The following is a 94,063-nucleotide window of genomic DNA, read 5'->3' on the forward strand; positions in this document are numbered from 1 at the left end:
ATGGTTGTCAGCAAGGCACGCAAGGTTGAGATCTCCCAGCGCCGCTACCAGGCGGTGCAGATGCGCGTCGCTGGGGTGTCGCCCACGGTGATCGCCGAGCGGCTGGGCTACTCCGGCGCGGCCGCCGTGTCCAAGGACATCGACCGGGCGCTGCAGAACGCCGCGAAGCAAGAGCAGATGGCGTCGGAGCAGCTCCTGAAGCTGGAGATTGACCGGCTGGACCGGATCATGGCGTCGCTGTGGCCGAAGGTCATCAAGAGCGACGTGAACGCGTGCGAGGCCGCGCTGAAGGTGATCAACCGGCGGGCGACGCTGCTGGGCTTGGACCTGATCAACCGCAACGGTGTGGCCGACACCGACATGGCCAGCCTGTTGGGGAACCTGCTGGTGCAGCTCCAGCAGCGGCATCTGCCGCCGGACCCCGACACCGACGTCATCCTCGACGCCGAGGTCATCAACGAGATCGGTGCGGGGGACGAGGGGTGAGCCTCGGCGTTGTCGCTCTGTCGCCGAAGCAGGAACGCAGCATCGCCGAGTCCACCGCCCGACTGAACATCTGGTCGGGGGCAATCCGCTCCGGCAAGACCATCGCCAGCCTCCTGCGCTGGCTGATCTACGTCGCGAACGCGCCCCGCGGCGGCTCGCTGGTGATCGTCGGCAAGACCGCCGACACCATCGCGAGAAACGTCTTCGACCCGCTGATGGACCCGGCGATCACCGGGCCGGTGTCCAAGCGCATCCTGTTCACGCGAGGCGCCCCGACCGCGAACATCCTCGGCCGCCGCGTCGAGATCATCAGCTCGAACGACGCCCGGTCGGAGAACCGCCTGCGCGGCATGACCTGCGCGGGCGCGTACGTGGACGAGGCGACGCTGATCGAGCGGGAGTTCTGGGACCAGCTCCTCGCCCGCCTGTCCGTCAAGGGTGCGAAGCTGTTTTGCACCACCAACCCCGACGCGCCGAACCACTGGCTGAAGCGGCAGTTCCTCGACCGTGCCCACGAGCTCGACCTGAAGCACTGGCACTTCACGCTCGACGACAACACCGCCTTGGACCCGGACTACGTGGCCTCGCTCAAGAAGGAGTACACGGGCCTCTGGTACAAGCGGTTCATCCTCGGGCAATGGGTCATGGCCGAAGGCGCGATCTACGACCAGTGGGACCCGGACCTGATGGTCGTCGACACGCTCCCACCGATCGAGCGGTGGCTGTCGGTAGGCGTCGACTACGGGACCGTCAACCCGTTCGACGCGATCCTCGTAGGCGTGTCCGTGCCGGATGAGCAGCGGAAACGCCGCATCTACCTGGCGAGCGAGTTCCGGTACGACTCCCGCAAGGAGAGGCGGCAGCTCACCGACGCCGAGTACTCGTCGAAGCTGACGGACTGGCTGGACAACATCCCCGACACCTACGGCCCCGGCACCCGCGGGATTCGGCCACAGTGGCTGATCGTGGACCCGTCCGCCGCGTCCTTCATCACGCAGCTTCACCGGGACGGCTACACCCCGGCGATGGGCAACAACTCCGTCATTGACGGCATCCGGACCGTGTCCAACCTGATCTCGGGTGACCAGCTCCGCGTGCACCGGTCGGTGTCGGGCTGGCTGGACGAGGTCGGCTCCTACGCCTGGGACGACCGCAAGGCCGAGCACGGCGACGACGCCCCGGTCAAGGTCGATGACCACGCGCTGGACGCCGCCCGGTACGCGCTCCACACAACTCAGGCGGTATGGGCTCCGATGCTCGAAGCTGCCTGACCAGACGCACATATCCCGCCGTGTGGGGCGGTGGGGATGTGCCTGCTCCGCACGTCCTCGCGTGCGTCGAGCCGACACGGTCCCGGCCCTCGTAGTTGAGGGGCCACGCGGGCCGGGACCGTGCCCGTGATCTGACAGGAGAACATGTGATCAAGACCCCCTTCACCGGCGAGATCCTCCGCTACCGGGGCAAGCAGGGCCTGCACGCGGTCCGGGCCGCGATCGTCACCGCCGACGTGTCCACGCTCGACCCGGATGGCGTCAAGGTCGGCGCGGTGCCGCCGCTCGACTCTCCGCATCACGTCCACCTGTGGGTGTTCACCCCCGGAGCGGTCGGCGGGTTCCACGAATTCAACGTCGGCCCTGGTTACGGGCCCGGCTGCTGGCACCGGATGGACCCTGCCTGATGGAGCACCAGACCGTCACCGCCGCACAGGCCGCTGCCCGAGCAGCCGAAGTGCTGGAGCGGGCCGATTGCGAGCCGAACCCGCACATGGTCGAGGCGAAAGTGCGGATCGCCGACGGCTGGACCGAACTCGCTACGGCCTTGGCCGAGATGGAGCAGGCGTGACCTGCCAGATGGATGGAGGAAGGAGGGCGTCCGATGCCGCTGCCCGACCGTAATCAGGAATGGCCACCGCCCGCCGTCCGCCAAGAGATGCGGCTGTACAGCCAGTGGGGCGCCTGGTACTCCGGCTCGCCGGAGCGACTGGGCGAGGTGTACGGCGGTAACCAGGTGATGCCTCGGATCGGCATGGACCCGAAGGGCTGGGATAAGCCGGTCCAGTACGCCTCCGGCCTGGCAGGCAAGGTGGCCCGCTGGTTCTGGGGTACACCGACGCCGCTCGGGCAGGCCAAGATCTCGAAGCTGCACATCCCGATCGCGTCGGACATCAGCGCCACCTCGGCGGACCTGCTCTTCAGCGAGCCTCCGACGCTGAAGGTGCCTGGCAAGAAGGGCCAGGCCCGTCTGGACGCGGTCCTGCACGAGGCCGGCGTGTACGGCACGCTGCTCGAGGGCGCCGAACTCGACTCGGCGTACGGCGGTGTCTACCTGCGGGTCGGCTGGGACACCACCATGTGTGAGCACCCGGTGGTGGACGCGCTGCCGCCGGACGCCGCCGTGCCCGAATTCCACGGCGGCCGGCTCAAGGCGGTCACGTTCTGGCGGGTCGTGCATGAGGACGACGGCCAGGTGTGGCGACACCTGGAGAAGCACGAGCGTGGCCGGGTCTACCACGGCTTGTACCTGGGGGATGACGACCATCTCGGCCGGGCAGTGCCGCTGCAGGACCACCCGGCGACGGCTGAGTACGCCGAGCTGGTCGACGCGGACGGCGGATTCGACTCCGGATACGACCGCGGGCTGCTCGTCCACTACGTCCCGAACATGCGGCCGCACCGCACGCTCAGGGGGACGGCATCCGGCCGCAGCGACTACGCGGGCGTCGAGGGACTGATGGATGCCCTGGACGAGACATGGACGTCGTGGATGCGGGACCTGCGACTGGCCAAGGCCAGGATCATCGTCCCGGACGTCTACCTCAGCAACAACGGCCGCGGCCAGGGCAGCATGTGGGACCCAGACCGGGAGATCTACACCGGACTGGCGATGCTTCCCCCGCCGGGTGGCGGCAACAACATGATCACCCTGTCGCAGTTCAACATCCGCGTCGCCGAGCACACCGAGACCGCCAAGGCTCTCTTCAGCCAGATCGTCCGGGGCGCCGGCTACAGCGTGCAGTCCTTCGGTGAAAGCTCCGAGGGCGGGCAGGCCCGGACCGCGACCGAGATCCACATGCAGCGGCACCGGTCCTACTCCACCCGCGGCCGGAAGATCGGCTACTGGACGCCAGCGCTGGCGTGGCTGGCGGAGGCGATGCTGTCGGTCGATCACGCGATCTTCGGGACGAAGGTCGTCGCTGACCGGGCACAGGTCGAGTGGCCGGACGGCGTCATGCCCGACCCCGAGTCGCTGTCCCGCACGCTGGACATGCTGAACCGGGCGCAGACCGTGTCGCTGGACACGAAGATTCGCATGCTGCACCCCGACTGGGATGACGTGCAGGTCCGGCAGGAGAAGGAACGGCTCCGTGACGAGCTCGGCCTGAACGTGCCTGACCCGGCCGCGCTGGACGAGACGTTCATCCCCGCCGCCGGCGATGAGTGATGGCCACCTCTCCGGCTGAGAGGGCAGCGGAAAACCTGGCGCAGGCGCGGCTGGTGGCGGCGGTGTACGCCGACGCCGAGCAGGCGCTGTTCACGCGGATCGCGGCCCGGATCGCTGAGGGCCTGGACGAGGACGACGCCGGACGGTGGGAGACGAAACGCCTGTCGGAGGTGACGCAGCTCCGGCAGGAGGCCGAGCGGATCGTCCGCCGTCTGGACTCGGTGGCGAAGAAGGCCGCCGAGCGTGCAGTGCTCAAGTCGTGGGCGTCGGGGATGGACGCCGCGGTGGTCGGCGCGGTCCTCAGCGTTCACGACGCCAAGGTGCGTAAGCAGGTGGAGCGGGTGCTGCGGGACGCCCAGAAGATCGGCTCATCCAGCCTGATCAACCCTGGCCAGGGCGTTGCGGAGCTTGCCGCGCAGACGACGCGGATCATCTCGTCGGTCCACGTCGGGGCGTTGCGTGCCGTGCAGGACATCTACCGGCAGGTGATCGCGGAGACCGCGGGCCGCTCGCTGGTGGGCGCGGAAACACTGCGGGACGCCGCGCAGCGTGCGCTCGACAAGTTCACCGCGGGTGGCATCACCGGGTTCGTCGACTCGGTAGGCCGGACGTGGGGGATGGCCGAGTACGTCGAGATGGCGATGCGGACCGCGACCCACCGCGCAGCGGTCGACGGGCATCTGTCCTCGCTGCGGGACGCGGGCATGGACCTGGTGATGGTGTCGCGGAAGCCGTGGACGTGTAGTCGGTGCTCCCGCTGGGAGGGGCAGATCCTTTCGATCTCGGGCCCGACCGGGACCCGCGTCGAGCAGAACCCAGCGACCGGCGTGCAAGTGTTTGTCGAGGTCGCGGGGACGGTTGCGGAGGCCCGGCTGGCGGGTCTGATGCATCCGAACTGCAGCCACAGCCTGAACGCCTACCTGCCCGGCGTGTCCAGGCCGGCGCCGGTCGTGCACACGGAAGCGACGTACGAGGACACCCAGCGGCAGCGGTACCTGGAGCGGAAGATCCGCGACGCCAAACGCCGCTCGGCGGTCGCTTTGGGCGACGAGACGCGACGTAAGGCCGAGGACAAGGTCGCCGACTACCAGCGGCAGCTCAAGGAGCACACCAAAGCGACGGGGCTGCGGCGCGAGACCGGACGGGAACGTGTCGACGTCCCGCCGAAGGACCTGTCCAAGCTCACCGATGAGGAGATTGGCGAGCAGGCCACCAAGCACGCCGCCGACAAGCAGGTGATGGCGCGGCTCACGCAGGAGATGGAGCGGCGCGACACCGAGGAGAAGGCCGCGCGGAAGGCCGCTGGGCCTGCGGCGGCGGATGACCCGATCCGCGCGCTGTCGGAGATCGACGACATGAACGACCTGACGGACGACCACCTGACGGCGTTGATGGAGCGGTACCGCGACGACGAGCACGGTATGGCTCAGGTGCTCGACCAGCTCGACCGGATCGAGCAGCAGACCCGCCAGCGCGAGCAGTGGTCGTGGAACTGGCGTGAGGAGGAGACCGACGACGACCGGCGGATCTCCGACCTGGTCGCGTCGGGCCGCTACTCCTATATGCAGGCGTACGCCGAGGTGCACGGGCTGGATCCGGCCGACCTGGACCGGGCCGAGCGTCGGGCGCTGCTGGAGTCCGAGCGTCGTCCTGGCGAGGACGTCGACCAGGCGGTGCGCCGCCTGTACGCGCAGTGGCTTGACCAGGTGTACGACAGCGCGGAGGGCGCCACGAACGGCAACCTCCTGACTCCGGAGGCCAAGGCGGCGGGTGTCAACGACCGGTCGCTGTTCTCCGGCCCCGCCGCGCGGGCCAGGAAGTACGCCTCGGAGGAGCTGCTGCGCTGGTGGGCTGACAACCAGCGGCTGACGTTGACGGAGTTCCGGGCGGCTTGGCTGGGCCGAGACTCCGACGTGAAGGCCGCGGCCTACATCCGTGCGGGCGGCGCCGGGAGGGAGTTCGGCGTATGAGCGTCTCGAATGTCGACCGGCGGGCCGCGATCACGTTCGGCCGGCTGGCGGGGGAGCGGGGCATGTCGGTGACGGCGTGTCCGTACTCGGCGTCCGGTGATGGTCGTGCGAAAGCATTGCGGCTGGTGTGGATGCGCTCCTACCTACGGCACCGGCCGGTAGCGGGTTCTGGCCGGTGAGTCCGGCAGTGCACACATCGAAGGGGCATCGCCATGCAAGCTGGTTACCTTAGCGACGTTCAGACCGCGCCGTGGTGGGCGGCGAACGCCACGCTCCCAGCAGGGAACAACGCGCGTACATGGGCCTTCTATATCGACATCCCGGCGGACTACAGCTTCTCCAACCTCTATTTCATAGTGTCGGCGGGGAGCTCGGCGCGCGGGGTCTTTCAGGCGGCGCTGTACGACAGGGACAACCCCCACCTTCCGGTCGCAGCGACCCCCCGCGACTCGAAGGTGCTCACCTTTACAGGTCTTCAGGGATTGCCGTTCGACGCACCGGTACCTGCTAGATCCACACCATGGACTGCAACCGTCGCGTTTCTCATGCATGACGCGGCTGACACGGCTCTGGTCGGCGCTCAGTCCGACATGCTGGCGGACACGTCGTTGCCTGGCCTGTCCTTCTACAGCGGTCAGGACTTCCTGCCGATCCATTTCGATCTGGTGGGCTTCACGGGCGACGTGCGGGTGCCGATCGTAGCCCTGTCCTAACACCACCTCGACGACTTCCCCATGGGGCCTGCCAGGCGCGGGCCCCTTTCCCATGTCCGACGACACGCTCCAGGAGGGCGATCTCGTCATGCTCGAAAACACAACGCTGCCGACGACGCCAGGCGCGATCCTCGGCTACCGCCGGAACGGTCAGCCGATCCGTCTCATCGCGGGTGGTGCTCCGGAGCCTGGTGAAGGTGAAGGTCAGCCGCAGGACACTCCTCCGGCCGAGATCACGCCGCCGACCGACCCCGAGCCCGCCACGGAGCAGGAGCCGGTCAACCCGAACGCGCGTCGGGTGGATGAGCTGCCCAACTGGGCTCAGAAGCTCATCAAGGACGCCCGCACCGAGGCTGCGGACTTCCGCACCCGGCTGAAGGACGCGCAGAAGGCCGCCGACGAGGCGACCGCGAGCCAGGGGCCGTCGCAGGACGAGATCACCCAGCAGGTCAAGACGGACTTCGCCGCGCAGATCGCGAAGGCGCTCGGCCTGGTGGCTGAGGAGGAGAAGCCGCTGGACCCGCAGCAGGTGATCGAGCAGCTCACCAGCGAGCGGGACACCACGGCGAAGGAACGGGACTCCGAGAAGGGCCGGCACCGGCAGGCCCTGATCGAGCTGGCGGTTCACCGCGGCTCGACGAAGGCGGGCGCTGACCCGGACGCGCTGCTCGACAGCAGGTCCTTCCTGAAGGTTGTCCGGGAGCTCGACCCGGACGACAAGGAGTTCTCGGCCGCGATCGTCGAGGCGATCCAGCTCGCGGTTGAGAACAACCCCAAGTACCGCGCGGCCGCCCAGGCGGGGCCGCCTGCACGCTCGGGGGGTGAGTTCACCGGCGGGCCTGGTGGACGTGACCCGAACACCGAGCCGTCCATCGACGACTTCCGCAAGCAGCGCAAGAAGAAGCCGTCTTGATGGCCGATAGCGATCCCGCTGTCGGCAACCGATTCAAGGAGTAGGCCCGATGGCTAACAACTTCCTCACCCCGTCGATCATCGCCAAGCAGGCGCTCGCGAACCTGTACGAGACGACGGTGATGTCCCAGCTCGTCCACCGCGACTACGAGCAGGAGTTCGTGTCCCGCGTGGGCGACACGATCACCATCCGCAAGCCCGCGGTGTTCACCGCCAAGGAGTTCAACCGGACCAACGGCATCGAGATCCAGAACGCCGAGGAAGGGTCGATCCCGGTCACGCTGAACCACTTCGCCGACGTCAGCTTCGCCGTGACCTCGGAGGAGCTGACGCTGGAGATCCAGGACTTCAACACGCAGCTCCTCGCCCCCGCGATGGAGGCCATCAGCCAGAAGATCGACCGGGACATCCTGTCCCTGCGTAACGACGTCGTCCAGCGCGTCGGCACGGCGGGCGTGGCGATCACGGGCGTGACCGGCAAGTGCATCCACGACCACGACAAGCCGCAGGTCGCGATCGACGCCCGGCGCGTCCTCAACCAGCGGAGCGTGCCGAGCAACGACCGGTACCTGGTGGTCGGCCCGGAGATCGAGGCGCTGTGGCTGTCGGACCCGCTGTTCCACCAGGCCGACACCCGTGGCGACACGGACGGTCTGCGTGAGGCGAACCTGGGTCGAAGGGTGTTCGGACACGAGGCCTATCAGACCCAGAACATCCACGGCCCGACCGGCACACCGACGACCGGCCAGCCGAGCAGCGAGATCGGCGTCGCCTTCCACAAGACGGCGTTTGCCCTGGTCACGAGGCCGCTCGTGTTGCCGCAGGGCGCCGCGAACGCCGCCGTGGAGTCCTACCGCGGCTTTGGCGTCAGGGTGGTCATGGACTACGACATCAGCAAGAAGCAGGACATCGTCAGCATCGACACGCTGTACGGCGTGAAGACGCTCGACGCGAACCGGGCCTGCCTCATCCACGGGGTCGCGAAGTGACCTTCGTCTACCGCAACGACAACACCGGGCAGGAGGTCACGGTCGAGGACCGTGACCCCTGCCTGGACATGCTGGACAACTGGCGGATCGTCAGCGGCCCCGCCCTCGAGGAGGAGGGGCCGCCGCTCGACCCGGGCCAGGCACTGGCCGGGCTGGTCCGCCCGTCCGAGCACGACAACAAGGCCGCGTGGATCGCCTACGCGGTCGCGCGTGGCATGTCCGAGTCCGACGCCAAGGCGCTGTCCAAGGCGTCGCTTGTCGAGGAGCTCGGGGAGGACGACGATGACGAGGATGCCGACTGACTCGGCAGACGGTGGGTGAGCGATGACGTACGCGACCAGCGCTGACTACATCGCCTACACCGGGCAGGACCCGGCGCCTGCGGACATCGAGCGGCGGCTGGAGCGGGCGTCGGAGCGGGTCGACGAGCTGCTGATGACGGCCGTCTACCCGGTCGATGACGCGGGGATGCCGACTGAGCCGGGGCACGTGGACGCGATGAAGCGCGCCACGTGCGCGCAGGCGGCGTGGACGAACGCGGTTGGCGACGAGTTCGGCGTCGCCAGCGCGTTCAAAACGGTGTCGATCGGGTCGGTACGGCTGGACCGCGGCGGGTCAACCGATGGCCCGCCGGCGCGATACGCGCCGGACGCGTCGATGATCCTTCAGCGTGCTGGGCTGCTGCCTGGCTACGTGATCGACGGGAGGATGTGGTGACTCTCCCGGCCTGGCTGATGCGGCACACCGCCGTGATCGAGCCGTTCGAGGGTGACGGCGCGTACGGCGCGGTCTACGGCGACCCGGTGACGGCGCGGTGCCTGGTCGACGACGAGCGGCGGATGGTGCGGGACGCTCAAGGCACCGAGGTCGTCTCCGACACCACGGTGTTCTTCCCGCCCGGCACGGTCTGCCCCGAGGGCAGCCGGGTCACGGTCAACGGCCGCACGACCACCGTCATCACCTCGTTCTCGCGGGATGGCGGTGGTCTGCCGACCCCGGATCACGTTGAGGTGGTGTGCCGATGACTCATGTCGAATACAACTCGAAGGTCAACCCCGAGCGGCTGTCGCTGGAGGCACGCCGGGCCGCTGCTCGTGGCCTGAAGCACGCCACCGAGCATGTGCTGGGCGTATCCAACTCGCGGGTGCCGCACCGGATGGGCAAGTTGGAGGACTCGGGCGCGGCCGTCGTGGACGACGCACGTCTGGTCGGCATCGTCTCCTACGACACCGTGTACGCGGTCGCCCAGCACGAGAACCTCGACTGGAAGCATATTCCGGGCCGTACGGCGAAGTATCTGGAGCTGGCGGTCCGCGAAGAGGCCGAGGTGGTCAAGCTGCTGATCGCCGCCAAGCTTCGCGAGGTGTTCAAGTGAGCGCCTGGACTCGGGACCTGCTCACCGGGTTCGCGGTGCTGCTCGCCGAGCACGACGTCGGCACGTGGATCCCGTCCGGCAAGTATGGCGAAGACCAGATCGCTATCACCATCGGGGGTCTGCCTGCCAAACCCGACACCGCGATCACGCTCGCGGTCTACGGCGTCGGCCAGGCCGGCGACGACGTCGAGCAGGCCGACTCCAGCGTCCAGCTCCAGGCCCGGATGCGGGCCAAGACCGATCCGCGTGTGGTGGACGACCTCGCTGACGGCGTGTTCGACGTGATCCACGGCCTGGCCAGCGTGCGGCTTTCGACTGGTGTGCTGGTGCTGCTCGCGCGGCGCACGCTGGTTGCGCCGCTCGGCCGGGACACGTCCGGCCGGTGGGAGCGGGCCGACTCCTACGACCTGATGGTTCACCGGCCGTCGCCGAACCGCGACCTCTGACCTGCCTCTTCTTCTCTCGCCGCCAGCGGAACCGCTGTCGGCTTTCCAGCATGCGCCAAATCAAAAGGAGACGATCATGGGGCTGCGTTCCCTGCTCGCCAAGGACTGGAAGTTGGACGTCAACACCGGGCCCGTTGAGACGCCGGTGTGGACGCCGGTGAAGGGCCTCACGAGCTTCAAGGAGACCACCGACGACAGCACCGAGGACGACGGCGACTTCGACGACGAAGAGGGCTGGGGCTCCGAGGTCGTCACCGAGCGCAAGTGGAAGATCGAGGCCGAGGGCCGCCGGAAGCGGACCGACGCCGCGACGTTCACGCCCGACCTGGGCCAGGAGGCGATCCGCAAGGCGGCCCGCAAGGTCGGGTTCGGCGCGAACATCCTGGTCCGCTGGTACCGGCGGGACGGCGCGCCGGACGCCTACGAGGGCACCTGCACCGTTTCGGACTTCGCTAAGGGCGGCTCCACCACGGACCTGGAGCCGTTCAGCTTCAGCCTGAACGGGCAGGGCGCTCCGAAGGAGATCACCAACCCGATCACGGATGAGGAGACCCCGTGACCGAGATTCGTGACCTCGACGAGTTTTTCGACGACACATTCAAGCTGCCGGTCGGCGGCAAGACGTACGTCATCCCGGCTCCGGACGCCGAGACCGGCCTGCTGTGCCAGCGGCTCATGCACGCCGGTCTCGACGCCAACGCCGGCCGTGAGGTGAACAGCGACGGCATCAACGACCTGGCTTCGGCTGTCCTCGACGACGACCAGGAGCGCGACCTGTATCAGCGCATCCTCGGGCCCGTCTACGACGAACTGTTCGCTGACGGGGTGTCGTGGCCGCGTATCCAGCACGTCGGCATGACCGCGCTGGTGTGGGTCGCGGCTGGCCGTGAACCGGCGATCAAGTACTGGGAGTCCGGTGGCGCGGGGGAAGCCCCGGCCCCGAACCGGGCGACGCGTCGAGCGACAGCGGCGGCGGCGAAGTCGACCCGGTCTCGGGGATCCGCGACTACTACGACCCGGGCGACGGCCTCTCGGTCGAAGAAGGCCGCCACATCGCGTGGAAAGACCTCCTGACGCGTTGGCTGCTGATCGAGGCCGATTTCCATGAGGTGTACGGGCTCGACCTGGACGAGCCCGGCCTGATGCGGTCACGGTCCTGGCGGTGGCTGCGGACCCGCCTGTTCGGGCTGCTCACCTGTGATTCGCGGATCGCTCGCGCGCTCGACCCTGGCGAGGACAAGCCGTGAGGCCGCGCCTGTTGGACGCCTTTTGCGGCGTCGATGGCGCGGCCCGCGGCTACCAGGAGGCGGGGTTCGAGGTCGTCGATCCCCCGGCTTACACGCGCTGGCTCGGCATGGCCGTGCTCGCGCAGCTCCCCTCGCTCCCTTCCACCTGACCACCCACGGGAGGTGACCGAGTGGCGCTCCACGTCGGTGAGCTGTTCGCCACGATCGATCTGCGAGACCGGCTGTCCATGGCTTTGCGCAAGGCCATGAACAACCTGAAGGACTCCGCTGGCAGCTTCAGCAGCCACGTGGGCAGCATGGCCGCGTCGGCGACGGCCATGGGTGCCAAGTTCACCGCTGTCGCGCTCGCCGCTTCAACGCTCGCGTCGGCGCTGGCCGTCTCGGCACAGGGCGTGATCGCCTTAGCTGCTTCGCTCGCTCCAGCCGGCGGGATCGTGGCCGCGCTGCCTGGGGTGCTTACCCTCGGCGCGGCCGCGCTCGGCACCTTCAAGCTGGCCGTATCTGGTGTGGGCGACGCCTTCGCGGCTGCCATGTCCGGCGACCTCGATGAGTTCTTCAAGAAGAGCGAGGGGATGGCGGCCGCCGTAGGGAGCGTCGCCTTCGAGCTGTTCCAGATGTCCCCGGCGTTCCTGGGCCTTAAGGACAGCGTCCAGAGCGCCATGTTCACGCCGCTGATCGGCCAGATGTGGAGCCTGCTGCCCCTCATTGTCACCCTCCGGGATGGCATGGCGTCCGTCGCGGCGGAGTTCGGCCAGGGTGCTCTGAAGCTCGTCGAGTTCGGGCGGTCCAGCGAAACCGTCGCTGCCGTCGCGTCGATCTTCGGGTCGTTGCGGTCGGCAGTCGAGTCGATGCTGCCCGCGATCCAGCCGCTCCTTGCCGGGTTCCGCGACATCGCTGTGGTCGGCGGTGAGTTTTCCGCCGGGCTTGCACCTGGCATCGCGTCGGCGACGGCACGGTTCGGTGAGTGGCTGTCCAAGGCCGCCGAGTCGGGTCAGGCGATGTCGTGGATGCAGGGCGCCATGGACGTGTTCCGGCAGCTCGGCAGCCTCGTCGCGAACCTCGTCGGGATCATCGGTGGCATCTTCACCGCGGTGCGGACGGGCGGGTCGGACGCGCTCGGTGTGCTCGGGACCCTGGTCGGCAAGTTCAACGAGTTCGTGAACTCGGCGAAGGGCCAGGAGATCCTGGTCACGATCTTCCAGTCGCTGCAGCAGGTCGGCAACGCCCTGTTCCCGATCTTCGAGGCGCTGGGTGGCGCTATCGCGCTGATCGCGCCGCACATCGCGAACATCGCGACCGCTCTCGGGCCTGGACTTGCCGCCGCGGTGAACGCTCTCGGCCCTGCCCTTGCTGCGCTCGGGCCTGGCCTGACCTTGGTCGCGGAAATGCTGTCGAAGGCGTTCGCGTCGCCGGAGCTCGCGGCGGGGCTGCTGGCCATCGGCAAGGGCTTCAGCGACATACTCACCGCTGTCGCTCCGCTGCTGCCGCCGATCGCGCAGCTTGCGGGGATGCTGGCGTCAACGCTGGCGCCGATCCTGGCGCAGATCGTGCAGGTCGTCGCGGAGGCCCTGAAGCCGGTCCTGACCGCGCTTGGGCCGGTCATCGAGACGATGGGAGCTGCCTTCGGGCAGCTTGTGGCGGCGCTGATGCCGCTGCTCCCGCCGATTGCTCAGCTTGTCACCCAGCTCGCGACCGCGCTGCTGCCGATCGTCGGGCCGCTGGTCGGCATCGTGGCGGAACTGGCGTCCACCCTGGGCGGGTTCCTCGTGCAGGCCCTCCAGTTGGTCCTGCAAGCCATCGCGCCGATCCTGCCGGTTCTGGGTGAGGTTGTCGTGGCGATCGGCACGGCTTTGATGCAGGCGCTGCAGCAGATGATGCCGAGCCTGCTTAAGCTGCTCGACGCTTTGCTGCTGCTCCTCCCGGCGATCATGCCGCTGATCCCAGCGCTGGGTGAAGTGGTTGTGGCGATCATGCCGCTGATCGGCATCGTCGTTGATCTGGTGGCCACGATCGCGTCGAAGCTGATTCCGATCATCGCCGAGGTCATCGGGTGGATCGTCAAGCTCGCCGCGTTCATCATCGAGCACATCGCCAAGGCTCTCGGCTGGCTGGTCGACCATCTGTCCGGCCTGGCGTCCGATTTCAAAGAGTGGTTCGGGAAGGCCGCCGACGCCGCGACGCAGGTCTTCAACGACCTGGTGGCGTGGGTGCGAGACCTGCCCGGCAGGATCCTCAACTCCCTGGGCAATCTCGGGAACCTGCTCTACAACGCAGGCCGGGACCTGCTGTACGGCCTGTGGAACGGCCTGATGTCCGTGGCGAACTGGCTACGCGACAGCGTGCTGAACTTCTTCCGCAGCGTCTTGCCGGACTGGGTAAGAAGCGCTCTCAACATCAACTCGCCGAGCAAGGTGTTCGCGGAGATCGGCCGGTACACGATGCTCGGCATGCGTGAGGGCCTGCTGGACGGCACTCCGCAGGTGCTGTCCACGATGGCCGGGATCGCCGGGCAGCTCAGCCAGTCGTTCGCGCCGGACCTGTCGGTTCCGGGGATGACCGTCCCGGACAAGCTCGCCGGCGGCGGCTGGGCGCGGACGGTCGTGAACGTCACCAACCACTATCCGGTCGCTGAGCCCACCAGCACGACCGTCAACCGCTCGCTCCAGTACACGGGCGCTCTGGGGGTGATCTGACGTGCCGAGCTACTTCCTGGACGGGGTTCCGCTTACCCACCCGGCCGGCTGCTGGCGGGCGAAGGTGGGCACGCAGCGCAGGCCGGTGCCCGGCGCGAGAGCCGTGAAGGTCACCGTGCCGGGCAGGCACGGTGACCTGCCTGTTGTGGGCCTGGACCTGGAGTCCACGATGTTCGGCATCAAGGTGGCCGTGTACGGCGTCACTCCCTCGGGGGAGGACGGCGGCTACGAGCAGATGGAGCACAACCTGGAGGCCCTGGGCGCGCTGTTCGGGGTGCGGCATCGGCTCATGACCTTGAAGTACGTGGCGGGGTCGATCGTCCGCGTCGCTGACGTGACGATCACCTCGGCGGTAGAGCCAGACATCAACGTCGGCGCGGCCATCGCGCGGTTCACCGTGCCGGTCGAGGTGCCCGGCGTGCTGTGGCGGGACGAGTTGCCGTCGACCTGGAGCGGGTCCGCGAACGCTGCCGACCAGGCGGTGACGACGCTCGCGGGCAGCACTGGGCCGATCACTGATGCGCTGCTGAGGCTCACCGGCCCAGCGGTCAACCCGGCGGTCACGGACGTGGCCACCGGGTTGACGGTGTTCCGGCCGGGCGGGCTGCTCGCCGGCGAGCGTCTGCTGATCGACTGCGGGCAGATGCGCGCCGCGAAGGTCACCACGGACACGTGGGACCTGGACGCGGGATCGGACGTGACGGGCGAGGTGGACGCGACCGGTCCGGGTTCGGCGTGGCGGTGGCTGCACCTGACGCCAGCGGTGGCCGTGGGCGATCCGTGGTCGCGGCCGGTGCTGGTCGCCAGCTCGGCGACGTCCACCGACACCTCGTCGAAGCTGGAGATCCGGGCACGACGCGCCTTCCTATGAGCGGATACGCCGCGACTTCGCCGCGGCGTCGGTGAGCTGCGCTGCGAGGTCGTCGGCGTCGTCTGGCTCGATGTCGAGCGGCCAGACGGCCGGGATGAGGATGATGCGGCCGAGGCGCGTCACGGTGACACTCATCGGCCCTGATTGGGATGCGATCACTATGGGGTCAATTGTGGCCGATCGCGGACTGCTGTACGCCCACGGTCGGCGGGCTCACGTTGTTGAGCGCTTGACGCGCACGTGGATGCGGGTATTGAGGAACTTCTCCCAGTCCACTCGCAGCTTGAACACCTTGTACCGCTCAATGCGGGAGATATCGAGGGTGGCGCTGAAGTCACCTTGGGCGATGAGATGCAGGATCGCTTCGCGGACCGTTTCTGCGTCCATGGCGGTCTTCTTCGACAGCTTTTCCAGGCTGCTGACGATCTCGTCGTGCTGCGCGCCGTTCGGCTCGAACAGCTCGATGATCGTGCCTGCCGGTCCTTCGTGGAGGTGCTGCCATCTAATCCGGTCCTCCTCCTCTGCCTCTTCCTCAGTGAGGGGGAAGACCTCACCAGGCAGAGGCGGTGTGAGGTTGAGGCTGTAGCGGGTCACGCTGTCATCTGTGTGAGCCAGGATGAGCTGGCAGGCCACCAGGTAGTCGAACAGGTCTCGGTAGGTGCGGATCTGGCGTACGCCAAGGTGCCTGGCTGATTCATCGATGCGGCTCTTCACCTGCTCACGGTTGGCTGCTTCCTCAGCGTTGACTGTCGCGGCATCGGCGTCGTCGTCATCGTCACCCCAGGTCTCGCGCAGCTCCGCGAGCCGCTCGTCGGTGAGCTCCTCCAACGGTTCCCACGCTTCGGTTTCCCAGCCGCGATCCTCGATGAGACGACTGGCGAAGGACAACTCGGCGGTCAGCTCCTCAAATGTGAGCGGGTGCTCCGCATTGGTCGAGGCGAACTGCCCCAGAAGGACAACGCCCGAGGCGGGCATCCAGCGTGACCAGCCCTGGCCGAACACAACCGAGCCGAATGTTTCCAGGGAGAACGACATGGTGGTTTTCTCGCCTTCGAGTGATGGGGTCGGGGAATCTCCAGTGTCGCGTCATCTCCTTCCGAGTTCGTAATTTCGGCTGTCACTAGGGCAAATCGGGAAAATGCCCCAATAGCGACTCGGGGGTGGACGTGTATGACCTTCGTCTGATCGTCTACTCCCCCAACGGCCCGAGACGGGGAGTGCTGCCGTATCCGCTGAGCACCGAGGCCGGCTGGCCGCTCGACGACGTCCCGAGCCTGAAGCTGTCTTACAGCACGGCGGCTGCTCGTGCGAGCCTGCTCGAATCGCCGTGTGAGGTCGCGGTCGAGTGGTCAGACGACGGGCTGACCTGGACTGAGGAGCCCGACTCGCGGTTCCTGCGGATCGTCCGCCGCGGCGACGGCACCGACGTGACGGGACTGGTCCGGTATGAGCTGCCCGGTTACGTGTGGCAGCTCAAGAAGGTCGTGCTCTACCCGGGGACGGCTCCGCTGGTCGACGGCAAGCGGGCCTTCCTGTCCGCGACTCCGGGCGAGATCATGCAGACCTACCTCGCGGAGGCCAAGGCCCGCGGGTCGGTGCCGGGCCTCTCCTGGGACTTCACGCCGACACACGACAGCGCCGGTAGGCCATGGTCGAAGATCCTCACGATCTACTACGCGCCGGGCCTTGACGCGCTCACCTGCCTGATCAACCTGGCCGAGCAGGCTGTGCTCGACTTCCGCACGTCAGGGCGGACGCTCCAGCTGTACAACCCCGACACCGTACTTGAGCGAGACCTGGCCACCGGCCCGGCACCGGTCGCACTGCGGTACGGCCGGGATGTCGTCGAAGCCCCCGACGAGTCGACGTTGGAAGACGTCGCCTCCTCGGTGCTCGTCGTCGGCGACGCCGGGCTCGTCAAGACGTTCACCAACCCCGCCGCAGTGCAGCCGTGGGGGCCGTGGGAGACCTACGTCGGTCACGGCGGCGTCTCCGACGAGGGCACAGCGACGATCCTCGCGCAGTCCACTCTGGACCGCGCGGCCGTCGAGCGGGTGCAGCGGACACGCGGCATCACCGTGTACGGGGCGCGGCGGCTGCCGTGGCGGGACTACCGGCCCGGTGACCGGGTGCTCGCGCCTGGCGCTGGCGGCCGGCTGGAGTCGCTGCGGGTGCGGCAGATCACGCTGGCGCGTAGCGACCGGGGCGTGGTCGGCGGCTCGGTTGTCCTGAATGACCGGTTCTTGGAGAAGACTCTCCGGCTCGCGCGCCGTACCGCGGGGATCGTCGGTGGTTCGACGGCGGATGGCGGGTCTGGTGCGCGTCCCGCTCCGGAAGCTCCGGAGCCGCGTACTCCGGCCGCTCCGGCGGGCCTGATCGTCGATCCGCAGGCGTATATCGACACGGCGGGGGTCGCGCAGGGGCAGGTGACCGCGACGTGGGGCGCGGTGATCGTCGACGTGTCGGGGGTCGCGCTGACGGTCGGCGGCTACGAGCTGTTCATGCGCGTCAACGAGGTCGGCGCGCCCTGGCTGTTGGTCGCGACGACGGAGCCAAGCGACACCTCGGCGACCTACAGTCCGCTGCCGGTGGGCGCCGAGTTCGCGTTCAAAGTCCGGGCGGTCAACCTCGGGAAGCGCGGCCCGTTCTCGGCGGCGTACGCGGTGACGATCCCCGATGACGTGGAGGCGCCGCCGGTGCCGTCGGCTCCTCAGCTCGCGACCCGGCTGGGGCAGGTCCGCGTGGCGTGGGACGGGCTCGGCGCGGCCGGCGAGGTGATGCCGCCGGACTACGCGCGGACGCTGGTCTGGATGCAGGACCCGCTCGCTCCGGGCTGGGTGTACGTCGGGTACCTGGAGTCGGCCGGGGCGGTCGTCGTTCCGGGCCTGCCGTACGGCAAGGACCGGCAGTTCCGGCTCACCAGCGTTGACCGGTCGGGGAATCAGTCGGCTCCGTCGACCTCGGCGACGATCGCGACGGTGCCGCTCGTGCAGGGCGACGCCGGGCAGGAGTCCATCACCACCGGCAACCTCGTGGCGAACGCTGTCACGGCGGACAAGCTGGCCGTGGGCGCTGTCGAGGCCGGACACATCGCGGCCGCCGCGGTCACCGCTGGCAAGTTGGAGGCGGTGCTCACGCTCGCGACGCGGATCGTCGCTGGCGCCGCGGCGGGTGCGCGGGTGGAGCTCAACTCCTCGGGCCTGGTCGCGTACAACGCCTCCGGTGCGCAGACGGTGCAGATCGCGGCGGCATCCGGTGCGGTGTCGATCGTCGGTCAGCTCTCCTCGGGGATGGTCGGCAACCGGGTTGTGATCAACCCGGCGGGGGCGGCCAACCCGGAGATCCGCTTCTACCCGAGCAGCGGCGGCAACTACTCGTCCATGTACTCCGACGCCTCCCGTAACCCGGGGCAGGCGACGCTGATGACGGTGTCGGGGACCAACACGGCGGGCAACGCCGCAGCATGGGTCATCCACGCCGCTGAGCTGTACTCGGCAGGCATCTACACGGTGCCCGGCGGCAGCAACAACGGCGGCCTGCTGGAGCTGACCAACACGGTGTCCAAGGTCGGGCACGTCACCGGCACGACGGTGCAGGAGTTCGACTTCAGCGCGGTGGCCACGAAGCATTTCGGCCGCTGGTCATGGTCGGGTTCTCGGGCCGGCCTGGTGATGGCGGCGGTCGCGGTCACGGCGACCAACAACGCGGTGTTCACCCTCGGGGAGGTCCTGATCTCCACGCCGCTGTGCGTGGCTGGGGTCAGCATCAACGCGCCGGACTCGAACTTCGCCGCGGCGGGCATCTTCCGGCGCTCCACGGTGGAGGTCACCGTGGTCGCCGTCCCAAATCAGACCGTGACCGGCACGTTCATGCTGTGGGCCTGGCAAATGTGAGGAGTGCCGCGTGGCGGTGCAGGAATGGGTGGTCACCTCGGTTGAGGACACCTGCGATGTCTCTGGGCGGGTGCCTCTGTGGGTGATCACGTACCAGGTGCCGGAGGACGTCATGCCCGGCGGCCGGCTGGTGAAGTACGTCCCGAAGATCGCGATCGAGAACAGGGCGGTCGTGTACGGCCTGTCCAGCGTGGACGAGGCCTTGGACGTGCTGCTGTACGAGTCGGCGCTGTCGGTGCATCAGGCCGACGCGGCGATGGGCTCGCCGATGCTGATGGACGCCGTCTCGGCTCGGGACATGATCCGCGAGCAGATCGACACCTGCCGTGAGCAGTGGGTGAACGTCAGCATCGCCCAGGAGGGCACCGGCAGTGGCCGGAAGGCTCGCACGCTGGTTGCGAGTGATGTGTGTCAGAAGATCCGCGACGCCGTCCGTATCGACCCGGTTGTGGTCGCGGCGGCACGTCTGGAGATGTCGCGGGAGCTGTTGCGGGAGGGGAACGCTTCGTGAATCAGGGCCAGGGCGTGAACGTCGATTGGGAGCAGGTCGTGGCCGCGCTGCGCCGCCGGATCGACGGCCTGGTGTACGAGAACGCGCTGCTGTCGGCAGCGGTGGACCAGCAGCAGGCGCGCATCAATGAGCTGGGCGGGGGCGGCAGTGCAGGTGATCATTCCGGGTGAGACTCAGCGGTTCGGGCTGCGGCTCGTCGCCTATGCACCGAACGGGCCCCGGCGGGGGCCGCTGCAGCCGTTGGAGTATGAGGCTGCTTGGCCGCTCGACGATGTGCCAGCGCTGAAGGTCAGCTACACCGCGCACGTGCCCGGCGCTGGGCTGCTGGCCGTGCCGTGTGAGGTTGCCGTCGAAGTCTGGGATGGCACAGCGTGGGCCGAGCCGCCCGACTCGCGGTTCCTGCGGATCGTCCGTGACGGGAACGAGTCCGACCCGACCAGTGCCCGCTCGTATGAGCTGCCGGGGTATGCGTGGATGGCGCGCAAGCTCGTGCTGTACCCGCCGGCCAGCGTTGACGCCTTGGTCGACGGCAAGCGGCCGTTCTTGTCCGCGACTCCCGGCCAGATCTTGCAGACGTGGCTGGCTGAGGGGCGTGCGCGGGGTGCGGTGCCGGGCTTCGGCTGGGACTTCACGACGACCCACGACAGCAACGGTGCCCCGTGGGCGAAGATCATCACGATCTATTACGAGCCCGGCATGGACCTGCTCACCTGCCTGATCAACTTGTCCGAGCAGGGCATGGTCGACTGGCAGATGCAGGGCAGGACGTTGCGCGTGTTCAACGCCGACACCGTGCTGGCGCGCGACCTCGCGTCCGGGACTGCACCGGTCGATCTCAAGTTCGGTAGGGATGTCGTCGAGGCGCCCACGAAGGGAACCTTGGAGGACGCCGCTTCTGCAGTGCTCGTCGTCGGTGATGAGGGCATGCGACTGGAGCTGACCAACCCGGGGGCCACTGCGCCGTGGGGGCGGTGGGAGCAGTACATCGGCCAGGGCGGTGTAAGCGATCCGGGGACGGCGACGCTGCTCGCGCAGTCCGCGCTTGAGAGGGCGGGCCGTGAGCGGGTTCAGGTCACCCGCGGCATCACCCCGCAGGCGGCGCGGTGGCTGCCGTGGCGCGATTACCGGCCGGGTGATCAGATTCTCGCGCCGTCCGATCACGGGGCGATGGAGTCGCTACGGGTCCGGCAGGTCACCCTGACCATGGGCAGGGACGGCATCGCCGGGAACCTCGTCTTAAATGATCGTTTTCTGGAAAGAGAGATCCGGCAGTCCCGCCGTACGGCGGGGATCGTCGGCGGTTCGACCGCTGACGGCGGGTCCGGTGCCCGGCCAGCTCCGGAGTCGCCGACTGCGCGTGTGCCCGCGGCGCCGCAAGGGCTGATCGTTGACGCGCAAGCCTACGTCGACATGGCGGGGTTCCCGCAGGGCCTAGCGGTCGCGACGTGGGGCGCGGTGATCACGGACGTGGGCGGGGTCGCCGTCGACACGGACGGATACGAGCTGTTCGTGCGGGTGAACGAGTTCGGCGCGCCGTGGTTCATGGTGGTGGCGACGGACCGGTCGGACACGTCGGCGACGGTTTCGCCGCTGGTGGTCGGCGGTGAGTACGCCTTCAAGGTGCGGGCCACGTGCAGAGGCGTCAAGGGCGAGTTCTCGGCCGTGGTCGCCGTGACGATCCCCGATGATGTGACGCCGCCGCCGGTGCCGACCGCTCCGACGTTGTCCACGAGGCTCGGGCAGATCTACGTCACGTGGGACGGGCTCGGCGAGGGCGATGTCCCGATGCCGTCCGACTTCCGCGCGGTCCGCGTGTGGATGCAGGACCCGCTCGCGCCGGGCGGCCAGGTCGTGGGCTATCTGGACGCGGCGGGGTCGGTGGTGGTGCCGCACCAGCCGTACGGCGCGGATCGCGAGTTCTGGTTCACCAGCGTGGACCGGTCGGGGAACGAGTCGGGTGAGTCGGTGCATGCCTTCGTGGCCACCGCGTCGCTGGTGGACACAGACGTGATCGGCGAGATCATCGACGGTGCCGAGAACATCATCGACGGGACGATCCCGGGTGATGCGAAGATCACCGCGAACTCGATTACCGGCAGGCTGATCCGCGCGTTGGAGATCCAGGCTGGGCACATCCAGTCGAACGCGATCACCGCCGACAAGATCGACGTTGGCGCGGTCCGGGCCAGCCACATCGCGGTGGACGCGGTCGAGGCCCGGCACATCAAGGCCGGCGCGGTCACGGCGAGCAAGATCTCCGCAGATGCCGTCCAGGCGGGGAACATCGCGGCTGGCGCGATCGACGGCATGGTCATCACCGGCGCGACGGTCCGCACGAGCTCGTCGGGTGCGCGGGTGGAGCTCAACTCTGGCGGGATCGGCGCATGGAGCGCAGGCAACGTCCAGACGGTTTCTATTGCCGGGGCGAACGGCACGTTCTTCCTGCGGTCGGGTTCGTCGGGTGCGCGGGTGGAGCTGGACACCACCGGGCTGCGGGCCTACAACGCCGGTGGGACGCAGACGGTGGCGATCACGGCTGGCGATGGCTCTGTGGCGATCATCGGGCAGGCGTCGTCGGGTACTGGCGGAAACCGGATGGTGCTCAACCCGGCGGGGTCGTCGTACCCGGAGATCCGCTTTTACGGCAGTAACGGGTCGACGTACGCGGCGATCCGTGGTCCGGCGACGGTGAGTGCGGAGCCGGAAATCACCCTCGGGGGTGCGGTTGGCGCGAATGGGCGTACGCCGACGCTGCTGCTGGGGTCCGGGTTCTCCGATTGGTCGATCACGGGCGGGTCGATTCCAGAGGCGAGGATCCGGCTGTGGGGCGGCGGTGACGTGGATATCAACGGCACCACGCTGAATCTCCGGACCACGAACTCGGCGGCCCGGTTGAATCTCACGACGAACGGCTGGGTGGACTTCTTCGGGAAGATGGGGGCGCCGGGCGCGTCCGGCGCGGTTGGGCGCGGCAACGTTACCTTCAGCGGATCCAACGTGGTCGGGGGGTCAGTCGGCTACGGCTACACGTTCACGGGCGGCGATGCTTTCGTTGTCGGCAATGTCTTCTACATGTGGGATGTGCTGCCGTCCAGCCTCAGAGGGCGTAACAACGGTGGTTTCAGTTTCGAGATGACCAAGGCTGCAGGCAGTCTGTTCGACTTCTCATTTTGGGTGTGGAAGCAATGACCGAAGTGATCGAGCGGGAAATCGTCGACGCCTTCACGGGCGTGCACAACGATGGCGTGGCGCGCTGGACGGTGATGACGCGCAACCCTGACGGGACGCTTCACGCCTACCTGCTGCCCGCGTGCACGTTCGACAACCTGGTGGCGGAGTACGGGTTCGACGCTGGTGACATCGACACGCTGCTGAAGGTGGCGATGCTGCAGCTGCATATCCCCGCGCCTGAGCTGCGAAGCAACGCCGCCATCGATGCGGCGGCCGCTGCGGGGTTCATGCGGCTGGGACGGCCGGTGACGCTCGGCAACTCCGACTCCACAGGGCAGGCCAGGCAGGCGCACATGGAGCGCATCCGCTGGGTGGAGGAGAACCTCGTCCGGATCGTCGATCCGCAGCCGGGCCAAGCGATGCGGGTTCAAGCGCTGGGCCGCGGAGTTCAGGCTGAGGCCAGTGTCGATCCGTATGAGCGGCTGAGTCAGCTCAAGGGCACTTACCTGCCTGATCCGGAGCAGATCGAGGAGCGCCGGGAGGAGCTTCGTCAGGCGCTCGGGCGGGAGGTGTGATGGCAACGGAGACGGTCCTCGCTGCCGCAGGTGTCATTTCGATCTTGGCGAACGCTGCGGGTGGCATCTACATCCTGGTGGTGAAGCCAGGCAAGAAGATCCGGGAGTTCACTGAGAGAGCCGGTGATTTCTTGGAGGACTGGGCCGGTGTTGATGGCCGGCCTGGCGTGCCGGGCCGACCTGGGGTGATGGTGCGGCTCGCGACGATCGAGGAGCAGTTGCACCCGAACCATGGTGGGTCGCTGCGGGATGTGGTGGATCGGGTGGAGCGCGGCCAGCGCCGCGTCGAGGACACTTTGGCGGCGCATCTGGCTGAGCATCGGGTCATCGCGAGCGTGGCCCGCCATCTGCCCGACCCGGACGAACAGCGTGAGCAACACGAGACGGGGGGCTCCCATGGCGATTGACCTCGTGACTCGCGGCCAGTGGGGTGCTCGCGACGCGAAAGGCGCCCACACTTACCTCGCGTCCACCAAGGGTGTGAAGGTCCACTACACCGGCGGCCGCGAGGACCCGCGCATGGTGGACGACCATGATCTGTGTGTAGCGCGGGTGCGTGCCATCCAGCGGCAGCACATGGACTCCAACGGCTGGATGGACATCGGGTACAGCCTGTGCGTTTGTGCCCATCGGAAGGTGTTCGTCGGCCGAGGCCCGCACAACCTGCCCGCCGCCAACGGAGCCGGCCTCAATTCGGGCCATTACGCCGTGCTCGGCCTGGTCGGTAACTCCGGCCTGGTGGTGCCGCCGCCGGGGATGCTGCATGGCATCGTGGACGCGATCGAGTACCTCCGCGCGCACGGCGGCGCCGGGGCGGAGATCAAGGGCCACCGCGACGGCTATTCGACGTCCTGCCCTGGTGAGCAGCTCTACCAGTGGGTGAAGCGGGGTGCGCCCCGCCCTGGCGGTGGGACTGCTGCCAAGCCTGCCCCGGTCAAGGAGGAGAAAGACGAGATGCCTGGGATCGTGTCGCTCGGCCTGGCCAAGATGGTTACCGTCCCTGCGGGCCTGGACTACCAGCCGTGGTGGACGCAGGAGTGGCAGGACACCGACAAGGTCCACCCGGACGGCGGGCAGTCCATCGCTCCGACCTCGGGTATGTGGGCCGATGTGACGGCGCATGTCGCACTGTCGGGGTTCGCGCCGGACGAGCCGGTCCAGGTCGGGCTGACCCGTCACAAGGCGGACGGCGCGCTGGTGGACATCGCATGGCCGATCGGCCGGCTGATGACGGTCCACGCCGACGCGTCCGGCCGTGTCGACCACACGTTCAGCGGCCTGTGCAAGGCGGGACCAGATCAGCGGGTCCGTGTGATGATCCGGCACAACGCTTCGGGTGTGGTCACCCTGGAGACGTCGTCGGCGTTCAAGGCGGTCCTGCACCGCGTCTGACCCGTTCTGCTGGCCTTTCCCATGTCTGCCCGGCCTTTGGTGCCGGGTTTCGTTGTTTCCGAGGAGAGATCATGTTCCATCAGTGGATCATCAGTCTGTGGCGGACCCTCGTGCCCAAGGTCGTCGGTGGCGGTCTGGGCTGGCTCGCCCTGCACGACATCCAGATCGCCGACCTGACCGAGGGTCAGATCGCGTTCGGCGCGACCGTGTTCGGCGCGGGCCTGTACTACGGCCTCGCGCGGGCGGCCGAGCAGCACTGGCCGGTCCTTGGTGTGCTGCTCGGCTCGACCAAGCAGCCCAGCTACGAGACGAAGACCAGCAACGAGTAGCCGCTGGCTGAAACGGGGACGCCCCGCTCCTCCTTCGCGGAGGAGCGGGGCGCCTTTTCGCGTTCCGGACCCTGGCTCAGTCGAAAACGAGCGCACTTTGTAGCGGGGACACTCAAACGATCGGAGGGCGACCAGCGCGGGCCAGCCGGAGAACGGTTGCCCAGGACATCGGCTTCCGCTGCCCGTGCCCGCCCTTGAGCCCCTCCGCAAGCCCGGAGAACCAGACGCCGAGATGCCTGCAGGAGCGGATCCGGGCAATACTGAGCACCGTCCAGGTCATCAGGTAGACGGGCACCAACGCCGCAGGCAACCGACGATAGGCCAACCACACCCGGTTACGGGCGACGAGACGAAAGAAGTCCGCGTGCCGGGAAGGATTAGTCGCGGGATGGTGGATGACGATGTCCGGGGCGTAATAACCGGTGCGTCCCAGGTCCCAAAGCCGCCAGCTCAGATCGATGCCTTCATGGAAGAGGAAGAAGTGACCGGGCCACCCGCCTGCCTGTTCATAGTCAGCGCGGCGTACCAGGACCACGCCCTCGGCCATAACGGTGACGGTACCTGGCCGGACAGCATCTGCAGCCCGTAGGCGTGGAACCCAGCGGCGCATCGTCACTCCCGTGTCGGGATCAGCGATACGCGGTTGGATATAGGCCGCTTCCGGATGTCGCCGCGCAACGACCACGAGTTGGGCGAGGATGTCGGGGGTAGGCAGGACGGCGTCGTTGTCGAGGAAGAAGACGAACTCGCCGGCGTCCGGCCCGGCGAGGGCATCAGCGCCGACGTTCCGGCCTGCGGGGATGCCCTCGTTGACGGCCAAGACCACGGCACGGGCCCCGGCTGGTACGTAATCGGGTTCGACGCCATTGCCGACGATGACCACACGAAGCTCGACGTCCTGCTGGGCGAGGAGGGATTCCATCGCCCGTTTGAACGGCTCGGGCCGGTCGTTCATGGTGAGGACCACCACGTCGATGGTGGCCTTCGGGTTGGTCATCGTGTCTCCCGGATGGGTGGAGCGCTGGGCGTGTCACCTGATGGGGGACGAGCAGGGTGCCCGGATATGCGTCGTTCCCGTCGTGTTAACCCGCCCACCCTAGTGGCCGCCACCCAAGGCTCGGGCCGATTCGTGAGCGTGGCGCGGGGTGCCTGACCAGCGCCTGCCTTCCAACTGGCTGAACAGGCTGGTTGTGATCCCGGCCACGCTCACACGTTCCACACGTCGTGCAGGGCGACGACCACACGGTCGACATCCTCGTGGGTCATCGCGGGGTAGCACGGCAGGGACAGTTGCCGGGCGGCAACGGTGTCGGTGACCGGCAGCGGGCCGGTAGCGAGGCCACGGTAGAGCTGCAGGTAGTGGACGGGCGTGAAGTGCCTGCTGGTCGCGATCCTGTACTCGCTGAGGAGCCGTTCGGCGACCTGGTCGCGGGTGAGCGGCGCGACATCCGGGTCGATGAAGATCGAGTACAGGAACCAGCCCGGCTGCACTCCGGCCAGGACGGTCGGGGTGGCCAGGCCGGGCAGTCCTGCCAAGGCCCTCGTGTAGGTGGCGGCGATCTCGGCGCGGCGCGCGGTGAACGCGGGCAGCTTCCGCCACTGTGCGAGGCCGACTGCCGCAGTGATGTCCGGCATGACGTACTTGAGGCCGGGCACGGTCACCTCGTAGTCGGCAGTGCTGCGGCTGCCGTGCCGCTGCCACACCGACGAGTTGATGCCATGCCGGCCCAGCAGGCGGGCAGTCTGGACCAGCTCGGCGCGGCCCACCAGCATGCCGCCTTCCCCGCTGGTTACGACCTTGTTCGCGTAGTAGCTGTGCGTGGCGAGGTCGCCGACGCTGCCCGCCCGCCTGCCGTCGCGGGTGGCGTGCAGTGCGTGGGCGGCGTCTTCGATCAGCAGCAGCCCGCGGGCGTCGGCCAGCTTGCGGAACGCCGCCAGATCGCATGGGTGACCGCCGTAGTGCATGACCACGATTGCCCGCGTCCGAGGCGTGATCGCAGCCTCGGCCGCGCCGGGGTCGACGTTGAAGGTGGCCGGGTCGACGTCCACGAACACCGGCCGGGCGCCGGTCTGCAGCAGCGCGTTCGGGGTCGCGCAGAACGTCAACGCCGGTGTGATCACCTCGTCGCCGTCCTGGAGGCCGGCGGCAAGGAACGCCAGGTGCAGCGCGGCGGTGCAGGACGACACCGCGAATGCGTCCTCCACACCGAGGTCGTCCCGCACGGCCTGCTCGAACGCGATCGCCTTCGGGCCGTGGGTCAGCCACCCCGAGTGGAGGGTGTCGGTGACCTCGGCGATCTCCTCGTCCCCGATGAGGGGCCGGTTCCACGGCAGAAGCGGCTGCTCCTCGGTGCGGATCACAGGGCGCTCCAATCGATGGCGGCGCACTCCTCGTACAGGCGGTCGCACTCCGGTGAGCCCAGCATGGCGATGCGCCCGGACCGGCGGGACGCGATCAGCCCCCGGTAGTTGTCGTACTCGTCCTGGTTCGGGTCGCCCAGCTCCTTGCCGGCCACGGCATCGGCGACCTCACGGACTCCGGTGGACAGGCCGGTCGGGCAGGACGCGTGCGGGAACGTGGCCGCGAGCTTCGCGAAGCTCACGCGGTAGTCGCGGGCGTCGGCCTCGTCACGCTCGGGGCCGCGTTCGATCCGCGACCCAGGCACATGCGCGTGCACGGTCTCGGCGATCTCGGCGATGGTGAAGTTCCGGACGTCGGCGCCGACGTTGAACACCCGCGGCTCCGGAGCCGGGGCGGACACGACGGCGGCCAGGACGGCGGCGACGTCGGTGACATGCACGAGCGGCCGCCGCTGGGAGCCGCCGTTGAGCGGGATGTGCCCGGTCCAGACGGCCTGCGCCGTCATCCTGTTGACCACGGAGTCCAGGCGTTGGCGCGGGGAGCGGCCGTGGACGGTGGCCAGCCGCAGCACGGTGACCGCCGCCCGCCCCGTCAGCATCGCGGTTGCCGTCCGCTCGGCCGCGACCTTCGTGCGGGCGTAGATGCCGAGCGGGTTCGGGGTGGCGTCCTCGTCCACGGTGCCTTCCCGCTGCCCGTAGACGCTGCAGGAGGAGAAGAGCACGTAGTGGGGCACGCTCTCCTCGATGGCGGCCTGGGCGGCGATGACCGGGGAGGCGTAGTTGAGCTCGACGGCCAGCCGCTCGTCGACGGCGCAGGCGGGCTCGCCGACCAGCCCGCCGAGGTGGACGACGGCGTCCGCGCCGGCGACCGCCTTCCGCAATGCGAGAGGGTCGCGCAGGTCGGCGTGGACGAACGCCGTGGCGCCGGGCAGGAGCCGGGCGGGGTCGTCGTCGCGCTGGTAGATCAGCCCGTCGACCACGGTGACGTGGTGGCCTTGCGCGGCCAGGTGACGGGTAGCGACGGCGCCGATGTATCCGGCGCCGCCGAGCAGGACGATATGCACAGGGTGTTCCCTTCCAGGTGGGCGCGGTGTGCGCAGTGATCGATGGTCAGCGCGGGGTGCGGGCGAAGCGGGCCCGCCCGAGCGCGGTCAGGTGCAGGTCGGTGAGGCGCGGAACGAAAGCAACGTTGAGCTGCTCGACGGGGTGGAGCAGGCCCCGCTCGCACACGTCGGCGGCCCACACCGCGACCCTGCCGGGGTGGGCCGGGTTCACGCCGATCTCGCCCTTGGGGAGCCGCGCGTTGAACGGGGCGGGTATCCCGTTCGCGACCCAGTAGGCGTAGACCTCCAGCGCTTTGGCCTGCTCGAACACATGGAAGTGCTGCGGGTAGCGGGGCAGGCGCCGCATCTGCTGGAAGATCAGGTGCCCGAGCAGGTGCGGTGCGACCCGGGCAAGGGCGTCGAAGCCGGCACCGCGGAACGTGACCTCGCCCGCGTCCTGGTGCGGAGCCAAGGCCAGGGCGGCGAACAAGTGCGACAGCCGCTCCCGGACGTACGCGGCCGCCCCGGCGGCGAGGCCGGGTTCGACCTGCCCGACCAGATCCACCAGCCGGTGATGATCGGGACCGAACAGGGCCAGGTCGAACAGGCGGCCCATGCTGGCCACGGCGGCGAACGCCAGGGCCTTGGTGAGGCGGGTGTTCATCTCCCCGGCCTGCGCGAGCGCCTTGGTTTCGGGGGTCATGGAGTAGAGCAGCAGGTACTCCGACAGCACCTCGAAGTACAGGTAGCCGAGGAACGGCAGGTTCGGGACGGTGACGGCGAGCTGGTCGATGAACTCCTCGCTAGGGGTGGCGACGCCGTGGGCATTGGCGAGGAGGACGTTGAGGCATCCGGCGGATGCGTGGACCTGCTCGACGGCGGCCGAGCGCAGCTCGGCGTCTTCGATCGGGGTGAGGACGCCCCGGTACGTGAGGTAGGTCCGCAGGTGGATGCCGCCGAGCCGTAGGTAGTCCAGCCCTTTTAGCGGGATCGGCGTCTGCGGGGTGATCTCGAATACCAGGGGCTGCGCGTCCGGTTTGGTCTCCAGGAGGTAGGCGCCGAGGTTGTGCGGCCGAAACCCGGCCGCCTCCACGGTGAGGGGGGCGCAGTACAGCGCCCCGACCAGGCACCCCGCGGACGCGCAGAGCTGCCCGGTGGTGCGGATCATGTCCAGCGCTCTGGTGGTGTGCATGAGGTAGATCGGTCGGCCGCTGGTCAGGGCCTGCAGCATGGCGTTGTCCCGCAGCAGCCACCCGTTCGGTGTCTGGGTTTCGAGGTAGCTGCGCCAGTCGGATTCGCTGGCGGCGAGCCCGGCCGGGGCGGGCCGGTCGGTAGGCGCGGCGAAGTCGGTGTGGGCGTAATCCCACTCGGGGGCGTGCATCCGGTGGTCCTTCTACTGCCGGGTGAGGGTCTGCAGGGCGTGGGTGAGCGCCTGGTGGTGGGTGGCGCCGTCGAGTCGTGCCTGCTCGCTGCGCGCCATGAGGTCGAACGCCACAGCGTGGGCCCAGTGCGGGACGGAAACCCGCAGGTAGGTGGGGTCGGGCCACCACCGCAGGGCGGGCAGCCGGTACCGGTCCAGGGCGTCGGCGGCTTTCAGCAGCTCGGCCAGCATCGGCGCGAGCCGGTAGGCGCTGCGGTCGCCGCTGGTGCGGGCGGTCGGGGGAACGTCGTGCAGGCGGACCGCCACGCACGCCCGCGCCACCTGCCCCACGGGCAGGGGAAGCCCGAAGAAGGCGGTGACGGCGTCTGCGTGGCGGGCCAGCCAGCGGGCGGCCCGCATGCCGTGCCCAGGGTCGGCGCGATCGTCCCGCCGCCGGCAGTCGTGCACCGCGGCGGCGACGCACAACGCCGCCCGGTCGTCCCCATCGAGGCGGTACTCCTCAGCAAGGAGCGACGCGAGCACGCAGACGCGGGCCTGGTGCCCGATGCCGTGGATTGAATCCGCCTGCCGCCGGCTGAGGAACCAGGCGGGGGCGGGGGTGAGCAGCAGCGGCTCGTACGGCAGCCCCGCAGCCCCGACCACGGGCCGGTTGGCGATGATCCAGGAGAGGGTGTCCTGGTCCATGACCTGGTGGTCAGGGAGACGCCGCTGCCCGGCCAGCTCCCTCAAGGGGGTCACGCGGCAACGACCGGGGTGTCGGCCAGCCACCGGGGAATCGCTTGAGGCGTCGCCTTCAGCCAGGCCACGTACCGGTCGATTCCATCGCTCACGGCGATGCGCGGCTCCCAGCCCAGCAGTTCGCGGCTCCGCGCGGTGGAGGCGTACCCGCCGAGCGGGTCGTCAGCGGGGCGGGGCGCGTCCACAAGCTGCGCGCCCGGGTAATGGGCGGCGATCTGCTCCGCAATCTGCCTGACCGAGGTCGGGATGCCGGTGCCGACATTGATCGTCTGTCCGGCGGCCCGGTCGGCGACGAGCGCGAGGACGGTCGCGCACGCGATGTCGTCCACGTGAACCATGTCCCGCACCTGGTAGCCGCCGCCGTTGAGCAGCAGCGGCAACCCGAGCTGGGCGCGCATCGACAGGCACGCCACCATCCACGAGTGCGAGCCGGGCTTGGGCACCTGCGGGTCCCCGTACACAGAGAAGTACCGAAGCACAACGTACTCCGCCCGGCTGCCGCCCAGCATGAGCCGCACCTGGTGCTCCCCCCATGCCTTGCAGTTGGCGTACACACTGATCGGAATCGTGGGCTGGTCCTCGCAGAACTCCACTACGCTGCCGGCGCCGTCGCCGTACACTGACGCCGACGACACGAACACCAGCCGCCGTACCGTGCGTGAGGTGCGAACCTCCTGCAGGATCGTCTGCGTGCCAGCGACGTTGGCGGCGAACGCAACCTCCGGCTGCCGGGTGCAGGCCGCGACGTCGGCGTAGGCGGCGGCATGGATCACGTAGTCCGCCCCGTCGACCAACGTACGGACGGTGGCGGCCTCGCGGACATCGCCAAGGACGATGTCCATGGTCTCGTCCAGGCCGAAGAGGCCGCGGACCGAATGCGGGTAGGCGTCCATACGGTCCAGCACCACAGGATGGGCGCCTATAGCAGTGAGGACATGCACGATGCGGCTGCCGACGAGACCTGCGCCTCCAGTGACCAGCACGCGGGCCCCAATGAGGCGGCTCACGTAGTCCGGAGGCAGGTGTTCGATCACGGGGTAGGGCAGGGACATCATTGTTCCTCCTCTTGTCGTGATTACGGATGGATGTCAGGAGGCGACCGCTGTTCTGCACGCGGTCATGCAGCCGCCGTGCTTGCCGAACAGCGGCCATTGAATTCCGTGGCCCGGAGAGACGTGCCGCCTTCCCCTCGCGCCAGCCCACCCCCCGAGCAGGGCAGGAGCCGGTCGTCTTCTCCGGGCCACGGGATCTAGGTCTGGCAGACCTCGTCCAGCCGCACGGGGGCGCGGCCGGACTGTGGGCGCAGGGGTGAGGTCTGCCAGAGATCGAAGACGGCAGTGGCCATGGCTTGCCGCAGCTCGTCGGGGGTGTCGGCGTCCACGATGACGCCGGTAGGCGCGTCACCTGCGTAGATCGCGCTGTACGTGCGCTGGTACGGCCGCCACATGATCAGCCACAGGCGGGTCTGCCGCTGCAGGGCCTCGACCTGCGCTCGCGCATCGTCACAGGGTGTGGGGCTCATGCTGGCTGTCCTCCTCCCGGGCGAGCAGGAGCCCGAACAGGGTGATACGGCCGCTGCTGAGGAGGTCTGCGAGAGGGACGCTACGGAGCTGCTCGTGGGCGAGGGCGAGCCGTTTGGCGGCTCTTTTCGGGATTCTCGCGTAGGTCATGAGGGTGCGGCTTCGGGAGCCGTCGAGGTCGGGGACGTTCCACCAGATGACTGCCCCGTCTGTGTGGGCGAGCAGGCCGGCGCATATGGAGACGACCGCACGGCCAGACTGGCGGACGTAGGCGTGGGCGGGGATGTTGTGCTTGGCGAGAGCGTCGCAGAGTTCGGTGGCGATGCGCTCGGCAGGGCTCTGCGGCCGAGTGCGTGCGTCTTCGGGCGCGACTGGCACCGTGGCGGTGGTGCTGTCCTTCACGGCTGGGCCTCCTGGCCGCAGCGACGGCTTCTACGTGGGATGAGCGCCTATGGTGGCGCTGGCGTTGTCCCGCGCTCGGCCGCTTCGCGGCGTGCTGTCTCCAGGTGCTGGCGTAGGTCATTGATGTCGGAGGCGCGGAGCACGAGGTCGTGCATGGTGTGGTGCTGCGCTACCCATTCGCCGTGACGCCCGTTCTCGTTCACGTCACGCCAGATGCGCCACTCGGGGTACTCGCCCTGAAGAATTTCAGCGGGGCTGGGCCAGATCCCGAGGTCGTGCAGTGGGGTTTCCGCGTGCATTTCCGCACCTCCGACTGAGGTTGACGGTATGCCGTGGTGATGTTGGGCAACAGAAACGCGGCGCAGCCGTTTGGCTGCGCCGCGTTTGTAAGGGATACGTTCCGTATCCCTTAGTCCTCGACGTCGAGGAAATCGACGAGGTTCCGCTGTTCGTTGGACAGCGTCCGGGTTCGGCTTTCCACGATTTCGCTGGTCACGTCGCGTGCGGCCTGCTGATATCGGAGCCATTCCGGGGCTGTGTGCCGTAGCCCCGCCATGACATCAGTTGCCTTGTCGGCGTCGCCCATCCTGATAAGGGCCCGCGCCTCGTCCAGTCGTGCCCGGTTCCGGGTGGAGGAGTTCGTCCGACCGACGCCACGGGGCAGGTTCGCCATCGCTTCGAGCGCCACATCTGGCCGTCCCTCGATCATGGCGTTCTCGGGTCGCTGCAAGGCGGCCGAGAGGGGCCCGAACGCGAACTGGCCGGCCAGCATGTGCTCTCGACCGACGCGTGTAGCTGCGGTTTCGGCAAGGGTCAGGTACTCGTTGGCCTCTTCGGGCCGGTTGTTCCGGACGGCTCCGGCGCTGGCGCGCATGAGCAGCTTCCCCCATGCCGCTACTTCGTCGGTGGTGGCGGTGGACATGCGCGGCTCGATGCGGTCGGCGGCCTGGGCGCACAGTTGCTCGACCTCCCAGAACCGGCCCTGCCTGAGCATCGCCCACGCCTGGCTGCTCATGGCGGCGGCGGCCAAGGGCATGTCGCCGATCACGAGCGCGTCCTGCTGGGCACGCTGGAGGCTGATCAGCGCGAGATCGTGCGCCCGGACCTGGATGAGGTACCGGCCGGCGAGCCCGAGAACGGCCGAACGTAGCCGGTACGCTTCCGCGCGGTCGTCGCCGTCGTCGTCGAACCGGAGGACGTGGTAGTGCGCGGACCGGACCAGCGCGGGCAGCAGGTGGGCCAGGTCGTCGTAGCGGTCGGCGTGGTACGCCCGTCCGAGCGCCACGGCGGCGTCGCGGAGCCGGGGGAGCGCGATGTCGTCGTAGTCGGCGGTCCCGAGGATGGGACTGCCGTCGAAGCCGATGGGTGGGGTGACGGCGGAGCGCATTTCCGCAAGGACGGTGTCGTCGCCGGTGTCTGTGGTGGGGCGGGGTGAACCGGGGGAGACAAACCACACGGTTTGGACGCCGAGAACTTGGGCGATCTGCCGGTAGGTTTCCATGCGGGCGGTTCCGCCCTGCTCGATTTTCTTAATCACCGCCAGGCTTAATCCGGCCTGTTCGGCGAGTTCTTCCTGTGTGAGCCCTCGGCGCTTGCGTAGCTCTCGTAGCCGCGCGCCGGGCTCCGTGCTAGCGTCAATCACGGCCCTGCACCTCCTGATCGCTGACATGTTCAGGCTACGGCGCAGGGCTAATTTTGTGCGAGGGGTTCCCTCGACTCAATGATGTTCCGCATTGAAGGGCCCGTTCACCCTGCACAGGGTGAACGGGCCCTTCAATGCGTGTTCGGCTATTCCTCGGTTCTGGAGTTACAGAGCCAGGCCGCGCCCGACAAGGCGGACTCGTTGTGGGTTGAGTGCGCGGTGCTGCATCTGGACGGGCCCCGTGTCGTCGCGGGTGATGCGAATGACGTCGAGGACAGGGCTGCCTCTGCTGATCTTCATGGTGCGCGCTTCGTCGGTGGTGGCAGGGCGGACGCTCATGCGGAGGTCTACCAGCGCGGCATGCGCGGGTACGTCGAAGGCGGCGGGGCCAGCGTCCTTGCGTTCCCGTGACACATAGGTGTGGTCGATGCAGACGACCTGCTGGGCGATGGTCCCGTGGGATTCCCAGGTCGCGATGGGTGTTCCTTCGTCAAGGCCGAGCTCTTGGGCGACGTCGGTGGTGGCGGTGTCGTGGCGGAAGCCGCCTGACACCGGTGTGAGGTGGCCGGTGGTGCCGGCTCGTCTGCAGGCGAGGGCCCATTCCTGGACTTCGTGCATGCGGGTGATCGCCATGGGCATCTCGATGACGACGGCCGGTCCTTGGACGATCATGCCTCGGTTGGCGACGCGCCAGATCAGGCCCTCGGCCTTGAGTTCCCTCATTGCTCGGGTGATGACGTGGGCGCCGACGCCGTAGGTCTCTTTCATGGCGTCGGTGTGGGGGAGTGGCTCGCCCGCGGGATAGGTGCCGTCGAGGATCTTGGTCCGGAGGTCGGTGAGGACCTCGGGAAACCGCACGACGGGCACGGGCGGGTCCTCCTTTGCGCTGCTGGTCGGGTGGTGTTGATCGTATTACGGACTGGATTGGGCTGATCAGTGCAATCGGGTTGACAAGTGGATCACGGGTGAGGCAGCATGAACAGTATCAAACCTGTTTACTCATAAACACGAGCATAGCAGGGCAGAGAAAAAGGGCTCCCCGCTCCACCGGGAAGCCCGCCACAACCACAAAAGCCGCGGGCCTCACCCGGAACTCCACTTCCAGGCGAGGCCCTGAGAACACCAGGTCTACCCCTCTGCGAAAAGGACCCAGACCCGATGTCCAGCCACATCGTGGCATCACCTCGCCGTGGTGTCACATCCGCCGCCGACCGTCAGCGCGACACCCGCCTCCGCGAGCTGGACGCGCTCCTCCTCACCGACGACGCCGTGTGCCGCCAGTCCGACGCCGACCCCGACGACTGGTTCCCCATCGTCGAGCGCGCGAACCCGGCCAAGTACAAGGCCGCGTACGAGGCCGCGAAGAAGCGCTGCAGCGGCTGCCCCTTCACCGGTCTCGTCGGCCCCTGCATCGAGCGGGCTCGGCTCCTGCCGTACGACCCGATCGGTGTCATCGCGGGCACCGACCCCAAGCTGCGCCGCAAGCTCTGCATCGGCGCGAACCTCCAGGACCGCAACGGGGTGGCGGCATGAGGTTCCTCGCCCCCAGCCCCGAGCGCGAGCGCGCCCGGCTTGAAGCGGAGCAGGTCCGCATCGAGCAGGAGCGACTCCGTGCCGAGGCGCGGCATGAGCGAGCGCTGCAGCAGGTCCAGCACCAGGCCGACGTCGCCCGGCAGAACGCGATCCTGGCCGAGGAGCGCAAGGCCCACGTCGCCGCCGAAGCACAAGCCGAGCGCGAGCGGACTCGCGCCCGCCACCGCGAGCAGCGCGAGCGGTGGACGGAGCGGACCCGGGCCGCGGGCCGGCTCGCGGTCATGTCCATCACGAACCTGGGCGTCAACCTCGTCGCGGTCACCGGGCAGGCCCTCGCGTTCGTTGCGCGCGGCTGGCCGACGCCGGCGGCCGCGGTGGCGGCCGGGATCATCGAGTCCGTCGCCGTGTACGTGTCCTGGCACGCGCACGTCGCTCTGCGGGAGGGCGACGCGGCCTGGCGTCTGCGGATGACCTCCTACGCGATCGGCGCGGCCGCCGGATACCTGAGCTACACGCACGTGCCGGACTACCCGGAGCTGTTCGCGGCGTGCTCGCTCGCGTCGCCGTGGCTGTGGTCGATGCACTCGCGGCACCTGCACCGCAAGGACCTCCGCGAGCAGCAGTTGATCGACCCGCGGGCGCCGAAGTTCTCCTTCCTGCGGTGGGTGCTGCACGGCAAGGAGACGTTCGCCGCGTTCCGGTGGGCGGTTGGTGAGGGTGTGCAGTCGCCGCAGACGTCGGTCGGGGTGGTGCGCGAGCGCCGCCAGGTCCTCATGACGCGGCAGTCCGTTCAGGACGCGCAGGCGGCGGTCGTCGCCGCGCAGCGCGCTCAACTGGAGCTGACGTTGACGCAGATGGCGGCCCTGTCGCAGGAGTTGTACGGCATGGACCCGGACGCCGCGGCGGAGATGGAGAAGATCGCGCGGTTCATCAAGCGTGTCGGCGGCGGGATGTTCCCGATGTACCGTCCGCAGCTCGCGGGCGCGCTCGAGGTGGCGGACGAGGTGGCGGACGAGAAGCGGACGGACGTCGCGGACGAAGCCTCAGCGGACGGCGGACGGACGGCGGACGGACTGCTTCGCCGGATCCTCCTTCGGCGCGGACGGTCCGCGTCCACGACGGCGGACGAGAAGCGGACGGACGGCGGACGGACCGCCACGCGGACGGCGGACGGCGGCCGGACGAACGTCGCGGACGAGAAGCGGACGGACGACGGACGGACGGCGGACGAGAGGCGCCCGTCCGGACGGACGAAGAGTGCGGACGGCGCGGCCCGTCCGCGCGGACGGGCCGCCGTGAAAGCGGCGGACGACGGACGGACGGATAAGCGGACGGTCCGCGCCCGGGTGAACGGACGGACGACGCGGACGAGCGGACGGGCCGCAGGTGAGGTCAGCGTGTCGCACCTGCTGCCACACGGACGGGCGGTCCGGACCGAGCACGAGGAGCGCAAGGAGAAGTTGACCCGCGACAGCCTCGCAGCGGCGTTGAAGGCGCGCGGCCTGACGATCTCCAACGAGCGCGCCGGGCAACTGCTCGCGCTGATCCGCGAGGACGCTTCGTCGGGCTCCGCGTCGGCGGACGAGAGCGGCTCGTCCGCGCGGACGAAGACGGGGACGGACGACGCGGACGGACGGACGGACCGCGCGGACGAGAAGCGGACGAACAGCGGGGACGGAGAGGCCGTACCCGCAGACGACATCACCGATGGAGGAACCGATGACTGACCGGACGATCGCCGAGCGCAGCACCTACCTGCCGCTCTGGAACCACGTGACGGACGAGTACCACAACGCCTGGCTGCGCTACCGGCCGGACGACCCGTACTTCGTCCGGATCGACATCGAGGACTGGGGCACCATCGAGGCCCCCCGCCTGCTGCTGCTCGAGGGCCAGTACCAGCCCGTGGTCTGCTCCGGCTGGATCGCGGGTGCCTGGTACACGCTGCGGGCCCGACCGGACGACGAGGCGATGTACGCGCTGTGGGAGGTGGAGCGCGGCGGGGAGCGGACGCTGTTCCGGTCGCCGTACGACATGGTGGCCCGGCTCCTGTCCGGCCAGTTCGAGCTGGTGCCGATGGGCGGGGAGGCCGCGCGGATCGACTGGGACGCCGTGGTCGCCAACCTGCTGCCTCGTGACCGACCGTAGCCGCGCTCAGGGCGCCCACCCGGCACAGCGGGCGGCCACCCAGCCGAAATGGGCCGTCCCACGCGCAGGCAGCGCGTAACGCGCACACGCGTAGCGCGCGAGACGAATCGTAACAACAGTCACAGACCGTAGTCACAAAGGGGGGTGGGTTCCCATGGCACGCAGGCGCATCGAGGTCCGCATGGAGCGCCGCGAAGACCGCTTCACCGCGGCGATGAACACCGCACCCACCGGCCAGGAGAAGGCCGATCTCGGCTGGGACTGGGTCCGCATCGAGATGGCGGTCCTGGCCCGGCTCAACCCGGTCAAGGCCGATAAGGCGTGGCGCGACCTGGCCGACTCGCTCGCGCAGGTCGCGAAGGAAGCAGCGAAGGAGGCAGACAGTGAAGATCGCGTCCCCGTTCACTGAGCAGCCTGTCGTCGAGGAGGTCCCACCCGAGGAGCCCGCCGTCGAGGTCCCGGCCGAGCAGGTGCGGCCGGTCGTACGGCGGCGCACGCTACGCGACCACATCAACGCCGGGTTCCCCGGTGTGATGGCCGCGCAGCTCCCCTCCATCGCGACCGTCCGCGCCCACCACAGGGAGAAGATGCACGTGTGGGAGGCCGTAGGCGCCTCCTACGGATGGTTCGCCGTCGCCTGGGTGTCGCTGTGGTCGGCCGTCGCCTGGCTCGGCGCAGGCCGGCCCGTCTCCGGTCTGCGCACGCTGTGGCGGTCCGGCCCCACGCGGGTGGTGTCGTCGCAGCTTCCCCCGCTCGACGAGCTGCACCCGGTCGCTGCCGTGTGGGTGGCGCTCTGGTCGCTCGTCGCCTGGTGCGGCATCAAGTGGAGCCGCATGCTCGGCATCCTCGTGTTCGCCGCGCTGATCCTCACCCCGATCCTGCTTTCCTCCTCCTCTCTCTCCTGAAAGGGCATCCCCTCATGGCCTGGTACTACATCGTCAGCGCCGTCTGCCTCGGCTTCGGCCTGGTGTTCGGCGGGTTCCGTCGCCGCAAGAAGGGCGACGGCGAGTCGAAGGGCAAGCCGCGCGGCAAGCTCGGCGTGGTCGCGGCGATCCTGCTGCTCATCGCGAGCTTCTGCGGGTTCCTCAGCCCGGCCGGCGGCTGGGCCGCCAGCTTCGGTAACTGGCTGGCCGTCTCCTTCTGGCTGGCTGCGTTCGTGCTGATCGCGGCGTCGGCGTTCCTCGGCGCGGGCACCTGGCTGGACCTGAAGGACGGTGTCCCCGACCGGCCCACGCTGATCGCGTGCATGGTCGGCCCGTTCCTCATCGGCGCCGCCCTCGGCGCGATCTACGGGGCGGACATCCACTCGCAGATCGTCCAGCAGGTCGAGCTCGGCCGGACCGGACTCGTGACCGGTGTGCAGGCGGGCGGCCGCTGATGCAGACCGCCCTCGCCGCCGTCGTCACGTTGGTCATCCTCGCTGTGTCTATGGGGTACTACCTCAGCGTCAAGGGAGAGGACGCGGCGGGCCCGGTGGACGTGGTGGACGAGGCGACGCGGGGCCCGCTGCGGGAGGATGCCGAGCGGCTCAGTACCGACCTGGAGTCGGTGTCGAGGCCGACCCGCGTGTGGGTGTCCGTGCGGACCTCTCTCACGGTCGTCACCCGCGCCGCGTTGGAGCGCCGCCGCGGCGGCCGTGACGACACACCTGGCGACAGCGGTCCCGCTATCGCCAGGCCGCCGGTGGTGCCCGGCCCGGACATCACCGTGGAGGCCGAGGTGGTCAAGCCGAAGCCCGCCTCACCCGGCAGCGCCACGGTGCCGGGCGGGGCGCGGCCTATCCCGCTCGGCCCGGCCACCGCACCAGTCCCCGCTCCCGCGCCGGAACCGGCCTCCGAGGTCGTCGACGTCGAGATCGTCCCTCCCACCAAGCGGAACACCGACCCCCGCGCAGCGGTCATCGCCCTGGAAGGAATCGACATGAGCAACCTGCCCGCCAGCGGAGGAGGCGGCAGCAGCGCCCCAGCCATTCCCACCATCGGGGCGTTGAAAGTGGCGTTCGCGACCGGCGGCATCAGCCTGCTGCGGTCGTGGCTCCAGACGTTCCGCAACGCCAACAGCCGCGGCCTGGGCGACGCGCAGCGCCTGCACGACGACGCCATGGCCTACGCGCAGCAGACGCGACTCCGGTACCTGCAAGCGTGGCGGGCGTTCGAGGCGGTCGGGCAGGACAAGCTCGACCGGCAGACCGCCAACCACTTCCTGCAGATCCTCGAACGCGCGCACGCGGCCGCCGCCGCCGCGGCGAAGCTCACCCGCGCCACCGCGCAGAACGTCGTGGACGCGGGCGGTGTCGAACCCGCCGTCTCGCACGGCATCGGCGCGCTGAACCGCAACCACGGCGGCATCGAGGCGGCCGTGAAGGGCGCACCGGTCCGCCCGGTCCGTGACATGACCTGGTACGCGCAGTGATGAAGGAGGTTTCGGTGGCGACCAGCACCACCAACGAACCGCCCGCAGTCGACCAGCAGCCCGAGGACGGGTCGGTCGGTCGCGTGGAGGCGCTGGCCGCCGCCGTGGCCACCTTCAAGGACGCGGGCCGGCTCAGCTATCGGAACCGGTACGGCCTGGCCCCCTACGGTGCGCTCGCCGCGACTTGGGGCGGCGGCATGCTGCTGAACCTGACCGAGCAGCCGTGGTGGACTGGTGGTGCGGTCACCGCCGCGGCGGCCGGCTTGGCGTCGCTGTGGCCGAAGGTCCGCGCGGCCGCGCGGCGGCACCCGGTTCGGGTCCCGGCGGCGCTGCTGACCACCGCCGGGTACAGCGTGGCCGCGACCGTGGACAGCCCGTTCGGGTGGGCGCAGTCGGCGCTGTTCAGCGCTGGCCTGCTGGTGTCCGCGCCGTGGTGGTGGAAGTACCGGCTGCGCACCATCCGGCCCGAGCCCAAGCGGCGCGAGCTGGAGGCGGCGAAGCCGAAGGCGATCGAGGGCCCGGACGAGAACACGCTGCTGTGGGCCAAGAAGCCGGGCTCAGGCCGGGGCGTGCTGGCCGGGTCGTACCTGACGAACCGCACGCCGTTCCAGTACGGCACCCGCTACCGGATCATCCTGGAGGACCAGACCACCGAGGACGCGATGGAGGCCCGCGCCCGCATCGCGTCGGCGTACGGGAAGCCGCTGGAGCTGGTGTACGTCGAGGAGACGACGGACGGCGCGCAGAACGCCGCTGACCTGACGCTGCTCAACGAGATGGCTGTGCAGGACGTCCAGTACTGGACGGCCCCGACGCTCGACCCGCAGACGGGCATCATGTCGATCGGCCCGTACGCGGACGGCGCCGGCGAGGCGCGTATCCAGATCTGGGAGCCCGGTTCGGGTCCGCTGCCGATGCTGATCTGCGGCGCCATGCGGGTCGGGAAGTCCACGATCCTGCGGCTGCTGTTCACTGAGCTGTCGAACCTGGACCACGTGGTGCCGATGTTCTGCGACCCGCAGCGAGGCCAATCGTGCCCGGAGTGGATGAGCAACCTCGCCGAGGGCGCGGTCGCCCGCGGCGTGGAGGAGACGAAGGCGAAGCTGCTGCAGCTCCGCGAGGAGATGTACGCCCGCAACGCGATGCTCGCCGAACACGAGTGGACCGACGAGGACGGCGAGCAGCAGACCGGGAAGCACTCCTACACCCACCCGGGCATGTGCGGCCTGAACCTGCTGTACTGCTTCATCGACGAGGCGCACAAGGTGCTGGCCTACGACGACATCGCCGAGCTGGTGCAGGAGCTGCTGGCCGAGGGTTCCAAGGCGGGCATCATGCTGGGCCTGATCACGCAGGTGCCGACCGTCGACGAGCTCGGCAACGGCCGCATCCTGTCGCTGGTCACCTCCGGAAACGTGGTCCTGCTGCGCACGGGCGACGCCTACTCGGCGCGGTCGGCGCTGCAAGGCCGGATGCAGGTCGACGCCCACAAGATCCGGAAGTCGTTCCCGAACGGGCAGCCGACGAAGGGCCTGGGCTACGTGTACGGGTGGGAGCCGCGGCCGGTGTTGATGCGCGCCCGCGTGCAGGAGAAGCCGGCTCAGTGGGCGAAGTCAGCGCCGAGGAAGACGCTGGTGTGGATGGCGCACGGCAAGCGCACCACCTCGGAGACGACGGCCGCCGCACCGGCCGGGTCGGACGTGGCGGACGTGGCGGACCTGGACGCGTTGCTCGCGCAGGGCGCGCACCTGGGCAACGTCATCGAGTTCGCGCCGTTCACGCCCGAGCAGAAGCGGCAGTACGGCCAGCGGATCTACGACGCGTTGAAGGCCGGGGACGGCCCGTTGACGGGCGGTGACCTGATCGTCCGGACCGGTATCCCGGCCGCGACGGCGTTCCGGGTGCTTCAGGAGATGACGGGTGATCAGGCGTTGGTGAAGTCGGGGGACGACTACCGGCTCCCCGCGGTGGAGGAGGTTGCACAGTGACGATGCGCGTTGAGGCTCGGAGAGTGCGCCAGGTCGAGGGTGCCGCGGTCCGCGTCGCCGTCCGCGTCGCGGCGGCGGCGGCGTGGCTGGTGGTTGTCCGGGCGGCTGCGCCGCTCGTGGAGGTGCACAGGGTGGACCCGATGGTGCCGCTGGTTGTCCTCGGCACCTGCGCGGTGCTGGCGGCGTTGGAACGGCGGGGCGCGGGCCCGGTCGGGATCACGTTGACCGTTGGCGCGTTGTGGCTGCTGGCGGCGACGTCGTGGGGTGAGGTCGGCGGGAGCGTGCTGTTGGTGTCGGCCGGTGTGGTCGTCTCGGTGCCGAGGAGCATCCGTGTGTGATCTTGCTCCGTCGTTTTGTGTCGATCCTTATATCTACGCGCGGAGCGTCTCGAACGTCAGCGTGTGTCGCGCTATGGTGAGTTCTAGCGCGTCTGTTGCGTCAGGAGTGTCGCGGTGGGTCATACTCAGTGCGACACGCCCGGCGGAACCCCCACTCGCGGCGACATGACGTGTGGAATGCTTGCCCCCGAACTACACCTGCGTAACTCCAACCCCACCGGAGCCGCCTGAAGGCAAAAAGAAAACGCCCCCCGCGTAGGGGAGCGCCAGACACAACTTCATACGCATCATCATCATCTTCGTTTCACCGTAGTGATCAGCTCCTAGGTTTGGCCGCCAGGGAGAGCCGATCGCTCGGGTGAAGCATCTTCCGTTTGGAGAGAACCATAGCATCCCGCCAAACGTTCAGTCCTTCACGCCCGCAAATCGGCGGTTCCGTGTGTCGCCTGAACGTCCCCAAACCACGGCAGGGACGGGCTTCACGCTCGCCTGCCCCGGCGCTCGCCGCCGTCTCCGACCTCCCCGACCTGCTCGCCCCGCTCACCAAGCAGGTGGTGCTCGGCGCTGTCCCCGAGGGGATGCGCCGCGCGACTTCGCAGCAGGAGTTCACGCGCGCCGTCAAGGAGCACGGCGACGCGCTCGCGCTGCGCTGCCACGGCTACCGCAACCTGATGTTGGTGGCCACCAAGCTGTCCGACTGGGCCGACTGGACCACGCTCACGACCCGGCCGACCGAGCAGCGGATCGCCGACGACACCGACCTTGCGCTGTCCACGGTGAAGCGGTGGGTGCGGTGGCTGCGTGAGCGTGGCTTCCTCGGCACCGTGGAGGAGGGCACGACCGTCCGGTTCCGGAAGGGCACCAGGTGCGGCCTCGACGATGACGGCCTGGGGAACCGGGCGGCGGTGTGGGTGCTGTGCGTCCCTGCTCCTGAGCTGGACGAAGAGCACGCGCGCACCGACACGCTTACCGACAAAACGACAACTGAACCCCCTTCATGTACTTCCCGTAGGGGAGTACATGAAGGTCCTACGCGCGCGCGAGAAAGATCATCTTCTCGTCGTAGGAACCGAATCTCAACGACGGACGGGCCCGCCGCCACGCCGGGGACTCGCAAGCACGCACTCCAGATCGCCCAGAAGCTCCACGACACCGACCCGGTCGTGGCGCGGCTGTCTCCGTGGTACATCCGGCATCTGACCAGGGACTTCGTCGCTGCTGGATGGAGCGCCGACGACGTGCAGCACGCCCTGAACCACCACCCGGACGGGACGGAGTGGACCTACACCTGGACCAGCCGCGACCAGATCCGCAACGTCCCCGGCTGGGTACGGTTCCGGCTGTCGGCCTGGCTCGATGACGGCCGGCCCGTGCCCGGTAAGTCGCAGCGGCTCGCGGCCGCGGCCGCCGAACTGCGTGCGCAGCAGGAGGCGTGGCGGCGTGAGCGGGAGGAGCAGCGGGCGCGGGCGGGTCTCGACCCGATTCAGCGTGAGCCGGTGCTGAGCAGGGCGGAAGCGCTCGCCCCGCCGCCCGTGCAGGCTGCGGCGCCTGCTGCTCCGTCCGAGTCGTACCGGTCGGTGCGGGCAGAGATGGAGCGCAAGCGGCGCGAGCGTGAGGCGTTGCAGCTCGCCGAGATGAGGAGGCTCGGGGCATGAGCACGGAGTGGAACTCTCAGCGGGCGCGGGAGCTGCTGGCCGCCTCGTCGCCGGGTGCCGCCCGCGCGATGCGTGCGCGCGAGCAGGAAGCCGCTCGGCGCCGCCGGACGGTGGAGGAGTGGCGGTGGCAGGTGGTCGACAAGCTGGCGCAGCAGGCGATCGAGGGCCAGTCCCCGCTTGTCGAGGCCTCGCCGCCGGCTGAGGAGGCCGAGGTGGTGGACGAGGAGGCGGAGCGGCGGCGGAAGTCGTTGGCGCTGGCGCGGATGCGGGCCCGTGCGGAACGCGCGAACCGACAAAACGACAAATCCGAATCTACGACGTAAAGCCGGGGCGGACGCACAACCCCACCGAGCACCACGCCGGCGGCGCGGTCTCGGCTCCCCCTCTTACCGGACATGCGGGCACAGGTCGGCACGTCGATGACCAGAAGTCCAGCCCCGTACGGCGGGGCAGGGGTGCGCGGGCTCGGCCGCAGGACCGCCGGGCGCGGCTTTACAGCGTAGATTTTGACGGTTTGTCGGTGGTGGGCGCGCGCCACGTCAGTGTTGGATTTCCTGGCCAAGGTCGTGTGACGACCACCAGTTCGGCACGGACACAGTCGGGATGTTGAGGCAGCATGGGCCGCAGTTGAGCCGCGCGCCGGGCCGGAAACCCGAGCGTAAACCCCCAGGTCAACAACTCAGGCGGGCGGTTAGCTGCGGTCACGAAAAGACTTCGCTAGAAACTACATATTCATATTCGTAAAATCAAACTCCCACGAGGGGGCGTCGCCAGTAAAGATGAAATATGGATCGCCAAACTCCTTTATCAGAACAGCCTCCTCGCCGCTATCGAGTCCATACGTGACGAGAAGACCGTTCATCTTCCAATTGTCACCCGAAATACCGCCACCTCCTTTGTATTTGATACTGAAAGATCGGAGGTCACTCAATTTTGGCGGGTTATCTATATCGATCAGCAATGTTTCCAAATGAACACTATAATTGGGCCAGTTGGCTCCATTGTTTAGGCTGACTGATTTGCTCAAAGTATTTGCACCCGCAACGTGAGTTACATAAGCCGTGGCATAGGAACCTTGACGAATATCATCGTCTCCTAGCGTGATCACAATATTCAATTGGGATACTGTCTGATTAATATTCACCATGCTTCTCAAGCCCTCACAGAGATCCACTTCTGGCGGTTAGTCGAATGACGCTCACGCCATCCGCTCAAACGTCCGGCATATATGCCGCGCCTGACCCGGCCACACCCACTGCGCCGGAGCCCTTCCGTATCCCGACACCTTCCCCCTGTCTGCGAGATTAAATTCAAGGCCCACCAAACAGAGCGCCAACAAGGGAGGACCCCAAATGCGCGTTCAGACGAGCTGGTGACGGTCGAGCTGGCCGAGCTGCCGGACGCGGGCGCGGTGCGCCAAGGCCATGCCCGTCCTGGCCGACCCCGGCTATCAAGGCGCAGGTCACGGCATCGTCGTTCCGTTCAAGCAACCCGCTGATGGCAATATGCTCAGCGTCGATAACCGCACCCGCAACGCCCTACAACGAGCGCTACGCAGCCTCGGCGAACGCGGCTTCGCCCTCCTCACCGAACGCTGGACGGCCCTGAAGCACACCTCGCTCAGCCCCAGCCGGATCGGCGACCTTGTACGCGCCGCACTCGTTCTCGTCCACTTCGAACACGACGGATCAGCTGAAATTCACTGAGAAAACATCAGTCAAAGTCGACTCTCTCGCGCCGCGTTGACGTCGGATGAGACTGTCAGGACACTATCGACACGTCTACGTACCCAACATTGATGTAGAAGGACGGGTCCCTGAAGATGTCGACTAGCGCCTCCGAGTTTTCGAAGGCGAAGAAGTCGAGGGTGATGGTTACGCAGAACAACACGCTGCTGCCGGCGGGCGCGACTGCGGTCGCGGGGACATGCACGGTGGGCAAATCGTAGATGGGGCCACCGTCGTAGGCACCCAGGCCGTCGAACCAATCCGTTTGGGCGGACCGTGTGGGGCTTGTATAAACCTCTCCTTTGTAGACCTGAGTGTCGGTCGAGGTGCCCACCACAATGTCGATACTGACGTAGTACCTGGCCTCCGCATATGTGGGGTCTATGCCACCACCCGCGAAGGCCGAGCTCATCCCGACGAGGGCCGGGGTCGTTTTCGCACCCACGGTGACGTCGGCGTCGGCAGTCCAGCGGAACACATAGTTGGCGTTCAACAGGGGAGGTATGGGGGCATCATTCGATGGCTTCGTATGAGCGAGTAGGTAAATGAAGTTCTTCCACTCGCCTAGAAAGTTTTTGCGTCCGTAGAGCTCGTACTCGTCCTCGACAACATAGTTATCGGACGGGGTGAAGCTTAGGTCCGCTGCGGTTTTGAGAAGCAGACGCCGGACCATCCCCGCCTGTGGTGGCGGCCCGATCAGTCGCTGCGGCGCACCGGCGCGCTGCGCCAAGGTCTCCTGGCGCTGGTTGACCGTCGCAGCCCATTCAGCGATCACGGTCCGCTGCTTCTCCATGAAGTCCTGGACCGCGGCCGTGTCCTGCTCGACCAGTTCCGTCAGCCTCGCGTCGTCGATGTCACAGAGGGACTGCATCTGACGCCAGATGCGTTCACGTTCTGGGGCGAAGAGACCTTGCCGGCGTTGCCGGTCGAGCCGCTGCTCGTGCTCTAGCTTGCGAACGAAGTCCCGCTCGCCGTTGCGGGCTTCGATCGCCTCTTTCCACATCCGTCGTTCCTCTTTAGTAAGCGACATGTCACGCACGGTAGCAAGTGGCGAGGCTTTGTGACGCAATGGCGGCATAAAGCCACAAATCGGAACTGGCAAAGAGGGGCGGCCGCGCCCACCGGAATTCTCGGCCGAAGCTACGGGGGCCCCTGGCGGATCTCGCGAAATCACCTCTACGCGCGCACCATTTCAACGGAGAGACGCGAGAAGACGCATCCGGTGTATCTGGTGCGTCAAGCACTTCGGAGTGCTTAGAGAGCGTTTGAGACGGTAACCGAACCGTGACCAGCGGAAACGATCGCTACTCACCTTAATGTATGTTCTTGTCTCCGGTTGTGGTAGCGTTGCATCAACGCAAGCAACCAATCGAGAACACCACCTGACCAGCAACAACACGACGGGAGCCCCGATGACCGCCACCGCCGCGACCACCATCCCCACCGTGTGTGACGCCCGCGACGCCGCCCGCAAGGCGAGCGCGACCACCACCCACGTGCTCGACGCCATCGCCTGGACCGCCGCCAGCAACGCCGCCCACTACGTCACCAAGGACTGGGAGTTCCGGCTCCAGCGGGCAACCGAACTCGTCCGCAACATCGCACTCGCCCGGATCGTCAAGGACGCCGAATACCACGGTTTCGACCTCGACGACGGCTTCACCTACGACGAGCTCCCCGAGATCTTCGCCGCCCAAGTCACCTTGTTCGCCGCAGCGGGCGTGATGGACTGGCTCAACAGGCTCGACCAGATGGCCTACTGATAGCGCCTGATAGCGCTACCGCAATCGACATCCGGCCCCGCGAACCCCGAGTTCGCGGGGCCGCCGCATTCTCAAGGAGAACCAGATGGACACGATGACCAGGCTCACCCGCGCCGAACTGCTGCAGGGCGTCGCGGAGGTCCGCGACGCGGGCGGCACCGCCACACACATGCTCCACACGATCGCCCGCATGACGGCCGGGCCGGCCGGGACGGACTTCGAGCACCACCTGGCGAACGTCCTGGACACGGCGAGCTCCTACTTCGACGACCTGTCCAGCCAGCACGAGCGCAACACCGGCAGCACGCCCTATCCGCCGGAGGCTTCGTTCGACGACCTGGTCGGCGATGACCAGACGACGGTCATCGGGCACGTCGTCAACGAGTTCGGCGAGCTGGACCAGCCGGACGAGCCGCCTGCGCCGATCGCGCTCGCTGACCACCTGCTCGACGGCGTCCGCAAGGCAGCCGCGCTCAGGACCGAGTACGGCGACACCTTCACCGGGGTGTACTCCCGCGCCCGCATGGCGCTGTTCGCGCTCCTGCGGACACAGAGCGTCTCGGCCGACCTCGCCACGGAGAGCATCAACCACGCGCTGGAGTCCGGCAAGGGCATCGCCGAGGCCGTCGCGTACATGGACGGCCAGCTGTGAACGCGCCGACGCTGGACACCAGCACCCGCGGCATCGCCGAGCACCTGCTGGAGACGCTGCGGCTGCTCGACCGGGCCGACGACCAGCGGCTTGCCGTCCAGCACGAGGGCGCCTACGGCGACGTGCGCGAGGCCCTGATCAAGGTCCTGCGCACGCAGGGCTGGGGCCGCGGGATGGCGGACGAGGCGATCAGCCACGCGATGCTCGACGGCTGCTCGATGTACGACGCGATGCTCGCCACCCCCGCCAACCGATAGCGGACCCGCAATCAACTGATCGGCGAAGGCCCCGCGACCCCCACGGTCGCGGGGCCGCCTCATCCCAGCCAGGAGGAACAAGGCCCGGCGGTAAGAATCGCGTCACACGGCCCAAACGAGCGGCGTCGCCGCAGGTCACGGTGCGCGACTGCGCCACCCGCCGAGGGCAGGTTTCGGTCCGGGCGTTCGGGGATGAGTCAGGCGCTCTGCGGCACGATGACGCCGGGTCGGGTGTTTCCGCAGGTCGCGTTGCTCGCTAACAGCTTTTATGTCAAGCCGTCCGGGAGACCCCGGTTACGCTCTGTCGCTTTGGGGCGTGCGGCTCGATTCTTACCGGCACCCCAACAACGTGCAGGACACCATGGGGAAGGTCGAGCTCAAGGGCAAGGGCCTGAGCATCGTCGTCTACCGCGACGGGCAGCACATCGGGCGCGTGTGGTGGAACGCCGCCAGCGAGGAATACATCGCTGAGACGGCCAGCGGCGTCGTGATCGGGGAGGACCCGCTGCGGGTCACAGCCATCGACATGGTTACTGGCTGGGTCAGCGGCGAGATCGCCCAGCAGGTCCGCGACGGCATCGCTGAAATGTTCGGTGCGGACCCCGACTACGCACCCCAGGTGATGGATGCCGATTGGGACGGCGGCGCCGGCCGGGTCATCGTCTGGGAGCACTTCCCCGACTGGGCGTACCTGGTGCCACACGGCGGCGAGTCCCACTACGTCGGTGGCAAGGAGTTCGGGCCGATGACCCTGCCCGCGGGGGTGTGGGTCGAGCCGGTCAACGCCTGGAGCGTCCGCGTCCTGCCCTTGTGAAACGACGATGGCCGGGCCCGCCACAGACCCGGCCATCCAACACCGCAAAGCCCCGGAATCTCCTCGCCACGGGGAGAACCAGTGGCCCCAGCGTAACGCACCGGATCTACCCAGGAGTGACGTGAAGCGCATCACCGCCCCCACTTCCAGCTACCTGCTCGAACTGCCCGGCCACGACTGGTACGAGTCGCGTGTCACCGGCCTGCGCGACGCCCGCAACACCCTCCACGCGGCTCGCCAGGCGGGCCTCACGATGAAGGTCACCCGGATCGTCAAGCTCCGGACGGCGAACGCCTGCTCCTGGTGCAGGGCACGGCCCCGCGCCTGGGACTGGGACTGCGACGGCGCCTACGAGGACGCCGTGTGCGACTCCGACCAGTGCCGCGAGGGCCGCCGCCTGGCCGACGACGGCATCATCGCTTACCCGTCCTACCAGCGGACCGACCAGTCGCCGCGGCTCGTCCAGCCCATCCGTGTCAGGAGCACGGACACCCCGAGACCGGGCGTCGTCACGGTGGACGAGTGGAACGACATCACCTGCCTGTGCGGCAACATCCCCTCCTACGCCGGGTTCCACGAATGCCTCCCCGGTGGTGCTCTCGTTGGGCCTGACCACCCGCAGTGGAACGGCCTGTGGTGGTGCGCTGGCGTCGGCTGTCCCGGCGTCATCGTCGACTGCCGGTACCTCGACCGCGTCCAGGTGGAGAGCATCACCGACGCCTTCCCCGTCGAGTGGCACGACCAGTGCGGCGACTGCACGGCGCACAAGGACGCGCCGCCGATGGAGCACAGCGTCGGCTGCACCATCCACTGGACCACGCCGGGGGAGGCCGACGAGCCGACGAACACGCTCCCCGACGAGCTGGACTGCTACGCCTGCAACGGGTTCACCGGTGTCGGCGTGAAGCGCAGGGTGGTCGCGCTGGGGGACGTGGTCGACCGGGCCGACCCCACCCAGACCTACAAGCTGGCCTGCGGCCACACCGCCATCTAGCGACCCCCGCCCGCCTCGCGCCCGCCGGCGCGGGGCGGGCACCCCGAGGAGACCCCGTGCGAAACGAGTTCCTCCACCAGGAGCAGGGCTACGCCTACGCGGCGGTCAGCCCCGAGGGCGGCCGGAACATCTACGTCACCGGCCGCCCATGCATGAGGTGCGCGCCCCGAGCGGACGACCCGAACAACACCCGGCCCGCCCCGTGCGAGTGGGCGCGGGCGCACGCCTGGAACACCGTCAACAACTGGGGTGGAGGCGCGTACGTGCAGCGCATCCCCATCACCGAGCTCCCGCCCGAGCTCCGACCCTGAAAGGCACACCATGCCCCTCGCACCGAACCGCACCGCCGCCCAGATCATCGGGCGGCTCCGCGCGGCCGGGTTCACCGTGAACATCCCCGCCGAGCCGTACCGCCGCGTCTACTCGATCCCGATCAGCCGCGGCATGTACTTCGGCGTCCTCGACGTCAGCGCGGACAAGGGCCGCGCCCTGCGGATCTCGCTCACCTGGCAGCCGAACAACACCAACCGGAAGAGGTCGGGCGCGTCCGAGATCATCGGGCTCCTCAACTGCCTGCCCCAGTACGGCTGGACGAACTGACCCCCGTCATCGACCTGATCACCGAATAGGAGAACCCCCGAATGAGCCCGACCGTTACCGGTCTGCTGATCACCACCGACGTCGACCCCGGCCACCGCGTCGTCCTCCTGACTGAGGGGGGAGAGCTGGACCGGCCGTACCTGTCCGGCTGCCTCACGGTCGGCGACGGCGACAGCGACGCCGAAGTTGTCGACGTCGAGGACTTCCCGGAGCACCACCTGCTGGTGGCCCGTCTCGCTTACCCCGGCGACCGGCCACGCAACACCGTCGCCGCCGCGCTGCTCGACCAGCACATGACCCCGGCCGCGAACCGGTGGTGGCTCGACCTGCGCGGCGCTGTCGTCCTGGTCGGCCTGTCCGACGACGGAGCCCCGGCCGACGTCCCCGGCAGCGTGCTCGACGCGGCCGAGCGCGTCAGCGACGCCGTCCACTCCGAGGGGAGGAACGCCAGGTGAACCGGAACGTCATCGAGACGAAGGGCCGCCTGTGCGGCTGGTCCGTGGAGTACCGCCGCGAGCCGGAATGCACCGCGCTGGTGTTCACCCGCGACGACTGGGAGCTGTACGTCGCCTACGACGGCGAGGGCAAGGCGATCTCGGCCTCGCTGACCTACCCCGGCAGCGGCTACCCCTGCCACCTGTCGCTGGGCCTGGTGTCGCGGTACCTGCAGGGCAACCGCGTTCAGATGTCGGCCTACCGGCGGCGCCAGCGCATCGTGTGCGGCGACAAGGCGGGCGTGGTGCAGGACATCATCCCCGACGACCGGTTCCGGGTGCGGCTGGTCGTCCACTACGACGACGGCGGCGGCGTGGGTGAGCCGTACACCACGCACGTCCGCGCCGAGGAAGAGGTGACGGTGTGAGGGACATGAAGCCGATCCGGCGGCCGCTCGCGTTGCTGAACCACGCCATCTACCAGGACCCGGACGCCCAGCACACCTACGTGCTGGCCCCGCACGCCGACCTCGGCAGGGAGTTCCACGTCCCTGTCTGCCCGAAGCTCAAGGGCGTCAGCGAGACCAGCGAGGTGACTGGCGTCTACGACCGCATCTTCAACATCCCGGCCAAGGTGTGGCCGTGCAGCTACTGCCAGCCGCATGGGCGGCACAAGGTGACACTGCCGGACGGCTCCGACCGGTACCGGCCGCAAGGCCCGATCGCGTACGGCACCCACGGTGACCGGCTGGTGGAGCACGGCGAGTACGCCCTGTGCGACCAGTCCCGAGGCACGTGGCGGGTCCGCGAGTGGGCCGCTGACGGGCCGGCCGCGCTCGCCCGCGCCGCCGAGCTCGGCGTGAAGGTGATCCTCGGCCCGCCGCACGCCCGCTATGGGCTCCCGATCGGGCCAGAGGGGGAGCAGTGACCGCGCCCACCACGCCGGTCAAGGTCGAGCACGTCATCGTCCCCCTGGCCAAGGGCACGGAGCTGGACACGGCGGTGCTGGAAGGTGTCCTGCTCGGCACGGACGAGCCGAACTCGCTGGTGCGAGACGGCGTCCTGGTGTGCCCGTTCCCCGACTGCGGGGCGGCAGACCGGATCGTCGAAATCGACGTCGCGACCCGCGCCAACACGCTGGAGATCGTCGGGCCCGGAGAGATAGTCGCGGCCTGCGGCGACAGCCAGTTCGATGGCGACGGCTTCGAGTGCACCGCGTGCAGCCGCCGGGTGTCCCTGCCGGACGCCTTCGAGATCGTCGACTGGTGCTGACCGCGCCCGCTGATAGCAATACCGCAATCCACGCCACAGAAGGAGAAGACGCCACATGGCGACCGCCACGAAGAAGAAGCCCCGCAAGGGCCGCAAGGTCACGCAGGCCATGAAGGACCGCAGCGCCGCCAGCCGCGCCGCAGCGAACGAGGCCCTGCACAACTACGCCGTTCTGTGTCTGTCTGACCCCGCCGAGCTGGAGCAGCTCCGCTCGATCGCCGCGAGCATCGGCTGGAAGTACGACCCCGCATCCACCGACCCCGGCTACTCCCTGCAGAACGTCGCGCTGCTCGCCGCCCAGCGCCGCCCGCTCGTCCACTGCGGCGGCTTCGACTACTGGCTGGAGCAGGGCCGGGTCGTGGCCGAGGGGGAGAACGCACTCGGCACGTTCCGCCACATCGGCCGGAAGAAGTCCGAGGAGGAGCGCGCCGAAGAGAAGAAGCTCGCCGAGGAGGGCTGGCAGAGCACGAAGCGCGGGCCGCGCTACTACGTGAAGCGCGGCACGTTCGACGTGTCTCAGACGGTGCCGCGCGAGCCGTGCAGGCACTGCGGCACCGCGCCGACCAGCCCCGAGGACCGCACCACGCAGTGCCCGCCGACGTGCGCGGTGTTCGTGCCCCGGCCCGGTTCCAAGCCGCCGCGCGAGCTCGTCGTCGAGCTGATGCAGGCCCAGCTCAAGGACGCCGACGAGGACGAGGGCAACGGCGATGAGTGAGTTCACCCTGCGGCGCACCCGGTGCGTACTCGCGGGGACATGGCCCGACGAGTACGCCGACGACATCACCTCCAACGGCTGGGCCGTCGTCAATGCGCCGCGGCCGCTGATCGGGCGCATCACCTGGGAAGGCCCGTTCATCTGCGGCATCTTCTACGCGGCCGGGCCGTACGACCAGCTCGCGGAGCGGTGGCGTGCCGACGACGCGACGCTGCTCGTCCCCATGGCGCCCACCGAGGTCGTCGCGAAGATGCGGGCCCTGGTCTGCGACTACGGCTACGACTTCGCCGAGGTCGCGGCCGAGGTGCCCGACCAGATTCGCATGTGGGCCGAAGACCACGGCCTGCCCTGGGACCAGGGCTGGCTCACCTCCATCACCGGCTGACCCCACCCGCATCAGCGCAGGGCGGCGGGCTGGCCGCCCTGCGCTTCGTCATGAAGCGAGGAACTTTGATCACGATCAAGCACACCCACGAGGACGGCACGCTCGTCTACGGCACCCGCAAGGGCGACGGCGTGTACGACATCATCCGCAAGTACGAGAACGGCAACTTCAAGTTCTTCCCCTCCCTCCGCATGATCGGGCTCCGCAACTCGCGTGACCGGGTCGCCGACCGGTGGGCGATCAACGCCGCGGCGGAGGCCCTGCGCAAGGCGGGGTTCGAGGTCGAGGTCGAGATCGACGACAACTTCCGCGACCGCGCCCAGGTCCTGGAGGACAAGGCCGACCGGCTGGAAGACCGCCGCGACGCGCTGGAGGCGAAGGCCGACCGGCACGCCGGCGTGGCGTCGGCTGCGCACGACCGGGCTCACCAGATCAGTGAGCGGTTCGCGGCTGGCCAGCCCATCCTGGTCGGTCATCACTCCGAGCGGGGCGCCCGCGCCGACCGGAAGCGGATGGACCAGGCGATGCGCAAGAGCATCGACGAGAACGACAAGGCGCAGGACGCGGCCCGCCGCGCGAACGCGGTCGGCAGCCAGATGCGTCGCTCCGCGACTCCGGCCGTGACCGCGCGTCGGATCAAGACGGCTGAGGCCGAGCTGCGCAAGATCCAGAAGTCGTTGGACGGACACACCCGCAGGCACCTCGACCACGCGGGCCAGCCGTACTACATCGAGGTCCACGATGCCGCCACCGGCGACCACCGCGAGAGGCTACTCGCCCGTAAGGCCCAGCTTGAGAACCAGCTTGGGTACGACCGGGCGCAGCTCGCCGCCGCTGTCGAGGCGGGCGAGTACGTCGAGTGGGGCAAGCACAACGTGCACGTGGGCGACGTCGTGCGCTACTGGGGGCTGCGGCCGAGCACCGTGGTGAAGGTCAACAGGACCACTGTGGCCGTCGAGTCTGGCTACTCCTGGCCTGACAAGGTGAAGTTCACCGACATCCGCGCCGTCGAGTGCCCGCACGGCGAGGACGGGCCGGCCGTCATCGCGCCGAGCCAGCCTGCGAAGAAGGCCCAGGCCAGGCCGAAGGTCGAAGTGCCGAAGCTCGACACCGAGAAGCTGCAGGCGGCCGCGACCCGGGCCGACAACGTGCGGGTGGGCCGCGACCGGGAAGCGTTCGTGTCCCCGCCCGCCGTGGTGGAACGGCTCATGGAGCTGGCCGAGATCGAGCCTGGCATGGCCGTCCTTGAACCCTCGGCCGGGACGGGGAACATCGCCGCGGCCGCCGTCGAGCGGGGCGCGGTCGTGGACTGCGTCGAACTCGACCAGGGCCTGGCGAACGTCCTCGTCGAGCGCGTCCCCAGCGTGAACTGCATCCGCCGTCAGGACTTCCTCGACCTGGAGCGGGTCGAGCAGGAGGCGTACGACCGGGTCGTGATGAACCCGCCGTTCTCCGGCGGCAAGGACATCCTCCACGTCACCCACGCGCTGCGCTTCCTCAAGCCCGGCGGCCGCCTCGTCGCCGTCATGGGCGCCGGGATCATCTTCCACCAGTCCAAGACGGCCGAGAAGTTCCGGGGCCTGGTGGAGCAGCGCGGCGGCGAGTTCGAGCCGCTGCCCGCGGGCTCGTTCGCCCCGGCGACCGGCATCAACACGGTCGTCGTGGTCATCCCCGCCGAGAAGTGATCGCGCGAGCCCGCCGATATCGGGCTCGCGCTCCACGAATCCTACGGCCCCGCCGCGCGACGGCGGCGGGGCCTTTCCCCTCGTTCACCAGCAAGGAGAAACAGTGGCCTACTACCGCCACGACAGCGACGCCGTCACCCTCATGGACTGGTTCTGCGGAGCAGGCGGCAGCAGCCAGGGCGCGCACGCCGTGCCGTACATCCGCGTCGCTCTCGCCGCCAACCACTGGAAGCTCGCGCTCGACACCCACGCGACGAACTTCCCGAACGCCCAGCACGAGCAGGGCGACATCCGCGAGGCCGACGTCCACAACTGGCCCATCGCGATGATCCACTGGGCCAGCCCAGAGTGCACGAAGTGGTCCATCGCCCGGGGGGTGAAGCGCACCTTCCACAACGAGAACCAGACCACGTTCTTCGACCTGCCCATGACCGAGGAGGAACTGGAGCAGGAGAACGCCGACAGAGAAAGCCGGGCCCTGTCCAAGCAGGTCACCGACTACCTCGAAGGTGTCATCTCGCGCGGCGGCCTGGTCCTCTGCGGGGTCGTCGAGAACGTCGTAGACGAACGCGAATGGTCCGGGTGGGACGACTGGATCCGGCGCTTCCACCGCATGGGCTACCGGACTCGCCTCGTCGCGCTGAACTCGATGCACGCCCAGCCGGTCCACACGCTGGCCGCGCCGCAGTCGCGTGACCGGCTGTACCTCGTGTACTGGCACGAGAGCATCGGCCGCACCCCGGACTTCAACAAGTGGCTGCGCCCGTGGACGTACTGCCCGACCTGCGACGAGATGGTCCAGGCCGTCCAGGCGTTCAAGGACCCCACCAGGGACATGGGCCGCTACCGCGCCCAGTACCTCTACAGATGCCCCCGCGTAAAGTGCAGGAACGCCGCCATCGAGCCGCCCGTGCTCCCCGCGGCCGCCGCGATCGACTGGTCCAACCCCGGCAAGCGGATCGGAGACCGCGACAAGCCGCTCGCGCCAAAGACGATGGCGCGGATCGAGGCCGGCCTGAAGAAGTACGCCCGCCCGATCACGTTGGAGGCCGCGGGCCACACGTTCGAGCGCAGGCCCGGCGTCCGCACCTGGCCGGTGGACGCGCCGCTCACCGCGCAGACCACCACCGCGACGAAGGCGATGGCGGCACCGCCCATGATGGTCCCCACCGGAGGCACGTGGCGGGAAGAGCCGACCTCGGTGACCGAGCCGATGCCGACCCGCACCACGCGCGAGAACGACGGCGTGGCCATCCCGCCGTTCCTGACGCTGCTGCGGTCCGGGCGGCCTCGGAACATCGGCCTGGACCAGCCGCTCGCCACGGTCGTCGCGGACGGCTCCAACCACGGCCTGGTCGTGCCGCCGCTGATCGTCCCGATGGAGGGCCGCGACGGCAAGCAGGCCGCACCCGCTACCGAGGCGATGCGGACCCAGACCGGCCGGGCCGAGAACGCGCTGGCGTTCCTCCCGTTCATCGCCGAGCTCCGCGGCGGCAACAGCGAGACCCGCCCTGTCAGCGAGGCCTTGGCCACAGTCACGGCGTCCGGGAACCACCACGGGCTCACGATCCCGCCCGGCTTCGTCATGAGGAACAACGGCAGCCAGGGCAACGGTGGGGAGCACTGCACCGACGTGGCCGAGCCGATGCGCACCCTGACGACGAAGGGCCACCAGTCGCTCGTCACCTGGGAGCAGTGGCAGACGCTGCTCGCGCCGTACTACGGGAACGGCCAGGCCCGCCCGGTCGAGCAGCCGATGGGCGCACTGTCGACCCGCGACCGCTACGCCATGGTGTCCGGCGACGCCGAGATCGACCCCATGGACGTGTTCTTCCGGATGCTCGACCCGCACGAGGTCGGCCGCGGCATGGCCTTCACCGATGGCTACGTCGTGCTCGGCAACAAGCGGGAGAGGGTCAAGCAATACGGCAACGCCGTCACTCCGCCCGCCGCCGAGGTCCTCGTGTCGCTGCTCGTCGAGTGCTTGACCGGCGAGGAGCTGGAGCGGTTCGCCACCCCGCTCGCTACCTGCTAGCGGTTCCGCAATCAGCTATCGGCCCCGCCGTACGGCGGGGCCTCACGGAAGGAGAACACCATGCCCAAGACCCCTGACTGGGACAGCCCGCACATCCGCTCCATCAACCCCGCCGCCCGTGACCGCGTCGGCTGGTACGACTCCACGCCTGGTCTTGCACCCTCGTACCGGGGCCGGAAGATCCCCATCGGCACGGTCGTCCAGGTCGTCGACCCACTCTTCATCCGCACGAAGGGGTGGAGTGGCCGGATCGTCGAGCACATGATGGACAGCGACGGCACCTACACCGGCCTTTCCATCGCCGAATGCCTCGACACCGGCGGACAGCTGAACAAGCGGGTCGGCCGGGCCGACCAGGTGGAGATCGTCCACTGCACGGTCATCGACGGGGGGAACTCCTGATGGTTACGTGCTTCCACTGCCGCGAACCGCTCGACGAGTGCAGGCGCACTCTGCTGGCCGACGCCACCGACAAGGCAGTCAAGGAGCTCGGCTGGAACCGCTTCGTTAACGGCACCGAAGCCGACGAGCTGATCCGGCTGGGGTCCGCGTGGGACGCCGCCGCGACCGTGAACGAGCTGGTGGACCTCGTCGTGGCCCTGGACTACGGCATCACCGTCGAGGGGGCGTACGAGCGGGCTCGCGCGCTCATCGAGGAGGCCGCCTGTGCCCGCTGAGTCGCGCGGCGCCGTTGCGAAGCACACGATGTGGCAGCAGATCACGCCGGGCGAGCGCTGGGGCATCTGGTGCATCCTGATCAACCAACCCGGATACACCAGCAGCCGCCTCACACCTGTCGTCTCCACCGCACCGGACCACCGGCCGACCGTGCTGTCCCTCGGCATCGAGCCGGGCCGCAGCATCAAGCGGGGCGGATGCCTCGGCTGCGAATGGGAAGGCCCCGACCGGTCCAAGCAGACCGACGCCATCGAGGACGCCCACGACCACGCATGGCCCGGCTGGCGGGACCTACCCGCGGTGAAGCCCTGCAAGTCCAACTACGCGAAGTGGCGCGCCGAGGTCGATCGCGCCTACCCACCCGGATGGATCGACGCTGGCGGGCCGATCGTCACCGTCCGATCCGACTCCAGGTTCAGCCGTCACCTCGTCGGCCAGTCACCCGGCGGCGGCTACGACATGGCCGCCACCTGGTACCAGCCGAAGCGGAAGAAGACCGCCCCACTGCAAGAGCCGTTAGAGCTGGGAGTCTGACGCGTTCGGCGTGTCACTTGCGTCTGTCGCGTGCTTTACGGTTCTGTACCAGCGAAACCGTCACACACCGGGGAGTACGGCATGAACAAGAAGGAACTGGCCGAGGAGTGGGGCAAGCGGACCAACGCCGAGTCCAAGGCGGCCGCGACCAGGGCTGTCGACGCGTTCATCAACATCATCCGCGACACCCTCGCCAAGGATGAGGAGGTACGGCTGGGCGGGCTCGGCGTGCTCACCGTCGTCGACAAGGCCGCACGCGAAGCCCGCAACCCCAACAACAACGCCACGATCCACGTCCCGGCCAAGAAGGTCGTCAAGTTCCGCCCGGCCAAGGACCTCACCGAGGCCATCAACCAGTAGCACCAGCTCGTCGACGGCCTGCTGCGGGGGCGCGGGCCGCCGACGATTCCCCTCACGAAGGACACCAGATGAAGCGATCCGACATGGACGCCGCCCTCGAGGAGCTGTACGCCCAGGTGCCACAGCCCGGATGCAAGGGGCTATGCGCCGACTCGTGCGGGCCGATCGGCATGAACCCGCGCGAGCAGCAGCGCATCCGCGAGCGAGGCGTGCGCATCCCGCACTACCAGGACGCGCTGGCGCAGCTCGTCGAGACAGGGGACTACACCTGCCCCGTGCTCAAGGACGGCCAGTGCGGCGTGTACGACGTCCGGCCGATGCTCTGCCGCCTGTGGGGCGCCATCGAATCGATGCCCTGCACCTACGGCTGCACCCCGGAGGAGGGCCTGCTGCCGGACGCAGAAGCCTCCACGCTGCTGGCGCAGTCGCTCGACGTCGGCAAGCCGGACGCGATGAACGCCGAGGAGCTGGGCCGTCTCCAGCGGAGGTTCGATGACCCGAAGTTCCGGCGCACTGTCCGCGAGTACGTGAAGACTAACCGTCGAGCGCCGCAGCCGGAGCAGGTCACCGCCGAGCTGCGGAACGCGGCTGCCGGATATGGCCTCTACCCCAGCCTCACGAAGAAGCCCCGCCGGCGCGGATAGTACGCGGGGCGCGAGCCGATCGGGGGACGGCTCGGGCCCCGTCCACCAAGCCACGAGATCCAATCGCCACACGAAAGAGAGAACGATGACCGACACAGGGACCAAGCTGAGCACGAACTCGGCGCTATCGTCGATCTATCTCGCCGGAAAGATCGGCAAGAACGACTGGCGACACGACGTCGTCAAGGATCTGCGCGGCGCCTGGGGCACTTTCGGTGAGAACATCCACGAAGACTGGCCGGTGCTGGAACTCGCGGTGCTCGACCGGTTCAACTACGTCGGCCCGTACTTCATCAGCGACGACCACGGATGCTGGCACGGAGCCGGGACACACGGGTGCGGCCGAGACGGCGAGGGCGGCGGCTGCTCCAGCGGCGGTCCGCACCGCGAGCTGGTCCGGGACCTGTGCCTGACCGCCATCAGGCGAACCGATGTCTTCTTCGCCTGGCTCGACGACACGACGGCCTACGGCACCCTCGCCGAGATTGGCTATGCGCACGCGCTCGGCAAGCGGATCATCATCGGTGCCCCGAAGTCGAGCACACTGCTCGACGACGACATGTGGTTCGCCCAGACGATGTCTGAGACCGTGCTGTGGGCCTCCACGCCAAGGGAAGCGCTGGAGCAACTCATGGAGGCGAACCCGCGGCTGGATTCGCCCGTCGAGTTCGCGTTCTGGTCCGAGTGGCAGTCCAGCTGTGAGAACTACCCACTCCTGAATGGGCTCGTCGCGCGGCATGCGGTGCTGGGCGGGCGCTATCGCCTCGACTTCGCTCTGCCGCAGCAGAAGATCGGCATCGAGGTGGACGGGTGGCTGTTCCACTCCGACAAGGACGTGTTCACCACGGACCGCGAGCGACAGCGCCGCTTGGAGGGTGCGGGCTGGCGCATCATCCGCTTCAGCGGCGAGGAGGTCGCGGCTGACGCGGCAGCGTGCATCCGGGAGGCCGCGCGACTCGTCGCGTCCTTCGAGGCTCACGCCACCTCGCGGAAGTACTAGCAGAGCATAGGGCGCGGGCCGTACGTGCTGTACGGCTCGCGCCCTTCGTGCGTTCCAGTGACGAGCATGTTTTTGTGCTCTACTCTGGAGGGCATGGCCACCACACGAGTAAACCTCACCATCGAGGAAGGCGCGCTCGCCGACGCCCGCGACATCGCCGAACAGCAGCACGTCTCACTGTCCGACTACGTCACCAGAGTCCTCGAAGCCGCGAATACGGAGTACGCCGAGCGCGGAGCCCAGGAATGGGAGCAGACACTGGCCCAGCGGCTCCACGGATGGGACCAGTTCGTGGCGGAAGCCCACGCAGAACTGGCCCGCACACCCATCACCGGTAAGGCGGACCATGCGGCGTAACGCCCCAGCGTTCGGCGACATCTGGTACGCCAAAGGAGGCGTATACGGGCCTGAGCCGGTCCTGGTGATCAGCTCACCCGCGATGACGCGGCTAGCCCCCGACACCGCCGCAGTCGTCCCAGTGATCCGCCTCGACGACCCGTGGCCCACGCCGCCGCCGCAGATCGCCGAGAGGATCCCTGGCGTCGGCATCGCCGCCCTCACCAAGTTCAACACCATCCCGGTCGGATGGCTGATGGACAACGAGCCGTCCGCACGGCTCGACCCCAGCCGGCACGCTGACGTGGCGCGCCGCATCCGGAACCTCATCGGCCCCTGAATTGGGAGGCGCCCTGGTGAACGTAGATGACTTCAAGGCTGGTGCTGAGGCCCTGCACGAGGCGGCCCGCTACGACCAGGACGTGACGGTGCACGACCTGTACCAAGCGGGCTCGTACTTCACTGAGGCGCTGCATGCCCTGAGTTCGCTGGCCTCGCAGGCCGACGAGCAGGTCGAGTTGCTGCCCCAGCAGTTCATCCTGCACACCGACGACGGCCAGCCGACGGACGAGCACGTGCGGGCCGCCATCGTGCACCTGACCGAACTACGCTCGCTGCTTCAACGTGCTGGTGAGTCCGCCAGCCGCTACCACGCGGCGGTCGGGCACTTGGGGGTCGCAGTAGACCCGGACGCCAAGCCGGGGGACTGATTCTGGCCCGGCCGTGAGCGGTTAGGATCATGACCGCTACGGGGCGACCCGGGGGTTCATACAGTCATGCGAAGGGGCGGGAGCCGTGCGGCTCCCGCCCCTTCGTCGTTTCACTCCTCGGTCGGCGCCTCGTCCTTCGGAAGATCGGCCTCCAGCTCGTTCAGCGCCTCACGCAGCTTCGCCGCGATGTGCCGCGCCGCGGTCGGCTCCTCCTTCGCGAGCTGGCTCAGCCCGCGCAGGTCCTCGAACGCGGTGAGCGCCTTCTGGTAGCGGACCAGGACCGTCGAGGCCGGCCCGCCGGGCGGCGGCGGCTGCGGTGACTCTGGATCCGGCTGGCCGTTCAGGTAGCCCTTCTCACGAGCCACCCGCTCCAGCGACTTCGCCGAGGGATACCCGGAGTGCGCGGCCGCGTCCCACACCTCCCGTACGGCCTGCTCGCCGTGCTTGAGCACCGGCACCAGGACGCGGGCCTGCCCCTCCTTGATCTCCCGGTCGGTGCGGCCCTCGAGGGCTTCGACGACCGGGACCGACTGGATGAGACGGCTTGCCTGCGGCGCCCCCATGTCGAGCCGGTGCCGCAGGTAGCTGCCGAACGAGTCGTACCCGACCTGCTTGTACAGCTCGTGGTCGCGGATCGCGCGCAGGGCCAGGCCGACGCCGATCAACCACTGGGTGGTGACGGTCCGGATGTGCTGCTCGCACTCCTCCAGCGTGGGCGGCGTGTCGTCGTTGCCAAATTTGGCAACGGCCGGCGCGGCCGCGGCGGTGCGCGGGGGTGCGATGGTGCCGACGATCTCGCCGTCCGAGGTGATCGGCGGCGCCTGCGGCGGTGTGCGGCCGATCAGCTCGTCAACGACGCTCGTCCCAGCGCTCGGCTTCGTTGACCCGATGGAGAAGCGCGGCCCTGATGTCTTGCTACTCATGCCGTGGGGACCTCGACGAGCTGGGCGGCGAGGTACTGGAAGTCCTTCCGCACCGTTGCGGTGGGCGCGTACTCGTGCAGCGGCAGCCGGATCGACTCCAGAGACGCCTCACGGGCTTTGACGGACTGCCGGATGCCCATGATGAGGGAGTCGGGGTAGTCGTTGCACAAGGCGTCGAACACCTCGCTGGTGAGGTTCGACTTGAGGACTTCCGACAGCAGGACGGCGGCGATCTTGAGCTGAGGGGCGAGCCGCTGCTTGGTCAGGGTCAGGGTGCGGTTCAGCTCGGTGAGGGCGTTCAGGTCGAACCCGGACGCCTTGAGCGGGATGACGACGTTCGGCGCACCAACGAGCGCGGCTACTGAGAGCTGGCCGAGCGCGGGCCCGCAGTCGGTGATCTCGACGTCGTACGGGTCGGTGGTGTTGTTGATGGCCCAGTCGATGACCTGCTCGACGCCGGGCGGCGGCGCGAGCTCGACCTGCTTGAGCGAGGTGTACGACGGCACGACGTACAGGTTCGGGACGCGAGTCGGGTAGGTCACCTCGTCGGGGGATGCTTCGCCCTTGAAGAGGTGGAGCAGGTTCGCGGGCTCGTGGTCGGCGCCGTCGTCGAGCTGCGGGGTGAGCCAGTGTGTGGTGCCGCCGAGCTGGGCGTCGACGTCCCAGACGCGGACGCGGAGCCCCTTGAGTGCGAGTTCGCAGGCGAGGCAGACCGCGGTGGTGGACTTCCCGGATCCGCCCTTCTGCATGATGCAGCAGAACCGGGCTGGCGTGGTGATGGGTTTGAAGCTGGCGGGGACTCGCGGCTGGAGCCATTCGGGGAGTTCGTCGCCCGTTGGCGGGGGCGCGATGTGTGGTGTGGCGTGCATTGGTCCTCCTGTGATGAGTACGCCACGCCGACAAAACGACATGACGCAGGGGACATCCTAGAGATGGCTCTTGGTGCGAGCACGCAGAAAGGCCGCCACCGCAGGGGGTGGCGGCCTTTCTGTTGGCCTCATCACAGGTCCGGCGCAAGCATACCCGCCTGGGATCACTCGTAATTCGGGATGCCGAGCCGGTCGAAATAGGCGGACAGGGCGTCGTTGATGAAGTCCTTCCCGCCGAGCTGTTCCTGCTTGCAGCCAGCCACGAGCCGGGCGCGGGTGTTCGGTTTGAGTCGGACGACGGTCTTCCGGGTGTCCTCGTTCTTTGGTGTGCCGGGCAGGCCCGGGTTCGGGTCGCGGGGCACTTGCAGGTCGCTGTCTTCCGGCATCTCCGCCGGGATGGGCGGGACCAGCACGTCGCAGTAGCCGTTGATCGCCGCCTCGAACGTCCACTGGACGCCGTTGCCGGTTTGGTCGCAGGCGGTGGTGAGCCGGGCGTCGACGTCGGCGAGGAGGTGGGCGATGGTGGGCTTGAGGGTGGTCCAGACGGGTTTGCGTGATCGGATTCCGGCGGGCTGTCGCCGCGGTGATTGCGGTTCCGCTTCCGGCGAGCCGGTCTTGGCTGTCGGGGAGGCTGACGACTCGGGGTCTGCTTCGAGAAATAGGGGCTGCGGTGGTGGCGTCGTCCGGCGGGTCTCGTGTGCTCTGGGCATGGTGGCGGTGTTCTCCGGGGCGGGTGTCGTGCTGTGGCGTGGGGTTCCACGTTACGGCGTTTCTTTTGTCTTGTCTCATTGTCGGTTTGTCGCGTTGCGTCGATATCGAATTCTGATATCCGCAATGTATGCTCATATCTCCAATTGTGGTATTATCAGAATGATCACTTAGCTATTCGATGATCACCGCAAAGAACCGTCAACAGCGGTTCCGCTGTCGACACACCGCCACACGGAAGGACCCCATGGAAACCCCCACCACCGACCCGTACGAATACACCGTCGCCGGATCACCCGTCGCCGTCCTCCACACAGACGGCACCGACATCATCGAGATCCTGCCGCTGCCCGGCGGCCGCACCCTCGAAAGCAGCCTCACGGAGATCACCAAGGGGCAGGCCCGGAGTCTCATCCGCTCCCTGCAGGCCGCCATCGACGAGGAAGACGCGTGACCGCCCAGCCGGCCGAGCGAGCCCCGCGCATGCGCGAGGTGTTCCGCTTCGGCTTCTACGCCTGGAACATCAACCTGGCGGAGGACATCGTCCAAGGCCGCGAACCCGACCACATCCGCGTCGACGAGGCCGGGCCCCTGTTCTTCGTCCGCATCGACGAGGCCTACGCCGCCACCGTGGACCTCACCAAGCCCCTGATCCTCGCGCCCTTCGCGGACTGCGGGAACCTCGTCATCGACGGCTGGCACCGCATCTGGAAGGCCCGCCGCGACGGCGTCGAGACGCTGCCCGCGCACCTCCTCACGCCCGAGGAGGAGTACCGGGTCCGCATCTACGGCGGCGACAAGGGACAGGGCTACTACCGGTGACCTTCCGTTCTGACTGCCGATAGCGGAAACGCAATCCGCCGCCCCGCCCACCCCGGGCGGGGCGGCACCACCTCTCACCTGGAGAAAATGATGAGCACGAGCATCACCGACGCGCACGAGCCGTACATGATGACCTGCGCTGAAGCGCTCGCCGAGTCGGGGATCAAGGTCCACTCCACACAGACCGCGTCCGGCTGGCCCCGCCACGGCGTGGTGCGGCTCGGAAGCCCCGACGGCGCACCGGCCGATCTGGTGCTCGCCTGGAACGAGGAGCTGGGCTGGGCGTACGGCACCGCGGTCCCCGGCCGCGATCCGCTCGATGTCCTCGACCGCGCGAAGGTGTTCGGGAAGAGTGTCCTGCCCACTCCGGACCAGCTCGTGTCGGACGTGTACCCGATTCTGATCAGCCGCAGGCGGGTGTCCATCCCGCCCGGCCCGCATCGGTCCTGGCGCGACGCCGCTGACGGCTTCGAGGCAGAGCTGATCGCCTACGCCACGGGAGAGCGGTATGGCGCCGCAGCGGTGGGCATGTCTCACCGTGATCAGTTCGGTAACGGTCGCGCAGCGACGCAGCCCGCGGGTAGCGGCGGAGCGTAGTCTCGCCGGTACGTGTCTGCATCACGTTGCGAAGCCCCGGCGCTGACGGTGCCGGGGCTTCGTCATACCCACCCGACAGTTCTTGAGTTCTGAATGTATGCAGAGGTATCCGAAATGTATTACGCTGCGGGCATGCCCCGCACCAGACCTCGCACCCCCGTGCCGATCTACGCGTTGATCGTCGACGCCATCAAGGGCGACATCGACAGCGGTAACCTCCGGCCCGGACAGAAGCTCCCCACCGAACAGGAACTCTGCGACCGCCACCAGGCGTCGCGAGACACCGTCCGCCGTGCGCTTGAGATCCTCCGCGAAGACGGCACGATCTACACCCGCCGGCCCGAAGGCTCCTTCGTCGGCCCCGAGGACGCGCCGCAGATCCGTGAGGCCCGGCCGGCTGAGCAGTTCGCGGCGAGCCTGGCCGAGGAGATCCGCCGCGGCGTCTACCAGCCCGACGAGGCCTTGCCGTCCGAGAACGAGCTGGTCGAGCGGCTCGGCACGTCGAAGAAATCCATCCGAGGGGCGATGGAGCTCCTGCGTGAGCGGGGGTGGGCCTACACCGTCCCCAAGATCGGCACCTTCGTCGCCGCACGCGACAAGTGGCCCGCGGCCTGAGCCACACACCGCGATGCACCCCATGCGAGAGCGCATCAGCCCGCCCCTGCGCAGACGGCAACTCGGCCGTCTCCTGCGCGGCCTGCGGGTACAGCAAGGCTTGACCCTCGACCAGGTCGCGCAGCGCGTCGGCTGGAGCCGGTCACGCGTCGGCAAGCTCGAGACCGGTGAGACCCGCATCGGTCTCGGCGACCTCTCTCGGCTGCTCGATGTCTACGAGGCGGACAAGGAAACCCGGCTCGGCTTCGGCCGGTTGGCCAAGCAGGCGTACGCGACGCCGTGGTGGCAGCCGTACAAGTACGGGCTCGACGGCCTCGGCGAGTTCGTGTCCTTGGAGACCGAAGCCCGGCGCATCCGCTACTGGCAGCCGCAGCTCGTCCCCGGACAGTTGCAGACCATGGAGTACGCGCAGGCAGTCCTGCGATCCCACTACCCGTGGGAAGACGACCTCCTGATCACGATGCGGGCACGCGCTCGCATCGCACGACAGTGGGTCACCGACTGCGAGGACCCGGTCATCGTTGAGGCCGTCATCGGGGAGGCCGCGCTACGTCACCTCGTCGGCGGCCCGCAGGTAATGGCCGGGCAGCTTGACGCGCTCGCTGATGCCGTCTCTCGGCCGAATATCCAGATCCGGGTTCTGCCCCAGTCAGCCAGTGCACACGCTGGACTGTCCACCGGGTTCTTGCTCCTCAACGTGGCCTCCATGCCGGAGATATTGTTCCTGGAGTCGGGAGTGGGCGGCATAATCGATCAAGGCCCGCAGGTGGAGGAGTTCACGGCGCGGTTCGCTCACATCGCTGACTCCGCGCTCTCCTCCGGCGAGTCTGTCGAGCTGATTGCTGCGATCAGGAGAGACATCGAGTGCTGACCGAGAACTGGCGTACGGCGTCGGAGTCCGGGAGTTGCGTGGCGGTCCGCCGGGACATGCTGACCGGTGATGTCCTGGTGTGCGACACGAAGGACGACGGCAAGGGCCCGGTGCTCGCGTACACGCCTGCGGAGTGGTGGGCGTTCAAGCGGGGGATGGTGGCGGGCATGTTCGACCTGCCGGAATGGAACGCAGAACCGCCCCGGGCGTAGGTGCCCGGGGCGGTTCTGCGTCTTCGCGTCAGCGTTGCCTGTGCTCGGTGAACCCCAGCGTGTAGGACGAGCTGGTTGGGGCTCGCCGCCGGCGGACCGCGGCAGCGGCCGCGATCGCCACGATGAGGCAGACCGGCGCGGTAACCACCAGGTCACCGTGATCGGTGGGTGGCCCGATGAGTTCGGCCTGGAGCGCGACGTACGCTGCTGTCCCTGCCGCGAAGGTCAGCATGAGTATGGCGACCATAGTTCGTCTCATGGTGCCTTTCCTGCATTGGATTTGCGTGCTTACGTTCCCACCATGTCAGTTGGGAGATTCTCCCGACATGCCCGCAGCCTTGGGTGACGCTAGATCGTTATCGTTCCAAGCCTCCCCTTAGGAATGCACCCGCAGACGGCGTCAACTCCTCGGGCATGCTTTTGTCCGCCGTACTTTGTCGAATAAGTGACATGTCGAAAATACGGCGTAGCGGAACGTAGACAAGCGGCGCGAATACCACTTTCATGGTCACCGCGCGTGACATCCAGCCCTGACAGTCAACACGATCTGTCAGTCGCTCCCCGCGTCCTGCCCCACCCCCTGGAGTGACCATGAAGATCCTGCATAAGTCGCTGCTGGCGCCTGCGGCTGCTCTCCTCCTGGCCGTGACCTCGGCCACCGCCTCCTACGCCGACACTGACGCACCTCCCCCAGCGGTCGAGACGGTCAGTGACGGCACGACGCCGGCCCCTGCGCCCACTGTCAACCCCGTACGGCACCGCCACAGTTACCACCGGCGATGCACCAACCCCACTCCACAGCCGAGCCCGACCCCGACGCCAGAGCCGAGCCCGACCCCGACGACTGACGCTGAGACGACCCGCCACACAGGCGGAATGTGACCACGCCGCACGCACACACCTTGGAGGAGCCATGATCCGCTGGGAACGCCGAGCCTGGCTGATCGCGAGCGTCGGCTGGGCCGCGACAGCCATCGCTTTATTCGTCTCACCCGACAACAAGGGGGCGATGGCCTGGGACAACGTCGCCCTTCTAGTGCTCTGGACTTGCACCGTTCCACTGCCGATCACTGCCTATTTGCTCGTCGGACACCACCGTCAGCGCCGCGACAAGAAACTCGTAGCGGAGCTCGGTCGGCGTCACGCACAGACGATGGAAGACCTGGAGCGCCATTTGATCGACAGCCTGAAATGCTGACATGATCACCGCGTTGTCAGGACATGGGAGATACGAAACATGCGACAGGTGCTCGGTCTCAGCGACAAACAGGAACTCCTGTACCGGCACCTGCTCTTAAGTGGATACACCAGCCGCGACGACCTCACCGCGCTGTTCGGAGAAGACGCCGAGCTTGACCTGCGCGAGTTACGGTCACGAGGCCTGATCCACAGCGACCCGCCCGTGGCGCGCCGCCCATCGGCGGCGCTCCAGCGCGACCTGCTCCACAGCGAAACCCGGTTCCGCGCACTCCATGCCGCCGTGGAGGAGCTGGACGAGCTGTACCGCGACAGCCACCCCGTTGAGGTCCTGTCGAGCCTCACACGCATCCAATGGCAGTTCGAGGAGATCCACGCGACCGCACGGCAAGAGGTGATGCAGCTCGTCACCCACCCGTTCATTGCACTCAGCGACCCGGACGGGCCTGCGATGTCCGCCGACGCTGATGAGGACCATCCAGCCAAGTGCCGGATCGTGTACGAGCGGGAAGTGTTCGACAACGCCGTGGCGGTGGCCGGCCTGGCGCATTCAGCGGGCCGAGGCTGCGAGATTCGTCTGGCCGAGCGGCTGCCTCACAAGCTGCTCATCGGTGATCGGATGGTGGCGATGACGCCGCGCTACCCGCGGGGCCATCACGACGGCAGTCAGATGCTGCTCGTGCATCCCGGCACGTTGTTGGATTTCCTCGTCGCGGTCTTCGAGGCCGAATGGGAACGCGCCATGCCGCTCCAGACGGACCCCGGTTGGTTCACTGAAGTGGGCCGGAGTGAGCTGGACGCCGACGAGAGGCTGATTGTGGAGATGCTGTCACGGGGCGTGAACGTGGAGCGGATTGCCGCAGCGCTGCGGGTCCATAAGCGGACGGTGGACCGGCGCGTGGAGGATCTGAAGCGGAGAGCTGGGGTCACGACGCTGTTCCAGCTCGGCGGCTACGCGGCGCGTAACTGGACGAACTGACCGTTCATCGGCCCCGCAGGATACGAACCTGAGCCCTGTAGCCATCGAGCGTTGAGCGGATCTGGGACAGGAGGACTTTCTCCATCTCGTCTCGGTCTGACTGGCTGACGTGGAGCGAGCGGATTTCGGCGAGCATTCCTTGTAGGGCCTGCTGTACCGATTCGGGTGTGAGGTCGACGATGTCGGCCAACGCGGGGTCGGCCTTGGTGCGGTTGCGAATCCATTCACGGAGCAGGTCAGCGGCTATTTCGCAGCCTGCTTTCTGCAAGTCGTCCGGGGTGACGACGCTTGCCATCGCGAGGTCGTTGATTGCTGCGGCCATGAGGACGATTTCCCGGTCGTCGGGTCGCCTTTCGCCGCTTTCGATCCGCCGCCAGGTCGGCTCGGAGAAGCTTTCGCCGGAGAGTTGTTCGGCGCGCTTGGAGGCTGCGCGGACGGAGATGCGTCTGCGCAGGGGTCCTGGGTGCTCTCGGCGGTCGGTTAGGAGTGCGGCGACAGGCAGCGGGGCTGCGGTCTTGTCGGGCTTGGTCACGGCGTCCCGTGTCCTTTCGTGGCGATGTGTGGCGCTGTATCGGCGCAACGGTATCAACAAGTGCGTCATGTCGTACCTATGTCTACGTGATGCGTCACTGACTGTCAGTAGCTTTGCATCTCAATGCACCTGACAAGTGGTCTGTGACGCGTCTAGACGCATCTGACGTTGAATTGTGCGTCACAGTGCGCTAATGTCGGTTATGTCGGTACGCGTTTCGATCACGCGTTGACCTGCAAAAACAATCCGACACCCGACGCACAACCCCCGCACGAAACGAGCGCCATGCCCGTCCATGAACTCCGCTGGGAAGACCCCAAGCCGCGATCCGCCTACCGCAGAGGCGACTACGCGGACATCGCTAACCAGCTCCGCCAAGCCCCAGGCCGATGGGCCGTCATCCTGGAGCACCCCGCCGAAGACGGCCGCAGAAAAGCCGCCAACCTACACCGCGCCATCCAGCGCGGCGGCCGCGGGTTCACCGCCACAGACGGCGCGTTCGCCGTCACGACCCGCACCGTAACGCGCAACGGCCGGAGAGTCATCCGGCTCTACGCCCGCTATATCCCCGCCGATAGCGCTACCGCTATCCACGACTGACCCGCCACGACCACGAACGGAGAAGCAGTGTCCCTGACCGATATCCCAACGGACGACGAAATCACCGACTACCTCGGCAATCTCCGCACCGACAACACCAGCCGCCACCCATACCCCCGCGCCACCACCCCCCGAGTCCCGTGGCGCAGCGGGCCGGCCCTGGACCCGCTCACCGAATCCGAGTACCGGCGCGAGCAGGCCGACTACGACGGGAGCGGCTGGTGAGCGAGCGCGACGACCAATACGACCCGCAGCACGCCGTCGCCACCGACAAGGGCCGTTACTACTGCGACCCCGTCAGCGGCGAAATGCTGATCTCGGTCACGAACACGCTCGACCAGCACGCCATCGACGCTCTCGCCCCCGCCGCGGCGAAGGTCACCGCCGAGTGGATGATGGACAACCTCCCGGCAGCGCTCCGCGCGGCCGCCGACCCCGACGACCTGGTCGAGTTCGTGAAGCTGGCCAAGGGCCAGTACCGGCAGGCGTGGGACAAGAAGGCCGAGCTCGGCTCCCGCGTCCACCACCAGGCCGAAGCCATCAACCTCGGCGCGCCGATCGCCCCCGACCCCGAGGCCGAGCCGTTCGTGGACTCCTACCGGAAGTTCCTCGCCGACTACGGCATCACCCGCCGCGACATCATCGCGGCCGAATGCACCGTCCTGAACCGCGAACTCGGCTACGGCGGCACCTCCGACATCTGGGTCAAGCTGCGGTTCGACGCCGACACCTCGCCGCTGATCCCGAAGTACAAGCCGCGCAAGGTGCCCGCCGACCCGTTGCCCACCCCGTCCGGGCTGTGGCTCATCGACATCAAAACCAGCCAGACCAAACCGGCGTCGGCCATGTACGACGACTTCGTCATGCAGCTCGCCGCGCTCCGCAACGCCACGGTCGCGCTGGTCTGTCCGCCGGAGTGCAGGTTCGGCGACGCGCAGGGCCACGACGACAGCCACGAGTTCACCGTCCCCGAGTTCGTCGGCGCCGCGATCCTCAACCTCCGCACCGACACCTACGGGTTCATCCCCGTCCCCGCGGACGCCGCCGCGTTCGAGGCGTTCCGCGGGCTGCTGCCGCTCGCCCGCTACGTCCACGGCCTGGAGTTGCGCGGCTGCAAGCCCATCCAGCCCCCCACCGCCACGAGAAGGGAAGCCGCCTGATGCCCATCGACCCCTCCGTCCTTCAGCGCCGCCACTGGCAGGACGGCCGAATCCGCCTCGGCATCAAGAAGACCAGCCAGAACGGCAAGGAGTACCCGAGCAAGATCGAGACGTTCCGGTTCACCTCGCCGTCCGAGGAGATGATCCGGGGCGTCGCCGAGCTGTACGGCGGTCAGGTGAAGCCGTGGAAGTCCCCGCAGGGCCCACAGTTCGAGGTCATCACCAACGCGAAGCGCATCCCCGTGATCGTGCCGCCCAACGGGCTGTCGCAGAACATGGAGCACTGGGAGTCGAAGCTGTGCCTCCGCCGCTGCACCGGCGTGGCGATGCAGGCTCCGTTCGTCGGGCCGTGCCTGTGCGGCGCTGACCGCGACATCAAGGACCGGCTCTGCAAGCCGTACACGCGGCTCGGCGTGTTCCTCAAGGAGGTGCCCAGCCTCGGCCTGTGGCGGCTCGACAGCAAGGGCGGCAACGCCGCGGCGGAGCTGCCGAACGCGGCCGAGTTTCTCGCGCACGCGGGCACGTACGTGGACGCCTGGCTGTACCTGGCCGAGCGCACCGGGTCGTTCTTCGATGAGAAGGACCGGAAGGTCAAGGTCGCAACCTACATGGTGCCCGGCCTCACCATCGAGGGCATCGGGTTCGACGAGCTGATGTCGGGCGAGGTCGCGCGCCGCGCCGAGCTGGCCCGCGCCGGCGGCGGTGACCGGAAGGCGATCGAGGCGGCGCCCGCGACGGACTACCTCGCGATGATCGCGGCGGCCACGACCCGCGATGACGTGGTCGCCATCTGGCAGACCGTCAAGCTGGATCCCGCCTGGAAGGGCAGGGCGCAGGAGGTCGAGGAGGCGGCGAAGGCCCGCGTCGCGTCGCTCGCCAAGCCCCCGGCCGACGCTGCCCCTGAACCGCAGCCCGCACCGGCCGCTCCGAAGCAGGCAGCACCCGCGCAGCCCGCGCCGGCGGCGGCCCCGCAGCCGCCCGCGAGCACCACCGACACCGACCGGCTGCGGCAGCAGATCATGACCGCGTGGCCGGGCACCATCACCGAACTCCATGCCGCGTTCGGTGAGGCGACCGGCACCACGATGAAGAAGGCCACGGTCGCCCAGCTCGAATCGTTCCTCAAGGTGGGGCCGGTCCTTTCCCGCCTCGGTGACGAGGGCGCGGCGGGGCCGATCGCGGACGAGCCGCGCAAGGCGTCCGAGCGGGCCGAAGCGCTCATGCAGGCCGCCCGGCAGCAGCGCGCCGCCGCGGCCGCCGACAACGAGGACATCGTCGAAGGCGAGGTCCTCCCGGACGCCAACGACAAGCAGCTCCGCCAGGTCAACATCCTGATGTCGGAGTGCGGGATCACGCCGCACACCGGGCGCGGGTCGACCGCGCTCAACGACGAGGCCCGCTTCGAGTGGATCGCCAGGTTCCTGCGCCGCCGCGTCGAGTCCACCAAGGAACTGACCAGCAGCGAGGCCGACCGGGTCATCGCGCACCTGAACCAGCTCAAGGTCAACCAGGCCCGCACCCGCGCCAACCTGGAGCAGCGGATCGGCGCCCTGTTCGACAGGCTCGACCAGCGGCTGTCGGGCGAGGACCGGCTGCGGGACCTGTCCACGCTGCTCGGCCGGACCATCACCGGCCCGAAGGACCTGACCGAACAGGAGCTCGCCGACGTCGCCGGGCTGCTGGAGGACTGCAACGGCAAGGTCGCGGCGTGGGACGCGGCGATCGCCGCCGCCGCCGACGCCGAGCGGCAGTCGGTGGCGTCGTGAAGACGATCACCGTCGAGTACGACGACGTCACCCCGAACACGATCGAGCACCGGCAGACCAACAAGGAATCGGTCCTGGCCATCGGGAACCGCCGCCTCCCGGCCGCGCTCACCGACAAGCAGGGCCTCCTCGACGCGCTGGCCGTGTCCGACCGCATCGCCCAGGAGAACCGCGCCTGGCGGGCCTCCATCGTCGCCGCGCTGAACAACCTCGTCGCCGACGAGATGTCCCGCGAGCACGCCGCCACCTGACCCGACTCCTACGGGCGCGAGCCGTCCGGCTCGCGCCCACCGCCACCGCCACACCAGGAGTTCCAGATGATCGACCCGCACATCACCCCGCAGATCGCCGCCGACGTCCTCGCCAGCCGGAACGGCGGATATGCCTCCAGCCTGTTCGTCCACCACCTGCTCAAGGCCATCGCCTCCGCGAGCACGCCGGACCGGGCCAGTCTCGCAGCCATCTACCCCGGCTACGTCGCCGCGTGGGAGATCGCAGCTTTCACGGACTCCGGCACGGACATCCTCCGCGTCCGCGCGAGGGACAGCCACTGACCGCGTCACCCCGCCACCCCCTCGACAAGGAAGGCTGAACAGTGAGCCGCTACGTCATCCCCAACCCGCCCGGCTTCCCGGCCGGCCGTGAAATCACGGTCGGCTGGGACGCCCCGCTCGACTCCTTCTTCGCGTCGGCGACCGACCTCGACCCCGAGGAAGGCGAGATCGAGGTGTGGGCGATCGGCGACAGCCCGTGCGAGATCCCCACCGTCGCCCAGCTCGACGCCGCGCTGTACGAGCACGGCGTTGGCCTGGACGGCGACATGGCGGTCATCCTCGCCGCGGACAAGGCCAGCGAAGGCGAACGGTTCGCGGGCCGACCCGCCACCCAGCTCATCGCCAGCGTCATGCACGGGAAGGTCCCGGCTGGCCAGCAGGCCCGGGTCGACGCCGCCCTCACCGGCGCGAGGGGCGACGGCAAGTGAACAACGACCGTAACGAACTGCTGGCGGGGTGCCTCGTCATCGTCGTCCTCGTCGTCATCGCCGTGATCATCGGGCTGGCCAAGACGACGACCACCCACACCGAAACCATCACCGTGCAGAGCAAGGAACGGGTCTGCTCCGGCCGCTCCGACTGCAAGTACCTCATCTGGACCGACCAGGGCGTCTACCAGAACTCTGACGCCTGGCTGTCGGGCAAGTTCAACAGCTCCGACATCTACGGCGCCCTCACGGTCGGCCGCACCTACCGGGTGAAGGTCAACGGCTGGCGCATCCAGATCACCTCGTCCTACCCGAACATCCTTGAGATCGAGAGCGAGGTCGCTTCATGACCAGCCCCCAGGCCGAGCCGTCACGGCCGTACTGGTCCACCGTGCCGCGGTGGCTGAAAGTCACCGCCATCGGGGTCATCGGCCTCACCCTCGCCGCGTTCGTCTTCTTCGGCGACTGGTGGACCGTCGTCGCCGCCTTCGAGCTGACCGCGGCGGTAGGCGCGATCAGTGTCATCATCGGCGCCGAGGCCGAACGCAACTACTGGGCCCGCCGCAACGCCGTTGCGAACGAGCACTACGCCGCGGCCGAGGCGCTGGTCGCCCGCCTCAACGCCGAGAACGAGAGCCTCGCTGAGCGGGCGGCCAACGCAGAACGCGACCTGATGGCCACCGTCGAGGAGAAGAACCAGCTCCGCGCCCAGCTCGACCAGCAGCAGCCTGCGGGCCACGTCGAGTGATCAGCACCATCTGGGACGCCCTGGCGGTGATCGGCCTGATCACAGTGCTGGCCACCGCCGGGGCGTTCCTCCTCGTCTGCCGCTGGTACCACGCCGAGCGACGCCGCGAGAGGCGTAACCGGGACCACCGCGCCCGACGCCCCGCCGAGCAGGTCGCCGCCGAGCTGGCGATGTTCTCGGACTTCTGGACCGACCACGACCTACACAAGACCGTCCGAACCCCGAAGGAGTGGAAGTGACCCTTCCCCGCATCATGGGCCTTGACCTGGCCGCCGAGCAGTCCGGCGTCGCGCTGCCCGACGACACCACCACGGCGATCACAGCGCCGAAGGCGTCCGGCAAGGTTCGCACACTGGCCGACGACCTGAACCGCATGGACCACGTCGATAAGGCGTTCCGCGCACTGCTCGCCGTGCACCGGCCGCACCTCATCGTCATCGAGGACTACGCCAACGGCATCAAGGGCAACCCCATCCACCGCCTCGCGGAGATCGGCGGCCTGATCCGCCTCGCCTGCTATCGGGAGGGCGTGCCGATCGCGCTGGTCAACATCATGCACGTGAAGATGTACGCCACCGGCAATAGCGGCGCCACCAAGAGCCAGATGGCGACGGCCGCACTGTCTCGGGCCGGCCTGGTGTTCCCCACCGAGGACGAGTGCGACGGCTGGTGGATGCGCGCCATGGGCTGCGAATGGGCGGGGCATCCGATCGTCACCGTGCCCAAGGCGCAGCGCGAGGTGCTGCAGCGGGTGAAGGGCTGGCCGGAGGTGACCTGGTGAGCGCAAAGCCTGGCATTCCTGGACACGAGGGCCGCGAGCGGCCGGTGTGGGGCTGCTACTGCGCCCACTGCCTGAAGTCGAAGAAGGTCTACGAGTACAAGAGGAAGAAGGCCATAGCCGAAGGCACCTGGCAGCCGAGGATGCCCGCCCAACCGGTGCGTGACCACGTCAAAAAGATCCGGGACGAGACCGGCATCGGGGTGAAGAGGTTGGGCCATCTCATCGGGATCAACCTGTCATGGCTCATGTACGGCAAGCCCGACGCGGGCTTCCCCCCGCCCGAGGAGATCCCGACCAAGACCGGCCAAGCCGTTCTCGCGTTCTGGCCGGCCCCCGACGACATCCTCGACGGGACACCGATCGACGGCACCGGCACACGCCGACGCCTGCAGGCGCTCGTTGTTGCCGGGTGGTCAACGAAAGTCCTCGACAAGCTTCTCGACGTGGACCCCAGCCACCTCGCGCGGATCACCCGCGGCGACGACTGCGTCTACGCGGGATTCGTCCGCGCGGTCACCCGCCTCTACAAGATGCTTTGGGACCAGCAGCCGCCCGAGACCACCAAGGGTGAGCGGATCTCAGCGGTCAAGGCCCGCATGAACGCCGCTCGCAAGGGCTGGGCTCCGGCGCTGGCCTGGGAGGACGGGTCGATCGACGACCCGTCCGCCAAGCCGAACTGGTCCGCTGTCCGCTGCTCGACCAAGGGATGCGAGCGAGGATCCTCGGGCCCGGACCGGCGCTGCAAGCCATGCGAAGCGCGACTGCGTGAGCGGGGCAGTCTCAAGGGCCACAAGCCTCTGCGGAAGGGCGCCGGAATCGTCGAGGACGCCCAATGGGTGATCCGCACCGACCGGCTCATCACCGAGCACGACCACATCGACATCGGCCTGGTCGCCGACCGGCTCAACGTGACCACGGACGCGCTGGAGAAGGCCCTTGAGCGGGCCCACCTCAGCCTGCACAGCCTCCGGGAGCCGGTGTGACCGACTGCACATGCACGGAAGACCCCTGCATCTGCCACCAGCCCGCAGGCGAACCCGTCGAGGTCGATGGCGTGGTCGTCGGCTTCCAAGACGAACTGTTCCCCGCCGCGCAACCCACCCAGACCAGGAGACCCATGCTATGACCACCCCATACGACATCCCCGCCATCCGACAGCGGAAGCGCAATCAGCGACGCAAGAAGACGACCCTGCCGCCACGGATCGCCATCTGGTCCCCGGACGGCTCCCGCCTCGTCGCCGTTGTCGAGGCCCGCGGCCTCACCCCCGAGGACCTGGACGTCGCGTACGCGCTCGCCTGCGGCGGCATGGCCGCGCCGCAGGGGGTGATCCGGAATGCGTGACGCCACCGACGTCGTCAGCGAAGTCCTCGCCGCCGACGGGCCGTCCGCGCAAGCAGTCCTGGACGCGCTCGACAACGCCGGTTACGTCGTCGTGCCGATCGACGGTGGCGGACCGTCGTGGATGCCCGCCACCGACCGAAGCCGCGCCAAGGTCTACCAGTACGCCGAGCTGGCCCGTGACGGCGCGACCAACGAAACGATCTCGGCGCAGATGGGTATCTCCACCCGCCACGGCGAACGGTACGCCGCCGCTGCGCAGGCGGTCGGGCTGCTCAGCCGGAGGCGGTAGATGTCGACGAACCAGTGGCGCAGGCGGGCTGCCTGCCGAGGCATGGACCTGGAGTTGTTCTTCGGCCCGCCCGAAGGGCAACGAGGCAAGACCAGCTCCAGCCGCGAAGCCCGCGAAGCGGAAGCCAAGCAGGTGTGCGCCTCCTGCCCGGTGAAGCAGGAATGCCTCGACGACCAGGTGTCGTTCGGCGCGTTCCAGTACGGCATCGCCGCTGAGATGACCGGCCCCGAACGCATGAGGTTCCGCAAGAGGTTGCTGCGCCAGAGACGAGCAGCAGCAAGGCGGGCGGCCTCGTGAGCGGCGCCGTGAACAAGCAGACCGACGACGCGATCCGGGAGCTTGCGCGCCGCGTGTACGAGCGCGACGAGCACGACCCCGCCGACCGGGTACCACCGGCGGACTTCGCCACCGAGTTCCTTCTCAAGCTCCGCGCGGACGGCTGGCGACACACCAACTTCGGCCAGCCGCGCACCACCGCCACGACCCGGCTTCCCGGACCCGACACCTACGCCAAGGGCTACGCGCTCGCCCGCGAGCACCTGGCCAACAGCAGGAAGGACACCCCCGATGAGTAGCCCGAGCAAGGTCCCGTTCGACGAGTTCGGCGGCCTGTTCCGTGACGCGAGGCCGCTCCCGGACGAGATCGCCGTCCACTGGAAGGAGCCGGAGCCGTTCACCGCCACCATCAAGATCGGCACCAACATTCCCGGCGGCAGCAGGCCGTACGTCACCTGCCATGACGCCGAACACCCTGAGCGACTCTTCCCCATGTTCCTGACGGACCTGATCGCCGTCATCGCCCAGTGCACCATCACGGAGGGCGTCGTCACCGCCGTGTGGGAGCCGCTCCAGCGTGGCAACAACTACGGCCTAGCGCTGTACGACGAGCGCCGCGCCGGCTTCCGCCGAGGCCGCGGCGATGAGTGAGCCGCGCGGACTGATCGTGCCGACACCGGTCAACGGGTGTCGCCACTGCGGACTCCCCGAGCGCGGCTCCCGCAGTCGTCTGCCGCACGCACAGCGGTGGACCGACGAAGTCGGGTGGCACACCTGGACGCAGCCGACGCAAGACCAGATCAAGCAGCGCATGAAGGCCCGCCGCACCGTGCGGGGCCAGAGCGCCTCCCTCGTGATCATCGACGAAGCCGTGAACTGGCAGCCCTCGAAAGGACCGACGATGTCCGACACCTGCACCGAGCTGACTTGCCCGCACCACGGCGCGGCCAACCGGGCAGCGCAGGCCACCCAGCGCGACACGGAGCAGCCCAAGTGCGAGTGGTTCCGGTGGATCGGCCAGCCCTTCTACAGCTGCGACCGGTGCGGCCGGCCCGCGTGGGAGCACCTCGGCGAAGAGGTGCCCGACACGTCAAACCCCTTCAGTGACGAGCCGCCCGGCCACCGCGAGTGGGAGCCCGGCCAAGCCGACGACATCCGCGCCAAGTGGGAGCACTGCGATGGCTGAGCGGCGTCCGAGCTACGGCGACAGGCAGTTCAACGCGACCCCACGGCGTGACGGGATGAAGTGCGTGGACGGCCAGCCGCACGCCTGGAAGCCCGTGTCCTTCGTGTTCGAGACGCAGCTCCTCGACAAGGACGGCCGCGTGCTGGTCCGCCAGCCCGCGATCACCGCCGGGCGGGTCTACCTGGTGTGTCTCGGCTGCTGCTCCCACACCTACGCGGAGACGGACTGGGTCGGCTACACCCTCGGCGGCCCGGAGCGCCGCGACCCGACCCTGATGGACGAGGAGGACACCAGCGATGGCTGACCGTAAGCGGTCCAACGCGATCGCCCGCGGCGCGGCCGGGACCGCAGCGTACGCCGAATATGTCGGCCTGTCCGTCTGGAGAAGACCCGCCACATGACCAGCAAGTCCGACGTCCGAAAGCTCGTCGAGGCCGAAACAGAACGCCTGGGCTTCACCATGAAGCTCGCAGGCGGCAAGTGGCTGATCACCAACCCCGCCAACGGCCGCACCGGAGAGATCCCGCTGCAGGCGATGGGCCGCGGCCTCGACAACTACCGGACAAAGATCCGCTCACTGCTGCACGACCACCCCACCAAGCCGCCCATGGTCGCCGCCACCGACCCCGACACCGAGAAAGCCGACAGCATGCCCCGTGACACCTGGTGGAGCGTCGACACCCTCGTCGACGCAGCCCGCGCGAACGGCATCCGGCCGTACGTGTCAGGCGGCATCCTCCACACGCCCGGCCCGGTCGACGCCAAGCCGTACGCGGAGATGCTCCAGGTCCGCGAAGCCGAGGTGATCGCCCACCTCACCAACACCGCCGCCTCCACCACCACGAGACAGGGAGAACCCGACATGCCGACGATCGGCGAATCCGCGCACGTCACCAGGAGCAAGCCCCGCAACGTCGCGGCCGACGCCGAAGCACTGTGGGAGCTGCTGCGCGAGGCCGCACGCGAGCAGGGCGACAAGCAGCTCACCAACGGCGGTGTCGTCGGAGTCCAGTGGTGCGGCGCCCTCGCCGACATCATCAAGGCCACCTGCCCCGACTGGGACGCAGTGCATGAGAAGGAGGTCCGGCAGTACCTCAACCGGACCGAGCACACCCGCTGCCACCGGCCCCGCGCCACCCCGCCGGTGTGGTGGGTCGCGCTGAAGTGGAACAACGGCGACCTGACCGTCACCAAGGTCACGCCCAAGCCCGGACCCGCGCCCCGGCGCGCCACATCCGCCCCCACTCCCGCACCGGCCGCCGCGGCGCCGGCGTCACCGAGCCCGGCCCTGACCGCACTCCGGGCATTCGAGACCACCCTGCGCGAAGCCGAACGGCGGGCCGCGACCGCCGAACGGGAACGCGACCAGGCCCTGGCCGAGCTCGACGATGCGTACGAGCAGCGCGACCGGGCACTCAACGAACGCGACAAGGCCACGGCCGAGCTGAAGAAGGCGACGCAGGAAAGCGGCCCGCTCCGGGCCCAGTTGGAGCAGGCACAGGCCGAACTCGCAGCCATCAACGACCTGTTCACGCGCCTGACCGGCGGTGGTGCGTCGTGACCGCTCTGGCCTGCGCGACCGTCGTGTTCGGTTTCCCGCCGTGCCCGTTCGACGTCGTTGGCGTCTACACCACGGCGTGCGTCCACGAGCACATCCAGGACGAGCCGGTGTGCGCTCACCACCTGCCCGCCCTCGAGCGCGGCGGCATGAGGTGCACCGACTGCCGCACCGCCGGGCACATCTGCCTGCTTCTGCCGGTGGCGGTGGTCGATCCGGATACGGGGGAGCGGCGTGCTCTCCGTCGCTGACCTCAAGCCGTGCAAGGGCAGCAAGCACAAGCAGCCCTGCGGGAAGAAAGTCCGGTGGACCCGCACCCAGGCCGGACTGACGTTCCCGGTTGATCCGGACCAGCACCCGGACGGCAACACCGCCGTGTGGCGGGACGTCCACGGGGTGCTGCGGTCGCGGACGATCACGGCCGCCCAGCCGCTGGTGCCACCGGAGAAGCGGATGATGCCGCACGCCGCAACCTGCACCGGCGCCCCCCGCGTTGAGACCCCGCCGCCTCGGCCGCCGAAGGCCTCGCCGCCGGCCGGGCACCTGTACGACGTGCTCGGCGTCCCGCGCGACGCCACCATGCGTGACATCCGCTCCGCATACCGGCGGCTCGCACGCGAGCTGCACCCCGACGCCAACCCCGACCCGGCCGCCGTTGACCGCTTCAAGGAGGTGACCAAGGCATATGACGTGCTGTACGACCCGGACCAGCGACGCACCTACGACGCCACTGGACGGCCGCCCAGACCCAGATGACGGCCGATAGCGGAACCGCTTACGGTGGCGGGACGCCTCTTCCCTCGGTGGCCCTGCCAGAACAACCAGCTCGAAGGAGAGGCGGCCCATGCCGTGGGTTCGTATCGACGACCAGTTCCCCGTGAACCGGAAGGTGCGGCCACTGTCAGACAAGGCGTTCCGGCTGCACGTGTCGGCGTTGTGCTGGTGCAACGCCAACCTGACGGACGGCTGCATCACCACCTCGGAGCTCCGTTACGTGTCCGACGTTTCAAGCCCGAAACGGTACGCGCGTGAGCTTGTCGACGCTGGTTTGTGGCACGAAACCGAGCAAGGTTGGAGCGTCCACGACTACCTCGAATTCCAGGCGTCCGCCGAGAAGATCAAAGAGGATCGTGCGGCGAAACGTGCACGTCAGGAGCGGTGGGTGGAGCGTAAGCGTATGGAGCGAGACGCATCTAGAGACGCGTCTCATGACGCGTCCGAAGACCTGTCTGGAGACGCCCCCCCACTCCCACTCCCATCCCATCCCATCCCAAGAGCAAATACATCTAGTCAGTCATCTATCCCGCCGTACCCGGCTGGGCGACCAGACGACGACGACGATGATGATCTTTCTCGCGAGGTGGACGAGATGGTCATGCGCCTGCTCGCTCCGCTCGCGACGCAGCCCATCACCCGCGAACACGCCGCATGGGTCAGGAAGACGATCCTCGCCAAAGGCCGCGGGCGAGTGCAGCACAAAGCCGCGTACGTGCGCCGCGCGCTGGAGAAAGACCCCCGGCCCTACCTGCCCCAGCAGCCCACCACCACCGCGGCGGCAACCCCCGCCGGCCGGTGCCTCATCCACCACCAAGACCTGCCCTGCCGAGGCTGCGCAGCCGACGCGAAAGCCCGAGCTGACTGAACGCGTTGGCGGATGACGCGACACCTCGCACGCCCGCCACCAGCACAAACACGGCGACCCGCCACACGCCAGGCCGCCAAAAGGGTCGGAAGCCACGCGGGAAACCCCCGAAGAACCACCGAAGGACCACCCCAGCCCGTCAGCGGCGCCGGAGCCCGTCTCCTCGTCGCTGATGGGCTTTTTTCATGTCTTCAGACGCGACAGACCGGAGTAGACGCACCACGCGCGACAGGACGCACACGCTAGAACGCGCTGAGAGCAACGCTGAGACACGAACACCACGCGGTCGGTACCTCTTATACCCCCCAAGATCAAAAACGCTTAGAAGAGAACACAGAACACCAACCACACCAACACCACCAAACGCGCTGGGCTGTGCGGTCGGCGGCGGGCGATGGTCTGGTTTCGTGCCAATGCACAAGATCGTCAGTCAGTCCACGCGTTGGAAAGTGCGTTCGAATACGGGGGCCCGGACTGGCCCGCCCCGTGATCGAGCATGCGTGCGAATGTTCCGCAAACCCGCAGGTCACAGCCCTTTCGCCGCCCGAATGATCGTTATCAACCCGTTAACTGATTGTCGGATCTGATACCCGCATTGTCGGTAAGGTCGTTGCCATGCAGACACGAAAGCGAGACACGATCACGGCAAGCGCCACCGGCGCACTCGCCGCGATCGTCGTCCTCACAGTGACCGGAGGGACGCACACGCTGCGACTCGCAGCCGACGTTCCCCCGCCACCCGACCCCACCCCCACCGTTACCGTGCTCGTCACCGGTCCCCCCGGACCGCAGGGCGAACCCGGCCCCATGGGTCCGCAGGGACCGCAGGGACCGCAGGGCGAGACCGGTTCTGTCGGACCCGCCGGACAGGTCGGACCCGCCGGACCCGTAGGCCCGCAGGGACCGCAGGGACTCGCCGGAGCCAAGGGCGAGAAAGGCGAGAAGGGCGAAGACGGCAAGCCCGGTCCCGCAGGCTCACCCGGTCCCGCAGGTTCGCCAGGACCGAAGGGCATGACCGGTCCCGCCGGAATCGCCGGAGCGCAGGGCAAGCCCGGACCCGCCGGACCGCAGGGCGAGAAGGGCGAGAAGGGCGAGCGTGGCCCGGAGGCTTCATCCGTGAGCCGCCCGGAGCCGTCGCCGTCGCCGGACCTGTTCGAGCCGATCCCAGAGCCGTCGCCGTCGCCGTCGCCGGAAGTCGACGACATCGGCGACGCGGAGCAGGTTTCCAACGACTTCCCGATCATCGAAGTTGGCAGCCTCCTAGGTGTCCTGCTGGCCGTCCTGCTGTGGATCCGCCGCCGCGCGCTGTGGCGTTGGATGCGCAGCCTCACCGGGCGCGACGCCACCGCGCCTGTCGACAGCGGAACCGCTGTCGACCGCACCGACGACTAGGCCGCACCCGCGACCTAGCCCAACCCCGCCCCGTCCGCACCGTGCGGACGGGGCACCCCACGAAAGGCAAGATCAATGCAGTTCACCGCGAACCCCGCCGAACTCTTCGACGCGATCGAGGTTCTTACCGCCATCCACCCGAAGGCGTTCGGCCGCATGGGCGTCAGCCGCCCCACCGGCATCCACGTCCTCGGACTGGCCGCTACTGGACGTCTCGCCGAGCTGTCCGCCGCCGACACCGAAGGCAGCTTGGCCGACGTCATCCTGACGGGTGACCAGATCAAGGACCTCCCCGCCGAGTGCGTCGCCACGTGGAACAAGCGGAAGATCAGCACGTACGCGCTGATCGGCGCGCACGTCGCCGCCGTCCTCGGTTTCAAGCCCGGCACCATCGAGAGCCTCGGCAAGGTCCCCGGAACGTCCGCGCCGACCGTGCAGAAGCTCCTGTCCGACCTGCCGGAAATGGAGGAGTACCGGAAGGAGATCGAAGCGCGCCGGAAGGCCGCAGCGAAGCACGCCGCCGACAAGACCGCCGTTAAGTCGCAGTTGCAGGCCGCGAAGGACTTCGGCATCAGCGACCCGACCGAAGCGCACTTCGCGCGGATCATGGCCGACCGCGACCTGTCGTGGGAGCAGGTGAGCGGCATCATCGGCGAACTCACGAAGGACGCCGACGCCGCCACCAAGGCCGACGCGACCGCCGACGCGTAACCGGTCCGCGAAACCCCGCAGGGTGCCCGTGATCGGGGCACGGGCACCCGCCCTCGCCACCTACCGCCACAACGTCAGGGAGAACCCACGATGGACCTCTACGCCCAGGCCAGGACCGCCGCAGACCATGCCCGCCGACTCATGCGCGTGCACGCCGCCCACACCCACACGTGCGCCACCTGCGCTTTCCGCCGCCCGTGCGAGCTGTCGCTTGCGTTGCTGGACGACGCGACCGACGCAGGCCGACGCGCCGCCGACGCACTGCACGCGTACGCGCCGCCCGGAACGTTCGCGTACTACCAGGGTCCGAAGATCAACCGTCACGGTGGTTGGACCGTGGCCGGACTGTGCCGATGCTGCAACCGCGCGGCGTACCTCCTGGCCAGGCCCACCGGCCTGCAGCTCACATGCGTCACGCCGGATCAGTTCGCCCTCACGGCCGCCGGTATCGAGCCGGAGGGGATCATGTCGGACGTCCGCACCGCAGCGCGTGAACTGTCGCGCGTGCTCGCCATGCTGGACGTTCCGCTGATCATCAACGTGGACGAGGACCGCGACGGAGCGCCGCGCGTGGCGTACGCCAGCCGCGAATTCGACCGCGCCATGACCGCCGTTGCCGCCATGGGTCACAGGCTGCACGCGTCCTACGCCACGGCAGCGCTCACAGCGCTGGAGAGTCTGCGCACGTACGCGCGGCACGGAGCGACGAACGGCATCCTTCACATTGCGCACGCCGCGCGGAGGATCATCGCGCAGCTTGAGAAGCCGACGACGCGCCGACCGTCGAGCCGATGACCGCGCGCTGAACGCGAGCGCCGATAGCGGGAACGCTGTCGGCGCTTTCGCGCGCCCCCGCCCCGCCGCGTCGGGCGGCCGGCCTGGCCGGTGTCGTCTTGGTTGCGATCGAAAGGAGTTGATCTTGTAGTGTGGTGGGGTTTCTCGGGCTGCTCGGGGGGTGCCGTGTCTGTGGCGTGTGTGGGTCCGTGTAATGGCAGGTCGCGCCGGGCGTGGTCTGCGTTCGAGGCCGCGCAGGTTGAGCATGCGGATGCGGTCGACGTGTGGGTGAGGCGCGGCGAGGTGGGGGAGCCTCCTGCCGAGCCGGTGGTGCCGGATGTGCAGTGGCGGCCGGGGGAGCCGCTGGTGTGTGGTCGCTGTCTGGCGTCGGTGCGGGCTGCGCTGTTGGAGGTGGATGTGTTCGCGGCGCAGTTGGCCCAGCAGGTGGATGGGTTTCGTCCGCCGTCGAAGTGGGCGCGGGTGTCGGGGTCGCGGCCGAAGCCTGCGGTGTCGCCGGTGGGGGATCTGTTGGAGGAGTTGACGGGCGGCCTGGTGGATTTCGAGGTTCGGGCGCGTGCGTGGTTGCGGGCGGCGCCGCGGTTGGTGGGTGCGCGGTCGGCGGTTGCGAGGTCGCGTGCGGTGGCGTGGCTGGTGGAGCGACTCGATTCGGTGTTGGTCTGTGAGGACCTGGTGGGTCTGGTCGAGTTCGCGCTGTCGTGGCGGGTGCGGTTGGAGCGGGCCGCGGGCGATGAGCCGCCTGCGTGGACGCCGGCCCGGTGCTCGTGTGGTGAGCGGTCGTTCCGTTGGGACGCCAAGGCGGGCTTCTATGTGTGTTCGGCGTGTGGGACGCACGTTTCGGAACCGGAGGCGGCGGCGCGGGTGGAGGACGAGTCGCCGGGTTGGTAGCGGTTCCGCTGTCGGCTTGGCAGTCTGCTGGTTGGTGTGTAACACTTCGGCTCGACGGAGAGACGTGTGCCCTCGGACGGTTGTTCGGGGGCTTTTGTGCTGTCTGGGGGTGTTTCGTGCTCCCTGTGACGGCGAAGGTTGCTGCGTCGAGGTTGGACCGGACGGCGGTGACGATCCGCCAGTGGGCGCGCCGGTATGGGGCGCGGAAGCTGGGTCGGGCCGGCCGTGAGGTGGTGTACGACTTCGACGATTTGGCGACGATCGAGGGTTGCTTGTGGCGTGGCGATCCTGTCCCCTCTTCGCCTGAGGCTCGTGACGTGTTGCGTGCGTCGTTGGCCCGGGCGGCTTGACCTGAAGGAGTCCCCTCATGTCGGTGTTGGTGAAGAAGAACGCTCGGGTTGTCGGGGAGGAGCGTGCGCGTCTGGGCGCGGAGTTGAGGAAGCGGTACGAGGCGGGGGAGACGGTGCGTGAACTCGCGTCGTCGACGGGCCGCTCGTACGGGTTCGTCCACCAGGTGCTGAGCGAGGCGGGTGTGAAGCTGCGTTCGCGGGGTGGGGCGTTCCGGAAGAAGGAGAAGGCGGCGGCTGCGGCGTAGTTGTTCGCGCGTGTGTGTCGGTTCGCAGTGTGGTTGATCATCGCTCTTGACTCATGATAACTTCGCTTATCGTGAGCTAGGACTCATGATCGTTAATCCCCTCTGCGAAAGGCACGCAATGCGCGACCTTCCCGGCGACCGGCTCCACACGGCCGCCAACGACGTCCCCCTCGGGGTGCCACCGGAATACGGCAGGAACGGGCCGCGGGCCGAGGTGGTCTGCGAAGGCGCTGACGGCTGGGGCGTCGTCCTCGTCGAGCACGAGTGCGACGGATTCCAGACCCGACCGTGCCCGGACTGCCCGTGGCGGACGGACGCCCCGGTCGGGGCGTTCCCGCCCGAGGTGTACCGACACAGCGCGCGGACCACGTACGACATGGCGACCTCGGCGTTCGGCTGCCACATGTCGGGGTCGGCCAGGCCGAAGACGTGCGCGGGGTTCCTGCTGCGGGGCGCGTCCGACAACCTGATGGTCCGGGTGAGCCGCGCCGACTACTCGGCGGTGCATTCGACGGTCGAGCTGTACGCCGACTACCGCCAGATGGCCATCGCGAACGGTGTGGGCCCAGACGATCCGGCGCTCACACCGTGCCGGGGCGACCGGCCGGTGACGTACCTGCCGCACGCCGAGGCGGACGCATGACGGCCGAGCTGGACCGACTCGCGGCCGAGCTGGCCACCGCCGACGAGGCCGAGCTGCATGCGCGACTGGCCGCGCTCGACGAGGCGGCCGAGCAGATCGACACCCGCGCCGCGAACACCACGCGGAACTACGCAGGCGACTGGCGGGCCTGGCAGGACTACACCGCGCAGACGGGCATCCCGACGCTGGCCGCGACGGTCGGCTCCTTCACCGGGTTCGTGCTGTGGCTCGCCCAGCACGGCAAGGCACCCTCGACGATCCAGCGCAGGTTGTACGGCGCGGCCGTGATGCTGCGCGGGCATGGCGTGGCCGTCCCCGACGATGCAACCAGCAAAGCCAAGGACGTGCTCGACGCCCTCACGCGGAACCTCGCCGAGCGGGGCGAGCAACGCGGCCGGGGCCAGGCGCCGCCGTTGAGTGTCCGCGACCTGCGGAAGATGTCGGCGGCGCTGCCGGACACCTTGAAGGGCCGCCGGGATCGGGCGATCTTGACGGTGGGGTTCGGCATGGCCGCGCGGCGGTCGGAGCTGTCGGGCCTCCTCGCCCGTGACGTGGTCGTGCGCGACGAGGGGCTGAAGCTGTCCGTCCGGTACGGCAAGACCGGCGCCCGCGAGCCTGCGATCAAGCGGGGCACGCACCCGCTGACGTGCCCGATGCAGGCGTGGCAGGCGTGGGCCGGCTCGGTTGAGCTCGACCCGGCTGGTCCGGCGTTCCGGCGGATCGACCGACACGGCAACGTGCTCGGGAAGATGTCGGGGCAGGCGATCGGTAACGTCATCGTGGAGGCGGCCGAGCGGGCGGGCCTCGACGGGATCACCGCGCACAGTCTCCGGGCCGGCCTGGCGACGGCGGCTCGGGCGGCCGGTCATGACGCGAAGACCATCGCCGAGCAGGGTGGTTGGTCGCCGAACTCGAGTGTGCTGTACCGGTACATGCGGATCGTGGACGAGTGGGCGGACAACGCTACGGCGGGGCTCGGGTTGTGACGCGGGTGTAGTGGGCGCGCGGTTTCTTCGCATTCCGCGCGTTCCTGCTGATTCCGTTCGCTGATCACGCGTGATTCGCGCGTCCCAGATCGTTTCTGGGGCATGATCACGGTATTCCGAATGGTAGTGGATCACCACAAGAGTGATCTTGTCAGGAGCGATCCTAGCGCGTTTCCGCTGGTCAACCGACATAACGACAAAACATGTCGGCGGTGGGTGACCATCCCCACCCGCCGCCGACACCCCACCCCCGCCACCCCCGGCACGGCGAACGCCGCCCCCGCGCGGGGCGTCTAGGTACTCAGCAAAAACCTTTTGATCAAGCCAGGCTCCTGTACGGCTCGGCCAGCATCTCCAGTCGGCGCCGCACCCGCTCGTCCCGGCCACAGTCGCACGGCCCGCCCGCGCGCATAAGGGAGTGCCATATGGCGCGCGTCGAACGCAGTGACGATGGATATCCCGTCTGGATCCATGACTGCCCTGCCGCGTCTCTCGACTTCGGTGAGATACGCGTGACCCTGCCTCTCGGTAGCTCGGGATGGCAGTGGACGGACGACGGTGGGCTTACGCCGTCGATCCTGTGCAGGAACTGCGGCACGCACGGATTTTGGGTCGGTGGCGAGGTGCCCTTCTGGCGCTCTTGCTGACGACACCCCTACCGACACACTGAAGGAGGACCGCCATGGCGCTGCGGCCCCCGTTCCAGTACTACGGCGCTAAGGGCAAGCTCGCCCCGTTCCTCGCCTCCCTCCTCCCCGCCCACGAGGTGTACTGCGAGCCGTTCGCCGGGTCCGCTGCGGTGTTCTTCGCCAAGCAGCCCGCGAAGATCGAGACCATCAACGACATCAACGGTGACCTGGTGGCGTTCATGCGGACGCTGCGGGACCAGCCGCAGGCGCTGCAGCGCGCGATCGAGCTGACGCCGTACGCCCGTGCCGAGCACAAGTCGGCCCGGCTGGGTGACACCACCGCGAGTGATCTGGAGCGGGCCCGCCGCTGGTGGATCCAGTGCACGCAGTCTCGATCGGGTGAGGCCGGCGCGTCGTGGCGGCGGCCGACCTCGAGGACGCGGGTGAACAACCCGATGACCGCAAAACGAGCCGCCGCGGCCCTGCGCTGGCACGCGGCCCGGCTGCGGGAAGCGTTCATCGAGCAGTGCGACGCGCTGGAGTTGATCGCCCGCATGGACTCGCCGGAGACGGCGTTCTACCTGGACCCGCCGTACCTGCGCTCGACGAGGAACGCGGCGGGGTCGGGCCGGTACGTCAAGGAGATGGACGCCGACGACGAGCACCGCCCGCTGCTGGAGCTGCTGAACGGCTGCCGGGGCACGATCGTTTTGTCGGGGTACCGGTCGGAGCTGTACGACGAGGTGCTCGCCGGGTGGCGGCGGATCGACTACCGGGTGCGTCAGGCGTCGTCGGACGTGCGGACCCACGCGGTTGAGTCGATCTGGGTCAACCGGTAGCGGTGGGGCTGCGCATCATCCCCGTCACCTTCGCCGAGGCCCGCGCGTACGTCGAGCAGGAGCACCGCCACCACCGCCCGCCAGCGGGCCATAAGTTCTCCATCGGCGTCGCCGACGAGGACGGGACGCTGCGCGGGGTCGCCATCGTGGGCCGGCCCGTCGCGCGGCTCTTGCAGGACGGGTGGACGTTGGAGGTCACGCGGACCGCGACGGACGGCACCCGCAACACCAACAGCATGCTGTACGGCGCGGCCTGGCGGGCGGCGAAGGCCCTCGGCTGGTCGCGGCTGATCACCTACACCCAGGAAGGCGAGTCGGGGGCGTCGCTCCGGGCTGCCGGGTGGACGCCCGTCGCGCACCTCCCGCCACGCCGCGGCTGGAGTTGCGCATCCCGACCGCGCGAGGCGACCGGCAACGAGAACATCGCGCGGACCCGCTGGGAGATCCGGCATCGGTGACCGCCGCGCACCACTCCCCACCCTCTTGGAGCCCCCTCATGCCCTGGATGCACACGACCAACTACGCGCGGGAGGACGGCAACACGCCGGGCGCTCTCGTACACCGCGGGTTCTGGGTTCACGACCTTCCGCGCCTGATGCTGTGGTGTCGGCTCCGTGGCCACCGGCCGGTCGTCGACGGGTACGGCCCCCACGCGGCCGGCCTCCACGCGGCACGCTGGATTGCATGCGACCGGTGCGGTGTTCGGCCGAACCCGCAAGGCGACCTCGACCCCGAGACGTACCAGGTGGGCGAGCCGTACACCGGGCCGTGGGTTCCGCCGACCAGGGTCATCGCGGCGCACTACTGGAAGGAACTGCTCAGCTTGAAGGCGCCGCCGGTCCACCAGGACGACGCGGGGAAGCCGGGCCCGTGGCCCGACAAGCCGGTCGGGAAGGTCGGCGCTGAGATCGTCATCGGCCGGACGTTCGGTGTGTTCTCGGCCGAGGTGAAGGTCGGCAACCGGGGCAGCGAGCACGTGCTGGCCGCGCACCTGCGCATCTGGCCGCTGGGCGCGATCTACCTGCACACCGAGAGGTTCGGCACCTGGCTGCAGCGCCGGTTGAACCCGGACGGGTACGAGTCTCGTGTCATCAGCCTCGACCTGGACGACTGGCGGCTGCGGTGGAAGCTGTGGGCCAAGCGGGACTCGTGGACGCGGGGCACGCCGCGGTGGCAGGACGGGTCGCTGAACCTGGACCTGGTGGAGAAGGTGTTCGGGCCGAAGCGGTACAGCTACGAGCAGGTCGGCAAGGAAGAGATGGGCGTCGTCGTGATGCCCGAGGGTGACGAGCACGAGGTGCGGCTGCGCCTGCAGCGGGAACGGCTCGGCCGGCCGCGGCTGCGGTGGCGTGATCGTCTGTCGTGGTCGGTGTCGTGGAACGCTGAACCCGGCATCCCGTACCGGCACGGCTCGTACGGCGGCGGGACTCGATCCATCGACTCATGGTCTGTCCAGGTGGACGACGAGGCGGTCCGCAACGGCACGTGGCGAGTCGCGGCGCTGGCCGCGATCAGCTCGAAGATGTCGGGGATGCGGGCCCAGCACGACTACCGGCCCTCCCCGGAGGTGGAGGCGTGAGCGCCACGATCATCCACTGGAAGGTCTGCGCGACCGTCAACGACAGCGACCACCTGCCTGAGGGCGTGGGCTGCGACGACGTGACGGCCGAGATCACCGAGGTCCTGGAAGGGGCCATGAAGACCTGGTATGAGCAGCGCGGCCGTGAGCTGCTCGCGTGTGCGCCGTTCATCGTATGAGGGGGAGCGGATGAAGCTGGCCGTGTCGCGGGTCGCCCGCGTGTGCCACGAGGCCAACCGCGTGCTGCAGATCGCTCACGGCGACGCCGCGGTGTCGCCGCACTGGGACGAGGCTCCCGAGTGGCAGCGCGAGTCGGCGGCCGAGGGCGTCCTGCGGGCCATGGCCGGCGCGACGCCGCAGGAGCTCCACGAAGAGTGGTGCAAGACCAAGCTGGCGGCCGGGTGGACGTACGGCCCGGTCAAGGACGCTGACGCGAAGACGCACCCGTGCCTGGTGCCGTACGAGGACCTGCCCGAGGCACAGCGGGTCAAGGACCACCTGTTCCGCGCGATCGTCCGCGCCATAGCGACGCCTGAGCGCTGAGGAGAGGCCAGCGATGTTGGACATCAAGCAGTACGAGCCCGTGCATGCCGTGGTGGAGGCGGTGCAGGTCACCCCGAGCAACGTGGCTGAGGTGGCCGGGTGGATCGGCCAGCATGGGCAGAACGCCGTGGTCGTGGGTGTCCCCGCGAAGGTCGGCCTGTCCGGCGCGTACGTCGATATCGAGACACGCGAGGGCATGGCGCGGGCGATGATCGGTGACTGGGTGGTGCGTGACGGGGCGGGCGAGTTCTACCCGCTGCTCACGTCGGTGTTCCCGCGCCGGCTGCAGGAGTATCAGGAGCCGGAAGAGCCCGGTGGTGTCTGACCCGCGTGCCGCTTGTGTCTGACACAATGGGCGGGTGAGTGGCGACGAGATCCTGTACGACGGCAAGGGCAACGTCATCGACGACGCGTACGCGGCCGAGGCCATCGCCGACGTTCACCGCGCCATCGACGAAGGCCGTGTCCCCGTGCCGACCGGCCGGGGCGGGCGTCCGTCGTTGACCGGCGGCAACACGCACTCGCCGCGGGTGTCGTTCCGACTTCCCGAGGAGCTGCGCGAACTCGCGAAGGCCCGCGCCGCCGCCGAGGGCAAGACCGTCTCGGCGCTGGCCCGCGATGCGTTCGAGCGGTTCCTACGCGAGTCCTAGTCGCGTCAGTCGGGCGTTGCCTCTCCTGCGAAGCGGGGGACTGCCTTGTACCGGCCGCGTGACTGCTCGGCCGGGACCTGCTTGATCTTGCTCTCGGGCACCCACTCGACGTGCTTGGCATGGATCGGCGGCGCCGACGCGAGGTGCGCCGTCGTTGTCCACGTGACCAGCGCCTCCCACTCCTCGCCGGTCTTCCGCCACGCGAGAAGGTACACGCCGCGGGGGTCAAGCTGACCTTCCGGGCGGTACGCGACGAGCGGCGGGATCCACACGGGGTAGGCCGCGTCGTCGTAGGCGCTCGGCTTGTTCACGGCTGCTGCGTCCTCCGCCGCAGGTCCTCGTCGCACGCTGATGTGAGCAGCGCTGCGGCGCTGGACAGCTCGGCGACGTGCTCGGGCGTCATCGCCCCCAGCGTCGCTTGGAGCTGCTGCAGGTCACCCCGGTAGGCCCAGCCCATCGCGCTCTGCGCCGCGAGCGTACGGCCCACCTGCTTGAAGGCCTCGGCGGCCTTGCCCGCCGCTTCGCCGATCTGCTTGGTCACCTTGTCCCAGTCCGGCTGCTGCTCCATCACGCCTCCATCCTGGCGAGCCTTCCGCGGCCGCCGGATCCCCATCTTCCACCCCGCCGAGGAGGTGCCGTGCCTGCGCTCGTCCCTCAGACCTACCGCATGGTCCAGCTCGATGAGCTTGAGCCGCATCCGGACAACCCGCACAAGGGCGACGTGGACATGATCGCCGAGTCGATCAGCAGGAACGGCTTCTACGGCGTGGTCCTGGTCCAGAAGTCGCGGATGCGGATCATCGCCGGGGAACACCGCTGGCGCGGCGCCCGCGCGAAGGGACTGGCTGAGGTGCCCGCGCTCGTCATCGACGTGGACGACGAGGCCGCCACGCGGATCATGCTGGCCGACAACCGCACCGCCGAGCACGGCGACGGCTACGACGAGCAGGTCCTGGCCGAGCTTCTGCAGGGCCTGCCCGACCTCGACGGTACCGGCTGGTCCGATGACGACCTGGCTGACCTGCTCGATGACCTTGACGGTGGTTTCGACGTCGTGGCCGATACCCCGGCCGCTTCACGCCCGGCCGCTCCGGAGCCGGAACGCCCGACCGGTGGCCGGCCGTCGCGCCCGGACCCCGACGACGACGAAGAAGACGACGGGTTCGACGACGAGGACGAGGACGAAGGCAAGTCGGTGGAGTTGCCGCCGCCGCCCCGGCCGAAGTCCGGGACCACCGCGGACCTGCTGCTCACGTTGACCGCGGCCGAGCACGACGAGGTGACCGGCCTGCTCGCCAAGGTCCGGGCCCGTGACGGTGACGCCCCGACCACGCAGATCATCCTGGCCGCTTTGCGCGCCTACGCCGCTTAGAAAGTCCGGAGCCCCTC

The 94,063-nt window shown here is 68.5% G+C and carries 133 protein-coding genes; 111 read left to right on the forward strand and 22 right to left on the reverse strand.

The genetic code is table 11. The annotated features are described in order from the left end of the window. From ACQP1V_RS42650 to ACQP1V_RS42750, 21 genes are all read left to right on the forward strand, one after another. Complete coding sequence (locus ACQP1V_RS42650; RefSeq protein ID WP_433426325.1) at positions 1 to 486, forward strand: hypothetical protein; 486 nt, start codon at positions 1 to 3, stop codon at positions 484 to 486. After that, positions 483 to 1,757 carry a PBSX family phage terminase large subunit gene (locus ACQP1V_RS42655; RefSeq protein ID WP_433426327.1) on the forward strand — a complete coding sequence of 425 codons (1,275 nt, stop codon included), beginning with the start codon at positions 483 to 485 and terminating at the stop codon, positions 1,755 to 1,757. The genes ACQP1V_RS42650 and ACQP1V_RS42655 overlap by 4 nt, the downstream gene beginning before the upstream one ends. 146 nt (positions 1,758 to 1,903) lie before the next feature. Next, positions 1,904 to 2,164, forward strand: a complete 261-nt coding sequence (locus ACQP1V_RS42660) for a hypothetical protein (protein WP_433426329.1) — start codon at positions 1,904 to 1,906, stop codon at positions 2,162 to 2,164. After that, the gene (locus tag ACQP1V_RS42665; protein ID WP_433426331.1) at positions 2,164 to 2,328 is read left to right on the forward strand and encodes a hypothetical protein; all 165 of its coding nucleotides are present in this window, start codon (positions 2,164 to 2,166) and stop codon (positions 2,326 to 2,328) included. The genes ACQP1V_RS42660 and ACQP1V_RS42665 overlap by 1 nt, the downstream gene beginning before the upstream one ends. Positions 2,329 to 2,361: 33 nt before the next feature. Further along, a complete protein-coding gene (locus ACQP1V_RS42670; RefSeq protein WP_433426333.1) occupies positions 2,362 to 3,927 on the forward strand; it encodes a phage portal protein in 1,566 nt (521 codons plus the stop codon). Further along, a complete protein-coding gene (locus tag ACQP1V_RS42675) occupies positions 3,927 to 5,897 on the forward strand; it encodes a phage minor capsid protein (RefSeq protein WP_433426335.1) in 1,971 nt (656 codons plus the stop codon). The genes ACQP1V_RS42670 and ACQP1V_RS42675 overlap by 1 nt, the downstream gene beginning before the upstream one ends. After that, positions 5,894 to 6,076 (forward strand): Rmf/CrpP fold protein, encoded by a 183-nt coding sequence (locus tag ACQP1V_RS42680; protein WP_433426336.1) that lies wholly within the window; start codon positions 5,894 to 5,896, stop codon positions 6,074 to 6,076. The genes ACQP1V_RS42675 and ACQP1V_RS42680 overlap by 4 nt, the downstream gene beginning before the upstream one ends. A 33-nt stretch (positions 6,077 to 6,109) precedes the next feature. Then, the gene (locus tag ACQP1V_RS42685; RefSeq protein WP_433426338.1) at positions 6,110 to 6,610 is read left to right on the forward strand and encodes a hypothetical protein; all 501 of its coding nucleotides are present in this window, start codon (positions 6,110 to 6,112) and stop codon (positions 6,608 to 6,610) included. Between the two features lie 52 nt (positions 6,611 to 6,662). Further along, positions 6,663 to 7,523: a hypothetical protein gene (locus ACQP1V_RS42690; RefSeq protein WP_433426340.1), complete on the forward strand. Its 861-nt coding sequence runs from the start codon at positions 6,663 to 6,665 to the stop codon at positions 7,521 to 7,523. 49 nt (positions 7,524 to 7,572) lie between these two features. Continuing rightward, on the forward strand, positions 7,573 to 8,511 hold the full coding sequence (locus ACQP1V_RS42695; protein ID WP_433426341.1) for a P22 phage major capsid protein family protein: 939 nt from the start codon (positions 7,573 to 7,575) through the stop codon (positions 8,509 to 8,511). Next, entirely contained in the window at positions 8,508 to 8,813 is a 306-nt protein-coding gene (locus ACQP1V_RS42700) for a hypothetical protein (RefSeq protein ID WP_433426343.1), read from the forward strand. Before ACQP1V_RS42695 ends, ACQP1V_RS42700 begins: the two co-directional genes overlap by 4 nt. Before the next feature lie 22 nt (positions 8,814 to 8,835). Further along, positions 8,836 to 9,228, forward strand: a complete 393-nt coding sequence (locus ACQP1V_RS42705; RefSeq protein WP_433426345.1) for a hypothetical protein — start codon at positions 8,836 to 8,838, stop codon at positions 9,226 to 9,228. Continuing rightward, on the forward strand, positions 9,225 to 9,536 hold the full coding sequence (locus tag ACQP1V_RS42710; protein WP_433426346.1) for a hypothetical protein: 312 nt from the start codon (positions 9,225 to 9,227) through the stop codon (positions 9,534 to 9,536). Before ACQP1V_RS42705 ends, ACQP1V_RS42710 begins: the two co-directional genes overlap by 4 nt. After that, on the forward strand, positions 9,533 to 9,886 hold the full coding sequence (locus ACQP1V_RS42715; RefSeq protein WP_433426348.1) for a hypothetical protein: 354 nt from the start codon (positions 9,533 to 9,535) through the stop codon (positions 9,884 to 9,886). The genes ACQP1V_RS42710 and ACQP1V_RS42715 overlap by 4 nt, the downstream gene beginning before the upstream one ends. Continuing rightward, complete coding sequence (locus ACQP1V_RS42720) at positions 9,883 to 10,332, forward strand: minor capsid protein (protein ID WP_433426349.1); 450 nt, start codon at positions 9,883 to 9,885, stop codon at positions 10,330 to 10,332. Before ACQP1V_RS42715 ends, ACQP1V_RS42720 begins: the two co-directional genes overlap by 4 nt. 76 nt (positions 10,333 to 10,408) lie before the next feature. After that, entirely contained in the window at positions 10,409 to 10,891 is a 483-nt protein-coding gene (locus tag ACQP1V_RS42725; RefSeq protein ID WP_433426351.1) for a phage tail tube protein, read from the forward strand. Beyond that, positions 10,888 to 11,406, forward strand: a complete 519-nt coding sequence (locus ACQP1V_RS42730) for a DUF7426 family protein (protein WP_433426353.1) — start codon at positions 10,888 to 10,890, stop codon at positions 11,404 to 11,406. The genes ACQP1V_RS42725 and ACQP1V_RS42730 overlap by 4 nt, the downstream gene beginning before the upstream one ends. 35 nt (positions 11,407 to 11,441) lie before the next feature. Continuing rightward, the gene (locus ACQP1V_RS42735; protein ID WP_433426355.1) at positions 11,442 to 11,579 is read left to right on the forward strand and encodes a hypothetical protein; all 138 of its coding nucleotides are present in this window, start codon (positions 11,442 to 11,444) and stop codon (positions 11,577 to 11,579) included. After that, positions 11,576 to 11,728 (forward strand): hypothetical protein, encoded by a 153-nt coding sequence (locus ACQP1V_RS42740; RefSeq protein ID WP_433426357.1) that lies wholly within the window; start codon positions 11,576 to 11,578, stop codon positions 11,726 to 11,728. Before ACQP1V_RS42735 ends, ACQP1V_RS42740 begins: the two co-directional genes overlap by 4 nt. 21 nt (positions 11,729 to 11,749) lie before the next feature. Further along, positions 11,750 to 14,272, forward strand: a complete 2,523-nt coding sequence (locus tag ACQP1V_RS42745; protein WP_433426358.1) for a phage tail protein — start codon at positions 11,750 to 11,752, stop codon at positions 14,270 to 14,272. Between the two features lies 1 nt (position 14,273). Further along, a complete protein-coding gene (locus tag ACQP1V_RS42750) occupies positions 14,274 to 15,143 on the forward strand; it encodes a hypothetical protein (RefSeq protein WP_433426361.1) in 870 nt (289 codons plus the stop codon). Here ACQP1V_RS42750 and ACQP1V_RS42755 read toward each other — a convergent pair. Next, positions 15,138 to 15,278 (reverse strand): hypothetical protein, encoded by a 141-nt coding sequence (locus tag ACQP1V_RS42755; protein WP_433426364.1) that lies wholly within the window; start codon positions 15,276 to 15,278, stop codon positions 15,138 to 15,140. The two genes, ACQP1V_RS42750 and ACQP1V_RS42755, sit on opposite strands and share 6 nt — an antisense overlap. A gap of 78 nt (positions 15,279 to 15,356) precedes the next feature. Then, positions 15,357 to 16,178 (reverse strand): DUF6042 family protein, encoded by an 822-nt coding sequence (locus ACQP1V_RS42760; protein WP_433426365.1) that lies wholly within the window; start codon positions 16,176 to 16,178, stop codon positions 15,357 to 15,359. A gap of 131 nt (positions 16,179 to 16,309) precedes the next feature. On the opposite strand from ACQP1V_RS42760, the gene ACQP1V_RS42765 reads away from it, so the two are divergent. The 8 genes from ACQP1V_RS42765 to ACQP1V_RS42800 all read left to right on the forward strand — a co-directional run bounded on the left by ACQP1V_RS42765 (position 16,310) and on the right by ACQP1V_RS42800 (position 25,014). Further along, positions 16,310 to 19,036 (forward strand): hypothetical protein, encoded by a 2,727-nt coding sequence (locus ACQP1V_RS42765; protein WP_433426368.1) that lies wholly within the window; start codon positions 16,310 to 16,312, stop codon positions 19,034 to 19,036. A gap of 10 nt (positions 19,037 to 19,046) precedes the next feature. Next, positions 19,047 to 19,547: a hypothetical protein gene (locus ACQP1V_RS42770; RefSeq protein WP_433426370.1), complete on the forward strand. Its 501-nt coding sequence runs from the start codon at positions 19,047 to 19,049 to the stop codon at positions 19,545 to 19,547. Further along, positions 19,544 to 19,717, forward strand: a complete 174-nt coding sequence (locus tag ACQP1V_RS42775; protein WP_433426373.1) for a hypothetical protein — start codon at positions 19,544 to 19,546, stop codon at positions 19,715 to 19,717. Before ACQP1V_RS42770 ends, ACQP1V_RS42775 begins: the two co-directional genes overlap by 4 nt. Next, the gene (locus tag ACQP1V_RS42780; protein WP_433426376.1) at positions 19,695 to 22,736 is read left to right on the forward strand and encodes a hypothetical protein; all 3,042 of its coding nucleotides are present in this window, start codon (positions 19,695 to 19,697) and stop codon (positions 22,734 to 22,736) included. The genes ACQP1V_RS42775 and ACQP1V_RS42780 overlap by 23 nt, the downstream gene beginning before the upstream one ends. Next, on the forward strand, positions 22,733 to 23,293 hold the full coding sequence (locus ACQP1V_RS42785) for a hypothetical protein (RefSeq protein ID WP_433426379.1): 561 nt from the start codon (positions 22,733 to 22,735) through the stop codon (positions 23,291 to 23,293). Before ACQP1V_RS42780 ends, ACQP1V_RS42785 begins: the two co-directional genes overlap by 4 nt. Then, positions 23,293 to 23,700: a hypothetical protein gene (locus tag ACQP1V_RS42790; protein ID WP_433426381.1), complete on the forward strand. Its 408-nt coding sequence runs from the start codon at positions 23,293 to 23,295 to the stop codon at positions 23,698 to 23,700. Before ACQP1V_RS42785 ends, ACQP1V_RS42790 begins: the two co-directional genes overlap by 1 nt. Then, complete coding sequence (locus tag ACQP1V_RS42795; RefSeq protein ID WP_433426384.1) at positions 23,690 to 24,685, forward strand: hypothetical protein; 996 nt, start codon at positions 23,690 to 23,692, stop codon at positions 24,683 to 24,685. The genes ACQP1V_RS42790 and ACQP1V_RS42795 overlap by 11 nt, the downstream gene beginning before the upstream one ends. Before the next feature lie 71 nt (positions 24,686 to 24,756). Beyond that, positions 24,757 to 25,014: a hypothetical protein gene (locus tag ACQP1V_RS42800; protein ID WP_433426386.1), complete on the forward strand. Its 258-nt coding sequence runs from the start codon at positions 24,757 to 24,759 to the stop codon at positions 25,012 to 25,014. 112 nt (positions 25,015 to 25,126) lie between these two features. On the opposite strand, the gene ACQP1V_RS42805 is transcribed toward ACQP1V_RS42800, so the two are convergent. The 11 genes from ACQP1V_RS42805 to ACQP1V_RS42855 all read right to left on the reverse strand — a co-directional run bounded on the left by ACQP1V_RS42805 (position 25,127) and on the right by ACQP1V_RS42855 (position 34,968). Continuing rightward, the gene (locus tag ACQP1V_RS42805) at positions 25,127 to 26,011 is read right to left on the reverse strand and encodes a glycosyltransferase family 2 protein (RefSeq protein ID WP_433426388.1); all 885 of its coding nucleotides are present in this window, start codon (positions 26,009 to 26,011) and stop codon (positions 25,127 to 25,129) included. Between the two features lie 209 nt (positions 26,012 to 26,220). Beyond that, positions 26,221 to 27,375: a DegT/DnrJ/EryC1/StrS family aminotransferase gene (locus ACQP1V_RS42810; RefSeq protein ID WP_433426391.1), complete on the reverse strand. Its 1,155-nt coding sequence runs from the start codon at positions 27,373 to 27,375 to the stop codon at positions 26,221 to 26,223. Next, a complete protein-coding gene (locus tag ACQP1V_RS42815) occupies positions 27,372 to 28,439 on the reverse strand; it encodes an NAD-dependent epimerase/dehydratase family protein (RefSeq protein WP_433426393.1) in 1,068 nt (355 codons plus the stop codon). Before ACQP1V_RS42815 ends, ACQP1V_RS42810 begins: the two co-directional genes overlap by 4 nt. 46 nt (positions 28,440 to 28,485) lie before the next feature. Then, positions 28,486 to 29,799, reverse strand: coding sequence for a hypothetical protein (locus tag ACQP1V_RS42820; RefSeq protein ID WP_433426396.1), 1,314 nt, complete (start codon positions 29,797 to 29,799; stop codon positions 28,486 to 28,488). 12 nt (positions 29,800 to 29,811) lie between these two features. After that, positions 29,812 to 30,537 (reverse strand): hypothetical protein, encoded by a 726-nt coding sequence (locus ACQP1V_RS42825; protein WP_433426398.1) that lies wholly within the window; start codon positions 30,535 to 30,537, stop codon positions 29,812 to 29,814. After that, positions 30,534 to 31,592, reverse strand: coding sequence for an NAD-dependent epimerase/dehydratase family protein (locus ACQP1V_RS42830; protein ID WP_433426401.1), 1,059 nt, complete (start codon positions 31,590 to 31,592; stop codon positions 30,534 to 30,536). The genes ACQP1V_RS42825 and ACQP1V_RS42830 overlap by 4 nt, the downstream gene beginning before the upstream one ends. A 194-nt stretch (positions 31,593 to 31,786) precedes the next feature. Beyond that, the gene (locus ACQP1V_RS42835; RefSeq protein ID WP_433426403.1) at positions 31,787 to 32,059 is read right to left on the reverse strand and encodes a hypothetical protein; all 273 of its coding nucleotides are present in this window, start codon (positions 32,057 to 32,059) and stop codon (positions 31,787 to 31,789) included. Continuing rightward, the gene (locus ACQP1V_RS42840) at positions 32,040 to 32,459 is read right to left on the reverse strand and encodes a hypothetical protein (protein ID WP_433426406.1); all 420 of its coding nucleotides are present in this window, start codon (positions 32,457 to 32,459) and stop codon (positions 32,040 to 32,042) included. The genes ACQP1V_RS42835 and ACQP1V_RS42840 overlap by 20 nt, the downstream gene beginning before the upstream one ends. 47 nt (positions 32,460 to 32,506) lie before the next feature. Next, positions 32,507 to 32,758: a hypothetical protein gene (locus ACQP1V_RS42845; protein WP_433426408.1), complete on the reverse strand. Its 252-nt coding sequence runs from the start codon at positions 32,756 to 32,758 to the stop codon at positions 32,507 to 32,509. A gap of 110 nt (positions 32,759 to 32,868) precedes the next feature. Further along, positions 32,869 to 34,101, reverse strand: a complete 1,233-nt coding sequence (locus tag ACQP1V_RS42850; RefSeq protein ID WP_433426410.1) for a helix-turn-helix domain-containing protein — start codon at positions 34,099 to 34,101, stop codon at positions 32,869 to 32,871. Positions 34,102 to 34,266: 165 nt separating this feature from the next. Continuing rightward, entirely contained in the window at positions 34,267 to 34,968 is a 702-nt protein-coding gene (locus ACQP1V_RS42855; RefSeq protein ID WP_433426413.1) for a GntR family transcriptional regulator, read from the reverse strand. A gap of 291 nt (positions 34,969 to 35,259) precedes the next feature. On the opposite strand from ACQP1V_RS42855, the gene ACQP1V_RS42860 reads away from it, so the two are divergent. The 11 genes from ACQP1V_RS42860 (at position 35,260) to ACQP1V_RS42910 (ending at position 44,498) form a co-directional block, all read left to right on the forward strand. Further along, positions 35,260 to 35,634, forward strand: a complete 375-nt coding sequence (locus ACQP1V_RS42860) for a WhiB family transcriptional regulator (protein WP_433426416.1) — start codon at positions 35,260 to 35,262, stop codon at positions 35,632 to 35,634. Then, a complete protein-coding gene (locus ACQP1V_RS42865) occupies positions 35,631 to 37,361 on the forward strand; it encodes a hypothetical protein (RefSeq protein ID WP_433426419.1) in 1,731 nt (576 codons plus the stop codon). The genes ACQP1V_RS42860 and ACQP1V_RS42865 overlap by 4 nt, the downstream gene beginning before the upstream one ends. Then, positions 37,354 to 37,782, forward strand: coding sequence for a hypothetical protein (locus ACQP1V_RS42870; RefSeq protein WP_433426421.1), 429 nt, complete (start codon positions 37,354 to 37,356; stop codon positions 37,780 to 37,782). The genes ACQP1V_RS42865 and ACQP1V_RS42870 overlap by 8 nt, the downstream gene beginning before the upstream one ends. Before the next feature lie 154 nt (positions 37,783 to 37,936). Continuing rightward, positions 37,937 to 38,191 (forward strand): hypothetical protein, encoded by a 255-nt coding sequence (locus ACQP1V_RS42875; protein WP_433426423.1) that lies wholly within the window; start codon positions 37,937 to 37,939, stop codon positions 38,189 to 38,191. Beyond that, positions 38,166 to 38,687 (forward strand): hypothetical protein, encoded by a 522-nt coding sequence (locus ACQP1V_RS42880; protein WP_433426425.1) that lies wholly within the window; start codon positions 38,166 to 38,168, stop codon positions 38,685 to 38,687. Before ACQP1V_RS42875 ends, ACQP1V_RS42880 begins: the two co-directional genes overlap by 26 nt. A gap of 14 nt (positions 38,688 to 38,701) precedes the next feature. Continuing rightward, on the forward strand, positions 38,702 to 39,160 hold the full coding sequence (locus ACQP1V_RS42885; protein WP_433426427.1) for a hypothetical protein: 459 nt from the start codon (positions 38,702 to 38,704) through the stop codon (positions 39,158 to 39,160). Then, a complete protein-coding gene (locus ACQP1V_RS42890) occupies positions 39,160 to 40,194 on the forward strand; it encodes a hypothetical protein (RefSeq protein ID WP_433426428.1) in 1,035 nt (344 codons plus the stop codon). Before ACQP1V_RS42885 ends, ACQP1V_RS42890 begins: the two co-directional genes overlap by 1 nt. A gap of 14 nt (positions 40,195 to 40,208) precedes the next feature. Next, positions 40,209 to 42,182, forward strand: a complete 1,974-nt coding sequence (locus ACQP1V_RS42895; RefSeq protein WP_433426431.1) for a hypothetical protein — start codon at positions 40,209 to 40,211, stop codon at positions 42,180 to 42,182. Then, the gene (locus tag ACQP1V_RS42900) at positions 42,179 to 42,520 is read left to right on the forward strand and encodes a hypothetical protein (protein ID WP_433426434.1); all 342 of its coding nucleotides are present in this window, start codon (positions 42,179 to 42,181) and stop codon (positions 42,518 to 42,520) included. Before ACQP1V_RS42895 ends, ACQP1V_RS42900 begins: the two co-directional genes overlap by 4 nt. Before the next feature lie 437 nt (positions 42,521 to 42,957). Then, positions 42,958 to 44,175, forward strand: a complete 1,218-nt coding sequence (locus ACQP1V_RS42905; RefSeq protein ID WP_433426436.1) for a hypothetical protein — start codon at positions 42,958 to 42,960, stop codon at positions 44,173 to 44,175. Next, complete coding sequence (locus ACQP1V_RS42910; protein WP_433426438.1) at positions 44,172 to 44,498, forward strand: hypothetical protein; 327 nt, start codon at positions 44,172 to 44,174, stop codon at positions 44,496 to 44,498. Before ACQP1V_RS42905 ends, ACQP1V_RS42910 begins: the two co-directional genes overlap by 4 nt. 401 nt (positions 44,499 to 44,899) lie before the next feature. On the opposite strand, the gene ACQP1V_RS42915 is transcribed toward ACQP1V_RS42910, so the two are convergent. Then, positions 44,900 to 45,292 (reverse strand): hypothetical protein, encoded by a 393-nt coding sequence (locus ACQP1V_RS42915; RefSeq protein ID WP_433426440.1) that lies wholly within the window; start codon positions 45,290 to 45,292, stop codon positions 44,900 to 44,902. Between the two features lie 307 nt (positions 45,293 to 45,599). Here ACQP1V_RS42915 and ACQP1V_RS42920 point away from each other — a divergent pair, with 307 nt between their 5' ends. Next, complete coding sequence (locus tag ACQP1V_RS42920; protein WP_433426443.1) at positions 45,600 to 45,881, forward strand: transposase family protein; 282 nt, start codon at positions 45,600 to 45,602, stop codon at positions 45,879 to 45,881. 55 nt (positions 45,882 to 45,936) lie between these two features. On the opposite strand, the gene ACQP1V_RS42925 is transcribed toward ACQP1V_RS42920, so the two are convergent. After that, entirely contained in the window at positions 45,937 to 46,932 is a 996-nt protein-coding gene (locus ACQP1V_RS42925) for a hypothetical protein (RefSeq protein ID WP_433426446.1), read from the reverse strand. A 382-nt stretch (positions 46,933 to 47,314) separates the two neighbouring features. Here ACQP1V_RS42925 and ACQP1V_RS42930 point away from each other — a divergent pair, with 382 nt between their 5' ends. The 24 genes from ACQP1V_RS42930 (at position 47,315) to ACQP1V_RS43045 (ending at position 61,770) form a co-directional block, all read left to right on the forward strand. Further along, positions 47,315 to 47,665 (forward strand): hypothetical protein, encoded by a 351-nt coding sequence (locus ACQP1V_RS42930; RefSeq protein ID WP_433426189.1) that lies wholly within the window; start codon positions 47,315 to 47,317, stop codon positions 47,663 to 47,665. A gap of 85 nt (positions 47,666 to 47,750) precedes the next feature. Then, a complete protein-coding gene (locus tag ACQP1V_RS42935) occupies positions 47,751 to 48,317 on the forward strand; it encodes a hypothetical protein (protein ID WP_433426191.1) in 567 nt (188 codons plus the stop codon). Next, positions 48,314 to 48,574, forward strand: a complete 261-nt coding sequence (locus ACQP1V_RS42940; protein WP_433426193.1) for a hypothetical protein — start codon at positions 48,314 to 48,316, stop codon at positions 48,572 to 48,574. Before ACQP1V_RS42935 ends, ACQP1V_RS42940 begins: the two co-directional genes overlap by 4 nt. Before the next feature lie 316 nt (positions 48,575 to 48,890). Then, on the forward strand, positions 48,891 to 49,388 hold the full coding sequence (locus ACQP1V_RS42945; RefSeq protein WP_433426195.1) for a hypothetical protein: 498 nt from the start codon (positions 48,891 to 48,893) through the stop codon (positions 49,386 to 49,388). Positions 49,389 to 49,509: 121 nt separating this feature from the next. Beyond that, positions 49,510 to 50,382 carry a hypothetical protein gene (locus ACQP1V_RS42950; protein WP_433426196.1) on the forward strand — a complete coding sequence of 291 codons (873 nt, stop codon included), beginning with the start codon at positions 49,510 to 49,512 and terminating at the stop codon, positions 50,380 to 50,382. Positions 50,383 to 50,438: 56 nt separating this feature from the next. Next, a complete protein-coding gene (locus ACQP1V_RS42955) occupies positions 50,439 to 50,693 on the forward strand; it encodes a hypothetical protein (protein ID WP_433426198.1) in 255 nt (84 codons plus the stop codon). 10 nt (positions 50,694 to 50,703) lie between these two features. Then, complete coding sequence (locus tag ACQP1V_RS42960; RefSeq protein WP_433426200.1) at positions 50,704 to 50,982, forward strand: hypothetical protein; 279 nt, start codon at positions 50,704 to 50,706, stop codon at positions 50,980 to 50,982. Between the two features lie 41 nt (positions 50,983 to 51,023). Next, on the forward strand, positions 51,024 to 51,437 hold the full coding sequence (locus tag ACQP1V_RS42965) for a hypothetical protein (RefSeq protein ID WP_433426202.1): 414 nt from the start codon (positions 51,024 to 51,026) through the stop codon (positions 51,435 to 51,437). Then, positions 51,434 to 51,844 carry a hypothetical protein gene (locus ACQP1V_RS42970; protein ID WP_433426204.1) on the forward strand — a complete coding sequence of 137 codons (411 nt, stop codon included), beginning with the start codon at positions 51,434 to 51,436 and terminating at the stop codon, positions 51,842 to 51,844. The genes ACQP1V_RS42965 and ACQP1V_RS42970 overlap by 4 nt, the downstream gene beginning before the upstream one ends. Further along, positions 51,841 to 52,344, forward strand: coding sequence for a hypothetical protein (locus ACQP1V_RS42975; protein ID WP_433426206.1), 504 nt, complete (start codon positions 51,841 to 51,843; stop codon positions 52,342 to 52,344). Before ACQP1V_RS42970 ends, ACQP1V_RS42975 begins: the two co-directional genes overlap by 4 nt. Beyond that, a complete protein-coding gene (locus ACQP1V_RS42980; RefSeq protein ID WP_433426208.1) occupies positions 52,341 to 52,688 on the forward strand; it encodes a hypothetical protein in 348 nt (115 codons plus the stop codon). The genes ACQP1V_RS42975 and ACQP1V_RS42980 overlap by 4 nt, the downstream gene beginning before the upstream one ends. A 55-nt stretch (positions 52,689 to 52,743) precedes the next feature. Then, positions 52,744 to 53,403 carry a hypothetical protein gene (locus tag ACQP1V_RS42985; RefSeq protein ID WP_433426210.1) on the forward strand — a complete coding sequence of 220 codons (660 nt, stop codon included), beginning with the start codon at positions 52,744 to 52,746 and terminating at the stop codon, positions 53,401 to 53,403. Beyond that, a complete protein-coding gene (locus ACQP1V_RS42990) occupies positions 53,396 to 53,788 on the forward strand; it encodes a hypothetical protein (RefSeq protein ID WP_433426212.1) in 393 nt (130 codons plus the stop codon). Before ACQP1V_RS42985 ends, ACQP1V_RS42990 begins: the two co-directional genes overlap by 8 nt. 65 nt (positions 53,789 to 53,853) lie before the next feature. Next, complete coding sequence (locus ACQP1V_RS42995) at positions 53,854 to 55,473, forward strand: DUF3560 domain-containing protein (protein ID WP_433426213.1); 1,620 nt, start codon at positions 53,854 to 53,856, stop codon at positions 55,471 to 55,473. 142 nt (positions 55,474 to 55,615) lie between these two features. Further along, positions 55,616 to 57,508, forward strand: coding sequence for a DNA cytosine methyltransferase (locus ACQP1V_RS43000; RefSeq protein WP_433426449.1), 1,893 nt, complete (start codon positions 55,616 to 55,618; stop codon positions 57,506 to 57,508). A 60-nt stretch (positions 57,509 to 57,568) separates the two neighbouring features. After that, complete coding sequence (locus tag ACQP1V_RS43005) at positions 57,569 to 57,910, forward strand: hypothetical protein (protein ID WP_433426215.1); 342 nt, start codon at positions 57,569 to 57,571, stop codon at positions 57,908 to 57,910. Continuing rightward, the gene (locus tag ACQP1V_RS43010) at positions 57,910 to 58,185 is read left to right on the forward strand and encodes a hypothetical protein (RefSeq protein WP_433426217.1); all 276 of its coding nucleotides are present in this window, start codon (positions 57,910 to 57,912) and stop codon (positions 58,183 to 58,185) included. The genes ACQP1V_RS43005 and ACQP1V_RS43010 overlap by 1 nt, the downstream gene beginning before the upstream one ends. Continuing rightward, positions 58,175 to 58,720 carry a DUF6349 family protein gene (locus ACQP1V_RS43015; protein ID WP_433426219.1) on the forward strand — a complete coding sequence of 182 codons (546 nt, stop codon included), beginning with the start codon at positions 58,175 to 58,177 and terminating at the stop codon, positions 58,718 to 58,720. The genes ACQP1V_RS43010 and ACQP1V_RS43015 overlap by 11 nt, the downstream gene beginning before the upstream one ends. 81 nt (positions 58,721 to 58,801) lie before the next feature. Continuing rightward, entirely contained in the window at positions 58,802 to 59,080 is a 279-nt protein-coding gene (locus ACQP1V_RS43020; protein WP_433426221.1) for an HU family DNA-binding protein, read from the forward strand. 68 nt (positions 59,081 to 59,148) lie between these two features. Further along, a complete protein-coding gene (locus tag ACQP1V_RS43025) occupies positions 59,149 to 59,724 on the forward strand; it encodes a hypothetical protein (protein ID WP_433426222.1) in 576 nt (191 codons plus the stop codon). An 85-nt stretch (positions 59,725 to 59,809) separates the two neighbouring features. Then, positions 59,810 to 60,724, forward strand: a complete 915-nt coding sequence (locus ACQP1V_RS43030; protein ID WP_433426224.1) for a DUF559 domain-containing protein — start codon at positions 59,810 to 59,812, stop codon at positions 60,722 to 60,724. Between the two features lie 93 nt (positions 60,725 to 60,817). After that, the gene (locus tag ACQP1V_RS43035; protein WP_433426226.1) at positions 60,818 to 61,081 is read left to right on the forward strand and encodes a DUF6364 family protein; all 264 of its coding nucleotides are present in this window, start codon (positions 60,818 to 60,820) and stop codon (positions 61,079 to 61,081) included. Beyond that, entirely contained in the window at positions 61,071 to 61,400 is a 330-nt protein-coding gene (locus ACQP1V_RS43040; protein ID WP_433426227.1) for a hypothetical protein, read from the forward strand. The genes ACQP1V_RS43035 and ACQP1V_RS43040 overlap by 11 nt, the downstream gene beginning before the upstream one ends. A gap of 16 nt (positions 61,401 to 61,416) precedes the next feature. Next, complete coding sequence (locus ACQP1V_RS43045) at positions 61,417 to 61,770, forward strand: hypothetical protein (protein WP_433426229.1); 354 nt, start codon at positions 61,417 to 61,419, stop codon at positions 61,768 to 61,770. Between the two features lie 110 nt (positions 61,771 to 61,880). Here the strand turns inward: ACQP1V_RS43045 and ACQP1V_RS43050 are convergent, their stop codons facing one another. The 3 genes from ACQP1V_RS43050 to ACQP1V_RS43060 form a co-directional block, all read right to left on the reverse strand. Then, positions 61,881 to 62,693, reverse strand: coding sequence for a hypothetical protein (locus ACQP1V_RS43050; protein ID WP_433426231.1), 813 nt, complete (start codon positions 62,691 to 62,693; stop codon positions 61,881 to 61,883). After that, a complete protein-coding gene (locus ACQP1V_RS43055; RefSeq protein WP_433426232.1) occupies positions 62,690 to 63,562 on the reverse strand; it encodes a ParA family protein in 873 nt (290 codons plus the stop codon). Before ACQP1V_RS43055 ends, ACQP1V_RS43050 begins: the two co-directional genes overlap by 4 nt. Before the next feature lie 164 nt (positions 63,563 to 63,726). Further along, on the reverse strand, positions 63,727 to 64,272 hold the full coding sequence (locus ACQP1V_RS43060; protein WP_433426234.1) for a hypothetical protein: 546 nt from the start codon (positions 64,270 to 64,272) through the stop codon (positions 63,727 to 63,729). Between the two features lie 245 nt (positions 64,273 to 64,517). Between ACQP1V_RS43060 and ACQP1V_RS43065 the strand changes: the two genes are divergently transcribed. From ACQP1V_RS43065 to ACQP1V_RS43090, 6 genes are all read left to right on the forward strand, one after another. Further along, positions 64,518 to 64,724 (forward strand): hypothetical protein, encoded by a 207-nt coding sequence (locus ACQP1V_RS43065; RefSeq protein WP_433426235.1) that lies wholly within the window; start codon positions 64,518 to 64,520, stop codon positions 64,722 to 64,724. Beyond that, complete coding sequence (locus ACQP1V_RS43070) at positions 64,721 to 65,092, forward strand: hypothetical protein (RefSeq protein WP_433426237.1); 372 nt, start codon at positions 64,721 to 64,723, stop codon at positions 65,090 to 65,092. The genes ACQP1V_RS43065 and ACQP1V_RS43070 overlap by 4 nt, the downstream gene beginning before the upstream one ends. A 90-nt stretch (positions 65,093 to 65,182) precedes the next feature. After that, positions 65,183 to 65,689, forward strand: coding sequence for a DUF6292 family protein (locus ACQP1V_RS43075; RefSeq protein WP_433426239.1), 507 nt, complete (start codon positions 65,183 to 65,185; stop codon positions 65,687 to 65,689). Positions 65,690 to 65,821: 132 nt separating this feature from the next. After that, positions 65,822 to 66,304, forward strand: coding sequence for a GntR family transcriptional regulator (locus ACQP1V_RS43080; protein WP_433426241.1), 483 nt, complete (start codon positions 65,822 to 65,824; stop codon positions 66,302 to 66,304). Positions 66,305 to 66,326: 22 nt separating this feature from the next. Continuing rightward, positions 66,327 to 67,175 carry a helix-turn-helix domain-containing protein gene (locus ACQP1V_RS43085; RefSeq protein ID WP_433426243.1) on the forward strand — a complete coding sequence of 283 codons (849 nt, stop codon included), beginning with the start codon at positions 66,327 to 66,329 and terminating at the stop codon, positions 67,173 to 67,175. Continuing rightward, positions 67,169 to 67,387 carry a DUF397 domain-containing protein gene (locus ACQP1V_RS43090; protein ID WP_433426244.1) on the forward strand — a complete coding sequence of 73 codons (219 nt, stop codon included), beginning with the start codon at positions 67,169 to 67,171 and terminating at the stop codon, positions 67,385 to 67,387. The genes ACQP1V_RS43085 and ACQP1V_RS43090 overlap by 7 nt, the downstream gene beginning before the upstream one ends. A gap of 28 nt (positions 67,388 to 67,415) precedes the next feature. Here the strand turns inward: ACQP1V_RS43090 and ACQP1V_RS43095 are convergent, their stop codons facing one another. After that, a complete protein-coding gene (locus ACQP1V_RS43095; RefSeq protein ID WP_433426246.1) occupies positions 67,416 to 67,646 on the reverse strand; it encodes a hypothetical protein in 231 nt (76 codons plus the stop codon). 654 nt (positions 67,647 to 68,300) lie between these two features. Between ACQP1V_RS43095 and ACQP1V_RS43100 the strand changes: the two genes are divergently transcribed. Together ACQP1V_RS43100 and ACQP1V_RS43105 are read left to right on the forward strand one after the other, a co-directional pair. Then, a complete protein-coding gene (locus ACQP1V_RS43100) occupies positions 68,301 to 68,585 on the forward strand; it encodes a hypothetical protein (protein ID WP_433426247.1) in 285 nt (94 codons plus the stop codon). 39 nt (positions 68,586 to 68,624) lie between these two features. Beyond that, the gene (locus ACQP1V_RS43105; RefSeq protein ID WP_433426249.1) at positions 68,625 to 69,563 is read left to right on the forward strand and encodes a helix-turn-helix transcriptional regulator; all 939 of its coding nucleotides are present in this window, start codon (positions 68,625 to 68,627) and stop codon (positions 69,561 to 69,563) included. 4 nt (positions 69,564 to 69,567) lie between these two features. Here ACQP1V_RS43105 and ACQP1V_RS43110 read toward each other — a convergent pair whose 3' ends face one another. Then, positions 69,568 to 70,095 carry a hypothetical protein gene (locus ACQP1V_RS43110; protein ID WP_433426251.1) on the reverse strand — a complete coding sequence of 176 codons (528 nt, stop codon included), beginning with the start codon at positions 70,093 to 70,095 and terminating at the stop codon, positions 69,568 to 69,570. A 285-nt stretch (positions 70,096 to 70,380) separates the two neighbouring features. On the opposite strand from ACQP1V_RS43110, the gene ACQP1V_RS43115 reads away from it, so the two are divergent. The 37 genes from ACQP1V_RS43115 to ACQP1V_RS43295 all read left to right on the forward strand — a co-directional run bounded on the left by ACQP1V_RS43115 (position 70,381) and on the right by ACQP1V_RS43295 (position 92,674). Then, a complete protein-coding gene (locus tag ACQP1V_RS43115; RefSeq protein ID WP_433426253.1) occupies positions 70,381 to 70,695 on the forward strand; it encodes a hypothetical protein in 315 nt (104 codons plus the stop codon). A 27-nt stretch (positions 70,696 to 70,722) separates the two neighbouring features. Beyond that, a complete protein-coding gene (locus ACQP1V_RS43120) occupies positions 70,723 to 70,920 on the forward strand; it encodes a hypothetical protein (protein ID WP_433426254.1) in 198 nt (65 codons plus the stop codon). Further along, entirely contained in the window at positions 70,917 to 71,855 is a 939-nt protein-coding gene (locus ACQP1V_RS43125; protein ID WP_433426256.1) for a hypothetical protein, read from the forward strand. Before ACQP1V_RS43120 ends, ACQP1V_RS43125 begins: the two co-directional genes overlap by 4 nt. Further along, a complete protein-coding gene (locus tag ACQP1V_RS43130) occupies positions 71,855 to 73,621 on the forward strand; it encodes a hypothetical protein (RefSeq protein ID WP_433426258.1) in 1,767 nt (588 codons plus the stop codon). Before ACQP1V_RS43125 ends, ACQP1V_RS43130 begins: the two co-directional genes overlap by 1 nt. After that, complete coding sequence (locus tag ACQP1V_RS43135) at positions 73,618 to 73,872, forward strand: hypothetical protein (protein WP_433426260.1); 255 nt, start codon at positions 73,618 to 73,620, stop codon at positions 73,870 to 73,872. Before ACQP1V_RS43130 ends, ACQP1V_RS43135 begins: the two co-directional genes overlap by 4 nt. 66 nt (positions 73,873 to 73,938) lie before the next feature. Beyond that, positions 73,939 to 74,175: a hypothetical protein gene (locus tag ACQP1V_RS43140; protein WP_433426262.1), complete on the forward strand. Its 237-nt coding sequence runs from the start codon at positions 73,939 to 73,941 to the stop codon at positions 74,173 to 74,175. A gap of 41 nt (positions 74,176 to 74,216) precedes the next feature. Then, complete coding sequence (locus ACQP1V_RS43145) at positions 74,217 to 74,603, forward strand: hypothetical protein (protein WP_433426264.1); 387 nt, start codon at positions 74,217 to 74,219, stop codon at positions 74,601 to 74,603. Beyond that, positions 74,600 to 74,953, forward strand: a complete 354-nt coding sequence (locus tag ACQP1V_RS43150) for a hypothetical protein (protein ID WP_433426266.1) — start codon at positions 74,600 to 74,602, stop codon at positions 74,951 to 74,953. The genes ACQP1V_RS43145 and ACQP1V_RS43150 overlap by 4 nt, the downstream gene beginning before the upstream one ends. Continuing rightward, on the forward strand, positions 74,950 to 75,351 hold the full coding sequence (locus tag ACQP1V_RS43155) for a hypothetical protein (RefSeq protein WP_433426267.1): 402 nt from the start codon (positions 74,950 to 74,952) through the stop codon (positions 75,349 to 75,351). Before ACQP1V_RS43150 ends, ACQP1V_RS43155 begins: the two co-directional genes overlap by 4 nt. Beyond that, positions 75,348 to 75,590, forward strand: coding sequence for a hypothetical protein (locus ACQP1V_RS43160; RefSeq protein WP_433426269.1), 243 nt, complete (start codon positions 75,348 to 75,350; stop codon positions 75,588 to 75,590). The genes ACQP1V_RS43155 and ACQP1V_RS43160 overlap by 4 nt, the downstream gene beginning before the upstream one ends. After that, entirely contained in the window at positions 75,587 to 76,132 is a 546-nt protein-coding gene (locus ACQP1V_RS43165; protein WP_433426271.1) for a crossover junction endodeoxyribonuclease RuvC, read from the forward strand. The genes ACQP1V_RS43160 and ACQP1V_RS43165 overlap by 4 nt, the downstream gene beginning before the upstream one ends. Further along, on the forward strand, positions 76,129 to 77,115 hold the full coding sequence (locus ACQP1V_RS43170) for a hypothetical protein (RefSeq protein WP_433426273.1): 987 nt from the start codon (positions 76,129 to 76,131) through the stop codon (positions 77,113 to 77,115). The genes ACQP1V_RS43165 and ACQP1V_RS43170 overlap by 4 nt, the downstream gene beginning before the upstream one ends. A 139-nt stretch (positions 77,116 to 77,254) precedes the next feature. Next, a complete protein-coding gene (locus ACQP1V_RS43175; RefSeq protein WP_433426275.1) occupies positions 77,255 to 77,476 on the forward strand; it encodes a hypothetical protein in 222 nt (73 codons plus the stop codon). Then, complete coding sequence (locus ACQP1V_RS43180; RefSeq protein ID WP_433426276.1) at positions 77,469 to 77,765, forward strand: hypothetical protein; 297 nt, start codon at positions 77,469 to 77,471, stop codon at positions 77,763 to 77,765. Before ACQP1V_RS43175 ends, ACQP1V_RS43180 begins: the two co-directional genes overlap by 8 nt. Continuing rightward, entirely contained in the window at positions 77,766 to 78,062 is a 297-nt protein-coding gene (locus ACQP1V_RS43185) for a WhiB family transcriptional regulator (RefSeq protein ID WP_433426278.1), read from the forward strand. Continuing rightward, complete coding sequence (locus ACQP1V_RS43190; RefSeq protein ID WP_433426280.1) at positions 78,059 to 78,340, forward strand: hypothetical protein; 282 nt, start codon at positions 78,059 to 78,061, stop codon at positions 78,338 to 78,340. Before ACQP1V_RS43185 ends, ACQP1V_RS43190 begins: the two co-directional genes overlap by 4 nt. Continuing rightward, on the forward strand, positions 78,333 to 78,692 hold the full coding sequence (locus ACQP1V_RS43195) for a hypothetical protein (RefSeq protein ID WP_433426282.1): 360 nt from the start codon (positions 78,333 to 78,335) through the stop codon (positions 78,690 to 78,692). Before ACQP1V_RS43190 ends, ACQP1V_RS43195 begins: the two co-directional genes overlap by 8 nt. Continuing rightward, positions 78,685 to 79,227 (forward strand): hypothetical protein, encoded by a 543-nt coding sequence (locus ACQP1V_RS43200; RefSeq protein WP_433426284.1) that lies wholly within the window; start codon positions 78,685 to 78,687, stop codon positions 79,225 to 79,227. The genes ACQP1V_RS43195 and ACQP1V_RS43200 overlap by 8 nt, the downstream gene beginning before the upstream one ends. Continuing rightward, positions 79,220 to 79,531, forward strand: a complete 312-nt coding sequence (locus ACQP1V_RS43205) for a hypothetical protein (protein WP_433426285.1) — start codon at positions 79,220 to 79,222, stop codon at positions 79,529 to 79,531. Before ACQP1V_RS43200 ends, ACQP1V_RS43205 begins: the two co-directional genes overlap by 8 nt. A 93-nt stretch (positions 79,532 to 79,624) precedes the next feature. Then, on the forward strand, positions 79,625 to 80,788 hold the full coding sequence (locus ACQP1V_RS43210) for a coiled-coil domain-containing protein (RefSeq protein ID WP_433426287.1): 1,164 nt from the start codon (positions 79,625 to 79,627) through the stop codon (positions 80,786 to 80,788). Further along, complete coding sequence (locus ACQP1V_RS43215; RefSeq protein WP_433426289.1) at positions 80,785 to 81,036, forward strand: hypothetical protein; 252 nt, start codon at positions 80,785 to 80,787, stop codon at positions 81,034 to 81,036. Before ACQP1V_RS43210 ends, ACQP1V_RS43215 begins: the two co-directional genes overlap by 4 nt. Beyond that, complete coding sequence (locus ACQP1V_RS43220) at positions 81,020 to 81,541, forward strand: J domain-containing protein (protein ID WP_433426291.1); 522 nt, start codon at positions 81,020 to 81,022, stop codon at positions 81,539 to 81,541. The genes ACQP1V_RS43215 and ACQP1V_RS43220 overlap by 17 nt, the downstream gene beginning before the upstream one ends. An 88-nt stretch (positions 81,542 to 81,629) precedes the next feature. After that, positions 81,630 to 82,427 carry a hypothetical protein gene (locus tag ACQP1V_RS43225; RefSeq protein WP_433426293.1) on the forward strand — a complete coding sequence of 266 codons (798 nt, stop codon included), beginning with the start codon at positions 81,630 to 81,632 and terminating at the stop codon, positions 82,425 to 82,427. Positions 82,428 to 83,438: 1,011 nt separating this feature from the next. Then, positions 83,439 to 83,819 (forward strand): hypothetical protein, encoded by a 381-nt coding sequence (locus ACQP1V_RS43230; protein ID WP_433426295.1) that lies wholly within the window; start codon positions 83,439 to 83,441, stop codon positions 83,817 to 83,819. Positions 83,820 to 83,894: 75 nt separating this feature from the next. Continuing rightward, the gene (locus tag ACQP1V_RS43235; RefSeq protein ID WP_433426297.1) at positions 83,895 to 84,530 is read left to right on the forward strand and encodes a hypothetical protein; all 636 of its coding nucleotides are present in this window, start codon (positions 83,895 to 83,897) and stop codon (positions 84,528 to 84,530) included. A 90-nt stretch (positions 84,531 to 84,620) separates the two neighbouring features. Beyond that, a complete protein-coding gene (locus ACQP1V_RS43240; protein WP_433426299.1) occupies positions 84,621 to 85,325 on the forward strand; it encodes a hypothetical protein in 705 nt (234 codons plus the stop codon). A 282-nt stretch (positions 85,326 to 85,607) separates the two neighbouring features. Next, positions 85,608 to 86,210, forward strand: a complete 603-nt coding sequence (locus tag ACQP1V_RS43245; RefSeq protein ID WP_433426301.1) for a hypothetical protein — start codon at positions 85,608 to 85,610, stop codon at positions 86,208 to 86,210. Between the two features lie 367 nt (positions 86,211 to 86,577). Then, positions 86,578 to 86,805 (forward strand): helix-turn-helix domain-containing protein, encoded by a 228-nt coding sequence (locus ACQP1V_RS43250; protein ID WP_433426303.1) that lies wholly within the window; start codon positions 86,578 to 86,580, stop codon positions 86,803 to 86,805. Between the two features lie 118 nt (positions 86,806 to 86,923). Continuing rightward, positions 86,924 to 87,448, forward strand: coding sequence for a DUF6283 family protein (locus ACQP1V_RS43255; RefSeq protein ID WP_433426304.1), 525 nt, complete (start codon positions 86,924 to 86,926; stop codon positions 87,446 to 87,448). Continuing rightward, positions 87,445 to 88,434, forward strand: a complete 990-nt coding sequence (locus tag ACQP1V_RS43260) for a tyrosine-type recombinase/integrase (RefSeq protein WP_433426306.1) — start codon at positions 87,445 to 87,447, stop codon at positions 88,432 to 88,434. Before ACQP1V_RS43255 ends, ACQP1V_RS43260 begins: the two co-directional genes overlap by 4 nt. Positions 88,435 to 89,116: 682 nt before the next feature. After that, positions 89,117 to 89,902, forward strand: coding sequence for a DNA adenine methylase (locus ACQP1V_RS43265; RefSeq protein WP_433426308.1), 786 nt, complete (start codon positions 89,117 to 89,119; stop codon positions 89,900 to 89,902). A gap of 2 nt (positions 89,903 to 89,904) precedes the next feature. Next, positions 89,905 to 90,360 (forward strand): XF1762 family protein, encoded by a 456-nt coding sequence (locus ACQP1V_RS43270; protein ID WP_433426309.1) that lies wholly within the window; start codon positions 89,905 to 89,907, stop codon positions 90,358 to 90,360. Between the two features lie 38 nt (positions 90,361 to 90,398). Next, a complete protein-coding gene (locus ACQP1V_RS43275) occupies positions 90,399 to 91,481 on the forward strand; it encodes a hypothetical protein (protein ID WP_433426311.1) in 1,083 nt (360 codons plus the stop codon). After that, on the forward strand, positions 91,478 to 91,660 hold the full coding sequence (locus ACQP1V_RS43280; protein WP_433426313.1) for a hypothetical protein: 183 nt from the start codon (positions 91,478 to 91,480) through the stop codon (positions 91,658 to 91,660). Before ACQP1V_RS43275 ends, ACQP1V_RS43280 begins: the two co-directional genes overlap by 4 nt. A 10-nt stretch (positions 91,661 to 91,670) precedes the next feature. Further along, the gene (locus ACQP1V_RS43285; protein WP_433426315.1) at positions 91,671 to 92,024 is read left to right on the forward strand and encodes a RyR domain-containing protein; all 354 of its coding nucleotides are present in this window, start codon (positions 91,671 to 91,673) and stop codon (positions 92,022 to 92,024) included. 13 nt (positions 92,025 to 92,037) lie between these two features. Next, positions 92,038 to 92,349 carry a hypothetical protein gene (locus tag ACQP1V_RS43290; protein ID WP_433426317.1) on the forward strand — a complete coding sequence of 104 codons (312 nt, stop codon included), beginning with the start codon at positions 92,038 to 92,040 and terminating at the stop codon, positions 92,347 to 92,349. A 34-nt stretch (positions 92,350 to 92,383) separates the two neighbouring features. Further along, entirely contained in the window at positions 92,384 to 92,674 is a 291-nt protein-coding gene (locus tag ACQP1V_RS43295) for a hypothetical protein (protein WP_433426319.1), read from the forward strand. 5 nt (positions 92,675 to 92,679) lie between these two features. Here the strand turns inward: ACQP1V_RS43295 and ACQP1V_RS43300 are convergent, their stop codons facing one another. Both ACQP1V_RS43300 and ACQP1V_RS43305 read right to left on the reverse strand, forming a co-directional pair. Then, complete coding sequence (locus ACQP1V_RS43300) at positions 92,680 to 92,985, reverse strand: hypothetical protein (protein WP_433426320.1); 306 nt, start codon at positions 92,983 to 92,985, stop codon at positions 92,680 to 92,682. Next, entirely contained in the window at positions 92,982 to 93,242 is a 261-nt protein-coding gene (locus ACQP1V_RS43305) for a hypothetical protein (protein WP_433426322.1), read from the reverse strand. The genes ACQP1V_RS43300 and ACQP1V_RS43305 overlap by 4 nt, the downstream gene beginning before the upstream one ends. 69 nt (positions 93,243 to 93,311) lie before the next feature. On the opposite strand from ACQP1V_RS43305, the gene ACQP1V_RS43310 reads away from it, so the two are divergent. After that, positions 93,312 to 94,046: a ParB/RepB/Spo0J family partition protein gene (locus ACQP1V_RS43310; protein WP_433426323.1), complete on the forward strand. Its 735-nt coding sequence runs from the start codon at positions 93,312 to 93,314 to the stop codon at positions 94,044 to 94,046. The last annotated feature ends 17 nt before the right edge of the window (positions 94,047 to 94,063 follow it).

The organism is Microtetraspora malaysiensis (genome assembly GCF_050947145.1).
In the GTDB taxonomy this organism is placed as follows: Bacteria; Actinomycetota; Actinomycetes; order Streptosporangiales; family Streptosporangiaceae; genus Microtetraspora_A; species Microtetraspora_A malaysiensis.

What these genes read in the sequence shown, in the direction of transcription:
- ACQP1V_RS43065 (WP_433426235.1), top strand. Translation starts at nt 64,518, where the DNA reads ATGGAAACCCCCACCACCGACCCGTACGAATACACCGTCGCCGGATCA.
- ACQP1V_RS43205 (WP_433426285.1), top strand. Translation starts at nt 79,220, where the DNA reads ATGGCTGAGCGGCGTCCGAGCTACGGCGACAGGCAGTTCAACGCGACC.
- ACQP1V_RS42800 (WP_433426386.1), top strand. Translation starts at nt 24,757, where the DNA reads ATGTTCCATCAGTGGATCATCAGTCTGTGGCGGACCCTCGTGCCCAAG.
- ACQP1V_RS43210 (WP_433426287.1), top strand. Translation starts at nt 79,625, where the DNA reads ATGACCAGCAAGTCCGACGTCCGAAAGCTCGTCGAGGCCGAAACAGAA.
- ACQP1V_RS42930 (WP_433426189.1), top strand. Translation starts at nt 47,315, where the DNA reads ATGACCGCCACCGCCGCGACCACCATCCCCACCGTGTGTGACGCCCGC.
- ACQP1V_RS42935 (WP_433426191.1), top strand. Translation starts at nt 47,751, where the DNA reads ATGGACACGATGACCAGGCTCACCCGCGCCGAACTGCTGCAGGGCGTC.
- ACQP1V_RS43035 (WP_433426226.1), top strand. Translation starts at nt 60,818, where the DNA reads ATGGCCACCACACGAGTAAACCTCACCATCGAGGAAGGCGCGCTCGCC.
- ACQP1V_RS42870 (WP_433426421.1), top strand. Translation starts at nt 37,354, where the DNA reads ATGACTGACCGGACGATCGCCGAGCGCAGCACCTACCTGCCGCTCTGG.
- ACQP1V_RS43275 (WP_433426311.1), top strand. Translation starts at nt 90,399, where the DNA reads ATGCCCTGGATGCACACGACCAACTACGCGCGGGAGGACGGCAACACG.
- ACQP1V_RS43055 (WP_433426232.1), bottom strand. Translation starts at nt 63,562, where the DNA reads ATGCACGCCACACCACACATCGCGCCCCCGCCAACGGGCGACGAACTC.
- ACQP1V_RS43060 (WP_433426234.1), bottom strand. Translation starts at nt 64,272, where the DNA reads ATGCCCAGAGCACACGAGACCCGCCGGACGACGCCACCACCGCAGCCC.
- ACQP1V_RS42960 (WP_433426200.1), top strand. Translation starts at nt 50,704, where the DNA reads ATGCCCCTCGCACCGAACCGCACCGCCGCCCAGATCATCGGGCGGCTC.
- ACQP1V_RS43005 (WP_433426215.1), top strand. Translation starts at nt 57,569, where the DNA reads ATGCCCAAGACCCCTGACTGGGACAGCCCGCACATCCGCTCCATCAAC.
- ACQP1V_RS42920 (WP_433426443.1), top strand. Translation starts at nt 45,600, where the DNA reads ATGCCCGTCCTGGCCGACCCCGGCTATCAAGGCGCAGGTCACGGCATC.
- ACQP1V_RS42650 (WP_433426325.1), top strand. Translation starts at nt 1, where the DNA reads ATGGTTGTCAGCAAGGCACGCAAGGTTGAGATCTCCCAGCGCCGCTAC.
- ACQP1V_RS43180 (WP_433426276.1), top strand. Translation starts at nt 77,469, where the DNA reads ATGCGTGACGCCACCGACGTCGTCAGCGAAGTCCTCGCCGCCGACGGG.
- ACQP1V_RS42790 (WP_433426381.1), top strand. Translation starts at nt 23,293, where the DNA reads ATGGCAACGGAGACGGTCCTCGCTGCCGCAGGTGTCATTTCGATCTTG.
- ACQP1V_RS43115 (WP_433426253.1), top strand. Translation starts at nt 70,381, where the DNA reads ATGCCCGTCCATGAACTCCGCTGGGAAGACCCCAAGCCGCGATCCGCC.
- ACQP1V_RS43195 (WP_433426282.1), top strand. Translation starts at nt 78,333, where the DNA reads ATGAGTAGCCCGAGCAAGGTCCCGTTCGACGAGTTCGGCGGCCTGTTC.
- ACQP1V_RS42725 (WP_433426351.1), top strand. Translation starts at nt 10,409, where the DNA reads ATGGGGCTGCGTTCCCTGCTCGCCAAGGACTGGAAGTTGGACGTCAAC.
- ACQP1V_RS42835 (WP_433426403.1), bottom strand. Translation starts at nt 32,059, where the DNA reads ATGAGCCCCACACCCTGTGACGATGCGCGAGCGCAGGTCGAGGCCCTG.
- ACQP1V_RS43185 (WP_433426278.1), top strand. Translation starts at nt 77,766, where the DNA reads ATGTCGACGAACCAGTGGCGCAGGCGGGCTGCCTGCCGAGGCATGGAC.
- ACQP1V_RS42885 (WP_433426427.1), top strand. Translation starts at nt 38,702, where the DNA reads ATGGCCTGGTACTACATCGTCAGCGCCGTCTGCCTCGGCTTCGGCCTG.
- ACQP1V_RS42875 (WP_433426423.1), top strand. Translation starts at nt 37,937, where the DNA reads ATGGCACGCAGGCGCATCGAGGTCCGCATGGAGCGCCGCGAAGACCGC.
- ACQP1V_RS43030 (WP_433426224.1), top strand. Translation starts at nt 59,810, where the DNA reads ATGACCGACACAGGGACCAAGCTGAGCACGAACTCGGCGCTATCGTCG.
- ACQP1V_RS43105 (WP_433426249.1), top strand. Translation starts at nt 68,625, where the DNA reads ATGCGACAGGTGCTCGGTCTCAGCGACAAACAGGAACTCCTGTACCGG.
- ACQP1V_RS43100 (WP_433426247.1), top strand. Translation starts at nt 68,301, where the DNA reads ATGATCCGCTGGGAACGCCGAGCCTGGCTGATCGCGAGCGTCGGCTGG.
- ACQP1V_RS42925 (WP_433426446.1), bottom strand. Translation starts at nt 46,932, where the DNA reads ATGTCGCTTACTAAAGAGGAACGACGGATGTGGAAAGAGGCGATCGAA.
- ACQP1V_RS42965 (WP_433426202.1), top strand. Translation starts at nt 51,024, where the DNA reads ATGAGCCCGACCGTTACCGGTCTGCTGATCACCACCGACGTCGACCCC.
- ACQP1V_RS42890 (WP_433426428.1), top strand. Translation starts at nt 39,160, where the DNA reads ATGCAGACCGCCCTCGCCGCCGTCGTCACGTTGGTCATCCTCGCTGTG.
- ACQP1V_RS43050 (WP_433426231.1), bottom strand. Translation starts at nt 62,693, where the DNA reads ATGAGTAGCAAGACATCAGGGCCGCGCTTCTCCATCGGGTCAACGAAG.
- ACQP1V_RS42805 (WP_433426388.1), bottom strand. Translation starts at nt 26,011, where the DNA reads ATGACCAACCCGAAGGCCACCATCGACGTGGTGGTCCTCACCATGAAC.
- ACQP1V_RS43230 (WP_433426295.1), top strand. Translation starts at nt 83,439, where the DNA reads ATGACCGGTCCCGCCGGAATCGCCGGAGCGCAGGGCAAGCCCGGACCC.
- ACQP1V_RS43095 (WP_433426246.1), bottom strand. Translation starts at nt 67,646, where the DNA reads ATGAGACGAACTATGGTCGCCATACTCATGCTGACCTTCGCGGCAGGG.
- ACQP1V_RS43175 (WP_433426275.1), top strand. Translation starts at nt 77,255, where the DNA reads ATGACCACCCCATACGACATCCCCGCCATCCGACAGCGGAAGCGCAAT.
- ACQP1V_RS42795 (WP_433426384.1), top strand. Translation starts at nt 23,690, where the DNA reads ATGGCGATTGACCTCGTGACTCGCGGCCAGTGGGGTGCTCGCGACGCG.
- ACQP1V_RS43260 (WP_433426306.1), top strand. Translation starts at nt 87,445, where the DNA reads ATGACGGCCGAGCTGGACCGACTCGCGGCCGAGCTGGCCACCGCCGAC.
- ACQP1V_RS43000 (WP_433426449.1), top strand. Translation starts at nt 55,616, where the DNA reads ATGGACTGGTTCTGCGGAGCAGGCGGCAGCAGCCAGGGCGCGCACGCC.
- ACQP1V_RS42705 (WP_433426345.1), top strand. Translation starts at nt 8,836, where the DNA reads ATGACGTACGCGACCAGCGCTGACTACATCGCCTACACCGGGCAGGAC.
- ACQP1V_RS42680 (WP_433426336.1), top strand. Translation starts at nt 5,894, where the DNA reads ATGAGCGTCTCGAATGTCGACCGGCGGGCCGCGATCACGTTCGGCCGG.
- ACQP1V_RS42785 (WP_433426379.1), top strand. Translation starts at nt 22,733, where the DNA reads ATGACCGAAGTGATCGAGCGGGAAATCGTCGACGCCTTCACGGGCGTG.
- ACQP1V_RS42860 (WP_433426416.1), top strand. Translation starts at nt 35,260, where the DNA reads ATGTCCAGCCACATCGTGGCATCACCTCGCCGTGGTGTCACATCCGCC.
- ACQP1V_RS42990 (WP_433426212.1), top strand. Translation starts at nt 53,396, where the DNA reads ATGAGTGAGTTCACCCTGCGGCGCACCCGGTGCGTACTCGCGGGGACA.
- ACQP1V_RS42865 (WP_433426419.1), top strand. Translation starts at nt 35,631, where the DNA reads ATGAGGTTCCTCGCCCCCAGCCCCGAGCGCGAGCGCGCCCGGCTTGAA.
- ACQP1V_RS42760 (WP_433426365.1), bottom strand. Translation starts at nt 16,178, where the DNA reads ATGTCGTTCTCCCTGGAAACATTCGGCTCGGTTGTGTTCGGCCAGGGC.
- ACQP1V_RS42830 (WP_433426401.1), bottom strand. Translation starts at nt 31,592, where the DNA reads ATGATGTCCCTGCCCTACCCCGTGATCGAACACCTGCCTCCGGACTAC.
- ACQP1V_RS43235 (WP_433426297.1), top strand. Translation starts at nt 83,895, where the DNA reads ATGCAGTTCACCGCGAACCCCGCCGAACTCTTCGACGCGATCGAGGTT.
- ACQP1V_RS42820 (WP_433426396.1), bottom strand. Translation starts at nt 29,799, where the DNA reads ATGCACGCCCCCGAGTGGGATTACGCCCACACCGACTTCGCCGCGCCT.
- ACQP1V_RS43305 (WP_433426322.1), bottom strand. Translation starts at nt 93,242, where the DNA reads ATGGAGCAGCAGCCGGACTGGGACAAGGTGACCAAGCAGATCGGCGAA.
- ACQP1V_RS43010 (WP_433426217.1), top strand. Translation starts at nt 57,910, where the DNA reads ATGGTTACGTGCTTCCACTGCCGCGAACCGCTCGACGAGTGCAGGCGC.
- ACQP1V_RS42670 (WP_433426333.1), top strand. Translation starts at nt 2,362, where the DNA reads ATGCCGCTGCCCGACCGTAATCAGGAATGGCCACCGCCCGCCGTCCGC.
- ACQP1V_RS43290 (WP_433426317.1), top strand. Translation starts at nt 92,038, where the DNA reads ATGTTGGACATCAAGCAGTACGAGCCCGTGCATGCCGTGGTGGAGGCG.
- ACQP1V_RS42675 (WP_433426335.1), top strand. Translation starts at nt 3,927, where the DNA reads ATGGCCACCTCTCCGGCTGAGAGGGCAGCGGAAAACCTGGCGCAGGCG.
- ACQP1V_RS42985 (WP_433426210.1), top strand. Translation starts at nt 52,744, where the DNA reads ATGGCGACCGCCACGAAGAAGAAGCCCCGCAAGGGCCGCAAGGTCACG.
- ACQP1V_RS43140 (WP_433426262.1), top strand. Translation starts at nt 73,939, where the DNA reads ATGATCGACCCGCACATCACCCCGCAGATCGCCGCCGACGTCCTCGCC.
- ACQP1V_RS43225 (WP_433426293.1), top strand. Translation starts at nt 81,630, where the DNA reads ATGCCGTGGGTTCGTATCGACGACCAGTTCCCCGTGAACCGGAAGGTG.
- ACQP1V_RS43075 (WP_433426239.1), top strand. Translation starts at nt 65,183, where the DNA reads ATGAGCACGAGCATCACCGACGCGCACGAGCCGTACATGATGACCTGC.
- ACQP1V_RS43200 (WP_433426284.1), top strand. Translation starts at nt 78,685, where the DNA reads ATGAGTGAGCCGCGCGGACTGATCGTGCCGACACCGGTCAACGGGTGT.
- ACQP1V_RS43250 (WP_433426303.1), top strand. Translation starts at nt 86,578, where the DNA reads ATGTCGGTGTTGGTGAAGAAGAACGCTCGGGTTGTCGGGGAGGAGCGT.
- ACQP1V_RS43285 (WP_433426315.1), top strand. Translation starts at nt 91,671, where the DNA reads ATGAAGCTGGCCGTGTCGCGGGTCGCCCGCGTGTGCCACGAGGCCAAC.
- ACQP1V_RS43155 (WP_433426267.1), top strand. Translation starts at nt 74,950, where the DNA reads ATGACCAGCCCCCAGGCCGAGCCGTCACGGCCGTACTGGTCCACCGTG.
- ACQP1V_RS43040 (WP_433426227.1), top strand. Translation starts at nt 61,071, where the DNA reads ATGCGGCGTAACGCCCCAGCGTTCGGCGACATCTGGTACGCCAAAGGA.
- ACQP1V_RS43130 (WP_433426258.1), top strand. Translation starts at nt 71,855, where the DNA reads ATGCCCATCGACCCCTCCGTCCTTCAGCGCCGCCACTGGCAGGACGGC.
- ACQP1V_RS43085 (WP_433426243.1), top strand. Translation starts at nt 66,327, where the DNA reads ATGCGAGAGCGCATCAGCCCGCCCCTGCGCAGACGGCAACTCGGCCGT.
- ACQP1V_RS42665 (WP_433426331.1), top strand. Translation starts at nt 2,164, where the DNA reads ATGGAGCACCAGACCGTCACCGCCGCACAGGCCGCTGCCCGAGCAGCC.
- ACQP1V_RS43240 (WP_433426299.1), top strand. Translation starts at nt 84,621, where the DNA reads ATGGACCTCTACGCCCAGGCCAGGACCGCCGCAGACCATGCCCGCCGA.
- ACQP1V_RS43265 (WP_433426308.1), top strand. Translation starts at nt 89,117, where the DNA reads ATGGCGCTGCGGCCCCCGTTCCAGTACTACGGCGCTAAGGGCAAGCTC.
- ACQP1V_RS43080 (WP_433426241.1), top strand. Translation starts at nt 65,822, where the DNA reads ATGCCCCGCACCAGACCTCGCACCCCCGTGCCGATCTACGCGTTGATC.
- ACQP1V_RS42845 (WP_433426408.1), bottom strand. Translation starts at nt 32,758, where the DNA reads ATGCACGCGGAAACCCCACTGCACGACCTCGGGATCTGGCCCAGCCCC.
- ACQP1V_RS43255 (WP_433426304.1), top strand. Translation starts at nt 86,924, where the DNA reads ATGCGCGACCTTCCCGGCGACCGGCTCCACACGGCCGCCAACGACGTC.
- ACQP1V_RS42910 (WP_433426438.1), top strand. Translation starts at nt 44,172, where the DNA reads ATGAGCACGGAGTGGAACTCTCAGCGGGCGCGGGAGCTGCTGGCCGCC.
- ACQP1V_RS42685 (WP_433426338.1), top strand. Translation starts at nt 6,110, where the DNA reads ATGCAAGCTGGTTACCTTAGCGACGTTCAGACCGCGCCGTGGTGGGCG.
- ACQP1V_RS42755 (WP_433426364.1), bottom strand. Translation starts at nt 15,278, where the DNA reads ATGAGTGTCACCGTGACGCGCCTCGGCCGCATCATCCTCATCCCGGCC.
- ACQP1V_RS42695 (WP_433426341.1), top strand. Translation starts at nt 7,573, where the DNA reads ATGGCTAACAACTTCCTCACCCCGTCGATCATCGCCAAGCAGGCGCTC.
- ACQP1V_RS43025 (WP_433426222.1), top strand. Translation starts at nt 59,149, where the DNA reads ATGAAGCGATCCGACATGGACGCCGCCCTCGAGGAGCTGTACGCCCAG.
- ACQP1V_RS42715 (WP_433426348.1), top strand. Translation starts at nt 9,533, where the DNA reads ATGACTCATGTCGAATACAACTCGAAGGTCAACCCCGAGCGGCTGTCG.
- ACQP1V_RS42690 (WP_433426340.1), top strand. Translation starts at nt 6,663, where the DNA reads ATGTCCGACGACACGCTCCAGGAGGGCGATCTCGTCATGCTCGAAAAC.
- ACQP1V_RS43020 (WP_433426221.1), top strand. Translation starts at nt 58,802, where the DNA reads ATGAACAAGAAGGAACTGGCCGAGGAGTGGGGCAAGCGGACCAACGCC.